We start from the raw sequence: 86,198 nt of genomic DNA, 5'->3' as shown, positions 1-86,198 counted from the left end.
AAGAGCCGGCTGGAATGACGACTATCGGGCTCAGTTATTCTTTGGTTAAAATATCAACAAAGTGTGCTCCCGCCCTGATCTTATGACGGTTTAACATATCTCGCTGATTATGTTATTTTAATTGCCACTTTTATCGGACATTCAAGAGCAGACCATGAGCAAGGCAAAAATCGGTATCGTCACCGTCAGCGATCGCGCCAGCGCGGGCATCTATGAAGACCTCTCCGGCAAGGCCATCATCGACACCCTGAACGCCTATCTGACCTCGGCGTGGGAACCCGTCTATCAGGTGATCCCCGATGAGCAGGATCAGATTGAAGCGACCCTGATCCGGTTGGCGGATGAAGAGCAGTGTTGTCTCATCGTCACCACAGGCGGCACCGGCCCGGCCAAGCGGGATGTGACACCGGAAGCGACCGAGGCGGTGTGTGATCGCATGATGCCGGGCTTTGGCGAGCTGATGCGGGCAGAATCCCTCAAGTTTGTGCCGACCGCCATTCTGTCGCGCCAAACTGCAGGGCTGCGCGACGATGCCCTGATCGTCAATCTGCCGGGTAAGCCCAAGTCGATCCGCGAGTGTCTGGATGCGGTCTTCCCCGCCATCCCCTACTGCATCGATTTGATGGAAGGGCCTTATCTCGAGTGCGATGAGACCGTCATCAAGCCATTTCGACCGAAAAAATAGCGGACCCGCCCATTAAAAATAATGGCGAGCCACGGCTCGCCATTATTTTTAATAACAGTGCTTCAGCGCTCGCTTATTTGCGACCAAATACTTTGACGCCCGCTTTGCTGCCTTCCGAATTGCCGTACACTTCCAGCCGTTTTACACAGACTCTGGAACCGAGAGATTTCCATTCGGTCTCTTTGTCAGCACGCATATCGCGATCAAATTTGATGGTCTTGGTACGATTGCTGCCATATGTCACCACGATCCGATCCAGCGTCAAATCACGCTCCGCCTTCACCTTGATATATTTGGTCTGACGGCATGCAACCATCGGAATGGTGGCGCCATGATCACCAATTCCCAGCAAGATGGTTCGGCCAAGGGTGAACTGATCATCACCGGCCTGACAAGCCGACGCCGCCACCAACAAGAGAGCGCCAAACAGAGCACGACCGGAACACGCTTTACGCCAGATAGAGTTCAGGGACATAACACCTCCAATAAAAAACGGAGCGTTATGATACGGACCGAACCATAACAGGAGCTGTATCCGGTCCGGGATGGCGCCAGTGCCGCCTCATCGGAGGATCACAACCTCGATAAACGCTATCCCCCCTGAATACAAAAAGGGCCGCCAACTGGCAGCCCCAAGCCTCAAAAGAAGATCAACACTCCATGATTTGGGTGACGTCATCCTTCTTGATCATCACCTCGCGCCCTTCGTCATCGTAATAGCGGTACATGCCGGTGCTCTCATCCAGCTTGGGGGAGCGAGCAATGAAAAAGGCCGGACATCTGTCCGGCCTCTTCTCTAGAGCGCAATTATGACTTGGCGGGCTGACGCTCACCGGTCACGGTCGGGTTCTTGGGATCCATGCTCCACTCGTACCAGCCGCCGTCGTAGACGCTGATCTGTTTCCAGTCCAGCAGCCAGGCGTAGAAGAAGGCCTCGGAGGCACGCCAGCCGGTACCGCAGTAAAACGCAGCCTGCTGGGTCGGCTCGATGTTCCACTGGTCCCACATGGCGAGGATCTCGCGGGCTGGCTTCATGGTGCCGTCCGGGTTATGGAAATCGCTCATGCTGTTGGCGTCCACCCCGCCGTGACCCCACTTGGCCCCCGGGATATCGCCCTTCGGCTTGATGTAGCTGTAACCGGAGGTGTTGCCGACAAACTCGTCCCAGGTGCGCACACTGACCAGTGCGCTATCGGGCTGCTTGAGCAGCTCTTTCGCCTGACTTAGCGTGGTGTAGTACTCGGGGTGAGCAGGAATGGCCACACCAAACTCCTTCACCGGCTCATATTTGTTGGGCAGACCGGTTTCGGTGCGCAGATGCTGCACGAACCAGGCATCCAGACCACCGTCCAGCAGGCGCACATCTTCCACCCCCGCATACATCATCAGATGCGCGGCACGGGCGGCGGCCATGGTGTTGCGACCATAGAGGATGACGGTGGTGTCGTGACGGATGCCGTTGTCCAGCAGCAGCTTCTTGAGCGCCTCGTCAGAGACCTTGTTCCATAGTGGCTCCTCTTCGAGGCTGTTGGTATCGATATAACCGGCCCCCGGGATATGGCTGATGAGGTAGGCCTTGGGTGAACCCCAATCAACTTCAAACAGCTTCCAGTCACCCTTGGGCGCCGCTACAACCGGCTTGCCCTCTTGCAGATCCGCCAGCCAGCGCGGATAGACCAGCTGCTGCCAGCGTGCCAGCGACTCGCGCGGTGCGGCTTGCCACCCCTGCAGCTCGAACAGCTGCTTGATCCCCTGCTTGCGCAGCAGACGGGCCACCTCGGCCACTTCGCGGGACGCACCGTAGAGCGCAACCGGACGATCGGCTTTCAGCCCCTTGATCTCGAGCGCTTTTGGCCACTCTTCATCGCTGTATTTCCACTCGGCAGAGAGATTCTCGGCGCCCGCCACATGACCGCCCTGCTTCTCCCCTTCCATCGGCCACCCCTGATAGAAGTAGCTGGCGCGGGTATCCAGGATGACCGCCTGTTTGGCCTTGGCATCGGCCAGCGAGAGCGGTGGCAATTCCCCTGCCACGGCGGGCAGGGCACACCAGAGCAGTAAGGTCGCCAGCGCGGCCTGCAGGAAGCGAAGATGTCGTTTCATGGTGATTTCTCGATTCATAGTGAACAAGGTTAAAAAATGGAGCGACCCAGCCGCTCGGCCAGCAGCTCCAGCGCCGCCGTACCCGCCAGCGAGTTGCCGGCTTTGTTGAGCTCGGGCGACCAGACACAGACGCAGAGCTCGCCCGGGATCAGGGCGATGATACCGCCACCGACGCCCGATTTGCCCGGCATGCCGACCCGATAGGCAAAATCCCCCGCCTCGTCATAGAGGCCGCAGGTGGCGAGCAGGGCGTTGACCTGTTTGGTGGTGCGGGCGGGCAGCAGCGGCACGCTGTCGCCCAATGGCACCCCACGGTTGGCCAGATAGATAAATGCCCGCGCCAGATCGACGCAGCTCATGCGGATGGCACAGGCATTGAAGTAGCTTTGCAGCACCTTGTCCACTTCGTTTTCGAAGTTGCCATAGGCCTTCATCAGATAGGCGATGGCGGCGTTGCGGGCAGAGTGCTGATATTCGGAGCGGGCTACCACCTGATCCGCCATGATGGCGGGATTACCACTGAGGCGTCGCACCAGCTCGAGGGTGCGTTGACGCGGCGCAGTGAGGCGGGTCTCCAGCAGATCGCTCACCACCAGCGCCCCGGCATTGATAAAGGGGTTGCGGGGGATCCCCTGTTCGAACTCGAGCTGCACCAGCGAGTTGAAGGGCTGGCCGGAGGGCTCCTTGCCCACCCGGGCCCAGATCTCCTCCTCCTGATAGAGGGTGAGCGCCAGGGTCAGGCTCAGGGCCTTGGAGATACTCTGGATGGAGAAGGGTTCAAAAGCGTCACCGGCGGTGAACAGCTCCCCCTCAACGGTACAGACTGCGATACCGAGCCGATCGGCCGGAACCTGAGCCAGTGCAGGAATGTAGTCGGCCACCTTGCCTTGTCCCAGCAACGGGCGCACCTCTTCAAGGATGCTGGCCAGTAATTCGGATGACAACACCATAAGCAATAAGCGATTCCATGACTAAAACAGCGGTGGAGATCCCATCCCCACTGACAAAAATCCCGCCAGCGGCGGGATTTTTCCAGTTACCCACAACAAGGCGCCAGATGCGGCAGCCTTGTATCAGGCCGGCTCACCGTACCAGAGGTCGAACAGCTCGGTGACCACCACGGCTTCCATCCCCTTGCCTTCCAGCCAGGATTTGATCGCAGCGCGGTCTTCTTCGGTACATTTGCCCAGTTGCTGGGTGCAGATCATCCCTTCCCAGGCAAGGTGGCCGGAACCGGCGAAAGCCAGTTTACGGGGTTCAATAACCTCATCGATCATCGCATCGACTACCGCATCGATGGTCTCTTCGGCAGTGCCGACCGGGAAGTTGAAACTGATGTCGAAACCCATTTCCTGGAATTCATCGACGCGCAGTTTCTTGCGCAGGCGGCGGCTACGATTGGCCATGATAGCTCCTCAAGTTAGTTGATACGCTAGGTGTGTTGACGTGCCAGCTTAGCTGACACGCTTGAAAATCAGATCCCAAACCCCGTGACCGAGACGGTGGCCACGTTGTTCGAATTTGGTCAGCGGACGCCAGTCCGGACGGGGCACCCAGTTGCCGGTGGCGGAGGTGTTCTCGTAACCCTCGGCGGCGCTCATCACTTCCAGCATGTGCTCGGCATAGTTTTCCCAGTCGGTCGCCATGTGGAACACGCCACCGATGGCCAGCTTCTGGCGAATGTCCTGGGCAAACGCAGGCTGTACGATGCGACGCTTGTGATGACGGCTCTTGTGCCAGGGGTCCGGGAAAAACAGCTGCAGGCAGGAGAGTGAACCGTTCGGGATCATGTGCTCCAGCACCTCAACCGCATCGAGGCAGATCACTTTCAGATTGGTGACACCCGCTTCCTGAGCGGTGCCCAGGCAGGCACCCACGCCCGGGGAGTGCACTTCGATGCCGATGAAGTTCTTCTCGGGGGCATTCTTGGCCATCTCGACCAGAGAGGCGCCCATGCCAAAGCCGATCTCCAGCACCACCGGAGCCTCGCGGCCAAACAGCGCGACCATATCGAGCGGCGCTGGCGCAAAATCGATACCCATGACCGGCCAGAGCTCTTCCAGGGCCTTCTCCTGCCCTTTGGTCAGGCGGCCTTCGCGACGGACAAAGCTGCGGATCTTGCGCATGAACTTGCCGTCTTCGTTAAATACATCTTGGGTCACAGGCATAATGGTCTCGTTATTTCATCAATCCGGGTAATACATCTTGTGTCCGATCCCGAACGGGACCGCTCGCGGCGCATCATGTCATCGCCCGCGAAAACAGGGGAGCGAATTATCCCAAGATAGGCCCAAGGCGCAAGTGTTTCGCGAAACAAATCCCTCATCTCTCACCAATTCATCCACAACGGTTGACAAATGCCGATCGGTTCACAGAATCGGTCACGCGTCGAGCGCATGCTGCCTGCGCAAATAAAACCATACACAACAAAGGATTGCAGTATGAAACACACAGCATTGGCGTTTGCCATCACCACTTTGCTTGCAGGGTGCGACACTTCAACAAATGACTCGCAGGCCCCTACCGCCGCCGAGCAGGCCTATGAGTATCTGGTGCAATTGAGTTCAACCGCAGAAGGAATTGGCGCTCGTCCCACGGGGACAGAGGCTGAGACCCGTGCCGCAGCATGGATCCAGGATCATCTGGCTGGCTGGGGCTACGATGTTCAACGTCAGCCCTTCACCTACACCAAAAGTGGCGCCAGTAAAAATTCCCAAAACCTGATCGCAGAGCTCAAGGGAAAAAGTGACAAGGTGATCCTGATCGGCGCCCACTACGACAGCACGGGCGACAAGAAGGGTTCTGAAGGGGCCACTGACAACGGTGCTGGCGTCGCTGCTCTGCTGGCAGTCGCTGAGGCGCTTAAGGGACAAACTCTGCCCTACACGGTTCGCTTTGCCTTCCTCGGCGCGGAGGAGAACGGTCTCAACGGATCCAAGGCTTACGCTGCCAGTCTGGACCGCACCGCAATTGACCGTCTGCTGGCAATGGTGAACTACGACACCATCGCCGGGGGCGACATCGTTTACGTCCACTCTGCCCACTCGGACGTTGCCGAATACAGCTGCGCCGATCCGAGCCGCTACAGTTTCGATCCCAAGGTACGAGATCGCCTGCTAGCCATCTCCAAGCAGACTGCCACCCCGTTTGCCATTCACCCTAGCTACAGCGGTTATCCGGAAGGGGAAACCGGTAGTTGGTCAGATCACGCCCCCTTTGCCTGCCTGGGGGTGCCGATCGCCTACGTTGAAGCGACCAACTTCACCATCAACGGAGCTGATGGCTATGACGGCTACTCCCAAAGCACCAATCCAGCGCTGTGGGACTGCTATGACGCCACAACCAAGAGCGCCTGCGATCGTGATGGCGAAACCCAGTGGGGAAAAATCTGGCATACCCAGTACGACCGCCTCGACAAGATGGCTGAACTATTCCCGGGCAGAGTAGAAAGCCAACTTAGCGCCAACACTGAATTGATGATCAGCTTCCTGAAGGAACCGGGTTTGTAAGGTCAGCAGCTCGTCAACAAAGCAAGATAGCCTCAACTCAATTCAACGCGTTTGCGCCACATGGGCAGACAAAATTCGGGCTGGTGCCAATCCAGCCCTTTTTTGGCGATTTTTGTGACAATCATTGCCTCAATTCTGAAATCTGATACAAACGGATAACCTGGTGGTCGAATGGAGCGACCGCCCACATGCCGAGAGAATTGTCTATGCAGCCGTTTTTTGCCCAGCGCTTCGAGAAGGTCGAGCCTTCCTTTATCCGTGAAATCCTCAAAGTTGCCGCCAATCCGGAGATCATCTCCTTCGCCGGTGGCCTGCCCAATCCCCACCTGTTTCCGGTCAAGGCGATCGATCAGGCCTGTCAGGATGTACTGCGCGAGCAAGGGGCTGCCGCCCTGCAATATGCGGCGACCGAGGGCTTCGCCCCGCTGCGCCAGTATATCGCAGACCGCTATCTGGCCCGCCACAGCATGCAGGTCAATCCGGACAACATCCTGATCACCAGCGGCTCCCAGCAGGCGCTGGATCTGCTGGGCAAGGTGCTGATCGACGAGGGTCAGGATCTGATCATTGAAGAACCGGGTTACCTTGGCGCCATTCAGGCTTTCTCTGTCTATCAACCGAATTTCAAGCCGATCACCCTTGAAGAAGAGGGGCTGGATCTGGCGGCGCTGGATGCGCTGCTGGCAAGCGGCTCCAATGCCAAACTGCTCTACGGTGTGCCCAACTTCCAGAACCCGAGCGGCGTCTCCTACAGCCGTGCCAACCGCGAGGCACTGGCCGAGCGACTGGTGTGCCATGAGCTGGTGATGGTGGAAGATGATCCCTACGGCGAGCTGCGCTTCGAAGGTGAACATCTGCCCCCCATCGCCAAGCTGGCGCCGAACAATACCGTGCTGCTCGGCTCCTTCTCGAAAACCGTGGTACCCGCCTTCCGTCTGGGCTGGATGCTGGTGCCGGACTGGTTGCGCAAGAAGGTGACCATCGCCAAGCAGGCCACCGACCTGCACAGCAACGCCTTCAGCCAGCAGGTGCTGCACCGCTTCCTGAGCGATAACTCGCTGGATGCCCATCTGGAGAAGATCAAGGAGGTCTATGGCCGCCAACGTGCCGCCATGGAGGCTGCGCTGGCCCGTCACTGCCCGCCAGGCGTCAGCTATACCCGACCGGAAGGGGGCATGTTCCTCTGGCTGACCCTGCCAGCCCACATCAGTGCCATGGCGCTGTTTGACGAGGCGATCAAGGAGAAGGTGGCCTTCGTGCCCGGCGCCCCCTTCTATGTGCGCCCCGAGATCAAGAACACCCTGCGCCTGAGCTTCTCCTGCGTCGATGAAGCGACCATCGAGGAGGGGGTCAAACGCTTGGCCCGCGCTCTCCAGCGCATGCTCTGATCGTCAGATCAAACGGCACCAACAAAAAAACCAGCGAGAGATCGCTGGTTTTTTTGTACCCTCAACGCAACCCATCAGCCAAACAGAGTCTGGCGGAACTGCTTCATCGGGATGGGGCGGCCGTAGAGATACCCTTGCAGATAATCGACGTGACGCGCCTGCAGATAGTCCGCCTGCACCTGAGTCTCCACCCCTTCGGCCACCAGTTGCAGCCCCAGTCTGGTCGCCAGATCGATCACGTTCTCGACAATATGGCTGGAGAGGGCATCGGAGCCGATCATCCCGACGAAGCTCTGATCGATCTTCAATGCGTCGACCTGAAACTGCTGCAGGTAAGTCAGGCTGGAGTGGCCGGTACCAAAGTCATCGATGGCGATCATGACCCCCAGCTGACGCAACTCGGCAAACAGCTGGTCGGTCGTCTCGTCCGCCACGATCAGCTCCCGCTCGGTCAGCTCCAGCACCAGTTTGACCGGGTTGTCCTTGAAAGCATTGATAAAGGCCCGGCAATCGATCAGCAGACTCAGATCCTTGCAGTGGCTGGCGCAGATATTGAAACCGAAATGAAATCCTGCCGGCAGCTTGCTGGCGTGAGGGGCGAAGTGATCCCGCACCTGGGCCATCAACAGGCTGGTCATGGGCACAATCAGGCCGCTATCTTCCGCCAGCGGAATAAAGCGATCCGGCGAGATCATCCCCTGTTTGGGATGCTGCCAGCGCATCAGCACCTCACAACCGCGACACTGCTCATCAGCGCCAGTGACCACCGGCTGCAGGTAGGGAATAAACTCCTCCTCGATCAGTGCCCGCTTGAGCTCCTCCGCTGGCGAGCTGCTACGCCCCATCAGCCTGAAGGTACCGAAGCCAATCAGCAATGCCAGCAGCGGAGAGAGGAGCAGCGTGTCTCTGGAGTAGCGCCATGCATGGGCCAGATAATCATCCTTCGTCACCAGTGTCGCTACCTGATATGGGAAGCTGGCTGACGAGAGTGCCATATACCCCTCCTCAGCGGGAGAGGGCGCAGCCGCGACCTGACCTGAGCCAAACAGCGCGTTGTCACCGACCACCAAGGCCATCGAGGAGTTCTTGCTGGCGATATCAAGGGTATTAAGCAGGTAGTAGCCATCCACAGCGATCAGCGCACTCCCTTTCTCAACCTCATGACGCAGCACAATAAGCGGTCTATCTGGTGTTGTGTCATTACCGCTGAACAGTTGTAGCTTACCGTCGACATAGTTGTCCGGCCCCATGGGGCCATCATACTCGCCATACAGAGACGTACAGTAGATTTGGCGACCGATGGTCAGGTTGGCCGAACGAACATCAGGAACCATGATCACCTGCTCGCGCAGCAGCAAGGCGGCCTCTGCACAGGGAGCACCAATCACCTTCTCCACATTCATGGCGGCTTGCTGAGCATAACCCAAGGTACGATCAAACATCAGCTGGGCACGCTGCAACCGTGACTCGGCATCCTGCTCGATCTCCGTCACTGTTTGCCAGATGACGGAAATACCCCCTAGCAACAGGATCCCGCACCCCATCATTAGCGCCATAAGAATCCTCATGGAGAGCTGGCGAAGTTTCAGACGGCGAAATGGCATGGTGGCCTCTTTGATACACGATGAGTGGTAGCAACCCCGGTGGACAGGCGCAAAGGGTCGCAATAATAGCGACCGCTCAACAAATGTCCACCTTACAAAAATCAATCAAATCAGCGTATTGTTCAACAATATGTTACCAAGGGGAGATATGGTTAACACATATCAAGGTGACAATATGTTCTCTCGGTATCTCCCTTGTTGAAGCGGGGCAGCGCCATTAGAGTAGAGCAAACGGCAGCAGGAGCGTGCAGCGATGAAGATTCTTATTACCGGAGGAACCGGCTTTATCGGCCGCAAGCTGGTTGCCCATCTCAAGGTCAATCACGAGGTCGTGGTATTGAGCAGGCAGGGGAGCCGGGCCTACACCCTGCTGGGTCACGATATCAAGGTATTGGATAACCTCGACCGGCTCGATGACCTCAATGACGTGGACGCCGTGATCAATCTGGCCGGTGAACCCATCGCCGCCGGACGCTGGAGCGAGTCGCGCAAACAGCTGCTCTGCGATAGCCGCTGGCTGCTGACCGAGCAGCTGGTGGATCTCATCAAGCTATCCAGTACACCGCCCAAAGTGCTGATCAACGCCTCCGCCATCGGCTGGTATGGCAGACAGGGCACCGAAACCCTCGACGAGCAGTGCCGCTCCCCCAACGACGAGTTCACCCACCAGCTCTGCCAGCAGTGGGAGACCCTGGCGCAGGAGGCGCAGAGTAGCCAGACCCGGGTTTGTATCGTGCGGATCGGGCTGGTACTCGGCATGGATGGCGGCGCGCTACCCAAAATGCTCCCCCCCTATCGGCTCGGACTCGGCGGCCCCATGGGGTCGGGCAGCCAAATGATGAGCTGGATCCATGTGCAGGATCTGGTGCGCGCCATGCTGTTCCTGCTGGAGCACGAAGAGTGCAGCGGCATCTTTAATGGCACTGCGCCTCATCCGGTCAGCAACCGGGAGTTCAGCCAGACCCTGGCCGCGACGCTGCACCGCCCGCACCTCTTCTTCGTCCCCGCGCCGTTGCTGCAACTGGTGATGGGGGAAGCGGCAGATCTGCTGCTGACCGGACAAAAGGTGATACCAGTTCGGCTGCAACAGGCCGGTTTTCACTTCAGCTATCCCGAGCTGCCGAGAGCCCTCACCAATCTGCTGCACGAGCCCCGCTAACTCGCTGCGTTCGCTCGCCAACACCTCACATAACAAGCAGCCCGGCCAATGGCCGGGCTGCTTGCTTATTGTGGATGCTCGATTGCACTTTGTGGCATCGGCTCGTTCTGGCGGGGTTACAACAACCCCTGACCCAACCCCCGCAGCCGATCGCTCAGGGTGCCAGCCAGCAGCTGACGCTGCATCCCCTGCCCCGCCAGCGTCACCAGCAAGGCTCCCAGCGTCGGCAGGCCGAGCCAGATGGCCCAGTGGAACTGCCACTGCCCCTCGAACCACCACCACTGCAGGCCAAGGGAGCAGAGCTCCACCACCATGGCGGCACAGAGCCCCGCCAGCGCACCACTGGCCACCAGCTCCCAGCGCAACATCTTTTTCAGCAGGTCGCTGCTGGCCCCAAGGGTGCGCATCAGCAGCAGCTCGCGCCGACGCTGAGCCATGCTGGCCTGGGTCTGGGTCAGCAGCACCAGCAGCGCGGCCACCGTCACCAGCCCCAGCATCAGCGCCAGCGCCCGGCTCACCTGCTCCGATACCTGAGTGAGCCGCGCAATCAGATCATCCACATCGATCAGGCTCACCGTGGGATGACGGCGAATAAGCTCCACCTCGGCAGTGCGCCCCACCTCGGGCAGCCGGTAGCTGCCCAGCCAGGTGCTTGAGAAGGGGGCCAGCAGATCCCCGGAGAAAATCATGTAGAAGTTGGGCCGCATATTGTCCCACTTGATGCTGCGCAAACTGGTGACCCTGGCGCCGAAGCTGCGCCCCTCGATGGTAAAGGCGAGCATGTCCCCCAGCTTGATATCGAGCCGCTTGGCCAGCTCGCTATCCACCGACACCTCGCCGGGGCCGGCGAGCCATTTCCCGGCCACCAGCTTGTTGTCGGTTGGCAGGGTGGCTGTGGTGGTGAAGTTGAGCTCCCGATCGACCCCTTCACGGCCACTGCTGGCCCCCTCGCCCACCGCCTCACCGGCGATATGGGTCAGCCTGCCGCGCACCATGGGATAGAAGTCAGAGGTGGTGGCCCCCGCCGCGACCAGTTCGCTCAGGATCCCCTCCCGCTCGTTTTCGGCCACATTGACCAGAAACCGGTTGGGCGCATCGACGGGCAGACGAGCCGAAAACTCATCCAGCAGATCGACCCGGGCCGCCCAGAGCAAACCAAACAACATCAATGCCAGCGCAAACCCCGCCAGCTGGAACAGGCCGCTGCTGCGCTCGCGCGACAGGTGTGCCAGCGCCAGCCGCAAGGCATGAGGCCCGTTCACTTTTGCTCCCAGCCGCAACATCAGCGCCGCCAGCAGGGCCAGCAGCCCCATCAGCAAGCCCATGCCACCGACCAGACCCAGTGCCAGCCGCACATCGGCGGTAAAGCCCCAGACCAGCACAAACAGCCCGAGCAAACCGACCGGCAGCGCCAGCCAGGGGGGAATACCCGCCTCCAGCTCGCGGCGCAGTACCCGCAGCGGCGGCACCTTCAGCAGCCGCAAGAAGGGGACAAAAGCGAGCAGCAGGGTGATAAAGAGCGCCACCGCTACACCCAGAGCAAAGGGGCGCCAGGAGGGAGGCGGCAGATCCGGCGGCAGCAGGTCCCCCAGCAGTTGCAAGGTGATCCACTGCATGGCAGTGCCCGCCACCAGCCCCAGCAACGCGCCGATTAGCGTCAACGACAGCAGCAGGGTTCCCATCAGTTGCCAGAGCGAGCGACGGGATGCCCCCAGCGTTTTGAGCAGCGCCACCATATTGGTCTGGCGCTCGGCAAAGTGGCGCACCGCGATGCCCATCGCCAGCGCCCCCAACAATACCCCGCTTAGCGAGGCAAGCCGGAAGAAACGTTCGGCATTGGCCAGCGAGCGGCCCACCCGGGATTCGCTGTCATCCGGTTTGATCCACTTCTGTCCGGCCTGCAACTGCGGCAGTAGCCACTGTTCGTAACGGGCCAGCGACTCTCGCGGCCCCTTGAACAGATAGCGCCACTGCTGGCGGCTGCCCGGCAACAGGGCGCCGGTCGCCTCGATATCTGCACTGTGGATCAGCGCCCGCGGCGCCAGCAGGAAGGGGCTGAAGCCCTGATCCGGCTCCTCGCCAAGCAGACCGGCCACCTTGAGCACTGTATTGCCTACCTCCAGCTCATCCCCCGTTTTGGCCTTAAGCAGCTGCATCACCCGGGCGGAGAGCCAGATCTCGCCGGGGGCCGGGGCGCGGGCCGGTTCCAGCGCCAGCTTGCCGTAGAAGGGGAAACCGTCGGGCACCGCCCGAATGGAGGCGAGCTGTAACGCATCGCCGTGAAACAGCATGCTGTTGAAGCTGACGGTGGTCTGCACCGCCAAGCCATCCTGTTTCGCCCGGGCCAACCAGCCATCCGGCAGAGCAGCGGCAGTGCGCAGCACCCGATCCGCCCCGATAAAATCACGGCCCGACGCCTTGAGTCCGGCATCGAGCCGATCCGCCACCAGCGCCACACTCAAGACGCACGCCACGCTCAGTGCCAGCGCCAGCACAAACCAGCGCAGCTCGCCGCTGAAACCTTCCCGGCGAAGCAGCCGCCATCCCAATCGCCACTGCATCATCCCTTGCATCTCCCGCCTGATCCGCAGCTCACCCCGTTACACCACATCATGGGCCACCTCGCGATCCAGTCTGCCCGCCGTCATGACCAGCTGCCGCTGGCAACGCTCGGCCAGCTGATGATCATGGGTCACTACCACCAGGGTGGTGCCATGCTTGCGATTGAGTTCAAACAGCAACTCGATCACCTTCTCGCCGGTCTTGCTGTCGAGGTTGCCGGTCGGCTCGTCCGCCAACAGCAGGCTGGGCCGGGTCATAAAGGCGCGGGCGATAGCCACCCGCTGCTGCTCACCGCCAGAGAGCCGTGGCGGCAGATGGTGCAACCGCTCGCCAAGCCCGACCGCGGCCAGCAGCTCGCGGGCTCTTGGCTCGCAATCCCGCCCACCGCGCAACTCGGCGGGCAGCATCACATTCTCGAGCGCCGTCATGGTTGGGAGCAGCAGGAACGACTGGAACACAAAGCCGATCTGCTCGGCGCGCAATCTGGCCCGCCCTTCTTCATCCAGCTCACCCAGGGATTTTCCGAGGATCTCGATATCCCCCTGACTCGGCAGGTCGAGTCCGGCTAGCAGCCCCAGCAGGGTGGACTTGCCGGAGCCGGAGGCGCCGACCAGAGCCACCGTCTCGCCGCTATTGACTTGCAGATCGATCCCTTCAAGGATGGTGAGGCTTTCCTGGCCGAGGCGAACCGATTTGCCGAGGCCCTTGACGACAATAATGGGGGTTGAACTCATGCTCTGTGTCCTTTGTTCCAATCCCTTGATGGCAATCCATAGCGGGAGTTGAATTGATGGTGCGTATTCTGTTTGCCTTGTTGGTTGGCCTTGGCAGCCTGATCTCGTCGGTTCAGGCCCAGACCCTGCTGGTGCTGGGAGACAGCCTGAGCGCCGGCTATCAGATGCAAGTTGAGCAGAGCTGGCCCGCCCTGCTCAACCAGAAATGGCAGGAGGAGGGGGGCAAACACACCCTGCTCAATGCCAGCATCAGCGGTGAAACGACGCAAGGGGCGCTGGCCCGTCTGCCCGCCCTGCTGAAAGAGCACAATCCCGACTGGCTGCTGATCGAACTGGGGGGCAACGACGGTCTGCGCGGCTTCGCGCCGACCATTACTCGCCAGAATCTGGCCAATATGATCGCGCTCGCCAAGGAGCAGCAGACCCGTGTGGTGTTGACCCAGATCCAGCTGCCCCGCAACTACGGTGCCCGCTACCTGCGCCAGTTCGAGCAGATCTTCCCTGAACTGGCAGAGATCAACGATCTGCCGCTGCTGCCCTTCTTCATGGATGATATTGCGCAGCGCCCTGAACTTATGATGAACGATGGCATTCATCCCACCCCGGCGGCCCAGCCCCAAATCCGCGATAAAGTGGCCCGCTTTATGGAGCCGCTGCTCAGCCAATAATTCGCCTCTCTGAGCCATATCCCATAAACAAACATCCCGCCGAAGCGGGATGATTTGTTATTGATTGAGAAAAACCGGTTGGCTGCCTCTCAGTTTTCCAGCACCTGGCGCAACCGCTCCTGCGTGACGCCCACCAGCAGATCGGGCTGGAACTTGGAGATAAAGCGGTCACAACCTACTTTCTTGACCATGGCCTCGTTGAAATTGCCACTGAGTGAAGTATTGAGGGTGATAAAGAGATCGGACATGCGCGGATCGCTGCGCACCTCGTGGGTCAGGCGGTAGCCGTCCATCTCCGGCATCTCGGCATCGGTGATCATCAGCAGGATCTCGTCGGTCACCTTCTTGCCAGCATCGCACCACCCCTTGAGCAGGGTCAGCGCCTGCAAACCATCCTGACACTCGATCACCTCAAGCCCAAGCTGGCCCAGGGTCTCGCGCACCAGATTGCGGGCGGTGCTGGAGTCATCGACGATCAGCACTTTGCGGCCATGCATCTCGGGCAAGATCTCCCGATCCAGCACCTCTTCGGAGATCCGGATGTCATAGGTAATGATCTCCGCCAGCACCTTCTCCACATCGATGATCTCGACAATCTGATCGACCCCCTCTTCCGGGATCCGGGTGATGGCGGTGAGGTAGTTGGCGCGCCCGGCCGAGCGCGGCGGCGGCAGGATATCCTTCCAGGTCATGTTGACGATGTTGGCCACCTGCCCCACCAGAAAGCCCTGAATGGTACGGTTGTACTCGGTGATGATGAGGTTGGATTCACTGTCGATGGGCATGGGGCGCATACCGATGGCGCTGCGCAGGTTGATCACCGGGATCGAGGTACCGCGGATATTGGCCACCCCGCTGATATTGTGGTGGGAACCCGGCATCTTGCTGAGGTGGGGCAGCTTGACCACTTCCCGCACCTTGAATACGTTGATGGCGAACATCTGACGGGTGCCGAGACGAAACATCAACAACTCGAGGCGGTTTTCACCCACCAGTTGAGTTCGTTGATCAACGGAATCCAATATACTCGCCATACGCTGATATCCATCTGATTATTAATCGACTCTATTATAGAGGCTGCCTGTCAGGAAAGGCAGACGCATTTTCAACCAGAGCGACCAATCAGACAAAAAAAGTGAGGCCGAAGCCTCACTTATCTCATTGATTTTAAAATCAATAGCTACATACGGATTTCCAGCTGCCATCGGTTGCCTTGGGCTCGCTGCTGGTCCACCAGTTCGCCTGCCACACCACCTTGTTATGGGTAATGCGATCGCCGCCATTGGCATGATCCCCTTGCGGCCAGCTCGGATAGGCCTTGTAGGCCGCCGGATTGACGTTCTGGCTGCTGCAGCTGGTGCCCGGATTCTCACCGCCACCCGAGCCCAGCACGGCCTCCGGCAGGGTCGGGAACTCAGCCTTGAGCCCGATGGTCTGGCTGCCGCTGATGATGCGCATCCCGCTCGGCACACCCGCCGCAGGCAGGTAGTAGGTCATCGCGACTTCAATCTCGGCCCCCGGCGCCAGGGTCTGCCAGCCCGGCAGGTTCATGGCGACCTTGTGGAAGTCCTTCTCGTTGGCTATGCCTTCCGAGTTGTCGTTGCCACCACTCTCCACCACTTTCAGCCCCATGCCACTCTGATCCGTGATGGTGTCAGAGGTGGAGGTGGGCACCAGAAACTCGATGCGCGCGCCGCCCGGAATGGTCTGGGTCGACTTGTTGACCAGCTTGAGTTTCGGGTTGATCGGGTAGTTGGAGTCCCCTTCCTTGAAGCCGGAGAGGCTGACCTGGATGTCGAGCTGGGCGCTCGGCGCGGCCAGATCATTCTGCTTGGTGTTGTACGGGGTTGCCTTGGCGAACTTGTCGTAGGCAAGAGTAGTCAGGGTGCTGCCCATCCCGTACTCGTTCTTGGCCGGATCGAAGGCGTAGTCACCCGCCATCTCCCAGAACATCACGCCCCCCAGACCGCGCTTGATGATGTAGTCCAGCTTGTGGCCCATGGACTCTTCATCTTCGGTAGAGAGGAACACCTTCTTCTCTTCGTTCCACAACCAGGGCGCGTGGGCCTTGTCATCGTAGTAACGCACATACTTGCCCTGCATCACGTGAGCCGGATTGTTGGGATCCAGACCCCAGGCGGTGCCGTAGCTCGGCAACGTGGTGATGCCGAGGCTGGCCGCATTCTCCAGGTTCTTGGCATGCCACATGGGAACGGCGCCACCGCCGATCTCTTTGCCATTCTTGTCGAGATCATGCCAGATGTTGTCGATGCCGACCGCACCGTTGCCGCACGGAATGGTGCTGCCACCGGTGCCCGGCTGACAATCACTCTGACTCGGCAAGGCCGCCTTGCCACCCAACCCGTGACTGCCACCACTCACCCCCTGCCAACCGCGGGTGTAATAGGGCACACCGACGTTGATCTTGCCGGCCGCCAGCGCACCGCGGAAGTAGTGGGCAGACCAGGCGGCGTTGAGGTAACCGATGCCGCCAAACTGGGTCTGGGTATAGACGCCCCAGTGGGAGAGCTCGGGGTCGGCATTGTTGTCGAACAGCGCCGCGTTGTGACCGACAAAGTGGTTCCAGGCACCGTGGAAGTCATAGGTCATCAGGTTGACGTAATCGAGGTACCGGGTGACCTGGAAGTTCTCCATCCCGCGCAGCAGATAGGCCGAGGCCGGTGAGGCGATGGTCAGCATGTACTTGCGGCCATCTTCGTTACCGGCGTTGTCGAGCCGCGCCCGCAAGGTCTTCATCAGCACCTCGTAGTTGGCAAACAGCTTGGCCCGGCACTGGTTGGAGAGCGGGAAATCGTTGGGGTTGCCCGCATCCTTCATCGAGGTGGGGTATTCGTAGTCGATATCGACCCCGTCAAAGCCGTACTGGCGGATAAAGCTCACCGCCGAGTCAGCCAGGGTGTTGATACCGGCAGTATTGACCGAGCAGTCACCCTTGGTGGTGGCGGTGTAGAAGCCCCGCGTATCGGCCCAGCCCCCGACGGAGATGAGGGTCTTCACATCCGGATACTGCTTCTTGTACTTCGACAGCAGGTTGAAGTGGCCCTTGTAGGCAAATTCAGGATCCATCTCGGCACCCGGCACACCATCCCAGGTCATCTTGGTGGCAGCGTCGTCCACCTTGACCTGATGGCTCTGTTCATCCACCGCCGCGAAGGCGTAGTTGATGTGGGTGATCTTGTTCCACGGAATATCGCTCACCAGATAGGCGGGCAGGCCATTCTTGCCGGTGCGCCAGGAGGTGAAGTAGCCGATGACCCGGCGGGCATGGTCATCCCCCATGCACTCGTAGCCATCCGGACGGTAGATCTGGCGGATATCACAGGAGAGGTTACCGCCATCGGGCGGCAGCGCGGCTTCCTCGACAGTGACGGTCACCGCCGCCGACTCGCCGCTCAGATTGGTCTTGTCTGTGGCCACCAGCTTGAGGGCGGCACTGCCCTTGGCATCCGGCGTCCAGTTCACCTGCCAGGGGGCTGTGGTATCTTCGCCCACCTTCTTGCCATCGACATAGAGCTCAACTTTGGCCACATCGTTGTTGGCATCGGTGACATTGCCACTCACCGCCACACTGCGACCCAGGGTCACCTTGGCGCCGCTGGCCGGGCTGCTGATGCTCGCCTTGGGCGCCTCTGGCGCGGCCACGGCGGCGACGCTGAAGCTGGAATCTGCCTCGCTCAGCAGCTTGCCATCTTTATCCAGCGCGCGCGCTTTGAGGACATGGGCCCCCACACCGGCGGCACTCCAGCTGGCATTCCAGGGCGAAGCGTTCGCCGTGGCGACCAGCTTGCCATCGACAAGGTATTCGACTTTGACCAGCGCCGTCACCGGGCCGCTCAGGGTCACCGCCAACGCCACGCTGGCGCCTTCATTGAAACTGGCACCGGTAGCCGGTGAACTGACGGCCACGCCGAGCGCCGGAGGGGGCACTTCGCCGCCATAGAGCTTCCAGGCATCGGCCCAGACCACGCCGACACCCGGCTCATAGTGATAGGGGGATGCCCCGCACCAGCCTGAATAGGGAAATTCTTTGCACTCGTAGAGGGCGCCGACGTTGCTGACGATATCGCCAGCCTTGTAGGCCGTGCCGGACTTGTAGGCGGGATAAGCGGCCTGAGCCCAGGCTGGCGCAGCCGCAAGGGCGACCAGCATGGCAAGCCTGCTGGGTCTGAAGAGCTGTTGCATATTGTTATCTTCCTTGTTTTGTCTTGGCATGGTTCACCAAGGCAAAGAACAATCGCAACCTGCGTGATGGGCGCAGACAACTGGCAATGGACCTGCCACAAAAACCACCCTCACCCAGGGAAACCCCGCTATCTGGATCCATGATCCAGACCGGAGGCATTGCGCCCCGACATCACTGCCGGTTTGCCCTTTACCTGGGTTCCGTGAGGAACGAGCCCAGTATAGAAAGGCAACACTCCCCCCTCAATCTTTATTCTCAAAGAGAATTATCCCCTGCCACGAAAGCGTCATGAACACAGGGTTAGAATTGATTGATTTATCAAAAAAATCATACTGTTACAGGGATCATAAAAAACGCTTTTCCGCACCTTCTCAGATTCGCTTAATGTGCGTTGGCTCACTGGTACGACATGCCAGAAATGTGACAATGCGCGCCCTTGGTCAACGAGCCAAGGCTATGGAATCACTGGCAAAAATAAAAAAGGAACACCTATGAAAGGTACTCGAACCCTGCTGTCGCTGGCCGTGGGGCTGGCACTTGCATCTCCTTCTGTCTACGCCGCATTTACCTGCCCAGCTGACGGGGCCCTCACTCCCATACCGGTTATTCAAGGTATTGGTGACAAGAGTCCGCTCATTCCAGCCGATAAATTTGAAAGCCCGCAAAGCGTAAATGTCAAAGCTGTTGTCTCGGCACTTGGAGAAAGTCTCAATCAGGGTTTTTATCTGATTGATCCCACTGGAGATGGCAATCCACAAACCTCGGATGGCATTTTTGTCTTCCCGGAAGACAAAAACTTCCTCAATAACAACCCTGATATCAAGCCTGGCGCCCAAGTCTGTCTGGAAGCCAAAGTCGCCGAATATTATGGCCACACCCAGTTGAAGCTAGTCAAAGATGGTACAACGCCAAGGATGGAGGTACTTGCTCAAGGGGTGGCCCCCGCGGCAACCCCCTTCCGGGTACTGGACAATGAAAACTTGGCCCGTGCACTTGAAAGACATGAAGGGATGCGCATCAGGCTCGATGCAGATAGTGCGCTGAAGATCAGCCGTAACTTCAGCTATGACTACGCCGCCAAGCGCAACAACCTTGTCCTATCCCACATGGAACCACTCTTCAAGCCAACACAGCTGTATGCAGCCAACAGCAAAGAAGCCAAGGCATTGGCCAAAAACAATGCCCGCAACAGAGTGTTTCTTGAATCAGATGTCAAAGCCGCTAATGGCAAACTTCCCTGGCTACCTAACTGGGAACCTGAGCTGGGCTACTTGCGAATCGGCGATGCGCCGGTCAATCTGGAAGCTATGGTGAGCTACAGCTACAACGAATACCGGCTGATTGTGCCAAAAGATCAGATGATTACCGTAGGTGACTTATTGCGGACCAGCGACAACGATCGCCAAAATGCCCCTGCCCGAACCGCTGGATCAGATCTGCGAGTCGGCAGCTTCAACGTACTCAACTACTTCACCAGTAATCCTGCTATTGGTGGAGCACTAAACCCCCTGTGTGGCAGCAGCTACAGCGATGCATGTAACCGGGGCGCCAAAAATCTGGAGGACTTCCAGCAACAGCGAACCAAAATCGTCAACGCGATCACCGAGATGGATGCTGACGTGCTTGGCCTGATGGAACTGGAAAATAACGGTTTTGATGATCATTCCGCCATCAACGATCTGGTGCAAAGTCTCAATGCCAAGCAAAAAGATTCAGGCAAGCAGTACAACTTCGTAACTGTGCCAAAATCACTGCTCGATCAGGAGCGCTTCTTCGGTAGCGATGCCATTATGGTGGCGATGATTTATCGGCCAGCCAAGCTGACCCCACAGGGTGATGCCAACATCATCACACTACCGGTACAAAAATATCAGGATGCGAAAGGTGCCGAGAAGCAGGCTTCACAGCGCGACGCTCTGGTGCAGACCTTTACCGTCAAGGGCAGCAAGGAACCACTGACGTTGGTGGTCAACCACCTCAAGTCCAAGGGGTCAGGCTGTCTGGAAAATCTGGATGGCAAAGAGCCTGCCGACCTGCAAGGCAAATGCACAGAGTTTCGGGTTTCCGCCGCCAAGGTGCTGGGTGAAGCGGTCAGCAAACTGCCGGGCCAGGTAATGCTGGTAGGTGATTTCAACTCCTACGCCAAAGAAGACGCGATTAGAGTGTTGACCGACTATGTGCCAACCGATAGCCAGCGCAAGATCGTTTCGGCGGCCAAAACCTTCCTCGGCGACAAAGTCTATGAACAAACCGGCAGCGAAGTCACCAAAAGCTACGGTCTGATCGACCTGAATGTCAAATTCAACAAAGAGAAGGCCATCTCCTACAGCTATGAGGCTGAGCTCGGCACCCTAGACTACGCCCTCGCCAACCCGGCGCTGGCCACTAAGGTAGTGGCGGTCGCAGACTGGCATATCAACTCATACGAAAGCAACCTGTTCGAATACGTACGGGACTTCACCGGCGACATGATCAAGTCTGACAACCCCTTTAGCGCCTCCGACCATGATCCCATCATCGTCGACCTGCGACTGGAGAGCGATGCCACCAAACCGGACACCTCATCCGGTGGCGGTGCGCTGGGACTCGGCCTGCTGGCCCTGCTGCCGCTGGCCTGGCGCCGTCGCCGTTAACCACGGCGCATCTGAATAGTGCAACCAAAGCCCGCGAGACCCGCGGGCTTTTTCGTTGGAGCAATGGATTTACATATAAAAAGCGCAGAAGTATGGGGAAAAGGAATGCGGGAGCAAACAAAAAGGCCACCGCGATGCGGTGGCCTTTTTGCTTCTTGTAACAAGAATTTGGTGGAGCTACGCGGGATCGAACCGCGGACCTCTTGCATGCCATGCAAGCGCTCTCCCAGCTGAGCTATAACCCCAACTCACCTCGGCGCTGACGAAGTTATCTCCGGCAACGGAGGCGCATGATAGGCATCACCCGCTTTGCTGTCAACCCTAAAATAACTGCGATTGATTCGTTTAGTCAAAATTGCAGCAGTTCGCTGTTTTTACCAGCAAGGAGCACGCTATCTCTCTGTTTTATGTCATAAATCGGCTCAAACCCCGATAACGCGCAAGTCATCAGGCATGCTTCCTTCTCTATATATGGCTCTCGCTCGCTGGCCTCTTTTGCTGGCTGGCAAGCAGGTTCTCCCCCGTCACCCCGGGAAAGCCTTTCCATAAAGAGCTTTGCATTTGAAAACCCTTTCCATGATTTTGGTAAATTTACAACGCAAAAAGTTGATCCAGCTCACAAATGGCCATAGGATCAAACCGTGACCTAGGTCACACACCATAACCATAAATGACAGAGCGATGAGGTAAACCATGTTTGAGAATCTGGCAGTCCTGCTCCGCCTCAAGGGCGCAACCACCAAGAGCGGCATTGTAGAGAAAGATGCCTATGCACCATCCACCCGTGAATACTACTTCCGCTACGGCAAATGAGCCGTGAAAGTATTTCACCAATAATAGTAATAAAACTACATCACACACATCCTGTCGCAGCGCCATCAGGTGCTGTCCTGTCTCGGCCAGAGCAATACCTCGGCCACACCTGAACTCCACCAAACAACAATGGGGCCCGCAGGCCCCATCTTTTATTGCATCGGCTCATTGCCGGATCACAGCTTGATCCAGGCATCGCTCCATGCGGTTCCCTTGCCGGGCTCATAGGCCCAGGCGGCACCGGAACACCAGCCGGTGTAGGGATGCGGTTTGCACTCGTAGCTGGCGTCGCCATTGCTGACGCGCTCGCCCGCTTTGTAGGGGGTGCCTGCCTTGTAGGCGGGGTAGTCGCCATCCGGCGGCGTCACGCCCCCCTCTTCCCCTTTGACCAGCAGGGCGTGGCTGGCGCTACGGCTCAGGCTCCCTTCATCGGCCACCGTCAGTTTGATATCCAGTTTGGTATCGCTGGCCGGCTTGGGCAGAGTCAGCTCCAGGGTCACCTGATCCAGCGCCGGGGCCGCGGCGCCGGCCGGAATGGTCCAGGCATAGCTCAGCGGCTTGCCTTCCGGATCGCTGGAGTGCTGGGCGGACAAGATCACCTTGCTGCCACCTTCAGCCTGCGCCGGGCCGGTGATAGCGGCCACCGGTGGCAGGTTGGTGCCGCCACCATTGTCTTCAATCACCAGCTCGGGATAGAAGTGCTGGACGCAGCGGCTGTAGTCACCCTCCTTGAAGGCGCTGAAGCGGGTCTGGTAGCCCACCAGCTTGCACGCATAGCTCTTGCCGCCGTTGGGGTTCTCGGCCACATAGCTCCAGTCCTGCTCCCAGTAGATGGGCAGGGCACCGGAGCCCTGGTTGTCAAAGTACTTCATGTTCTTGCAACCGAGCACTTCGTCAGCGGGAACCGCCACGGCCAGATAGTTGGCAAATTCACGATAGTAGTTGATGCGGTTCTGGGACTGCGCGTGTTCGGCACTGCCACCACACTCCACCCCGCCGTTGATGATCTGGGTGGTCACCCCGAAACCGGGTACCAGACCGTTCTGCTTGTCGTGCTCGTTCGGCTGCCAGGTGCCGTCGATGACATGGAGCATGGAGGGCTTGGGCGGCTGCGGATAGGTATAGAAGAACACCGCGCTGGCGAGGTTCAACCAGCTGTCGGCCACCAGCTCCGGCTGGTCGAGCAGGGTGCGCACCGTGCCGAACATCGCCTCGGAGAAGGGGCCATAGTTGTAGTTGTAAGAGAGCTGCTTGGCACCGCGACCGAAATAGCTCTTGAACTCGCCATTGTCGAAGGTGCCGCATGGCCACTGCTGACCCTGCCATACACTGGGACTGCACTCGGCGTTGTAACCACCGCGCATCGCTTCAGTCCACCCCATTTCACGGACATAGACCAGCGCCTGACGCCACTCGGCCTCCGGACGCCAGCTCTCGTGGCCGCCGGTCTCCTGGGCGAAGTGGGCGAACATGGTCGCCAGGGTCTTGCGACAGATGGCCTCGGCATCACGACCATCGCTGTAGTTGCTGCACAGGGCCGGGAACTTGGCGGCCGCCTGCAACAGGCCGCGATAGGTATACTCCGGAGCACGCAGCGGGAACAGGTAGTTGAACTGGCTTTCGCTCAGCAGGCTCTCTACCAGCTTGACGTTGTCCGGGTTATTGGCACGACCCGGTTGCACCGCTTCCACCACCAGATTGTCACGGGTAGCAATGGAGGCCTTGACCGCTTCCATCGCCGGGAAATCGGTCAGCGCCTGCTCTTTGGCATCCAGCTCGGCCTGGCTCATGTAAACAGGGGTAGTGCTGCCATCCGGCGGGGTGGGGGTCGGCGGCGTGGGCTTGTCATTGTCATCGCCATTATCCGGTGGGGTCACTTCCCCTTCGCCGATCAGTTTCCACGGGGTATCCCACTCGTTGGCCACCGCCATGCCGGGAGTCTGACCCGGATTGACCCACCACTTGGCCTCGAACACCTGGCCGTTGTAGTTGACCTGGCTACCGCCCGGATAGGATTTGTTGATGTCATATGCCTCGGCCGCCCACAGGTGGCCGCTCAGCATCAAGCTGGCAAGCTGGCAAGCTGGCAAGCTGGCAAGCTGGCAAGCTGGCAAGCTGGCAAGCAGAAGGGTGATGCGATTTTTTTTCATTATTGTTGCTCTCTGGCTAAATTTTTCAGCAGGAAAAGACGGGGTCTGAACAGACCCCGTTACCATCATAACGATCTCGACTTAACGGCAGCTTGCCGCCCCGACATCCAGCCAGACATCGTGCTTGCCCGGCTCGTTGCCCTGGGTCCACCATTTGGCCTTCCACTGACGGCCGTTGTGGTTGGTCAGATCACCGCCGTTGTAGGCAACGGCCGCGTTCCAGCCCAGATCAACCTGACTCAGCAGCGCCCACTGATCGGCGGAACGGCTCGGCTCATTGCCCTGAGTCCAGTACTTGGCACGCCATACCAGCTGGTTGTGGCTCACCTTGTCACCGCCGTTATAGACCTTGCTGACCTGCCATGCAGGGACGCTGGCTGCTTCCGGGTCGGTGGTATTGCAAGAGCCCCCCTCACCGCCTTCGTTGATCGGGGTAACGGTGAGGCGGGTTGCCGCGTTGGCGTCGAGCGCACCGTCAGAGACGGTCACGGAAAGGTCATAACCGGTTTCGACATCGACCGCCGGGCCGGTGACCACCAGGGTGGCGCTGCTCTGGCCGGTCGCCGTGATACCGGCAGGCACTTGCCATTGATAGATCAGCTCGTCGCCATTGGGGTCGGATGCCTTGGCAGTGATGCTCACCTGTTTGCCCGCTTCCACCTTGACGCTGGCGGGCAGGGTGACCACTGGTGGCAGGTTGGGTTGCGGCGCCTTGTTGGTCACCACCACCTCATCCCTGGCGGTCAGTTGATGGTCATCGGTCACGGTCAGCTCGAACACCAGCGCGGTATCGGCGCTCACGGCATTCACATCGACCCGCACCTTGGCCTGAGTGGCATCACCCAGCACGGCTTGTGGGCCGGAGAGCTGCTTCCAGCTGTACGTCAGGGTGCCTTTTTCCGGATCGTGAGAAGCGGAGCCATCCAGCGTCAGGGAGGCCGGACCGGTCACGGTCACATTGCTACCCGCGTTGGCAACCGGCGGCTTGTTGACCGGCGGGGTGATCCCCTCGCCATGGCCGAGCCCTTCGTGCATGGCGTTGAGGATGTCGCCGTTGTCGGCATCGATCTCCCAGGAGAAGAGACCGCCCAGCTTGTGAGTCAGCACATACTGGCCTTTCGCCTTGACCGAGCGCTCGTCGTCATAGGTGATCAGCTCGCCGGTGGAGGGCTTGAACAAGGTGGCCGCTTCGGCGGTCTCGTCGTAGTTGTACTCCCAACCCGCGCCCATGTGGCCGTTGACGATGTGGCGATAGTCCAGCACGCCATCTTCCCAGGTGCCCTTGATCTTGCCGGTGGCAGTGCCGGTGAAAGGATCGTTGCCCTGATAGCCGCTCACCCCTTTCCAGCCACGACCATAGGCCGCAGCCCCGATCACCAGCTTCCCGGAATCGACCCCCTGTGCCAGCAGTTGCTGCACTGCTGCATCGGTGTTGTAGCGCTTGTTGGCCGAGCCATTGGTGGCCTGGTACAGGTTGGCCTGATGGCCCAGAGAGGTGTTGCTCCAGCCACCGTTGTAGTCGTAACTCATCACGAAGAGGTGATCCATGTACTGCTGGGCAGCCTTGTAGTCCACATCCTCAATCTTGTCGTAACCGGCACCGATGGCAGAGGTGAGCTGATAGGTGCGACCGGTCTCGGCTTCCAGCTCGTCGAGCATGGCGCGCAGATCCTTCATGATCAGCACATAGGTTTCACCATCCTTGCTCTTGTCCCCCAGATTGGGGTTGGCACCGTCGCCGCCCGGAAATTCATAGTCGATATCGACACCGTCGAAGAACTTCCAGGTCTGCAGGAACTCTTTGACCGAGGCGACGAATACGTCACGCTTGGCCTTGTCATGCATAAAATAGAAGGGATCAGACAGGGTCCAGCCACCGACGGAGGGGAGGATTTTCAGGTCTGGATAGGCCTGCTTGAGGGCCATCAGGTTACCGAAGTTACCCTTGTAGGGCTCGTCCCAAGCTGTCAGTGCCCCCTGTCCCTGTTGTATTGCCGCCCAGGGATCGTGAATGGCAACCTGGAAATCCTTACGACCAGCACATGAATTCTGAAGTGCACGGAAACTGTTGCCGTTCTCGATCTCCTTGAGACTGTCATTGAGACCATCACCACCGCAAATCGGGGTGAAGCCATAGAGAATATGGGTCAGATTCTGCGCAGGGATCTTGTCTACCGTAAATTTGCGGCCATAACCCCCCCATTCGACAAAATAGGAACCAACCACCTTGTCGGATTTATTAACATAGGGCTTATTATTCTCCTGCAGAGCGCTCTTGAGCGGCGCGAGGTGGCTGCCATCGGTGTCGGCGACCACGATCTCCTTGGCATCGGACAGAGTGCAGCCATCGCCGTTGCACAGCGCGACCTGCATCTGATAGCGGCCCCCCTTGTGCACCTTAAAGGTGGCGGTGCCTGCCGCCGACGAGGGACCGGACCAGACTTCCTGGCCATCCAGCAGCACCTTGGCACTCTGACCAATATCGCCGCTCCAGATGTTCCAGGTGACGGTCACATCGGCGCCATCCTTGACCTTGACCAGCTCGTTATAAGCGGTCGCAGACTGATTGACTTCGACGATGGCAAACTTGGTGGGGCCCCAACCGATGGCGGGTTTGCCCGGTGCGGCAGCATGAGCGGCAGATGAGGCGAGCAGAGTACCGACCATCATGGCCAGCAATGCGGGTTTTGGACTTAGCATATTGCTTTCCTTTACGTTATGGAAAAACGAAAGGGCAACGCAACACGACAGGTAACACAAAAATGGCCACCCCTTGGCAAAGGCAGCCTGCATAACTCTGTGGTGGCCCCGCTATCCTAGGTCGATATGTCCCTTAGACCGGAAGCTTTGCGTCCCGACTTTTCAATCGGTTTGCCCTTGTCACAACTTTATTCTTGGCGATAAATAATCGCAGATTAACTTTAAGGTAATTCGGATAGCTAAGCAAATCCGACCATTGCCAGCCAAGCTGTTGCCAAGCTCACATTTCACTCACTTTTTTAGAATTAACGCTTAATAAACAGACTCATGCATGAAAGGAATGTCATCATCCCCAACCGAAGGCGGCGCGCCATTTATTGATCCAAATCACATCAACACGATAAAAATCAATCAGTAAGCGTATTTCACATCAAAATACCCATCTGCATCGCAATGTATGAATATATAATCGCCGTTTTGCATGACCATCAGGTGCCTTCATGCCCAGCGATCTCCCCTCACGCACCCGGCTATCCAGATACGACAAATTTGTTCGCCTGACGGTCTACACACTGCCACTGGCGGGGATAATCCTGCTGCTCAACAGCCTCAACGGCTGGCAGAAGGCACCGCTTGCCTGCACCTTGCTGCTCCAGAGCTACCTTATCTGCACCATCTGGCTCTATCGCCACTACCGCTACCATCTGCAGCGCCAGTGGCAGCATCTCAGTGAGGCGCTCCGGATCAACGAAATCACCGCCGAGCTGGCCCGCAACTCGGCGCAATACCAGACCGAAGAGGCCTTTCTGGAGGATCTGCTCAGACGGGCCGTGATGTTGATCCCGGGGGCCGAGATGGGCTGCCTGATCAAGCTGCTGCCGGGCACAGGGATGTTGAGATATGAAGCGGCCATCGGCATGGATCTGGTGAAACTGCGGCGGATCAATTTACCGCTTGAGCACACCTTTCAGTACAAGCTGACTCAGGGGCGCTGCAACAAAACGCTGCTGATCAACGACCTGTCGAAGATCAATGCCACCATGCCCCTGTCCGAACAGGACAAGGAGCTGCTGGTCAACTGCAGCGACCTGCCCATCCGGGCCACCCTGGCGACCCCAATCCATATCGATGGTCAGCTCTACGGCATGATCAATATGGACAGCAGCAAACGTCATGCTTTTACCCGCTACGACAGCCACCTGATGGCAATTCTGGCGCGGGATATTCGCCACGCCATCACCATCTATCAGCAGTCCCGCCGCATCTATCAGCTGGCCAATACCGACCAGCTGACCGGCCTCGCCAATCGCCAGCAATTCGAACTCGCTCTGCAGGCACAGCCGGAAGGCACCCTGCTGCTGATCGACATGGACAATCTCAAGCAGCTCAATGACAGCTGCGGCCATCTGGCGGGTGATCAGGCCCTGCGCCTGATCGCGGATGGCATACGCCAGCACTTCGGTCAGGGGGTGATTGCCGCCCGTTTTGGCGGGGATGAATTTGTGCTGCTCACCACTCTGGCACCGCCCACGCTGCAACAGACAATGACTATGCTGGCGACCATGCTGGCCAGCGCCTCCCCCACTATCTCGTGCAGCATGGGGATGGCCCCCTATCGCGGCGACTTTGCAGCCGCATTTGCCAGGGCCGATGCAGCCATGTATCAACACAAGCGGCGCCGCAAGGAGCAGCAGGCGGCACAGATGCCAGCTATCGGGGAGAGCATCAATCACTAGCCCGCAAGGGCCGCAGTCGTCGAGCAAGAGACAAGAAGGGAAGGGAAGGGAAGGGAAGGGAAGGGAAGGGAAGGGAAGCGAAGCGAAGCAAGTTGGCAGGCCTGCCAGCATTTAATTGTGCGGGGAGAAAAAACGGGGCATGACTGGCATGCCCCGCCACTATTCCACGCTTATTTACAGCTGGCGGCCCCCACATCCTGCCAGACATCGTGTTTACCGGGCTCATTGCCCTTGGTCCAGTACTGCGCCTTCCACTGACGACCGTTATGGGTGGTGATCTCGCCACCGTTGTAGGCCACATTGGCATCCCAACCCAGTTGCACCTTGCTCACCAGCAGCCACTGATCCGCGGTGCGGCTCGGCTCGTTGCCCTGAGTCCAGTACTTGGCCTGCCACACCAGCTGGTTGTGGCTCACCTTGTCGCCGCTGTTATAGGTGCTTGCCGCTTTCCAGACTGGCCAATTGATCGCATCCGGATCAGTCGCCGTGCAACCACCGCCACTGCTGGCCGGTTTGACCGTCAGACGGGTTGCCGCACTGGCATCCAGCCCGCCGTCGGAGACGGTGACGCTCAGGTCATAGCCGGTGTCGCTGGTCACGCTCGGGCCGGTGACCACCAGAGTGGCGCTGTTCTGACCCGTTGCGGTGATGCCTGCCGGCACGCTCCACTGATAGGTCAGGGGATCGCCATTCGGATCGGAGGCGGTCGCCTTGAGGGTCACCTGCTTGCCCGCCTCCACAGAGGCCGTGGCAGGTACACTCACCACCGGCGCCAGGTTGACTTGCGGCGCCTTGTTGGTCACCACCACCTGATCACGGGCAGTAAGGTTGTGGTCATCGGTCACCGTCAGCTCGAACACCAGATTGATGTCGGCAGCCACCGCGTCCAGCACCACACGGGCCTTGGCCTGAGTGGCATCGAGCAAACCAGCCTGCGGCCCGGAGATCTGCTTCCAGCTATAGCCGAGTGCGCTGTTCTCTGGATCGTGGGAGGCCGAACCATCCAGCGTCACCTCGGTCGGGCCGGTCACCTTAAGGTCACTGCCCGCATTGGCCAGCGGCGGCTTGTTGGCCGGTGGCGTGACGCCACTGCCGTGACCCAGCCCCTCGTGCATGGCGTTAAGGATGTCGCCGTTGTCGGCATCGATCTCCCAGGAGAAGAGGCCACCGAGCTGATTGGATAGCACATACTGCCCCTTGGCCTTGACCGAACGCTCGTTGTCATAGGTGATGAGATCGCCGGTCGCCGCCTTGAACAGATAGGGCCCCTCGGCCACCTCGTCATAGCCCTGCTCCCAGCCCGCCCCCATCCGGTTGTTGACGATGTCGCGGTAATCCACCACCCCGTCCTCCCAGGTTCCCTTCACCTTGTCAGTTGCCGTACCGGTGAAGGGGTTGTTGCCCTGATAACCGCTCACCCCGGTCCAGCCACGACCATACATGGCGGCCCCGACCACCAGCTTGCCGGGCTCAACACCCTGCGCCAGCAACTGCCTGACCGCCTTGTCGGTGGTGTACTTGGTATCGGGATCCCAGCTCGCCGCATAGAGGTTGGTCTGGTGACCCAGCTCGGTCTTGCTCCAGCCACCGTTGTAGTCGTAGGTCATCATGAAGATGTGATCCATGTAGGGCTGGGCCGCCTTGTAGTCCACATCCTGGATCTTGTCGCCCCCCGCCCCGATGGCCGAGGTGAGCTCATACTGGCGCCCGGTCTCGACCTCCAGCTCGTCGAGCATGGCGCGCAGCTCCTTCATCAGTACCACATAGGTGGCACCATCGCTCGGGCTGCCCAGTTTCGGGTTGGCACCCTGACCACCCGGATACTCCCAGTCGATATCCACGCCATCGAAGAACTTCCAGGTCTGCAGGAACTCTTTTACCGAGCCGACGAACACATCGCGCTTGGTTTTATCACCGAGGAAGTAGAAGGGGTCGGATAGGGTCCAGCCGCCGACCGAGGGGAGGATCTTGAGGTTCGGATAGGCCTGCTTGAGCGCCATCAGGGCGCCAAAGTTGCCCTTGTAGGGCTCGTCATGGGCGGTGAGGCTGCCTTGCGGCATCTGGATGGCGGCCCAGGGATCGTGCATCGCCACCTTGAAGTCCGCCCGGCCGGCGCACGCCCGTTGCAGCGCCTGGAAGCTCCCTTCGATCTCCTTGAGGCTGTCGTTGAGGCCATCCCCGCCGCAGATGGGGGTGAAACCATAGAGGATATGGGTCAGGTTCTGGGCCGGGATCTTGTCAACCGTAAACTTGCGGCCATAGACTCCCCACTCCACATAGTAAGTCCCCACCACCTTGCCGGACTTGTTGGCGTAAGGCTTGTTGTTCTCCTGCAGCGGTGCCTTGAGTGGCGCCAGATGGCTGCCGTCGGTATCGGCGACCACGATCTCCTTGGCATCGGAGAGGGTACAGCCATCGGCGTTGCACAGCGCCACCTGCATCTGGTAGCGCCCCCCTTTCTTCACCTTGAATTTGGCGCTGCCCGCTGCGGCCGAGGGACCGGACCACACCTCCTGACCATTGAGCAGTACCTTGGCACTCTGGCCCAGATCGCCGCTCCAGAGGTTCCAGTTCACCTCCACATCGGCGCCATCCTTTACCCTGACCAGATTGTTGTAGGCAGTGGCCGCCTGATCGACTTCAACGATGGAAAACTTGGTGGGGCCCCATCCGATAGTGGACTTGCCGGGCGCCGCAGCATAAGCGGACGAGGCACAGCATAGACCGACCGCGAGGGCCAGCATGGTAGGCTTTGGACTTAGCATTTTTATATTTCCCTATTTCGTTATGTTGGCAACGAAAAGGGCTACGCCCTGACAGGGCACAGCATAGACCGACCGCGAGGGCCAGCATGGTAGGCTTTGGACTTAGCATTTTTATATTTCCCTATTTCGTTATGTTGGCAACGAAAAGGGCTACGCCCTGACAGGTAACGCAGACGGCAGTGCGGCCTCTTGGCAAAGGTGCACAACAACCTGTGGTGGCCCCGCTATCTCAAGTACGGCTCATCCCTGGACCGGAAGCTTTGCGTCCCGATCTTGCGATCGGTTTGCCCTTCGGTTACTTCATTTGCGATGCAAAAAATCGCATCCCGACTATAGAGTGAGCCAATCCGGTCTGCCACTGTCGGCGTTCACCGACAGTGGCAAGCCAATAGAGTAACTGGCAGCCATTACGCAGGAAGATGAAGATATCTTCGCCAATAAATCTCTGTTATCGGCATTCATCCATGACCAGGGCCTGCGGGATCATTGCACGGTTTTGTGAGCCGGTTCACGGCTAGCCGCCCCGGATGCGGCTAGCGCAGCAGCAGACTGTTCATCAGGGCTCGCAGTTTGAGCGGTTTGACCGGTTTGCTGATGTAGCCATACCCCCGCTCGCGGATCTGCGCCTGCAACTCGCTCTTGCGATCGGCACTGATGATGATGCCTCCCAGCTCGTCGCCACACACCCGTTGCAGGGCAGCCAGCGCCTCCAACCCGGTCTTGCCGTCGTCGAGGTGATAGTCGGAGAGCACCAGTCTCGGCACAAACCCGTCTGCCACCAGCGCCTCGGCTTCGGCCAGATCGACGGCGCAGCGCACCTCGCAGCCCCAACGGCCGAGTAGGGTGCTCATGGCGGTCAGAATGTCCCGCTCGTTGTCGATACAGAGCACGGCTACACCTTCCAGCTGGCTGTCACGCACCACCGGCGCCGCCAGCTGATGGGCCGTGACCGGCCGGGTCGCCAGATTGAGGGTCACCGCAAAGACCGATCCCTTGCCCGGCCAGCTCTGCAATGTGAGCTGATGACCGAGCACCTGCGAGATGCCGCGGGCGATGGCAAGCCCCAGACCCAGCCCCTGCTCCTTTGCGGTGCGGGAGTGATCGAGGCGGGAGAACTCGTCGAAGATCGCCTCCTGCTTGTCCTGCGGGATGCCGGGGCCGTTGTCCCACACCTCGATGCGGATCTTCTCCCCGATCCGGCGACAACCGAGCAGCACCCGACCACCCGGGTTGTAGCGAAACGCATTGGTGAGGAAGTTCTGCAGCACCCGGCGCAGCAGCCGCACATCGCTGTGCACCGCATGCTTGCTCTCCACCACCGAGAAGTGGATCCCCCCCGCCTGCGCCAGCACGCCAAACTCCGCCTTGAGGTTGTCGAACAAATCGCGCAGGGCAAAATCGAGCTTCTTGGCCTTGAACTTGCCCGCTTCGAGTCGCGAGATATCGAGCAGATCGGTGATGAGATCCTCGGTCGCCCCCAACGCATCGTCGATATGGCGGGCGATACGAGCCTGCTCGCCAGCCGCGGGCAGCATCTCCAGCAAGGAGGAGGTAAACAGCTTGGCGGCATTGAGCGGCTGGGTCAGATCGTGGCTGACCGCCGCCAGAAAACGGCTCTTGGAGTGGTTGGCCCGCTCCACCTGCTGGTTCACCAGCAGCAGCTGACGGTTCAGTTCGGAGAGCTCATGGGTGCGCTCGGCCACCCGCGCCTCCAGATGTTCGTTCGCTTCGCGCAGCACCCGCTCAGCATCGCGAAACGGCGTAATGTCGGTAAAGGTCATGACGAAGCCGCCAGCGGGCATGGGGTTACCCTGCATCTCGATCACCCGCCCGTCGGGGCGCTCCCGCGCCGAGATATGGGCGCTGCCGCGCTTCATAAAGGCGACCCGCCGCGCCACGTGATCCTCGATATCACCGGGGCCACAGAGCCCCTGCTCGGCGTTGTAGCGGATGATCTCCTCGATGGAGCGCCCCGCCTGAATAAGACCCAGCGGATAGTGGAACAGCTCGATGTAACGGCGGTTCCAGGCTACCAGCCGAAGCTCCCTGTCCACCACCGAGATCCCCTGCCCGATATGCTCGATCGCCCCTTGCAGCAGACCGCGGTTGAAGCGGAATACGTCGGAGGCCTCATCGACTATGGTGGCGATCTCCTCGAGCTGCATGTTGCGCCCCTGCAGGGCCGAGGCGAGCACCAGCCGTGCCGACGAGGTACCAAACACCCCCGCCAGCAGCCTCTCGGTGTGGGCGATCAATTCGGCCGAGGCCTGCATCTGCGGAGCTAGCGTGCCGCCCCGCTCACCGGCGAAGCGACCAAAGGCGCGCTTGACCCGGCTTGAACCGACGAAACGGGCCGCCAGCATCTCCAGCTCCTTGACCGAGACCCGCGCCTGATAGAGGGCGGCGGTATCGCGGCTCGGCTTGCCGACAAAGTTGGCCGCCTGCAGCCGCTCGCTCACTGCAGGGCGAGACAACAAGGAACCGGCCACATAGCCGAGCAGGTTGAAGAGCAGGCTCAGGAAGATGCACCAGGCCCCGAGACTCAGTTCGCGAAACGCGGGCCAGTCCGGCGGCGCCAGCAGCTCGGCCAAGGGCGAGCCCGCCAGCAAGCCACTCTCTACCAGCAGAGTCACGAACCAGAGACTCACCCCGAGGCTCAACCCAAGATAGACCCCCTTGCGATTGCCGTGACGCCAGTAGAGGCCGAGCAGCAGGGCCGGCGCAAACTGCGCCACCGCGCCAAAGGAGAGATAGCCGATGCGGGAGAGACTGGTGAGATCGCCGAGCCAGAGGTAGAGCCCCCAGGCCGCCAGCAAGATCAGCAGGATGGCGCCACGGCGCACCTGCAACAGCAGCCGCACCAGCCGCTCGTCGCGCCCCTGCCGCCAGAAGCGGCGCAGCAGCACCGGCAACACCAGATCGTTGCTCACCATGATCGCCAGCGCGATGGTGCAGACGATCACCATGCCGGTGGCCGCCGAGGTGCCGCCGAGAAACGCCAGCATCGCCATGCCATCGAAACCGAGGGCCATCGGCAGACTGATCACATAGGTGTCGGAGGCCATATCGGCACCCACCCACTGCTTGCCCGCCAGCGCCAGCGGCCAGATAAAAAGCCCCATCACGAACAGGTAGAGCGGGAATATCCAGCGCGCCCAGTGCAGATCCTGCCCCTGATTGTTCTCCACCACAGTCACATGAAACTGGCGCGGCAGGCAGATGACGGCGCACATCGCCAGCACCGTATAGATGGCAAGCTCCAGCAGATTGCCGGGGCTCACCGCCATCACCTGTGCAAAGAAGTCGCGGGTCACCTGCTCGTGGGCAACGCCGGGTTTGCTCAAGATCAGCCAGAGGGCAAAGCCCCCCACCGCGATAAAGGCCAGCAATTTGACCACCGACTCGAAGGCGATGGCCACCACCATCCCCCTGTGGTGCTCGGTGGCATCAAGATGGCGGGTACCGAACAGGATGCTGAACAGCGCCAGCAGCAGAGTGACCCCGAGCGCCAGCTCGCTGGTATTGCTGGTCGGGCTGATGCCGCCACTGTTGACCATCAGCAGATCCAGCCCGGTGACGATGGCTTTCAGTTGCAGCACCAGATAGGGGAGGATCCCCATGATGGCGATAAGGGAGATCACCATGGCGAGCCGCTGGGATTTGCCGTAACGGGCGGCGATGAAGTCGGCAATGGAGGTGATATGTTCCCGCTTGGCCACCAGAATGAGGCGCGCCAGCAGCCGCCAGCCAAACAGGAATACCAGCATGGGACCAAGGTAGATGGGCACCGGCGACCAGGGGGATTCACTCGCCTGCCCCACGGTACCGAAGAAGGTCCAGGAGGTGCAGTAGACCGCCAGCGACAGACTGTAGAGCAGCGGTTGCCCCTTGAGACGGTGCCGTTTGTGCTTGTCTGCCACGAAAGCGATCAGAAACAGCAGCCCCAGATAGGTGAGCGACAATCCGATCAGCAGCCATCCCTGGTGCATCGATAACTCCTTGTCCATGTTGAGTTTTTGTATACAGCCTCGCCAGTCTAGAGAGGCAGCAGCCAAAAGTCATCCCCTTCGGGCAGATTGAAATTATCGTTTTTCAATAAGTTTTGCCTTGACTGAATATCGTAAAACGATAAACATTCGCCCATCTGCATATTGATAAACAATAAACTTCACGCCATTTCGCCAGCGGGATGGCACCCACCATGAGGTTCATGATGAGAACGACCAAACTCGAACGCCTGAGCGTTCTAATCGAGTGGCTGCTGCTGTTTACCCTGCTCGCCACCCCCACCATTACCCTGATGGAGACCTGGTCCCACCTGTTTGGCGGCAATGACCTGCTGCAAGAGGAGCTCAACCAGATCATCCACAGCAGCGGCTCGCACATTCTCAACGGCGTACCGCTGGCAAATGGTGATACGCCGTCCCTCGACCTCTTGCCAGAGTCCCCCCTTACCATTGCCGATTATCCGCTGCGCACCGCCAACCGGCTGCTCGGCACCCTGGTGCAGTTGCTGCCGGATCTGGTCTTTATGCTGATGCTGTGGCAACTGCGCCAGCTGTTTCGCGGCTACCGCCACGGCCTGCTGTTCACCTTCGAGCAGATCCGCCGCTACCGGCAGATCGGAGTGCTGCTCTGCGTCTCCTTCCTGGTCGAGCTGATCCAGACCCCCTTGCTGGATACCGTCCTCACCATGAGCGGCCCCGAGATACATGGCTCCGTCTCCATCAGCTCGTCCGATTTCCGGCTGCTGCTGGCGGGCCTTATCGTACTGGCGCTGGCACTGGTGATGCGCGAGGCCAAGCTGCTGGCCGACGAACAGCAACTGACGGTGTGAGGATCCTATGCCTATCATCATCCGGCTCGACGCCCTGCTGGCCGACCGTAAAATGACCGCCCGCGAACTGGCGCAGCGCATCGACATCACCGAAGCCAACCTCTCGATCCTCAAAAATGGCCACGCCAAGGCGGTGCGCTTCTCCACCCTGGAGGCCATCTGCCGTGAACTCAAATGCCAGCCCGGCGATCTGCTGGGCTACGAGCAGGAGCGCTAACCCCCTTATGAGTCGTCATATCACCCTGTTTGCCCTGTGGCTGCTGCCACTGTGGGCCTGCGCCGCCGATGGCGCGAACGGCCCCCGCTACCTTATCGAGCAGGGCGCCAGCGCCAATGTGCTGCAAGTACGCCTCACCATGCAGGGCGAGCCCCCCTTTACCCTGCTCCCCGCCCGCCAGTTGCCGGGCAGTACCGCGCCGGTTTCCTCCGCGCTGGTCTGCCTTGCAGACAACCAGCCGGTTGCCCTCAACCAGCCCTTCCCCTGCAAAGAGGTTGGCTGGCAGATCACCCTCACACCGGCTCCGGCACTGGGGGCGGATGCCTCGGCCCAACAGTCGCTGCTGTTTGCTCCTAACCAGTGGCTATTGACCGAGTGGGGCAATCTGGTGCGCCAGCTTGGGAGCCGCCAAGGGAAGGTCTGTCTGCCAGATGGCAGCTGCCAACCGCTGCCGGATGTCAACCAGCCGCCGCTGATCCTGCCATTTGGTCTGGACACTGTGCCCGTCACCAAGCCGGATCCGCGGCTGGTGCTGAGCCATGACGAGACCGCCAATCAGCTCGATCTGCCGGCCTTGCAGCAGCAACTGAATGAGATCATCGACTATCTGGCCTTCCAGCTCGATGTGGATCCGCCCACTCACCCATGGCAACTGGTGTGGCTGGGGCGGGATGTGGCGACCCGCTCCCTCGGCGGCGCCTCCGGGGATCAGATGTTTGTCGCCAACTACCCCACCATGGCTGGCAAACCGACGCCACAGGCGCCCCTGCGCCTGCTGCGCACCTCGGCCCACGAGGCGGTGCACATCCTCAGCGCTCGCCGTGCTGCTCCACAGCCCACCTGGGTCAACGAGCTGGCCGAGCGGGGCAACCAGCTGCCCCATAGCGAGAGCGGCCTTTATCAGGCGGCCCGCGAGGTGCTGGCGGGCGATCGCTCCTACTACCCGATCTTTTACGTCAAGGGGAGCGCCTTCTGGGAAGCGCTGGAGCGAGAGCTGCAACACAATGACGCCACCCTGGCGCAACTGTTACCCCAACTGGGCTGGCTACCGGATGGCCGCTTTGATGCCGCCGCCAATGAGCTGCTTGCTGGCACCATCGGCTCGGATACCTGGCGCCGTCTCAGTCGCCGCTATCTTGGCGAGCAACAGTAACGCCGCAAACCGCAGCAACGAAAAAGGGAGAGCCGTGGCTCTCCCTTTTTCCAGGTGATGATTCAGACAGAGCTGTATCAGGCCGGAGCACTCTCCTGTGCAGATGGCGCAAAGGGGCGCAGCCGCAGGAAAAACACCGGCAACACCACCAGCACCATCAGGAAGAAGATGCCACCGCCGATAGGCTCGAACAGTACGCCACAAATCGCCATCAGGGCCGCCACTGTCATGCCGAGACCAAGGGCCGCATAGAGCGCCTGAGTCGGGATCAACTGCTCGGCAGGCAGCTGGCGAGTCATGAAACGCACCGCCCCCAGATGGCTCATGCCAAACGTGACCGAGTGGAGCAACTGCCCCAGCACCAATACCCACAACTCGGTCGAGGCACCCAGCAATACCCAGCGCACCACACAACCGATGGCACCTGCGATAAAGAGGCTCTGGGCGCCAAAGCGCTGCAAGAAACGCTTGTCGGCGGCGAACATGCAGATCTCCGCCACCACCCCCAGCGCCCAGAGATAGCCAATGATGGTGCCGCTATACCCTTGCGCCTTCCAGTAGATGGCGCTGAAACCGTAATAGGCGGCGTGGCTCCCCTGCAGCAGAGCGGTCAGCAGCAGGAAGCGGCGCACCGGTGCGCTGCGCAGGGTTGCCAGCAAAGAGGCTTTGGCGCGCTCGCCCTGACTATCCTGTGGCGCCGGATAGAGCGGCAGCCAGCTGAGCAGCAGCATCAGCACCAGCCCCGCCACCATGGTGTGCAAAATCCACTCGCTACCGAAGTTGCCCACCAGTGCCCCCACCAAGGTCGAGGCGACGATAAAGGCAAATGAGCCGCACAGCCGTACCTTGCCGTAATCGAGGTGGGCCTGCACCACCATACGGGTCGCCAGCGCCTCTCCCACCGGCATCAGGGTCGGATAGATAAAGTTCGCCAGCAGGGTCAAGCCCACCAGCCACCAGAGGTTATGACTGAGGTAGAAGCCGAGAAACGCCAGCAGACTGAGCAGGGAGAGCAATCGGGTAACCGGCAGCAGATGGCCCGCCCCCTTGATCTGCCCCATCACCATCAGGTTGCCAGCAAAGCGGATCGCCATCCCTGCCCCCAGCAGGAGGCCGATCATCTCGGCGCTGACGCCCACCCCCTCCAGCCAGAGCGACCAGAACGGCAAGTAAGCGCCGTAGACAAAATAGAAGGCGCCGAAAAAGAGCGCTAACCAGGAGAACGCGGGCATAGATCCTCTGCAACCGGATGACGGGAGCAGAATGATAACCCATCCGCCCCCACAGATCCCGATGGAAACCCCACGAAGAAAACGAAAAAACTTCAATAAAATTGAACCATTACCGAAGAAGCGGGGTCTACTTGATAACACCTCCTCCTGGTTAGTGTTGCAATCCTTCCACCCGCCCATGGCGGGTTTCTTTTTTTAGGCAAACATCTGCCCTGCGCCATCGTCACAACATGGCGGCCGCAAAAAAGGGGCCGAAGCCCCTTTGATCATCTGCGTCTGTTGTTTGCTCTTTAGAATACGTATTTGACCCGTGCGCTCAGGTTACGGCCCGGTTCGGTCATCAGGCTGTTATCGGAGCCTTCGGCACGACCGGCTATGCGCTCGTAGCTGGTGTACTCCTTGTCAAACAGGTTGAAGACCCCGACGTTGAGCTGCAGGTCGGTCATCGGGTTGAACTGGGCGTACATATCCACCACACCCCAACCGGCGCTCTTCACGTAATCGTTGCCTTTGGCATCCTTGCGCACCTTGTCCATGTCGTCGGCAAAGCGCAGCGCGGTGTTGAAGTTCCACTGGGACTGTTCCAGACGCACACCGACCGAGCCGTTGAGCGGGCTCAGGCTGTTGATGTAGTTGCCATCCCCATCCTTGCCTTCAATGTAAGCCAGGTTGCCCCAGACATTGACGATGTCGTTGAGCCAGTAATCCGCCTTGGCCTCAACCCCTTTGGTAGTCGCCTTGCTCAGGTTCTGGTACTGGTAGACGGCGGTGCGCCCTTGTTGACCCACTTCCACCATCTCGATGAAATCATCGAACTTGTTGTAGAAGCTGGCCACTTCGTAGCTAAAGCCGTGGCTGTTGCCACGCACGCCGAGATCGATGCCGTCGCTGCTCTCAGGATTGAGGTTCGGGTTGGGCTCGATGCGATAGCCGTAAGCCTGATGGTTCAGGGTGGAGAAGGCGCTGTCATACATGGGGGCCTTGAAGCCGTGGCTGTACTGGGCGAACAGGTTGGCCGCCTCGTGCGCCTTGAACACCAGACCCAGCTTGGGTGACAACTCCCCTTCGGAGAACTTGTGCAGCTGATCGCCTGTGTAGGCGGGATCGTTGTCCGGGGTCATCCGGTAGTAGTCATAACGGGCACCCGGGGTCAACACCCAGCGCTCGCCAAACTTGATCTCGTCAAAGGCCCACAGGGCGCTGCGTTCGCTGGTGGTCGCCGGGAAGCTCAGCTCGTTGTAGCCGACAAAATCACCGGGAGTGGTCGGCCCCTTGTAACGGGTACGTTCGTTGTCGGTATGCTCGTATTCAGCGCCCCAGGCCAGACGGTGATTCGCGACCGCCTTGTGGAACTGCAACTGGGCGCCGATGTTCTTCTGATCGAACACATTGTGATCCAGCGAGTTTTTGGTCACATAGGGGTTGCCGGGGCTGACCGGATACTTGGACGAGGCGTACTGATCCAGCGTCTGCTTGGTGCGACCGAAGTAGACCTTGGTATCCATCCGATCGGCCCAGCCTTGATTCAGTGCGATACCGTGATCCAGCACCAGCGAGAGGTTGTCGGTCTGCTTGTCGGTGATGGGCTGATCAAAGACACGGGCAGTACCGGTCCCCACCTTGTTGAGCTTGACCGCATCCGGCTCCTCGCCATCGGTCAGGTAGTCAACGGTCAGCTTGAGGAACTGCTCATCGGAGAGATTCCACTTGCTCTTGAGCAGCAGGGCGTGGGTACCGATGTCGAAGTCGTTCTTGCTGGAGTCGTAATTCTGGGTCACCCCGCCATCACGCCAGGTGTAGCGCAGCAGGTTCTCCACCTCGCCGGTGCGCAGGGCGCCAGTAAAGCCCGCCATCTTCTGGTGACTGCTGGAGGCATAACCGCTGGTCACATCCAGATAGCTATCCTTGCCCTTAAGGAAGTCGCTGGCATCCTTGGTGGTGATGGCAATCACGCCACCCAACGCATCGGAGCCGTAGGCCGCAGACGCCGGCCCCTTGGCCACTTCCACCTGCTTGATCATGTCGGTATCAAAGTAACTCTGGCCGACACCGCCCTTGCTGTAGGCATCGTTCTGGCGCACCCCGTCGCGCACCACCTTGACCCGGTTTTCACCCATGCCGCGGATGACGAAGGTCTGGGCATCCCCCTGACCGCCGAGCACGGTCACACCGGGCTCGTAGCGGAACAGGTCGGCGACATTGGTGACGACCTGCTCTTCAATCTGCTTGGCGGTGATCACCGAGATGGGGCCGGAGACATCTTCCAGTTTTTGCTCCATCCGTGAGCCGCTGACGACCACGACTTCATCCGCCTTCTGGGTGGCAGCAAAGACCTGGGAAGAGAGACCGGCTGCCACGGCGAGGGCAACCAGAGAGAGTGCGTTATGATGGGTCACAGCGAATCCTTATTGAGAACTGTTATCAAACAGGCCGCATATTACCCAGCTCTCGACAAAGATCAACAATAAACGAAATCATTCTCATTTTGCTTTGAGCCAAATTGGTTTTACACTGTCGCCATGTGTTGCCCTAATTCTGTGTTAGCCCCCCGAGATGCACCGGCATCCGGGTATATCTGCCGTGAGATCCCATGATGAGACGACTTCCCCTGCTCGCCCTGCCGCTGCTGTTGGCAGCCTGTGCCACCCCCACCCAGCCGACCGTGTCATCACAGTTGCAGACGCTCTATGACTACCGGCTGAGCAGCGAGGGAGCCGCAGACCTGACGCTGGAGCAGGCGATCGCGCGCATTGCCGACGCCGACATCATTCTGGTGGGTGAGCTGCACAGCCATCCCGCCGTGCATCTGTTGCAATCGCGCCTGCTGAGCGGGCTCTACACCGCCGGCCAGCAACACGGGCGGCCATTGGCCCTCTCCATGGAGCAGTTCAGCCGCGCCGATCAGAAGACGCTGGATGCCTATCTGGCGGACAAGATTGGTGAAGCGGCATTGATCCGCGAAGGCAACGCCTGGCCCAACTATCCAAGCGACTACCGCCCGCTGGTAGAGTTTGCCAAGGTGCACCAGATGCCGGTGATCGCCGCCAACGCCCCCAAACCGCTGGTGAGCTGTGTCGGTCAGGAGGGGGCTGAGTGGCTCGACAAACTGCCAGCCGCACGCCGCAGCCAGCTGGCCCGCCAACTGACGCTGGGGGATGATCCCTATCGCCAGAAGTTTATGGCCTCCATGCACCACGGCGATGCCGACAGCAACGCCCGCCGCTTCGCCGCCCAGACCAGCTGGGACGACACCATGGCCGAGAGCATGGTGGATTATCTCGCCAAGCACCCGGGCCAGCAGATCATGCATATCGCCGGCAATTTCCACGTCGAGGGGGGGCTTGGGCTCGCCAGTCGCATCGCCAGCCGCAATCCGGCACTCAAGGTGGCACTGGTCGTGCCCCGTACAGATGAGACCTCTGTTGCAGATCGCGCAGCCGATGTGCAGGTAACCATCATGCCGCTGCCTAAGCGCTGGCAAAACAGTGACGAGATGAAGCAAGATATGGGCGCGCTGCATCAATCCCGCAGTCGTGACTGCAGCCAGTGGCTGCAACCCTAATCTTCAAGGAAACGGCGGGTAAGAAAATGGATGTGTTACTGATCATCGATGTGCAGCAAGGCTTGTTCAACGAGCCCCGTTACCACCAGGAACAAATGCTGGCCAATATCAACCGGGCGGCGGCCCATGTCAGGCAGCAGCAGGGACGGGTCATCTATATCCAGCATGACTCGCCCCCCGGCACCGAACTGGAACCGGGCACCCCGGGTTGGCAGTTGCACAGTGCGCTGCAACCGGGCAAGGGAGAGAACCGGGTACGCAAGACGGCCTGTGACAGCTTTCTCGACACCGAGCTCGCCTTCCTGCTGGCCGAGCAACCGGTCGATCGACTGATTATCTGTGGCTGTGCCACCGATTTTTGCGTCGACACCACGGTGCGCAGTGCCGCGTCTCATGGCTTCGAGGTGCTGGTGTTGAGCGATGGCCACACCACCGCCGACCGCCCGCACCTGAATGCGCCCCAGATCATCGAGCACCATCACTGGATGTGGCGCCACCTCAGCCTGCCGGAGGGGCGCAGTGTCACCCTGCTCACCACCGACGAACTGCTGGCAGTAACACCCGCCCTGCAGCCGTGCTAATCTGCGAGCCTCGCCTCGTTTCTCACTGGAGTCTGTCGTGCGCCTGTTGTCTGCCACCCTGTTGTTGATTGTTCCCCTGCTGTCGGCCTGCTCCAGCTTGCCCGGACAGAAGTATGACGGGCCGGAACCCCTGTTTCTGACCCATATCAACGAGGAGGGGAGCAAGCGCTTCACCTTTGAAGCCGCGCCCAACGACACCTTGCCGCGCGGCCTCTCGGCAGCCCAGAGCCAGCGGCTGCTGGAACAGCGGGAAGCCTTGCAGGAGAACCTGCTGACCGAGACCCTGGCGACCAAGCAGTATTGCCGCCAGGGCTACATCGTACTGAGCCAGACCTCCTGGAAGGTACGGGGAGAGTGCAACGAAACGGCCACCGACGCCGATCGTCGCGCTTTTCCCAACAAGGCCAGCTGGCAGGATTGAACAGGCCGAATGAGATAACGCAATAAAAACGGGCAGCCAATTGGCTGCCCGTTTTGTTATGACGGCTGTCGTGGTCAACAGGGATCGTCAGACCGGCGCATCGGCCGGGCTGGTGAGCTCGGCACCGTTGTCGATGCGCTTGTGCCCTTCCACCAGATGGACGAAATCCACCAGCTCGTCACCGGAGACCGCGAACGCCTGGCCGAAGCCCTTGACGAATAGCCCCTGCTCCGGCTTGAGGCGGAACAGTTTGAAATCCTTGAGGTTGGAGAGACCCTTGATGATCTCGCCAAAGCGCCCTTCCAGCGCCGCGACCGCCTTGCTCCAGCGGGCGTCGTCACGGGCGACCACTTCCGCCACCGCATCGAAGGTCAAGCGCTTGCGGGCAAACAGCTCGCGGGCACCGCTCTCATCCTCGATCAGCATCAGGGATACCCGGGGCACCTGTTGCAGGTTGCGGGCATGGCGGGCGATCTCGGAGATCAGCACATAGTAGCCATCTTCCTGCAGCACAAACGGGGCATAGCTGGCGTTGGGATTGCCTTCACCATCGACGGTGGCGAGCTGCAGGGTGCGGCAGCTGTCGCGAAACTCGCGGATCTCCGGTTGCAGGCGGTTCTGCAGACGCTCCTGACGTTCACTCATGCTTTGACTTCCTCTTGAGAGTTGTGGCGCAGCGCCATGAAACGGGTGACCTGATCGGCCAGCAGCTGGCGTTTCTCGTCGCGCCCCAGATAGACCTTGAAGATGCAGCGGCCGGAGTGACCGAAGAACTGGAAGGAGTGCCCCTCCTTGCCCATGAACAGCTTGCTGACCAGCGCAATCCCCGCCACGTTGTCGAGCTTGAGGTGACCATGCAGCTCACCGTCGCGGCCCATCAGGTTGTAGTAGCCGCGTGCGTCCTTGCCTTTCGGGAAGGTGGCTTTTACCTCGAAGATGGATCCTTCGGATTCGACGATGGTGGTCACCGGGCCCCAGTCGGCCAGATCTTCCAGCAGACCCTGCGCGCGATCGGCGGGCAACAGGGTCACCAGCTCGGCGGGCAGATGACGAACCACCTCCCATTCGCTGATGGCAAGCTGGGCCGCCAGAGTAGACGGATGAGCGCCGGGATCCTGCTCCAGCAGCGCGTGAATGCGTTGTGCAATGCTCATGTTTTCTCCCTCTGCGAGACCGTGTCGTCCCGCTGTTTATCATGGCGGCTACTCTAATAAAGCACCGAAACCAATGCAATTGATAATTGCTATCATTATCAGTGCATTTTTTTCAAAGCCTTGATATTCTCGGCGGCACACCCGTTTCATTCACCCCTTCGGAGGTTAGCATGGGCCGTCGTCTTGCCCTCGCCATCACCCTGCTCTGCAGTTCACTGCCCCCCTTATCTGCCGTTGCCGCCGACGGACAGCAAGAGCGTATCGTCAGTATCGGCCCCGCTACCACAGAGCTCATTCTGGCCCTTGGTGGTGAATCGAGCCTGATCGCCACCGATGTCAGCAGCCCCTTGCCAAAAGGGCTGCCCAGGGTGGGCTATCACCGGGCACTGGCCGCCGAAGGGATCCTGAGTCTCTCCCCCACCCGACTGGTGGGCAGCGACGAGATGGGCCCGGCCCCGACCCTGGATCAGCTACGCCGTGCCGGGGTCAAGGTGGAGGTGCTGGCTACCGCGCCGACCCTCGCCAACCTCAACCAGCGTATCGACACCCTCGCCAGCCTGCTGGGCGACAAAGCCGCTGGCGATCGCCTGAAGGCAGAGATCCAGGCCCAGACCGATCAGCTGGCGGCGCAAGCCAAACAGAACAAACCGCTCAAGGTCGCCTTCCTGCTGCTGCACAAGGGGCAACCCACCAGCATCGCCGGAGGTGACACCACCGCCAGCGCGCTGGTCTCGCTGGCGGGTGGCATAAATCCGGTCGCCGAATTGCGCAACTACAAGCCGGTATCCGCCGAATCCCTCATCGAGATGCAGCCCGATCTGGTGCTGGTCAGCGGTCGTGACTGGCAGCAATATGCTGATCCGGCCAAGGTGCTGGCAGAAGTGCCCGCCCTGGCCGCCACCCCGGCTGGCAAGCGCAACGCCATTCACGCCATCGACGGTCACGCCCTGCAAGGGGGCCTGAGCCTCAACTCCCTGCAACAGGCGAACCAGATCGCCCAGTGGATCAAGCAGGGGTCATGATGCGCTTGCCCCTCTCCTGGCTGCTGGCCTTCACCACGGCCGCACTGGCGCTGTTGCTGCTCGGTTCGCTGGCTATCGGCCCCATGACCCTCACTCTGGGCGAGAGTCTGCGGGCGCTGTTTGCCGGGCAGGAGAGCGGGATTGAGTCGCACAAGCTGCTGATCGTGCAGGAAATTCGCCTGCCGAGAACCCTGCTCTGCATCGCAGTGGGCGGGATCCTCGGGCTCTGTGGCGCCGTGATGCAGGGACTGTTTCGCAACCCACTGGCTGACCCTGGCATCATAGGTGTCTCCGGCGGCGCGGCGCTCGGTGCTGCGCTCGCCATCGTGCTGCTGGCCCCCCTCGGCCAGCAGTTGCAAGCCACCATCGGGGTTGGCCTGCTGCCGCTGCTCGCCTTTCTCGGCGGCGCGCTCACCACCACCCTGGTCTATCTGCTCGGCACCCGTGAGGGAGGCACCTCGGTCACCGTCATGCTGCTGGCCGGGGTCGCCATCACGGCGCTCTCCGGCGCGGTGATCGGCCTGCTCACCTATCTGGCCGACGATCAGATGCTGCGCAACCTGAGCCTGTGGCAGATGGGAACGCTGGCAGCAGGCAAACCGGCCGATGTGGCGCTGGCCCTGCTCACGTTGGCGGCCCTGCTGTGGCTCTTTATGCGCGATGCCAATCCCCTCAACGCCCTGCTGCTGGGTGAGGGGGAGGCCCGTCATCTGGGGGTCAATGTGCAGTCCCTCAAACGCCGCCTTATTCTGCTCACCGCAGCGGGCGTCGGAGTGGCGGTGGCGGTATCGGGGATGATCGGCTTCGTCGGGCTGGTGGTGCCCCATCTGGTGCGCCTGCTGGCGGGCCCCAACCATGTCAGGTTACTGCCACTCTCGGCCCTGCTTGGCGCCGCCCTGCTGCTGGCGGCCGACATGCTGGCGCGCACCCTGCTGGCCCCGGCCGAGCTGCCGGTGGGCATCATCACTGCCCTGCTCGGCGCCCCCTTCTTCATCTGGCTGCTGGTAAAAGGCCGCCGCGCCCTTTGATACGGACTGTTATGCAACCACTCTCATCCGCACTCTCATCCTCACTCTCCTCCCCCCTGTTGAGCTGCAGCCGGCTCAGCCTGCGACGTGGCCAGCGCCAGATCCTGGATGGGCTCGATCTCGACCTCGAGTGCGGCACCCTCACCGCCCTACTCGGCCCCAACGGGGCGGGCAAGAGCTCGCTGCTCAAGTGCCTGACCGGCGAGCTGGAATATGAGGGTTCCATCACCCTGTTTGGCGCGGATCGCCAGCAGTGGGACAGCGGCCAGCTGGCCCACCGACTCGGGGTATTGCCGCAAAGCTCCTCCCTCAACTTCCCCTTTCTCTGCGAGGAAGTGGTCGCCATGGGACGCTTGCCCCACAGTGAACCGGCGGCGCGGCGCGACGAGATAGTGGCGGCGGCCATGACCCATGCCGGGGTCGAACATCTGGCCAAGCGGCTCTATCCGGGGCTCTCCGGCGGTGAACGGCAACGGGTGCAGTTTGCCCGGGTGCTGGCGCAGATCTGGCAGGCCCCCTCCCCAACCGAGCAGGCCGAGCAACCCCGCCTGCTGCTGCTCGACGAGCCCACCTCGGCGCTGGATCTGAAATACCAGCATCAGCTGCTCACCATGGCGCGCGCCCTGGCCAGCCGCAATACTGCCGTGCTGGTGGTGCTGCACGACCTCAATCTGGCGGCGCGCTATGCTGATCGGCTGGTGATGCTGGAGCGGGGCAAGCTGATGGCCGATGGCACGCCTGCCGAGGTGCTCACCCCAACGCTCATCGCCCGTCTCTATGACTATCCGGCACAGGTGATCCACCACCCCGAGAGCGGCCTGCCGATGGTGGTGTGAAGGAGGGGCCGCCGGACGCGAAGACAAACGCTTTTATTTGCCTGCGTCTATTTGCCTGCGGCCAACCCCTCAAACTGCATTAAAATTCATCATCGCCAGATATGTGGTGTGAATATCCTCACACTTTGCTCAGGCAAAATCCCCGCAGCATCGCCGTCTACTTATAATGGCGCCGCCTCACAGAAGGCATAACTCATTGATGCTACGGAACAATTACAATGAAAAATATCAACAAAACCCTACTGGCTGCCGCCATCTCACTCGGGATGCTGGCTGGCTGCAACAGTGACAACGACTCAAAGGCAGCTGATCCCATGGTTCGTTTTGCCACCTTCAACCTCTCTTTTGACCGCACTGCCGCCGGTATGCTGACCGGTGAGCTGGCGCTGACCCGCACCGAGCAGGATGCCCTGCTGGCCCGCCTCGCCGAAGGGAGCCTGAGCGGCGCCACTGAAACCAAAGCCAAGAACGTGCAGCAGATCCGCAATGTGGCGGAGATCATCCAGCGTACCCGTCCGGATGTGTTCCTGCTCAACGAGTTCGACAACGACGGCAAAGGCGAGAGCACCGCCGATCTCAAAGCCTTCAACGACAACTATCTGGCCCACGCCCAGCATACGGAAGTGACGGCCATCAGCTATCCGGTGATGCAGAACTTCGCCACCAACACCGGCCTGATGAGCGGTTATGACCTCAATCTGGATGGCAAGGTCAACAGCGGCCCCGATGATGCCTGGGGCTTTGGCAACTACCACGGCCAGTACGCCTTTGCGGTGATGTCCAAATATCCTGTCGACACCAAGCAGATCCGTACCTTCCAGAACTTCAAGTGGAAGGATATGCCGGGTGAGAAGAACCCCATCATCGATGACTGCAACAATCCCAAGGTCAAGATCCCGGCCGGCCGCCAGTGTGGCGACGCCTGGTATTCAGATGCAGCCTGGCAGCAATACCCGCTCTCCTCCAAGAACCACGCCGATGTGCCGGTACGCATCAAGACCGAGAAGGGTGAAGAGGTGATCCACTTCCTGATCTCCCACCCGACGCCGCCGATTTTTGCCAACGCGGCGCGCCACACCGTCAAGCACAACCGCGCCGAGATCGCCTTCTGGAACGACTACGTCAAGGGTCTCAACTACATGACCGATGACAAGGGCACCAAGGGTGGGCTGGCCAAAAACGCCAAGTTCGTTATCGCCGGGGATCTCAACGCCGATCCGCAAACCGGCGACGGTGACCTGACAGCCATTCAGGCGCTGCTGGACAATGCCCTGATGAATCAAGCCATCACCAATGGCACCCTGATCCCGGTCAGCGAAGGGGGCCCGGAGTGTGTCAGCAAGGGGGCCGACTGCAAGCGCAACCTTGATCGACCCAACCCGGAGCGGATCACCAACAGCAGCGTACTGCAGCTGGATCACGTCATCCCCTCCGCCAACCTCAACGCGGTCAAGAGCGGCGTCTTCTGGCCTGCCAGCTTCGAGGCCGGTTATCACCTGGTCTATGATGCGAAACTCGGCATCGCCAAAGGGGTCAGCTCGGATCACCGTCTGGTCTGGGTCGATCTCAAACTCGATTGAGCCACCCACTGATAACCAATTCGGGGGCCTCTTGGCCCCCTTTTTGTTGCCGCAATATCGCCACGTCTGTCGCAGGCTCAAGCACCATGCTGAGTAACCAGACAGTTACCGCCCACCACGGCGTCAGACGATTCGGCAAATCGTGCGCTGCGCCACCATTCCGATAACCCTGCCTTGCAAGGGGGTATGGGCTTTGCTAATACTCCGCGTCCATTAAATGACCAACCATTACCGGGGCAACGAGCCGTGGCGTTTGAACAATTCACTCTGGTGATCTCGCTGTTCCAGCAGCTCTGCGTCTATCTGGTGATCGCCTGGCTGCTCTCCAAGACGCCGCTGTTCATGCCGCTGACCCAGGTGACCCTGAGCTGGCCCCACAAGATCCTCTGCTACCTCATCTTCTCCGGCTTCTGCGTCATGGGCACCTACTTTGGCCTGAGGGTCGAGGACTCCATCGCCAATACCCGCGCCATCGGCGCCGTGCTGGGGGGCATCGTCGGCGGCCCGGCCGTGGGACTGCTGGTGGGGCTGACCGGCGGCATCCATCGCTATTCGCTGGGGGGCTTTACCGCGCTCGCCTGCACCTTCTCCACCATCGCCGAAGGGCTGCTCGGCGGGCTGGTACACCGCCACTTCGTCGCCCGCCACCGGCTCGATCTGCTGTTCAGCCCCTGGGTGGTTGGGTCGGTGGCCCTGGTCGCCGAGCTGATGCAGATGGGGATCATATTGCTGGTGGCCCGCCCGTATGACGACGCCGTCCACCTTATCGAGAACATCATCGCCCCCATGCTGGTGGCCAATACCCTGGGGGCCGCCATGTTCATGCGGATGATCCTCGATCACCGCGCCATGCTGGAAAAATACTCGGTCGCCTTCTCCGCCCGCGCTCTCAAGATCGCCGAGCGGGCGATGCGGGTGCTGGACAAGGGCTTCACCCAGGAGGCGTGCCAGCAGATGGCGCGCATTCTCTACGAGGAGACCGGGGTCGGCGCGGTGGCCATCACCGATCGGGAGAAACTGCTCGCCTTCATCGGCATCGGCGAGGATCACCACCTGCCGGGCACCGCCATCAACTCCCGGCACACCTTCAAGGCGATCCAGCACAACGAGGTGGTCTATGCCGACGGCAACCTCATCCCCTACAGCTGCACCATCCACCCCGGCTGCAAGCTCGGCTCCTCGCTGGTCATTCCGCTGCGGGGGGAAGAGGGCTCGGTGGTGGGCACCATCAAGCTCTACGAGCCCAAGCGCAAGTTCTTCTCCTCCATCAACCGCACCCTGGGAGAGGGGATCGCCCGGTTGCTCTCCGGCCAGATCCTGGCGGGCAAATACAACGAGCAGAAGCGGCTGCTGGCCCAGTCGGAGATCAAGCTGTTGCAGGCGCAGATCAACCCGCACTTTCTGTTCAACGCCCTCAACACCCTGTCGGCGGTGATCCGGCGCGATCCCGAGAGCGCCCGCACCCTGGTACATAACCTCTCCACCTTCTTTCGCAAGAACCTCAAGCGCCAAGGGGACGAGGTGACCCTGGCCGACGAGCTGGAGCATGTGAACGCCTATCTGCACATCGAACAGGCCCGCTTCGCCGAGCACCTGAGCGTGCAGATCGACATTCCCGAGTCGCTGCTGGAGTACCGGCTGCCCACCTTCTCCCTGCAGCCCATCGTCGAGAACGCGGTCAAGCACGGCATCTCCCAGATGTTCGAACCCGGCCTGCTGACCCTGACCGCCCGGGTTGAGGCCCAGCGGGTGGTGCTGGAGGTGTGCGACAACGCCGGGCTCTATCAGACGAAACAGGAGGGGAGCGGCCTTGGCATGAACATAGTGGATCGGCGCATCAAGGCTCGTTACGGCGCCGAGTACGGGGTTGTCATCGACTGCGTCCCCCATCAATCAACCCGGGTGAGGATCACCCTTCCCTTGCAGGAGAGCCCATGCTGACCGCCCTGATCGTTGACGATGAACCCCTCGCCCGCGAGGAGCTGCGCCTGCTGCTGGAGCAGGCGGGCAATATTCGCCTGCTGGGAGAGTGTGCCCACGCCATGGAGGCGCTGCCCGCCATCCATCGCCTCAAACCCGACCTGCTGTTTCTCGACATCCAGATGCCGCGCATCAATGGGCTGGAGCTGGTGAGCATGCTGGACCCGGACTTGCGCCCCCACATCGTCTTCATCACCGCCTACGACGAGTTTGCCCTGCGCGCGTTTGAAGAGAACGCCCTCGACTATCTGCTCAAGCCTGTCACGGCAGAGCGGATGAGCCGGGCGCTGGAGCGCATCCACCGATTGCTTTCGCCAAAAGGTGAGCTGGCAGGCCAGCCGCTGCCGGACCCGACCCGCATCGCCCAACCCCTGCGCAGCATCCCCTGCACCGGCCATAACCGCATTCTGTTGCTGCCCCTTGGCGAGGTGGAGTTCATCCACAGCGATCTCACCGGCAACCGGGTGATCAGCGGCCAGCAGCAGGGCACCACCGAGCTGACCCTGCGCACTCTGGAAGAGAAGACCGGCTTCGTGCGCTGTCACCGCCAGTACCTGCTCAACCCGGGGCAGATCCGCGAAATCCTGCTGCTCGACGGCGGCCTGGCGGAGGTGGTGACCCAGGGCGGCCACAAGGTGCCGGTGAGCCGCCGCTACCTCAAGCCCCTCAAGGAGCTGCTCGATATTCCCTGATAAGGCGGGACGCCTCACCCCGCTCCCGCCCTGCCAACGACCACTCACCCTTTTACCGCGGCCGTCGGCACTCCCGCCAAACCACTCGGGGTCGCTTTTCTGCCACTCGCGGGCAGAACCCGGCCACTGACCTTTTCTTCGCTCCCCTTTCCCCACCGCATGAGTAGAGTGCAGCCTGAGCCCGGCCAGACTGGCCACAGGAAAAGGAAACTCCCCCATGCAACACGCAATCACTTTTGTCATTGCGGCCCTCTGCATCCTCGCCATTGCATATCGCCTCTACGGCGTGTTCTTTGTGCGCAAGGTGCTGCAGGCTGACGACAAGCAAGTCACCCCCTCCCACCAGCTGGAAGATGGCAAGAACTATGTGCCGACCAACAAGTGGGTCAACTTCGGTCAACACTTTGCCGCCATCGCCGCCGCCGGCCCGCTGGTGGGCCCGGTACTGGCGGCCCAGTACGGCTACCTGCCGAGCTTTCTCTGGCTGCTGATCGGCTGCGTCATCGGCGGCGCGGTGCACGACACAGTCGTGCTGTTCGCCTCCATGAAGCATCAGGGCAAGTCCCTCTCCGAGGTGGCGAAGGCCGAGCTTGGCCCCATCGCTGGCTGGTGCACGGGGCTCGCGATGCTGTTCATCATCACCATCACCATGGCGGGTCTCTCCATGGTGGTGGTACACGCGCTGGAGCGTAACGCCTGGGGTGTGTTCGCGGTCTTCATGACCATCCCCATCTCCATGGTGGTGGGAATTTGGCACAAGCTGACCGGCAACCTGCAAGCCGCCTCCTGGGTCGGGTTTGCCGCCGTGCTGGCCTGTGTCTTCTTCGGCCCCTATGTGCAGGAGAGCGCCTTCGGTGCCTGGCTGACACTGCGTGCCGAGACCATCAGTCTGGCGCTGCCGATCTACGCCTTCTTCGCCACCGCGCTGCCGGTCTGGCTGCTGCTCACCCCGCGCGGCTACATCTCCAGCTTTATGAAGATCGGTGTATTTGGTGCCCTGGTGATCGGCGTTATCTGCATCAACCCGGAGATCCAGTTCCCCGCCATGACCCAGTTTGTCCACGGCGGCGGCCCGGTACTGGGCGGCCCGGTCTGGCCCTTTATCTCCATCACCATCGCCTGTGGCGCCATCTCCGGCTTCCACGCCTTTATCGGCTCCGGCACCACCCCGAAACTGGTGGACAAGTGGAATGACATCCTGCCGGTCGCCTTCGGTGCCATGCTGGCCGAGTGCGTAGTGGGCGTGATGGCGCTGATCGCCGCCACCGCCCTGCACCCGGCCGACTACTTCGCCATCAACGCCACCCCGGAAGCCTTCGCCAAACTGGGGATGCAGGTGGTGGACTTGCCCTTCCTCTCCCAAGAGATCGGCATGGATCTGAACGGTCGTACCGGCGGCGCCGTGACCCTGGCGGTGGGCATGTCCTACATCTTCACCAAGGTGCCCTGGTTCAGTAACCTCGCCTCCTACTTCTTCCAGTTCGTGGTGATGTTTGAAGCGGTGTTTATCCTGACCGCCGTCGACTCCGGCACCCGGGTCTCCCGCTACCTCATTCAGGACTTCTTCGGCGAGTTTTACCCGCCCCTCAAGCGCATCGACTGGATGCCGGGCGCCATCGGGGCCAGCGTGCTCGCCTGCGTGATGTGGGGTTATCTGCTGATGTCCGGCGATATCGGCTCGGTGTGGGCGCTGTTCGGGGTCTCGAACCAGCTGATGGCCTCGGTCGGCCTGATTATCGGTGCCACCATCATCTTGCGACTGGCCAGCAAGCGCCGCTACATGCTGACCTGCCTGATCCCGCTGGCCTACCTGTTCGTCACCGTCAACTACGCCGGTTACTGGATGATGAGCAACGTCTACTTCAACGCCACGGCCAAGGGTTACAACCCGATGAACGGCATCATCTCCCTCATCATGCTGGTGCTGGGGATGCTGATCCTGCTCTCCGCCCTGCGCAAATGGAGCGAGCTGTGGAAGCTGCGCCAGCAGCCCTCCTACAAGGTGGTGGAAGCGACCGCCTCCTGATGGGCAAGTTGCTTTACCCCTGACATGACCCCGCTGCGGCGGGGTCTTTTTATTGGTGCTGGCTGGCGAGTTGACCGCGGCTCATTAATCCACCGCTTGGCATTGAGTTATCCATCCATAGCCGTTGAATGGACCCCCCGATCACAGAACCGCCGCGCCAATGGTGGTAGCATGCCTCCTCTTGCCATCCGGCCGCAGCGCGGATCCGGTGGCCCTCCCTCCTCCGCTTTCACTTTTTGAGGACGTATTGATGGAACTGCTTCTGCTAAGCAATGGTAAAGCCAACGAATTTCCGGGGCTGCTCGGCTGGGCCCGCGACCGGGTGCAGAGCCTGCTGGCCCGCAAACCGGTCAAGCGCATTCTGCTCATCCCCTACGCGGTGATCCGCAGCGACTGGGATGCCCGCGCCAACGATCTCACCGAGAGCCTCGGGATCGAGACCATCAGCATTCACCACTTCGACGATCCGGTCGATGCCATCAATCAGGCCGACGCCATCTTTATCAGCGGTGGCAACACCTGGCGCCTGAATCAGCTGCTGCATGAAAATGGCCTGATCGTGCCGATCCAGCGTGCCGTGCGCGAACGGGACGTCCCCTATGTGGGCTGGAGCGCCGGTTGCAACGTGGCCACCCCGAGCATCCGCACCACCAACGACATGCCGGTCTGCAACGCCGCCGTACTGCCTGCGCTGGGCCTGTTCCCGCTGCAGATCAACCCGCACTATCTGGATGCCAGCATCAGCGGCCACATGGGCGAGACTCGCGACGAGCGTCTGGCCGAGTTCTGCGCCATCAACCAGAGCGAATACGTGGTGGCCCTGCGCGAAGCGAGCCTGTTGCAGATCAGCGGCGATACCGTTGAGTACTGGAGCGCCCGCGATCAGGACTTCAAGATCTTCAAACATGGCCAGGAGCCGCAAGCCTTTATGGACGCGAGCCCGCTGGCCGAGCTGACGCCGTTCAAGGTGCGCTGAGCGCCACCGGCAAACGGGTCACTCACAACACCGTAGAAACGAAAGAGGGATGGCTCGGCGCCATCCCTCTTTTTTATCCTTTTCTTTCAGCTGGTTGCAGCATGATTACTCACCCTGCAGGGTCACCAGCACCTTGCGGGCGCCGCCATCGACGCGATGTTCGCCAAGCCAGATCCCCTGCCAGGTGCCGAGCGCCAGCTGACCATCGCGGATCGGCAGTTGCAGGCTCACCCCGAGCAGGGAGGATTTGATGTGAGCGGGCATGTCATCCGGCCCCTCATAGGTGTGGCGATAGTAGGGGGCATCCTCCGGCGCCAGCCGGTGCAGATGGGCCTCCATATCGCTGCACACGCTGGGATCGCAATTCTCGTTAAGGGTGAGCGAGGCGGAGGTATGTTGCAGCAGCAGGTGGGCCATGCCGACTCGGTAATCCGCCAGCATCGGCAGCTTGGCCACCAGCTCGTCCGTCACCAGATGAAAGCCCCGCGAACGGGGCTTCAACGTCAGCAGGCATTGCTGCCACATCAGACGTATTCCATAAAGACGCGGGAGGTGAGCTTGGTGATGAGCTCGTAGGGAATGGTGCCAATCTCGTCGGCCACCCGCTCCACCGGCAGCCCCTCGCCCCACAGCACCGCCTCGTCGCCGGGCTTGTCGGTCGCGCCCGGGCCGAGATCCACCGTGCTCATATCCATGGAGACACGCCCCACCAACGGCACGATACGGCCGTTGACCAGTACGGATGTACCGTTGGGCGCCATGCGCGGATAGCCGTCACCGTAGCCGATGGCGATCACGCCGAGCCGGGTATCGCGATCCGACACCCAGTTGGCGCCGTAGCCCACCGGCTCGCCCGCCTTGTGATCCCGCACCGCAATCAGCTGTGTTTTGAGGGTCATCACCGGCTGCAGGTCGTAATCGGCCGCCACCGTGTTGGGGAACGGGGAGACGCCGTAGAGGATGACGCCGGGGCGAACCCAGTCGCAGTGGGAGTCCGGCCAGGCCAGAATACCCGCCGAGTTGGCCATGGCCCGCTCGCCTGCCAGCGGCGTCGTGAGACGGCTGAAGAGATCGATCTGCTCGCGGGTGGTGGGCTGCTCCAGCTCATCGGAGCGGCTGAAGTGGGTCATGATGTTGAACGGCTGCACCACGTTCTTGCACTTGCCGAGTCGCTCGATAAAGGCGGGCATCTCGTCGGCGCGTACCCCGAGGCGGTGCATGCCGGTGTCGAGCTTGAGCCAGGCCACTACGGGGGCTGGCAGCTCGACCTGCTCCAGCGCTTCGAGCTGCTCCCAGGTGTGAACCGCCGTTTGCAGGTTGTTGGCCGCCAGCACCGGCAGATCGTCGGCGGAGAAGAATCCCTCCAGCAGCACGATGGGCTTGACCACGGCGCAGGAGCGTAGCATCAGCGCCTCTTCGATGCGGGCCACCGCATAGGCATCCGCATCCACCAGGGTGCGGGCGACCGGCAGCAGTCCGTGGCCATAGGCGTTGGCCTTGACCACAGCGATGATCTTGCAAGCGGGTGCGTGGCGCTTGACCACGGCGAGGTTGTGGCGCAAGGCCGCAGTGTTGATTTGGGCAGTAGCCGCTTTCATGGTTTTCCCTTACGAGGGCACAAATGGTCTCCCCCTCATCGGGCCGAAGACCGCCACTCACTTATCGTCGTCGAAGGCCGGACCGGCATAATTGTCGAACCGGGAAAACAGGCCCTGACGGTTGGCCGCTGTCTGCTTGGGCTATCGGTCAGGGCAGTTGTGGTGATGGCTAATCCCCCATCACCCTGGGTTTACATCAATAGTCGTCATCAAACGCCGGACCGGCGTAGTTGTCAAACCGGGAGAACTGACCCTGGAAGGTGAGGTGCACTCGGCCGACATTGGCACCGTTACGCTGCTTGCCGGAGATATCCGCCATCTTTCAGGGCACTCCTGGCAATCCCTATCCGGACGGCCTTATCCATTACTTATCAATAATCATCATCAAACGCCGGGCCGGCATAGTTGTCGAACCGGGAGAACTGCCCCTGGAAGGTGAGGCGCACACGGCCGATAGGACCGTTACGCTGCTTGCCGATGATGATCTCGGCAATCCCCTTGTCCGGACTGTCATCGTGATAAACCTCATCACGATAGATAAACATGATCAAATCCGCGTCCTGCTCGATGGAGCCCGATTCACGAAGATCCGAGTTGACCGGGCGCTTGTCGGCCCGCTGTTCCAGGCTTCGGTTCAACTGGGAGAGCGCCACCACCGGGCACTGCAGCTCTTTCGCCAGCGCCTTGAGGGAGCGGGAAATTTCACCGATCTCCAGGGTACGGTTGTCAGAGAGTGCTGGCACCCGCATCAACTGCAGGTAGTCGATCATGATCATCGAGAGGCCACCGTGCTCACGGGCGATGCGGCGGGCGCGAGAACGCACATCGGTCGGGGTGAGGCCGGAGGCGTCATCGATATACATCTTGCCCTTCTCGAGCAGCAATCCCATGGTGGAGGAGAGGCGGGCCCAATCCTCGTCGTCGAGCTGCCCGGTACGCACCTTGGTCTGATCGATGCGACCGACCGAGGCGAGCATACGCATGATGATCTGCTCGGAGGGCATCTCCAGCGAGAAGATGAGCACCGGCTTGTCGGCGGTCAGGGCTGCGTGCTCACAGAGGTTCATGGCAAAGGTGGTCTTGCCCATGGAGGGACGGGCCGCCACGATGATCAAGTCCGAACGCTGCAAACCGGCAGTCATCTTGTCGAGATCGCCATAACCGCTCGACACCCCGGTCACCCCGTTATGCGGGGTTTTGAACAGCTCTTCAATCTTGTCGACCGTCTGCTCGAGGATCAGCTTGAGGGGCTGGGGCCCCTCGTTGGCGCTGCTGCGCTGCTCGGCAATCTTGAATACCTTGCTCTCGGCCAGATCGAGCAGATCGCCGGAGGTACGGCCCTGTGGCTCGTAGCCCGCTTCGACTATCTCGTTGGCGACCGAGATCATCTCCCGCACCACCGCCCGCTCACGCACGATCTCGGCGTAGGCGTTGATGTTGGCAGCACTAGGGGTGTTCTTGGCGATCTCCACCAGATAGGCGAAGCCACCGGACTCCTCCAACTGCTCGGAGCGTTCCAGCTCCTCCTGCAGGGTGATGAGGTCGATGGGGTTGCCCGCGTTGGAGAGGCGGGTCATGGCCTGGAAGATCAGCCGGTGCGGGCGGCTGTAGAAATCCTGATCGATCACCCGCTCGGCAACCCGATCCCAGGCATCGTTATCCAGCATCAGGCCGCCCAGTACGGACTGTTCGGCCTCAAAAGAGTGGGGAGGAACTTTCAGCTGTTGTGTCTTGGCGTCTTTTTTCGCCGTCACTTGCTCTGCCATACACATAAAAACCGCAGCGGGAAGGGGACGGGAATTTTACAAAAGAAAGCCAACTACGGCGAGCCCTATCTGGCGGCTCATACCATCATAAAGGGCCAGACCAGGGTCGGCTCACTCTTGTTGTTTTTGATTTTGCTACGCATTTTGCGCTCCTTGCGACTCAATCGTCTGCTTTTCATGCTGTGTACTCCTGCTCTTGACGCCTGATGACCAGACAACTCGTTCATGAATAATTCATGCCAACAGTGATATTGATGAATACAAGCTGCGACACATTTAGGGACAGGCAGCCTGCCATGCGCCTTGCTGAGCTTGCCAAAGCGGAGCATGCCCCACCCACAGACGAGAGTGAAAAGAGTCAAAATGAAAAAGATGCTGACCCTGTTTGCCGTGATCCTGGCCATTGGCCTGGGGGCACCTCACGCCGAAGCCAAGAAGTTTGGCGGCGGCAAATCCTTTGGTAAAAGTTACAAAACTGCGCCGGCCCAGCCTGCGGCCAAACCGGTCGACACCAAGAACCCGGCACTGGGTGCCCAGACTGCGCCGAAAAAGAGCGGCATGATGGGTGGCCTGCTGGGCGGCCTGCTGGCCGGTGGCCTGTTTGCCTACCTGCTGGGCAGCGGTGCCTTTGAAGGTCTGCAAGGAATGGACTTCCTGCTGATCGCCCTGCTGGCACTGGGTGCCGTCTTCTTGTTCCGTGCCATGCGCCGGGGCAAAGTCGCGACGCCACAGCCACAACAGGCCGCCTATGCGGGCTATCAGCCACCGCAATCCGCTGCCCCGCAGCAGTTCGAGCAGAGCAACAGCGCACCGCAAGCCACCGGCTTTGCCGACAGCGACGTGCCGTTCCGCCTGCCGCCGGGCTTTGACATGAACAGCTTCCTGGCCGGTGCCCGCGATCACTATCGCACCCTGCAAGAGGCGTGGAACAAGAACGATCTGGAAAAAGTGCGCGAGTACGTCAGCCCGGAGCTGTTCGAACAGCTCAAAGCCGAGCGCGCCGAACTGACTGGCGACCAGCACACCGAAGTGATGTACGTCGATACCCAGCTGGTACGTGCCGACTACGGCAGCGACTGGGCTCAGGTGAGCGTGCGTTTCAGCGGCCGCTACATGGACCGTCAGGAGCAGGTCGAAGAAGATATCAAAGAGGTGTGGCACCTCGAGCGCGATCTGGCCAAGAACAATGCCCCCTGGCATATCGTCGGTATCGAGCAGCTGTAAGGCTTCGCGCCAATCAGTTAGTCACTAGGCAATAGCCAGTCAGTTAAGTCTGACTGGCTATTTTTTTATAGGGCACAACGAGACCAAATAGAGGCTGGCGCTGGCTCGTTATAGCTGCTGGGGCATGAAGAAACATGGTCATATTGTGCTGATGATGACACCGATTTGGTGACTCGTTTGCAGATGACGTTTGCGCACCGAGTCAAAAACACATCGCGGAACCGAGAGGGAATAATGTTGAGCATTAAGCAAAAATAAGCAGCCCTGTTAGCTTGGGAAAAGCCGCGAGCCTATTTGACAGACATAAAAAATCCGAAGCCAGAACAACCGGCTTCGGATTTCATCATCCAAGGAGGAGCAATTAATGAGCATTAATTGCCCGGTATGACTCCTATGGCAGATTTTTTATCATCGGCATGGCCGTGATTAGTGTTGATGGCCTTTGCCACCACAACCGCCGCCACCGCAGCAGCCGCCTTTACCCTGACCATCAGCATGGTCGTCACCGTGGTCGTGGCCATGATCGTGACCGTGGCCAGCACCACCACAGCAACCGCCCTGGTCGTGATCGTCATCATGGTCGTGACCATGACCGCCACAGCAGCCGCCGTGATCGTGGTCATGTCCGTGATCGTGACCGCAACCACCGGCACCGTGAACGTGGCCGTGGGCCAGCTCTTCGGCAGTGGCAGCGCGCACGTCTTTGATCTCGACCTTGAAGCCCAGGGTCACGCCAGCCAGCGGATGGTTGCCATCCACTTTGACGAACTCTTCGGACACTTCAACCACGGTCACCGGACGGTGGCCATCGTCGGTCTCAGCCACAAAAGTATCCCCTTCGGAGACTTCCATGCCGTCGAACAGCTCGCCCGGTACTTCTTGTACCAGCGTCTCGTCATATTCGCCGTAGGCCTGGCTCGGTGCCAGTGTCACTTCGAAGGCTTCACCTACCGCGCGACCTTCCAGCTCGGCTTCCAGGCCTGAGACCAGGTAACGGGTGCCGTGCAGATAGACCAGCGGCTCTTTGCCGACAGTGCTGTCGATGACTTCACCGTGCTCGTCGGTGACTGTGTATTCCAGCGTAACCACGCTCAGAGGAGCTACTTTCATGTCAGGATCCTGCGGATAGAAAAAAACGGGCTCAGAATACCCTAAAAAGCGGGCCGCGCATATGCCGTGCCGCGCCACCGGGTGACGAAAAAAACGGCAACAGCGTCAGCGAGGAGACCCGCATCGCACCAGCCATTGACTCATCAGGGACGAAACACCCCGATCACCTCTTCCGCCTCGCGCGTCTGCTTGTCGACCTCGGCCGGCGTTTGTACCTGGGTGTCGCCACAGGCGACGCAGGTCACCTTCTCGACTCCATGCTCCAGATACAGCATCATGTTGTCCAACTTGCCGCACGCCGGGCAGACAGCACCGGCAATGAAGCGTTTTTTACGTCTGGTTTCCATATTTGTTACCTCCAGGCAGCATCATATCAGGGTTTTTACATGCATCACGCCATCGAGTATCACCATTTTTCCTGCCAGGGCCTGCACGCCGGCAACCGCAAACGGACCCCGGTCGGGCAGCTGTTGCGGATCACCCGGGGCGCCGCGCTGCTGAGACTGGGCCAGCATGAGCTGTTATTGCCTGCAGGCAGCAGCTTCTGGCTCTGCGCCGATGCCCTCGCAGCCTTCAGCCCCCTCAGCGGTTGCGATTACGATCAGCTGAATGTCTCCCTGCGCCTTGATCAGCCGCAGCAGGCCGGCTGGCTACAGGCCACGCCCCTGCTCAATGCCCTGCTCGATTCGCAGGCCCGGTGGCAGCGACCACAGGAGTGGCAAGGGGCCTATGGTCAGCGACTGCAGGTGATCCTGGATGAGTTGCAACAGTGCGCCATCAGCCAGCAGGGATACCATGATCTGCAAACTCGCTGGCAAGCCCTGGCCAGTGGCCAGCCAGAGTCTCTGCAACTATGGGCACAACAGGCCGACGCGCCTGTAGAAGGCCTTGCTCTGCAACAGCAGTGGCAACTGCTGCAGGCGCTCAGATTGCTGAAGGGCGGCAGCAAACCAGCCCAGGTGGCCAGCAAGCTGGGCTATGCCAATGAGGCCGCGTTGCAAGCTGCCTGTCAGCAGTGGGGCGTTAGCGGGGATGAAGGCCAGTAGCCGATTGTCAGCGTGATAACGCCAAGAAAGTCGGTGAAACGAGTCCAGTTTTTTGCCAGATGGTCGCTAACAAGGGAGGGCCATTCCCCCCGTAATCCTTTATGCTAGAGGCCTGAAGTGACTGCCAACGTTTCGACCAACAGGACATCTGCCATGACGAGCAAAGCCAATCAATCCCAGGGCATGTTGCTGTTTCACCTTTCAGCCAAACAATCCTTTGCCATCGGCACCCTCAAGGTAAAGGAGATAGTGCCCTACACCCAGCTGACGGCAATGCCCCACTCGCATCCGACCGTGCTGGGGGCCGCCAATATGCGTGGCTCCACCATTCCGGTGATCGACATGGCGATGGCGGTGGGTTATCGCCCGATCAGCAAGGAGGAGATGCCCCACTGCTTCATCATCATCACCGACTGCCGCCGCACCTTGGTGGGCTTTCTGGTGCGGGGCATCGACAAGATCACCGAGTGCAACTGGCGCGATATCGAGTCACCGCCCGCCGCCCTCGGCCAGAATGTGTTCGTCACCGGAGTGACCCGGGTCAATGACCAGTTGATCCAGTTGCTGGATGTGGAGCTGATCCTCTCCCGGGTCTATCCGGACGACCCGAGCCACCTCTATCCGGTACTGACCGATGTCCAGCGTGAACGGATCAAGCCGATGCGGATCCTGCTGGTCGATGACTCCTCGGTCGCCCGCCGTCAGCTGATGGCGGCGCTGGACTACATCAATATCCCCTATGAAGTCCGCTCCAACGGCAAGGATGCATTGACCCTGATGCAGGAGCGGGCGAGCCAGAAGACCCCTATCGACATTCTGGTGAGCGATATCGAGATGCCGGGGCTCGATGGCTACGAGCTGGCCTTCGAGGTGCAGAGCGACAGCAAGCTGGCGGGGGCCTATATCATCCTGCACACCTCGCTCTCCAGCGAGATCAGCGTGGAGCGGGCCCATCAGGTGGGTGCCCACGAGGCGCTGACCAAGTTCGAGGCCAACGAGCTGATCCAGGCCATGCTGCGCGGTGCCGAGCATCACGATCATTTGCAACAATAAGCCAATGACTGGCGGGAGGTGCACACCTCCCGCCCTCCTTATCTTCGACCCAGACTGACTGACCCCATGCTGACCGAAAGCCACTTCCACGCCCCCTGGTGGGCTCGCAATCCTCATCTGCAGACCATATTGCCCAAATGGCTGCGCCGCACCCCTGCCCGCTTTGTGGCGGAGCGGTTTGAACTGCAGGATGGGGACTTTGTCGACCTCGCCTGGAGCGGGGAAGTGAGCCTTGACGAGCGGCCACTGATAGTGGTGTTTCACGGGCTGGAGGGGAGCATTCACTCCCACTATGCCAAGGGATTGTTCGCCCATCTACAACGAGCGGGCCGGGAGGCGGTGCTGATGCACTTTCGCGGTTGCAGCGGCGAGCCCAATCGCCATCTGCAGGCCTATCACTCCGGCGCCATCGGTGATGCGCAGGAGGTGATTGCCGAGCTGAGCCAGCGCTTCCCGGGCAAGCCACTGATCGCCATCGGCTTTTCGCTCGGCGGCAATATGCTGGTCAATCTGCTGGCCCGCGCCTGTCCTGCGGCACTGAAAGCTGCGGTGGTGGTCTCTGCTCCGCTGCAACTGGCGAGCTGCGCCGAGCGGGTCAATCAGGGTTTTTCGAAGGTCTATCAGAACTATCTGCTGCGCACCATGCGCCGCAACCTGCTCAGCAAGATCAGCCACCAGCAGCAAGCGAGTGAACGCTGGCAACCCAGACAAGTGGAGCAGATTGCCACCCTGCGTGATTTTGACGAGCAGGTCACCGCGCCCTTGCACGGCTTTCACAGCGCCAGCCACTACTACCAGAGCTGCTCCGGTCTGCCGCTGCTGCGCCAGATCCCGATCCCGACCCTGGTCATTCACGCCGCAGACGATCCCTTTATGTCACACGCCGTCATTCCCCGGCCGGAGCAGCTCTCGCCCACGGTGCGCTATGAGCTGAGCCAGCGCGGCGGCCATGTCGGCTTTTTGCACGGCACGCCCTGGCGGCCAAGGTTCTGGCTGGACGAGCGGATCAGTCGCTGGCTGGATGAGTGTCTGCAGGGGCAATACGGTAGCAGTTGCGCCCCTCGGCCTTAGCCCGATAGAGCGCCTCATCGGCACGGGCGATGACCCGGTCGAGAGATTCACCGCTTTTCCACAAGGCGATCCCCTGACTCACGGTGACATGGGCAGCCACGCTGGACTCGGCGTGGGGCAACGCCTGACGCGCCAATGCCGCCGCCACACGCTGGGCCACCGTCTCGGCGATGGCCAGCGTGGCCTTGGGCAATAACAGCACAAACTCCTCACCGCCGTAACGGGCTACCAGATCCCCCTGATTACGCACCACCTCACGCAAGCATCCGGCAACGCTCACCAGCACCTCGTCGCCCCGTTGATGGCCATAGCAATCGTTCAGCTTCTTGAAAAAATCCACATCGAGCAGGATCACCGCGAAGGAGTGATCCTGCAGCATCGCCTGTTTGATCGCCAGCTCCCCCACCTGATTGAAGTAGCGGCGATTGGCCAACCCGGTCAGCGGATCCTGCTTGGCCTGACCATCCAGCCGGCATGCCAGCGCCAGATTTTCGTACTCTCTGGCCACCGCCAGCACAAACCACCCATAGAGCATGCGCCGCCCCGTCTCCAGCAACAGCGCCAAGCCGATCACCAGCAATAAATGCATGAGCATAAAGGGGACCTCTACCGTCAGAGGGGCACTCAGCAGATAGAGCCAGGGGGGCGCCATAAAGCAGTAACAGAGGCTCTTTTCGCAATAGAGGGCGATCAGGGAGGTCATCAGCAGCAGGCTGAGGGACATGAAGGCGAGACTGAATCCGCCCTTCATCTCGGTGACGGCGGTGGCATAACCCACCAGTGCCCAACAGGAGCCCCAAAACAGCGCATAGCCCTGCAGTGCGCGCAACCACTCTCGACCAGGCTGGTACAGTAACCACCAGCGCAACAGCGGGTAGAAAATATTGCCAGCCATCATGGCCCACAGTTGCCACTCGTAACGCCAGGGTAACCGGTTATCCATGATCAGTTCGGCATGCTGGTAAACGTAAAAACGGACCAGCAGCAGCAGGCAGCCAAGCAGATTGGCCACCCAGAACCAGCGGATCCCCTGACTCAATGCCTGCCGGCGAATGCTCCAGAGATGGTCGTCAAAATCGGCAGCGTGCGGACGAGAACCGACAGAAAACATCTCAGGCCGTCCCCGGAATCATACAAATACCTTGCGCTTGATGGTCACAGATAGACAATAGCGACATTGCAGCTAAGACAACTTCAATCATGATCATTCCCTGGCAAGAACTGGACGGCGACACCCTGACCAACCTGATCGAACACTTTGTGTTACAGGAAGGAACCGAGTACGGGGAGCAGGATGTGCCGCTCGGCGTCAAAGTAGACGCAGTGAAAACACAATTACAGCAAGGCAAGGCAGTCATCGTCTATAGCGAGCTGCACGAATCGGTGAATATCGTCATGAAAGATCGCTTCGTCGAACCGTCTTGACCAAACCGAAATTCTGACCTTATAACGGAACTCCCAAGGAAGAGAGAATCCCATGTCGGCCAAGCACCCCATTATTGCCGTTACCGGTTCGTCCGGTGCCGGCACCTCCACCTCGACCAACGCCTTTCGCTCCATGTTCCATCAACTGGGATATACCGCGGCGGTGGTGGAAGGCGACAGTTTTCACCGCTACACCCGACCGGAAATGGATGTAGCGATCCGCAAGGCGCGCGAACAGGGGCGCCACATCAGCTATTTTGGCCCGGAGGCCAATGACTTCGGCCTGCTGGAGAGCTTTTTCCAGGGCTATGGCCAGGATGGCAATGGCCAGTATCGCCGCTACCTGCACAGCTTTGACGAGGCGGTGCCCTTCAACCAGATGCCCGGCACCTTCACCCCCTGGCAGCATCTGCCCAGCAATACCGATCTGCTGTTTTATGAAGGGCTGCACGGCGGTGTGGTCACCGAGGATCACAATGTGGCGCGTCACGTGGATTTTCTGATAGGCGTAGTGCCCATCGTCAACCTGGAGTGGATCCAGAAGCTGATCCGCGATACCTCGGAGCGAGGGCATTCACGCGAAGCGGTGACCGACTCCATCGTTCGCTCCATGGATGACTACATCAACTTCATCACCCCGCAGTTCTCGCGCACCCATATCAACTTCCAGCGGGTGCCGACGGTGGATACCTCCAACCCTTTCAGTGCCAAGGTGATCCCGAGTCTGGACGAGAGTATGCTGGTGATCCGGTTTCGCGGTATCAAGCAGGTGGACTTCCCCTACCTGCTGTCGATGATCGATGGCTCATTCATGTCGCGGATGAACACCATAGTAGTGCCGGGCGGCAAGATGGGTTTTGCGATGGAGCTGATCCTGCGCCCGCTCATCCAGCAGTTGCTCGAAACCGGCAAAATAACCTGATTCAAAGGAGTTCACGATGCGGCTTGCTTATCTCTCTGTGGCTCTGCTCGCCCTGCTGGGCGGTTGCAGCAGCGGGCCGGCGGCCCCCACGCTGGAGTCCGGCACCATGCTGGTACGCCCGCTTGGCACTTGGACCTATGGCGCGACCCCGCGCTACGCCCTGGCCGAGCAGTATCAATTCGCCGGTGAGCTGGCTGAAGGGTGGCTGGAGCCGATGCAGCAGGCGGTGAGCCGGGAGCTCAATGGCAAGGGGTGGCAAAGCGCACCGCTCGACGAGGCGGATCTGTGGGTCGCCATCGGCGTCGCAGGCGGCAAGGATATCAGCGACGGCGAGATTTTCGCGCGCCTCGGCATGACGCCGGGGGTCTATGCCTCGGCCAACGAGCGCAAAGGTTCGCTGGCCATCGTACTGCTCGATCGCAAAACCCAGAAAGCGGTCTGGAGCAGCATCATCCAGCTGACCAGCGATGTGAGCATTGCCGACAGCCAGCGCCAGGCGCTCAGCCAACAGCTCGCGGCCGAACTGCTTCATAGCGTCCCGACCAACTAACGCTTGTTTAGCGATAATGGATAGATAGAAAAACGGCTTACCTCCCGGCAAGCCGTTTTTTTGTGATCTCAACCTCTTGACCCAAGCTGGCGCTGGCCAGATTGGGGGGACACAGCCGCACACCTTCAGACCTGTGCAGCCACTTATTTGAGGGTGCAGGTCAGCAGGGTAACCCCTTTCTGGGTGAGCAGTCCTTGCTTGTCCTGATTCCAGAAGGTGGTCACACCGTCTGAATATTTGGCACCGGACTCAGCCTCGACGCGGCCCAGCTTGTGGTAAACCCCGGCATAGGGGAACTGCACCATGTCAGCCTGGGCATCATAGGTGATGGCCAGCATCTCTTCGCCACACTGGTACTGGCTGTATTGATACTGGGTGGGCTGTGGACTGCTGCAAGCAGCCAGACCCAGCAGGGGAAGCAGAGCGATCAATTTTTTCATTGCACTTTCCTTATGTGGTGGCCTTATGTAATGACCTTGTGCCGTGACCTGAGGTGATGGCCTTATGGCAGGGATTCAACGAAACAATCGTCAGTTATCAAGCTTCAACAATTTGATAACTATGGGTAATTTGTACCGCTTTTTCCAACATCAGGGAAACAGAACAATATTTTTCCATCGACAGATCCACCGCTCTGGCTACCTGCTTCTCTGCCAATCCCTTGCCTGTCACCACGAAGTGCAGATTAATCTTCTCGAAGACCCGCGGCACGCTATCGACCCGCTCGCCACTGACATCGACATGACATGCAGTCACCGACTGGCGCGCTTTCTCGAGGATAGAGACCACATCGATAGAGCTGCAGCCGCCGACTGCCAGCAGGATCATCTCCATCGGGCTGGCGCCCTCACCGGGGTTGGCGCCATCCAGAATCACCTTGTGACCGGATTCACTCTCACCCACAAACTTCATTCCTTCCACCCAGCTGACCCTGGCTTTCATCTCACGCGTCCTCAGTTGTTGTCGCCATAGTATGATCTGCCTAGCATACCCCAGCCATCGGACTAGCGGCATATCTCGATGCGCAGACCCGGCGGGGAGGCGACTGTCGGGATGGAAATAGATCAAAATCAACATCTCCGAGCGCTATCTTCCCTAGAATGGCCGCAGCGGCGCAGCAGGCATTACTCAAAGGGCTCTTTCAAAAGCCCGCAAAGCCTTGTCAGCACAGGCAAAGGCTCTTATCCTACTGCGACCAATACAAGGAATGGCAAGATTGGCAACTTGCCCGGACGCACAAGTCCATAAAAAGACACTACAGAGGAATTCTCATGGTCATTGGCAAACCGCAAAGCGATCCCACCCTGGAATGGTTCTTGTCGCACTGCCACATTCATAAGTATCCCGCCAAGAGCACCCTGATCCATGCGGGTGAAAAAGCGGAGACCCTCTACTACATCGTCAAGGGCACGGTGGCCGTCTTGATCAAGGACGATGAGGGCAAAGAGATGATCCTCTCCTATCTCAACCAGGGCGACTTCCTGGGCGAGATGGGAATGTTCGAAGAGAACGAGAATCCCGAGCGCTCCGCCTGGGTTCGCGCCAAAGGATCCTGCGAGGTCGCAGAGATCTCCTACAAGAAGTTCCGCCAGCTGATCCAGGTCAACCCGGACATTCTGCTGCGCCTCTCTGGCCAGATGGCCAAGCGCCTGCAGCACACCAGCCAGAAAGTGGGTAACCTCGCCTTCCTGGATGTGACCGGCCGGATCGCCCAGACCCTGCTCAACCTGGCCAAACAGCCGGATGCCATGACCCACCCGGATGGCATGCAGATCAAGATCACCCGCCAGGAGATCGGCCAGATCGTCGGCTGCTCCCGTGAAACCGTGGGCCGCATCCTCAAGATGCTGGAAGAGCAGGAGCTCATCTCTGCTCACGGCAAGACCATTGTGGTATTTGGCACTCGCTGATGACCCGTCCACGGGCCTGACAGAGGCCTTGGGATAAAAAAGGCTGCTACGGCAGCCTTTTTTGATCCTCTCCCCTATAATCCCGAACGCCCTTCCTGTTTCGGCGTTCGCCAAGAGAGTTTCTATGCACCTTCAATGTCCCCGTTGCCGCAGTCCGCTCCACCTCCATGAGGCATCTCAGGGCCGCTATTGCGACAACAAGCATCACTTCGATCCGGCACCGGAAGGTTATCTGGATCTCATCCCCGGCAAGAAGAATCCCAAAGACAGCGACAGCCGCGCCCTGATGCGCGCCAAGCACCACTTTCTGGAAGCTGGCCACCAACTACCGCTGGTCGAGGCCATGGCCGCCCTGCTCTCTCCGCTTGCCCCGCAAGAGCTGATCCATCTCGGGTGCGGTGAAGGCTACTACTGCCGTGCGCTGGCGGAGCGTCTGCCCGGCTGGCAGTTTGCTGGTGTTGATATCGCCAAGAACACCATCTTTGCCGCCAAAAAAGCGCAACCGGACGGCCAGTTTGTCATTGCCGATCCCGCCCGTGCGCCGCTGCAGCAGGGCTCGGCTCAGGTGCTGCTGGTCAACGATCTCAAGGTAAGAAGCGAATTGCTGGCGGAGTGGCTGGCCCCCGGTGGCTATCTGCTCTATCTGCAGCCGGGCCCCCGCCATCAGTGGCAACTGCGGGTCAGCCTCAACCCGGTGAGTATGGAACACCCCCTCAGCTGGCCGACCCTCGGTGGCCTCAATCAGGTGGCTCAACAACGCTGTCAGTTCAGCCTCAGCATGGATCACGCCATGCGCAGCTTTATTCTGGAGACCAGCCGCCTCGGCTGGCGCGCCACCGGTGAGCAGCGTCACGCTTTTGCTCAACAGGGCCCGGATGAGCTGGAACAGGATCTGCTGCTGACCCTGTGGCAAAAACCGCTCTGATAGTGTTCAAAACGGCAGTGTTTTATACAAACACTGCCTTTTTTCTGTCTTCAGTTAAAAACTAATCACTTGATTCTGAACAATAAAAGTACCAATCACCCGCCCGCCCCCAATAATGACAATACAGTCATCAACAAGTAACCCGCCGCTGATTCAGCTCCAGTCAAGGTTAACCGCTCTACCTTGTCCCCATCGGTTCAATCCCGATCAAACTAACAAAGACCGGAACAGGTCCAAGTGTTTACATCAGAGGAATAAAGCATATGAAGAAGTCTGCACTGACTATTGCCATCTCCAGCCTGCTGCTGGCGAGCGGCGCTCATGCCGCTACCGTTTACAACCAGAACGATACCAAGCTGGATATCGGTGGCCGTGCTCAGGGTATGTACTACGGCACTGATGACAACGGTTCCGAAGGTGACCAGAGCTACTTCCGTGTAAACATGCGCGGCGAGACCAAGATTGCTCCCGAGATGAAGGCATTCGGTTTTGCCGAGTACAACCTGCCGACCTCCGGTTCTGACAACGACGAACTGCGTTACGCTTACGCAGGCATCAAGCACGACCGTTTCGGCGCATTCAGCTACGGTCGTCAGGATGGTCTGTTCCGCATCGTGAACGACTACACCGACGTACTGCCCGAGTGGGGCGGTGACGGCCTGGGCAAAGGCACCGAAGTATTCGGTACCGGCCGTACCAACGGTCTGGCCCAGTACCTGTACACCTACAACGGTCTGACCCTGGGTGCCCAGTTCACCGGCAACAACGATCCGCAGAATGCTGATCGCTCCAACTTCACCACCAATGGCACCACTTGGAACAAGAAAGGTTCCAAAGAAGGTTTTGCTGTAGCTGCTTCCTATGACTTCGATATGGGTCTGGGTCTGTCTGCTGCCTACAACCAAGCTGGCAAGACCGACGAGCAAGCCAAATTCTCCGCCTTCGGTGGCGACCAGGATGCCAAGCTGATGGGCTTCGGCGCCAAATATGCAACTGGCGACCTCTATCTGGCTGCAACCTACTCCCACGGTGAGAACCACCTGTTCGTGAACAACGGCTACGCCGAGAAGCACGACGGTTACGAAGCCGTAGCCCAGTACACCATCGGCAAGTTCAAGCCTTCTCTGGCTTACCTGCGCACTGATGTAAAAGACACTGCTCACGGTATCGATGATACCTACACCGAGTACGTATCTATCGGTGCCTGGTACAACTTCACCGAGAACTTCAACGCCTATGTTGATTACAAGCTGAACCTGCTGGACTCCGTAAATGGCAAGTCCACCAACTCTCTGGGCCAGAACACCGACGACGTAGTCGCTGTTGCCCTGCAGTACAACTTCTAAGGATTTAGAAGTCAGTTATACCCTGTGATACCAATGTCTACTGTTTGAATTACTTCCGGCCGCTCTGCGGCCGGTTTTTTTATTGCGCCTTTTCAGCGCCTTGCATATAACTATCGAGCGGATTGAGGGCGATATCAGCTCTGTTGCAGGGAATGCCAAAGGAGATATACAAGGATGGGACAAGCAGACCGGAACACAGGCTGGCAACGCGGGTGGCTGCTGTTGCCACTGCTATTGATATCGCTCATCTGGAGCAGCACGGCAGATGCCAGCTGGGATCAGAGCCTCTATCGTCAACTGGGTCTGGCAGGCAAGCTGGACAAACAGACCTTTCGCCAAGCACTCAACAGTTATCAAACCGTGCGCCACAAGCGCAAAGCCATTCTCACCATCATCGATTACAGCAAGCCCTCTACCCAGCGCAGACTGTTTGTCATCGACATGAAACGCCACAAGCTGCTCTATCACACCTGGGTCAGCCATGGCCGCAACTCGGGTGAGCTGGCCGCAGAACGCTTTTCCAACCAGCTCAACTCCCGGCAAAGCTCCCTCGGTGTCTATCGCACCGCGGAAACCTATCTGGGCAAGCATGGCTACTCCCTGCGGCTGGACGGGCTCAGCCCCGGCAAGAACAGCAATGCTCGCAAACGCGCCATTGTGGTGCATGGCGCCACCTATGCCAGCCCGACCCATCTGCGCAAATATGACAAGCTGGGCCGCAGCTGGGGTTGCCCGGCCCTGCCCAAGGAGCAGGCCCGGGCCATCATAGATACCATCAAGGGGGGCAGCGTCATCTACGCCCACGGCTAGCGGGCACGGCAGCAGAAAACGCAAGGCCAGCAATCGCTGGCCTTGTTTGTTACGCTTTTCACGCTAAACGGGGCGCGTTATTGGCGCACCACCAGTACCGGGCAGGGGGCATGACGCACCACGGATTCAGCGACACTGCCTACCAGCAGATGGCTGATGCCGGAGCGGCCGTGACTGCCCATCACGATTAGCTCCACCTCATCATCCTTGGCTTGAATCACGATCTCGTCAGCAGCGCGGCCAAAGCGAATATCAAAGGTGGCAGGGATCGGCAGCGTCGCCACCAGCTCTTTGAGCTGGGCTTTGGCCTGACGCTCCATCTCGTGGGTGATCTCGACTGCCGTCATATGCAGGATTTTGTAGCTGTCAAAACCGTGCAGTTGATCGACCACGTGGATCAGCTTGAGCTGGGCCTGATGGCTCTGCGCCATGAATACGGCATAGTCGAGTACCGCACGGGACATTTGGGAAAAATCGACCGGACAGAGCAGCGTTTTGATCGATGGCATAATGCAGTCTCCTCTCCTGATTGGGGCACTATTGAATCTTTTCATGATCATAACAACCCGACCGAAAATAACCCTCGACCCTGTCGCAAAATGGAGATGCGAGAATTTTTCTACGTCCTGTCACGATCAATGCCATGGTATAAAGTAGGGTATCCGCTTTCCCTTTGCCCCAACGAGACCTGCGCTGACCATGTTACGCATCTGTCTGTTACTCTGTTGTTTGTGCACGGTGGTTAATTGCCGGGCAGATTCTATTGAGGTTTATTGCGATGACTGGCCAGGCTTTTGCCAACAAGATGGCAAAGGCATTTATCTCGATCTGGTTCGCGCCATCTACCAACCCCACGGTTATCAGGTAACCCCCCATATCGTGCCCTATAAACGTGCTCTCGCTGTGATTGCCAAAAAAGGAGGCGATATGGCGATGGGGGTATACCGCGATGAAGTCACCGGTGTCCGACAACCGCGCTATCCCGCATCAGCGGATGACCTGACCGTGTTCATGCTCAAAAAATGGCAGCCCAAGTGGCAGGGAGAAAAAAGCCTGCAGGGACAATCTGTGGTATGGCGACGGGGCTGGGCATTCGACAAATACATTGCAGTCACCATGCAGTGGCATGAAATCGATAGCGATGAGATGGCTCTGCAACTGCTCGGCAAAGAGCGCTATCGCTATTACCTGACTGCCGGCGTGCTCTATGCGAATGAGGACATTCCCCCCAACCTGCATCGCGCCTTCCTGCGCTGGATCCCGACCTACCCCATCTTTGCCGACACCCCCCAGGGCAACCGGATGATGGATCTCTGGGATAAGGGGATGGTTGAGTTGATCCGCAGCGGAAATCTGGCTGACATCTACAAGCACTATCAGCTCTATGACTACTACCAAGGGTTTATCAGGGAACTGGAACAGAAAGCCGCCGCCAGCCCGACACCTGAATGATAGCCCTGAGCTAATTACGCCCCCCTCATCCTCTTCGACAAGCGATCATAGAGGATCACATTGACCGAAGCGGCCAGATTCATGCAGCCCTGAGTCGGCACATAGACCACATCTTTCACCGCCCCGTAGAGCGCGGGATCGAGCGTGCCATCCTCCGGCCCGAAGATATAAAAGGCGCGCTCAGGGTGGACATAGTCGGGGAGTGGCGTGGCGCCGTCGATCAGATCGACCACTACGGGCACGCATCCCTGCGGGATAAACGCCATCAGGTCATCCACCCCGAGCAGCGGGATCTTCTCCACCATCTGCTTGGTATCGGTGGCAAAGCGGCGCGCCAGCTCGAAGCGGTTGCCGGTGTAGTAGACCTCGTCCACCCCGTAGCAGCCCGCTGCCCGCATCACGGAGCCGACATTTTCCGGGGATTTGGGATTGACCAGCCCCACACAGCAGAATGCACTCTTTTTCATCATCTCTCCTCCTCTTGCGGCGGCCATTATAAGCCGCGGCGGGGTCACCGACCCGTTAAAAGTACCTCGCCAGGCTCAACGACTCGTCACCCCATCACGGATGTCGATTTTTTGTGCGCCACCCGACAGATTTTGTACAAACCGATAGCAAGCAAACGTTTATCGGAAATAATAGACAAACGTTTGTAAGTGGATGTTTGTCTATGACTGAGCGTGAACAAGAGATCCTCGCCCTGCTGCGTCAGGATCCCATGATTGCCCAGCAGGAGCTGGCCGATCGCCTTGGCATCAGCCGCTCCGCGCTGGCCAGCCACATCTCCAGCCTGATCCGGCAGGGGTATGTGCAAGGCAGAGGTTATGTACTGCGTGAGGGCCCCTACGTGGTAGTGATCGGCGGTGCCAATATGGATATTTGCGGCACCAGCCACGACAACCTGCTGCTCGGCGACTCCAACCCGGGCAAGGTGCGCACCTCGGCGGGCGGTGTCGGCCGCAATATCGCCGAGAATCTGGCGCGGCTCGGCAGCGATACCCGGCTGCTGACCGCGGTCGGCAACGACCAGTATGGCCACCATCTATTGGAGGTGAGCCAGCGGGCCGGTGTCGATGTGCGCCAGACCCTGGTGCTCGATGGCCACGCGACCTCCTGCTATCTCAGCCTGCATGATGGCAGCGGCGAAATGAGCTGCGCCATCAACGACATGGCCATCATCGAGCAGCTCACCCCAGCCCGCCTGACCCCGCTCGGCGGCTTTCTCGGCGGTGCCAGACTCTGGGTACTCGACACCAATCTGGCCATCCACACCCTCGACTGGCTGTTCGAGCGACAGGGGGATCACGCCATCTTTGTCGATACCGTCTCGGTAGCCAAGGTGGAGAAGATCCGCCCCTGGCTCGGCAAGATACACACCCTCAAACCCAATCGCAGCGAAGCAGAGCAGCTGTGCGGCATGACCATCGCCGGGCCCGAAACCTGGCCCATGGTAGCCGCCTGGTTCCACCGTGCCGGGGTCAAGCGCCTGTTCCTCAGTCTGGGTGAACAGGGGATCTTCTACAGCGATGGCGAGCAGCAAGGCCACCTGCCGGTGCTGGGCAGTCCGGTGCTCAATGTGACCGGCGGCGGGGATGCCTTTATGGCCGGCCTCGCCCACGCCTGGCTGCAACAGCTCGACATTGCCCAGACCACCCGCTTTGCCCTGGGCTGCGCCGCCCTCACCGTCAATTGTTCCGATACCGTTTTTTCCGGTCTCAGCAAGACCGCCGTTGACCGCATACTGGAGGAGTACTCATGCTGAACGCTTACCTCGATATCCAACCGGAAGTTGCTGCCGCGCTGGCCGCTAGCAAACCGATCGTCGCCCTCGAATCCACCATCATCTCCCATGGCATGCCCTATCCGCAGAACGTGGAGACGGCCCGTCAGGTGGAGCAGGTAGTGCGCGATAACGGCGCCATTCCTGCCACCATCGCCATCCTCGACGGCCGCCTCAAGGTGGGTCTCGATGCGGGTGCGCTGGAAGCGCTGGGCCAGGCTGGTCACGACGTAACCAAGTGCAGCCGCCGCGACATTCCGTTCGTACTGGCGCGCAAGGGGATGGGTGCCACCACGGTCGCCTCCACCATGATCATCGCCGCGATGGCGGGGATCCGGGTCTTTGCCACTGGTGGTATTGGCGGGGTACATCGCGGTGCGCAGGAGACCTTCGATATCTCCGCCGATCTGCAGGAGTTGGCCCAGACGCCGGTGGCCGTAGTCTGCGCCGGCGCCAAGTCGATCCTCGATATCGGCCTGACGCTGGAGTATCTGGAGACCCAGGGCGTGCCGGTGATCGGCTATCAAACGGGCGAGCTGCCGGCCTTCTATACCCGCGAGAGCGGCTTCAAGGTCGATTACCGGCTCGATACCCCGGCCGCCATCGCCGAGGCGCTGCGCCTAAAGTGGGAGCTGGGACTAGCGGGCGGCGCCGTGGTCGCCAACCCCATCCCGACCGCACACGCCATGCCTAAAGCCGATATCGACGCAGCCATCGCCCAAGCGCTGCGTGAAGCCGATGAGCAGGGGATCAAGGGCAAGGCGTCTACCCCCTTCCTACTGGCCCGCGTCTGCGAGCTGACCGGCGGCAACTCGCTCGCCGCCAATATCCAGCTGGTGCTGAACAACGCGGCGCTCGGCGCCCGGATCGCCGCCAGCCTGTGATCGCACGCCGATACCTCGCCATGTAAAAGAGGGCCTCGCGGCCCTCTTTTGGTTTCTGCTATCTGCAACGCTTGGTTATTGCAGCCCTTATTATTGCAGCCCTTGTTATTGCAGTACCACGCGCCCATTGAGGGGCTGCACCGGCCGGTTGTTGGGGTGGTGCATCACCGCCTTGAACGCGTCGATCTGGGCCTGACTGACCTCGACCGGCTGCTTCATCACCAGCCAGCGCACCCCTTCCGAGCAGGGCGGCGTGGTGAGAGAGCCGCTGAAACGGTAGTAGTCACGGCTCTCGGGCAGCAGTTGCTCCGCAGCGAGCGGCGCCTTGAGGGACTGGATCTCGCCCACCTTGGCAGGTAATGCGCTCCAGGCTGCCGCCAGTGCCGGATTGGCCTTGCCAGCCTCGAACATCACCGCCACCACGGCGATCTCGCCCTTGTCACTGACGTGCACCAGATGCCCTTCCAGCGGATAGGATTTGCCCTCGATGAGGTTTTCACTCGGGGCGTGGAAGTGAAACTGCTTGAGTTCAAACGTGGTGTCATCGAGTTGCAAGGTGCTGCCCGGGGCATAACCGACCTGCACGGTGTGGCCGTTGTTGACCACGGTGTTGCCACCCGCCTGATAGTGGAGCGCCAATGGGGCCAGCTTGGCCTCAACCAACCCGTTCAGATCGACCGGCGACTGATTGCTGCCCGCACACTGACCAAACTCCGGGGTCAGCTTGGCCCAGTGAGCAGGCCCCGCCTCGCCGCTATATTCCCAATGGGGGGTCGCAGCAAACACGGCAGGGCACAGCAGCAGGGAGCAGGCCAACAGAGACTTTCTCATCATACATCCTTATCTTGATTGAAAAGCACGACCATCCCCTCCCCGCGATCACGGTACATGCAGGGATGGCATATCTGATATGCGGGATACAGAGCATCAGAGCGACTTTCTAATGGTAACGAGCACGGGCTGGTCAATCGGTTTGACCACCACTCAATACAGAGTCGTTTGGCAAGTATATGGTGAGGGATCGGCAGAGACTGTGGAAGGGGGTGAATTAATCAGCCTGTCAGCCACTCATCGTCAGGCTGACGCGGGCCAAGGTGCTGGGTGTCACGCTTTCATAACAACCATCCATAACAACCATCGCGGGAGTCCAAGCTCCCGCGCTGGTTGCCGGTAACGGCAATTAACGGTCGCGATTCAACGCGATCAGGCGATCAAGAATCGCTTCACCATCGGCACGCAAACCGTTGTGCTCATATTCATTGGTGATCCAGGCGCGACTGCAGCCAAGGCCACGCAGGGTTTCGCGGCTGTAGTCAAACTCCACATACATATCCTCGGCATAGACGGCGCAGGCTACCGGCACCTGGTTGCGGGCCAGCTGGGCCGGATCATAGAGCGCCCCCCAGTCTGCCTTGTTGGCCAGCAGGTGGGCCGCCTCTTTCAGGGGCAGCAACTCGCGGAACTGCTCGAACATCCAGGGGTAAACCATCTCGCCGGTGAAGGCGAAATCCTTGCCGAGCGCCCAGTTCACTGCAGGGAACTCCCCTCTGACCCGATCCGCCGCCCAGCGAGTCGCCTCCCCTTCGGCGTAGATAGCCTCGTGCAGGATGGCGAACAGCGGGTTGGTATTGAAGGGCTGCATGCTCTGCACCTGATAGAGAAAGGCCGGGCTCAGCTTGTCGCCGATAAAAGCCTCTTCCAGCAGGTAATAGAGCTCGTCGAAGGCGCCCGTGGCGCCGAGATCCAGTCCTTGCTGCTGGAACTGCTCCACCGTCAGGCGCTGGCCGTTGGGCAGCCGCACATCGTGCTGGTGCAGATGGTTGGCCAGCCGGTTGGCAATCCCCTGAGCGTGGGGGAAGCGGACGAAGAAGGCGCGGTTCTTGTCCGCCACCCGCTGATAGGTGGCGCGATAGACCTCTTCGGCACTGCGGCCAATCGGTGCTATGCCGCCAGTGATATAGACCTCCCGCAGGCTATCGGGAAAAAGCGAGAGATAGGTCAGACAACAAAAGCCGCCAAAACTTTGCCCCAGCAGGCTCCAGCGATGCTTGGGGCTCAGCTCCTGCCGGATGAACTCGGCATCTTGTACTATGCTGTCGGCGCGAAAATGGCTGAGATACTCCGCCTGCTCGGCCGGCGTCATGCTGGTCAGACTATGCCCGTGGATGGGGCTCGACATCCCGGTGCCACGCTGATCCAGCAGCAGCACTCTGAACTCCTGCAACGCCCGCTTGAGCCAACCACTGTTGGCCGTCGGGCGCGGCGCCGCGAATCCAGGCCCCCCTTGCAGAAACAGCAGCCAGGGCAGCTTCTCATCGAGTTTGTCTTTACGGCAGAGGGTACGGGCAAACAGGGTAATGCTGTCGCCATCCGGCTCATTATGATCGAGGGGAACGGTAAAAAAGTGCGGCTCGCAATGAATGCCGTCCAGTACATAGCTCAAGGGGCTGTTCATCTGGGATCTCTCCGTCAGGATGGGAACATCATTGACCCCATCATAGCCCCGCCCTGCCTTGGGGTCACTCCGGTTTTCCAAAATGTTAACAATGGCTTAAAGGTCGAAACATCACCAAATAACGCACGGTTCAACAGCGCTGAATTAATTGTTTTACGGGGGAGATTGACGCCATGACGCCATTCAACAAAGATGGCTCGCCTGCACAGGCGTGCAGCCATTCAGGCCGACAAAATGGATAAGGGAACGTGATGAAACCGAAGTGGATCAGGGCCAGAAAAAGAGATAAGAAGCCATGCCCTGGCAGCATGCTGCAGACCGGAATGCTGCTGTTCAGCGCCACCTGTGGCGCAACGCTCTTTTTGGCAGCATGCAACAGCAACTAGAAATGAAAAAGCCCGCTCGATTGAGCGGGCTTTTCGAATTTGGCTCCTCCTACTGGACTTGAACCAGTGACATACGGATTAACAGTCCGCCGTTCTACCGACTGAACTAAGGAGGAATTATGGTGCCCAGAGACGGAATCGAACCGCCGACACGGGGATTTTCAATCCCCTGCTCTACCGACTGAGCTATCTGGGCAACGGCGCGCATTAAACCCTTTCCAGCGCAGAGTGTCAACCATGATGGCACGATAAAAAGCGCGTTCGCTCAACAACTGAACGCAGCGACCATTTATTCGCCGTTCCGGTCCCGTTTCCCGCACCTGCTGACTACCGCACACCCTACAGGCAGCGCCAATATCATGGAAATTCGAGACTCTGTGGGTCCGCCGCATTGAGCCAAATCCACTCTGCGAGTATGCTTTGCCGCAATGATACCGCCTGGAGGCAACATGAGTCTGAATATGCAAGAGTGGCGTGATGAGACCACCGAGATCGTCAACGAACTGCTGGCCGATGGCAGCAATCCCGATGTGGATTACGACATCGAGCACCACTTCGCCTGCCAGGATTTCGACCGTCTGGAAAAAGCAGCGGTTGACCTGTTCAAGGCCGGTTTTGAAGTGACCGATGCCGAAGAGATGGAGCTGGATGACGGCGCCACCATCTTCTGCTTCGATGCCACCATCGAGTGCAAGCTGAATGTCGAAGCGATCGTCGCCGATATCGCCAAGATGCTACCCATCCTGGAAAAATACGGGGTGGATTACGATGGCTGGGGCACCTACTTCCAGGATTGATCCTGCCTCCATCGTAAAACAGCAAGGCCACCTTTCGGTGGCCTTGCTGTTTCTGACGATATCTCACGCCAGATAGCTGGCAGCGAACTCCGCTGGCGGCAGGGGGCGACTGAACAGATAGCCCTGGAGCCGATCACACCCCGCCTCGGTCAGCCACAACTGCTGCTCGGGCGTTTCCACCCCTTCGGCGGTGATCCGGATCCCGAGCTCATGGCCCAACCCGATGACCGAACGCACGATGGCGGTGGTTGCGGTATTGCTGGCGAGCCCCTGGGTGAAGCTGCGATCCAGCTTGAGAGTCGCGACCTGCAAACGCGGCAGATAGGCCAGCGAGCAGTAACCGGTACCGAAGTCATCGATGGCCAGCTGAAAACCGGCGGCGATCAGGTTGTCGAGGTTGGTCTCAATCTCGTCGGCATTCTCCATCAGCACCCCTTCGGTGATCTCCAGCTCCAGCTGACTGGCTTTGAGACCATGGCGAGCGATGCAGGCAGAGACCCGCTCACAGAGCGCCGGATCACGGAACTGCAGCGGCGAGAGGTTGATCGAGAGCACCATATCCGGCTGCGCGGTTTGCCACTGCGCCAGCTGGGCACATCCCTGCTCCAGCATCAGCTGGCCAAGCTGACCGATGATCCCCATCTCTTCCGCCAACGGAATGAACTCGTCGGGGGAGATCATCCCCAGCTCGGGATGGGGCCAGCGACAGAGCAGCTCAGCACCGTGCAGGCGGTGAGTCCGAGTACAGATAATGGGCTGATAGACGGCAATCAACTGGGCGGACTTGATGGCGAGCGGCAACTGGGCGGCGATCAGCTGACGCCGCTTGAGCCGGGCATGCAACTCGGGATCAAACAGGGTGCAATACTGCTGCTGCCGTTTGCCCTGCGCCAGCGCAGCCTCGGCATGACTGAGCAACCGCTCGGCATCGCTTGCCCGCCCCTGGGCCAGCCCCAGAAACACCGGGATCTGGATGCGGTGATCTTCCACCTGATAGTGTTCCATCAACTGCTGCTGCAGATGCTGGCTCCATCCCTGCAGCGGCTCGTTGAAGTCGGGCAACAACAGGCTGAAGTCATCGGCCGCGACCCGACAGAGCAGGGAACGCGGCGGCACCAGTTGCTGCAACCGCTTTGCCACCTGGCTCAGCAGGCGGTCGGCAATCCGGATCCCGAAGCGATCGTTGATTTCGCGAAAATGGTGCAGATCGACCAGCACCAGCGTGGCGCTGCGGCCCCCCAGATGACGGCTGGTCTGCAAGAAACGGGAAAGTTTGAGCAGCCCGGTCAGACTGTCGTAATGCTGCTCCTGCTGCAACTGCGCCTGAGTGGTGCGCAGACCGGTGATGTCGCGCCCCAGCGTTAGGATCCCGAGGGAGTGGCCGTCACCATCGGGCACATCGACCCGGGTGATCTCCATGTGCCGCCCCTGCCCACTGGCATCCAGCAGACAACACTCGCCGTGCCCCATCCCCTGTGGCGCCGCCAACCGGAACGGCAGCTGCTGGCCCAGCACCTCCTCCGACTCCTGACCGATAAAGTCGAGGAATGCCTGATTGCACTCCAGCAATACGCCGTTGTGATCATCGAAACGGATCAGGTCAGGAATGGCATCGAGCAAGAAACGCTGCAGTAACTGCTGCTTTTTGACGGTCTGTTCCAGGCTCTTGCGCTGGGCAATCTCGTTGACCACTCCGAACACCGCACACGCTTCACCTTGCGCCGTGTAAAGCGGGATCTTGTGCACCTCCATCCAGCAGGTATCACCACCTCGGTTGCAATGCAGTTGCTGATGAAGCAACGGCACACCTCCTGCCAGCAGCTGATCATCCTCACCGCGAAAGACATCGCCCCAGGGCATTTGCGCATCACTCTTACCCACCACCTCGGCAGGCGAGCCCAGATGGGCCTCGTTGGCAAACTCGCGATTGACGAACAGATAGCGCCCATGCTTATCCCGACAGAAGATACTCATTGGCAATTGGTCGATGATCTGCTGCAGCAGATCCGGGGTGAGCATGTTGGTCACAGGGGCGCTTATGGAGGAATTTCGAGCAAATCTATGATAGCAAACCCATTTTGTAAAGCACCCCGATATTCCCCCCATTACACCCGATTCAGGATGCTTGCTGACAGAGGTTGTCGCTCCGGCGATAATAGGCGCCGGTTGGCCAATGGCCTGGTGATATGGACGAGAGAGACAAGATGAAAAAGATAATGGGGAGCGCATTGGCGCTGCTGCTGGTTGGTTGTGCGGGTGACAATAACGGTGGTGAGGAGTATCGCTACAACCCGCCGATTGCCAAGGCAACCAACAACACTCAGGAGATGGCGATCCCGGTGGATCTGGTGTGGGCTCGCGCCGAGAAGTGGTTCACCGATCACGGTCTCACCATCGAAAACAGCCAGCGTGGTTCCGGCTTGATGACCGCCAACGTCAACCAGTCAGCCGACGGGCTGGAGTGGCTGGACTGCGGCACCATGGGTTCCAAAGTTGCACTGGGCAACCCGAACCTGCAGATCAACCTGATCATCACCCAGAGCGGCAACAGCAGCGTGGCGACCGTCAACGTCAAGGGCAACACCGAGCTGTTCTTCGTTGAATCCTCGGGCGAGCGCGTACCGGCCCCCTCCATCAAGCCGGTCTGCGTCTCCCGCGGCTCCCTGGAGCAGAGCCTGTTCGCCACCCTCGGCAACTGATTTCGTTTCCCTGCAAAGATAAAAAAAGCGGCAGATTGCTCTGCCGCTTTTTTATTGCCCCGAAGAGGGCTTACTTGTCGATGTCGAGCAAGTGGTTTTGCAACATATAGTTGATGACCTGCTGGGATGTTGATTCCGGAGAACCAAAAACATGATTGCTAATATCTCCGGTTATGGACTCGAAGGTACTGTCAAGCAAGACAATCTCTTGTCTCACGTTGCGGCCATCAGCAGTCTTCACCTGCAAATGAACGTCACCCTCCTTCTCAAATACTGAAAGCAAAGTAGCCAAGTCGGACTCATTGTTGTTACCACTGTGATCCAACAGATCGGATAAGTCCAACTTGTCTGAACGTGCAATATCCACATCCTTGAACAAATTATCCATATTACTGCTCCACTGCCAGCCATCACCATGCTTGACCTGGAAGTCAGTGATGTAATCAACTGGATGGGTTGGAAGCATATTTGAATTGTCTGAACCCTGAACTAATGCATCATCACCCTGCTGCCAGAGGAAGGTATCAGCCCCCTCATCACCGCGCAGGTAGTCACTCCCGGCCCCACCCACGATCACATCATCACCAGTGCCACCACGGATGAAGTCTTGGTCCTTTCCACCATCCAGATGGTCGTTACCTGATCCCCCAAAGAGCAAGTCCACCCCATCCTCGCCAAACAGGAAATCATTGCCCTGAGCGCCTTGCGCTACATCCCCCCAAGCCACAGAGGCTTTGGCAGAGTTCAGGTCACCATCCTCACGGGCAACACCAGCGGCAGGCTGCTGGGTAATGTTGGCAACATCAGCTGTGACAAAATTAATTGCGCTGTTGATATCGACAAGATTGCTGCCGCTATCTCCCAGATACACCACATCATTGCCACGCCCACCTTCGACATGATCATTACCACCATAGGTATACACGGTATCGGCACTATCTTTTTTGATGACTACACCGGCAGTACCATCCTGATAAGTACCAGGTTGAGAGTAGTGGATGCCATTTATTTCGAGGGCCGTATGGGCAGCTACGGAAGGCCTATCGCTACTCAAATATACCGAGTCATTCAACTCGCCCATCTTGATCGTATTCCCCTCCGGCAATACCTCAACCGGCAAGATAACCTCGCTAACGGCACGATCCAGAACAGTACCGCTAGATGTCACCTCCGTCGCCGTTGCCTTGACAACAAGGTTGTAATGACCAGGATCATTCACTTTCAGTTGCAGGGTGGACAGACTCCAGCCTGTCACATCCACCTTGCGGGAGTCACCCACGATCACACTGTGGTTGGCCGCATCTTTGAGCACAGCCCCCACCGGCAATTCGTCGATCTCGACAGACAAGCGTTCAGAATCATCTCTATCTACCAACTCTGCCTCGATCTTGCCCAGCTTGATGAAGCTGTCTTCATACCCCTTGTTATCGACTGCCTGGAACTTGACATTGTCGAGAACAGCCCCGTAAGAGTCCCCACCACCTGAGGCATCCAAGGACTCAAATACCAGTCGGTATGTGCCGGTCTCCGGCACATTCAACGAAACAGGCACCCCCTTCAACCAACCGACAGACTGAGGTTCAAATTTATACAAATCGATGCGAGAATCGGGCATTGGACGACCATTAGCATCAAGCTGCACCAAAAACACCTTCAAACCACAGCTGGAAATGTCAATATACTGTGGTGTCGTGCGAGCACTGATATCGAAGTTCAGCTGATAGAAGCGACCTGACTCACACTGAATGTCAGTGTAGAGCTGACTCACATTCCTACTACTTTCGATTTCCATCACCTGGTTCGTGGTACTGGCTGCCAAATTGCCCAAATAGACAGATTCTTTGCCCACCTCAATCAGTCCACTGCCATTGGCTTTCCATTGACCAATAGCACCGGCACCATTAATAGAGTTGGGGTTAATGTTATCTTTCCATGTGTCATTACCAAGCTGCACAGTCTCAAAATCCATGGCAGCCAGGGAACTAAATGTCCCAACCTTCAGCGTCGGGGCATCCGCTTGCGGCATCAGATCCACTACAACGCGCTTGTCGCTGGCAATAACCTGATTTTCCTTCAGCACATCAAACTTGATACTGGTGAGATCGTGGCCTTTATTACCGACGCCTTTGTGATTCCCGTAGACATCAGCACCGGATACGTTATCTTTCGGGTCAAATTTCACCTTGCCGCTGTCGATATCCACCTTGGTAAAGGTTTCGGTCTCGTTTTTCCCCAACTCTTTGTACTGGTGGGTTTTTGCATCCCAATACTGGATTGTGCCGGTGCCATTCTGGTTACCGGAAATCCGGACGGTAGACGCGTTATCCGAGATCCCGAACGACGCCCACGTCAGGGTAACATCCAAATCCTCCACTCCCATCAGCATGGTTGGAGCTATAGTCGTTGGCACATTGCCATTCAGGGTCAGCACCGCAGGATTGGACACGTCACCATCGTTATCCTTGACGGTATAAGTAAACTCTTCTGTTACGGCACCAATAGCAGGCGTGTACTTGATCGAGTCAATGACATAACCGTTCTGGCTACCGCTATAACCCAACACCAGATACTGGAAAGGGGTACTGGTCGAGATATTGAACGATTGCAAACTTCCATTACTGGAAGACGATACCAGGGTACCGAAACCGACCAACACACCATTCGCATCATAGGCTTTCCAACTTGCGCTGCCCTGTCCGCTATTAAGCTCGTTGATACCTATCTGAGCAAAATTGGATAGCGCCTTAAGCCCAATCACCAGCGATTCACCACTACCAATATCGTTCGTACCGCCACCACTTTGGGAGACGCCAATACCGGGCTTGGCATTGTTGCCGCTGGTACGAACATCCACGAGTGCCGTGGCGCTATCGGTCAGGCCGGTCAAATTCAGTGAGGTGCCATTCAGCGGCAGCGAGTTATTCTGGAAGCCATATACAGCAAAGGCAGATTTCACCGCCGCGCCACCTTCGACCGCCTGCACATCGGTATCCAGCTTGCTGGTATAGGTGTAGCTACCATCAGCACTCACGGTCAGATCACCATATTTACCCGCCACCGTTACGCTACCTGATGCATCAAGCACCATAGCTTGACCATTCAGGCCAGTCACCGAATACACCTTGGCTGGGTTGGCACTCGAGCTATCCACTACAGTGTCGTTTGCCAGCAGACTGGCCGAACCACTAGTCTGGACATTCAGCCCCACGGCCACACTGCCGCTATCCTTGGCCGCAATCGGGTTGGTATCCAGGATATTGATGGTATACGTCACCGTCGAACCGTCGGCCTTGGTATAGGTAAACGAGTCGATGTCGGCAATCGAATCGGCATGATCCCGTACCGGCGCCTGGTAAACGTACTTGCCATCCACCAGCGAGACAGTCCCTCCCAATGTGGTAGTACCCGTAAAGGTCACCCCATCCGCCACATTCAAGAGATTCTCTGTCGTGCCCTCCACAACCGCTTGCAGCGACACCACAGAATCATTATCGACAATGGTGGTAGTGACTTTGGCGGCCGAGGTATCCAAGCCTTCGAAGACATCCTGGCCCGCCGCATTGAGTACTTTGCTCACGCTGACCGCAAAGTTTTCACTCCCTTCGATACGTACATCGTTCACGGTGGCAATCGTGAATTTGGCTGTTTTGCCATCCACACCGATCACCGCTTCTTTGGTTTCGACGATGTCATCACCGTTGGCTGTGGTATAGCTATATGACAGCAGAACCTTGTCACCCGGTTTGGCAGCATGGCTCAATGTGACGGTGTACTCAGCTGTCACACTGCCCTCAACCACCGAAGCCGGACCGGACAACAAGACGGTCGCCTTGTCACCCTCACCGTTTGGTTCGTCGGTCACCTTGGTGGTCACCGTCTCTTTGCCCAGCGTCAGCTTCTCGAAGCTGTCGTCACCGCTCACCCCGGTCAACTTGGCACTCAGGTCAGCCTGGCCTCCGGTGTAAACATCATCCCCTGCGGTCACAGTCACACTGCCGCTAGTCTGGCCCGCCGCAATGGTGATGGTCTTGCCATTGTCCAGGGTGAAGGTCAGACCGTTCTGCCCGCTCACCGACAGACCGTCCTTGCTGGTCAGGGTCACGGTGTAGGTCACCTCGCCCCCTTCTGACACGGTGGTCTTGTCCGCGGTCAGGGTGGCGATTACTTCGCTGATGGTGTCGGTGATTTGGGTCACCGCCGCGGTCTTGTCGACCACCAGGCTTTCGAAGTTGCCGCCCGTTGCCGTGGTGATACTCGCCGACACGCTGCTTGCATCCAG

The 86,198-nt window shown here is 59.5% G+C and carries 70 protein-coding genes, 3 tRNA genes, 1 pseudogene and 3 riboswitches; of the genes and pseudogenes, 37 read left to right on the top strand and 37 right to left on the bottom strand.

The genetic code is table 11. The features are described from left to right. Positions 1 to 154 precede the first annotated feature (154 nt). Positions 155 to 685: a molybdopterin adenylyltransferase gene (gene mog, locus PG888_RS08730; protein ID WP_270693275.1), complete on the top strand. Its 531-nt coding sequence runs from the start codon at positions 155 to 157 to the stop codon at positions 683 to 685. A gap of 73 nt (positions 686 to 758) precedes the next feature. On the opposite strand, the gene PG888_RS08725 is transcribed toward mog, so the two are convergent. From PG888_RS08725 to trmB, 6 genes and pseudogenes are all read right to left on the bottom strand, one after another. Further along, positions 759 to 1,160, bottom strand: coding sequence for a DUF2541 family protein (locus PG888_RS08725; protein ID WP_042012781.1), 402 nt, complete (start codon positions 1,158 to 1,160; stop codon positions 759 to 761). A gap of 175 nt (positions 1,161 to 1,335) precedes the next feature. Next, positions 1,336 to 1,437: pseudogene (locus PG888_RS23160) on the bottom strand (DUF903 domain-containing protein); the annotation flags it as partial. Positions 1,438 to 1,492: 55 nt separating this feature from the next. Beyond that, positions 1,493 to 2,788: a sulfurtransferase gene (locus PG888_RS08715; RefSeq protein ID WP_270693273.1), complete on the bottom strand. Its 1,296-nt coding sequence runs from the start codon at positions 2,786 to 2,788 to the stop codon at positions 1,493 to 1,495. Between the two features lie 29 nt (positions 2,789 to 2,817). Continuing rightward, positions 2,818 to 3,738, bottom strand: coding sequence for a glutaminase B (gene glsB, locus PG888_RS08710; RefSeq protein WP_042658397.1), 921 nt, complete (start codon positions 3,736 to 3,738; stop codon positions 2,818 to 2,820). 123 nt (positions 3,739 to 3,861) lie between these two features. Further along, positions 3,862 to 4,194, bottom strand: coding sequence for a YggL family protein (locus tag PG888_RS08705; RefSeq protein ID WP_033135330.1), 333 nt, complete (start codon positions 4,192 to 4,194; stop codon positions 3,862 to 3,864). 48 nt (positions 4,195 to 4,242) lie between these two features. Beyond that, positions 4,243 to 4,956: a tRNA (guanosine(46)-N7)-methyltransferase TrmB gene (gene trmB / locus PG888_RS08700; protein ID WP_270693272.1), complete on the bottom strand. Its 714-nt coding sequence runs from the start codon at positions 4,954 to 4,956 to the stop codon at positions 4,243 to 4,245. Positions 4,957 to 5,229: 273 nt separating this feature from the next. On the opposite strand from trmB, the gene PG888_RS08695 reads away from it, so the two are divergent. Both PG888_RS08695 and PG888_RS08690 read left to right on the top strand, forming a co-directional pair. Further along, positions 5,230 to 6,297, top strand: a complete 1,068-nt coding sequence (locus tag PG888_RS08695) for a M28 family metallopeptidase (RefSeq protein ID WP_182938103.1) — start codon at positions 5,230 to 5,232, stop codon at positions 6,295 to 6,297. A 206-nt stretch (positions 6,298 to 6,503) separates the two neighbouring features. Further along, positions 6,504 to 7,685, top strand: coding sequence for an aminotransferase-like domain-containing protein (locus tag PG888_RS08690; protein ID WP_270693271.1), 1,182 nt, complete (start codon positions 6,504 to 6,506; stop codon positions 7,683 to 7,685). Between the two features lie 74 nt (positions 7,686 to 7,759). On the opposite strand, the gene PG888_RS08685 is transcribed toward PG888_RS08690, so the two are convergent. Then, positions 7,760 to 9,289 carry an EAL domain-containing protein gene (locus tag PG888_RS08685; protein WP_270693270.1) on the bottom strand — a complete coding sequence of 510 codons (1,530 nt, stop codon included), beginning with the start codon at positions 9,287 to 9,289 and terminating at the stop codon, positions 7,760 to 7,762. Between the two features lie 253 nt (positions 9,290 to 9,542). Here PG888_RS08685 and PG888_RS08680 point away from each other — a divergent pair, with 253 nt between their 5' ends. Continuing rightward, complete coding sequence (locus PG888_RS08680) at positions 9,543 to 10,448, top strand: TIGR01777 family oxidoreductase (protein WP_270693269.1); 906 nt, start codon at positions 9,543 to 9,545, stop codon at positions 10,446 to 10,448. Positions 10,449 to 10,564: 116 nt separating this feature from the next. Here the strand turns inward: PG888_RS08680 and PG888_RS08675 are convergent, their stop codons facing one another. Beyond that, on the bottom strand, positions 10,565 to 13,012 hold the full coding sequence (locus tag PG888_RS08675) for an ABC transporter permease (RefSeq protein ID WP_270693268.1): 2,448 nt from the start codon (positions 13,010 to 13,012) through the stop codon (positions 10,565 to 10,567). 36 nt (positions 13,013 to 13,048) lie between these two features. Continuing rightward, a complete protein-coding gene (locus tag PG888_RS08670; RefSeq protein ID WP_270693267.1) occupies positions 13,049 to 13,744 on the bottom strand; it encodes an ABC transporter ATP-binding protein in 696 nt (231 codons plus the stop codon). A gap of 56 nt (positions 13,745 to 13,800) precedes the next feature. Between PG888_RS08670 and PG888_RS08665 the strand changes: the two genes are divergently transcribed. Beyond that, positions 13,801 to 14,412 (top strand): arylesterase, encoded by a 612-nt coding sequence (locus PG888_RS08665; protein ID WP_270693266.1) that lies wholly within the window; start codon positions 13,801 to 13,803, stop codon positions 14,410 to 14,412. A gap of 89 nt (positions 14,413 to 14,501) precedes the next feature. Here PG888_RS08665 and PG888_RS08660 read toward each other — a convergent pair whose 3' ends face one another. Together PG888_RS08660 and PG888_RS08655 are read right to left on the bottom strand one after the other, a co-directional pair. Then, entirely contained in the window at positions 14,502 to 15,446 is a 945-nt protein-coding gene (locus tag PG888_RS08660; protein ID WP_042060964.1) for a chemotaxis protein CheV, read from the bottom strand. Positions 15,447 to 15,585: 139 nt separating this feature from the next. Next, complete coding sequence (locus PG888_RS08655; RefSeq protein WP_409450781.1) at positions 15,586 to 18,615, bottom strand: glycosyl hydrolase family 18 protein; 3,030 nt, start codon at positions 18,613 to 18,615, stop codon at positions 15,586 to 15,588. Positions 18,616 to 18,730: 115 nt separating this feature from the next. Then, positions 18,731 to 18,813, bottom strand: a riboswitch (cyclic di-GMP riboswitch). Positions 18,814 to 19,107: 294 nt separating this feature from the next. On the opposite strand from PG888_RS08655, the gene PG888_RS08650 reads away from it, so the two are divergent. After that, entirely contained in the window at positions 19,108 to 21,249 is a 2,142-nt protein-coding gene (locus PG888_RS08650) for an ExeM/NucH family extracellular endonuclease (protein ID WP_270693265.1), read from the top strand. Positions 21,250 to 21,418: 169 nt separating this feature from the next. Here the strand turns inward: PG888_RS08650 and PG888_RS08645 are convergent. From PG888_RS08645 to PG888_RS08635, 3 genes are all read right to left on the bottom strand, one after another. Next, positions 21,419 to 21,494, bottom strand: a tRNA-Ala gene (locus PG888_RS08645). A gap of 744 nt (positions 21,495 to 22,238) precedes the next feature. Then, positions 22,239 to 24,212, bottom strand: a complete 1,974-nt coding sequence (locus tag PG888_RS08640) for a glycoside hydrolase family 19 protein (RefSeq protein WP_442866241.1) — start codon at positions 24,210 to 24,212, stop codon at positions 22,239 to 22,241. A gap of 81 nt (positions 24,213 to 24,293) precedes the next feature. Further along, complete coding sequence (locus PG888_RS08635) at positions 24,294 to 26,912, bottom strand: glycosyl hydrolase family 18 protein (protein WP_270693264.1); 2,619 nt, start codon at positions 26,910 to 26,912, stop codon at positions 24,294 to 24,296. 98 nt (positions 26,913 to 27,010) lie between these two features. Beyond that, positions 27,011 to 27,098, bottom strand: a riboswitch (cyclic di-GMP riboswitch). A gap of 314 nt (positions 27,099 to 27,412) precedes the next feature. Here PG888_RS08635 and PG888_RS08630 point away from each other — a divergent pair. Beyond that, complete coding sequence (locus tag PG888_RS08630; protein ID WP_270693263.1) at positions 27,413 to 28,648, top strand: sensor domain-containing diguanylate cyclase; 1,236 nt, start codon at positions 27,413 to 27,415, stop codon at positions 28,646 to 28,648. Between the two features lie 170 nt (positions 28,649 to 28,818). On the opposite strand, the gene PG888_RS08625 is transcribed toward PG888_RS08630, so the two are convergent. Continuing rightward, a complete protein-coding gene (locus PG888_RS08625) occupies positions 28,819 to 31,413 on the bottom strand; it encodes a glycosyl hydrolase family 18 protein (protein ID WP_270693262.1) in 2,595 nt (864 codons plus the stop codon). 211 nt (positions 31,414 to 31,624) lie between these two features. After that, positions 31,625 to 31,712, bottom strand: a riboswitch (cyclic di-GMP riboswitch). Between the two features lie 234 nt (positions 31,713 to 31,946). After that, positions 31,947 to 35,402 carry a hybrid sensor histidine kinase/response regulator gene (locus tag PG888_RS08620; RefSeq protein WP_270693261.1) on the bottom strand — a complete coding sequence of 1,152 codons (3,456 nt, stop codon included), beginning with the start codon at positions 35,400 to 35,402 and terminating at the stop codon, positions 31,947 to 31,949. A gap of 224 nt (positions 35,403 to 35,626) precedes the next feature. On the opposite strand from PG888_RS08620, the gene PG888_RS08615 reads away from it, so the two are divergent. The 3 genes from PG888_RS08615 to PG888_RS08605 are packed head-to-tail and all read left to right on the top strand — an operon-like array spanning position 35,627 to position 37,620. Next, a complete protein-coding gene (locus PG888_RS08615; RefSeq protein WP_270693260.1) occupies positions 35,627 to 36,250 on the top strand; it encodes a DUF2975 domain-containing protein in 624 nt (207 codons plus the stop codon). Between the two features lie 7 nt (positions 36,251 to 36,257). After that, positions 36,258 to 36,467 (top strand): helix-turn-helix domain-containing protein, encoded by a 210-nt coding sequence (locus PG888_RS08610; RefSeq protein WP_042656491.1) that lies wholly within the window; start codon positions 36,258 to 36,260, stop codon positions 36,465 to 36,467. A 7-nt stretch (positions 36,468 to 36,474) separates the two neighbouring features. Next, a complete protein-coding gene (locus PG888_RS08605) occupies positions 36,475 to 37,620 on the top strand; it encodes a hypothetical protein (RefSeq protein ID WP_270693259.1) in 1,146 nt (381 codons plus the stop codon). A 77-nt stretch (positions 37,621 to 37,697) separates the two neighbouring features. Here PG888_RS08605 and PG888_RS08600 read toward each other — a convergent pair whose 3' ends face one another. Both PG888_RS08600 and PG888_RS08595 read right to left on the bottom strand, forming a co-directional pair. Continuing rightward, on the bottom strand, positions 37,698 to 38,852 hold the full coding sequence (locus PG888_RS08600; protein ID WP_111805191.1) for a 3-phenylpropionate MFS transporter: 1,155 nt from the start codon (positions 38,850 to 38,852) through the stop codon (positions 37,698 to 37,700). Between the two features lie 290 nt (positions 38,853 to 39,142). Next, positions 39,143 to 41,248 (bottom strand): TonB-dependent hemoglobin/transferrin/lactoferrin family receptor, encoded by a 2,106-nt coding sequence (locus tag PG888_RS08595; protein ID WP_075114041.1) that lies wholly within the window; start codon positions 41,246 to 41,248, stop codon positions 39,143 to 39,145. 194 nt (positions 41,249 to 41,442) lie between these two features. Between PG888_RS08595 and PG888_RS08590 the strand changes: the two genes are divergently transcribed. Genes PG888_RS08590 through PG888_RS08580 form a run of 3 tightly spaced genes read left to right on the top strand, consistent with a single transcriptional unit; the run spans position 41,443 to position 43,416 of the window. Next, positions 41,443 to 42,414 (top strand): ChaN family lipoprotein, encoded by a 972-nt coding sequence (locus PG888_RS08590; protein WP_270693258.1) that lies wholly within the window; start codon positions 41,443 to 41,445, stop codon positions 42,412 to 42,414. A 26-nt stretch (positions 42,415 to 42,440) separates the two neighbouring features. Further along, entirely contained in the window at positions 42,441 to 42,995 is a 555-nt protein-coding gene (locus PG888_RS08585) for a cysteine hydrolase family protein (protein WP_270693257.1), read from the top strand. Between the two features lie 37 nt (positions 42,996 to 43,032). Next, a complete protein-coding gene (locus PG888_RS08580; protein WP_005335256.1) occupies positions 43,033 to 43,416 on the top strand; it encodes a hypothetical protein in 384 nt (127 codons plus the stop codon). An 87-nt stretch (positions 43,417 to 43,503) separates the two neighbouring features. Here the strand turns inward: PG888_RS08580 and hutZ are convergent, their stop codons facing one another. Together hutZ and hutX are read right to left on the bottom strand one after the other, a co-directional pair. Continuing rightward, positions 43,504 to 44,061 (bottom strand): heme utilization protein HutZ, encoded by a 558-nt coding sequence (gene hutZ / locus PG888_RS08575; protein WP_005335257.1) that lies wholly within the window; start codon positions 44,059 to 44,061, stop codon positions 43,504 to 43,506. Further along, entirely contained in the window at positions 44,058 to 44,570 is a 513-nt protein-coding gene (hutX, locus tag PG888_RS08570) for a heme utilization cystosolic carrier protein HutX (RefSeq protein WP_270693256.1), read from the bottom strand. The genes hutZ and hutX overlap by 4 nt, the downstream gene beginning before the upstream one ends. Before the next feature lie 170 nt (positions 44,571 to 44,740). Here hutX and PG888_RS08565 point away from each other — a divergent pair, with 170 nt between their 5' ends. From PG888_RS08565 to pepE, 8 genes are all read left to right on the top strand, one after another. Continuing rightward, complete coding sequence (locus tag PG888_RS08565) at positions 44,741 to 45,592, top strand: heme/hemin ABC transporter substrate-binding protein (RefSeq protein WP_270693255.1); 852 nt, start codon at positions 44,741 to 44,743, stop codon at positions 45,590 to 45,592. Beyond that, the gene (locus PG888_RS08560; protein WP_270693254.1) at positions 45,589 to 46,620 is read left to right on the top strand and encodes a FecCD family ABC transporter permease; all 1,032 of its coding nucleotides are present in this window, start codon (positions 45,589 to 45,591) and stop codon (positions 46,618 to 46,620) included. The genes PG888_RS08565 and PG888_RS08560 overlap by 4 nt, the downstream gene beginning before the upstream one ends. Positions 46,621 to 46,631: 11 nt before the next feature. Beyond that, positions 46,632 to 47,456 carry a heme ABC transporter ATP-binding protein gene (locus tag PG888_RS08555; protein ID WP_270693253.1) on the top strand — a complete coding sequence of 275 codons (825 nt, stop codon included), beginning with the start codon at positions 46,632 to 46,634 and terminating at the stop codon, positions 47,454 to 47,456. 218 nt (positions 47,457 to 47,674) lie between these two features. Further along, a complete protein-coding gene (locus PG888_RS08550; protein ID WP_182970512.1) occupies positions 47,675 to 49,036 on the top strand; it encodes an endonuclease/exonuclease/phosphatase family protein in 1,362 nt (453 codons plus the stop codon). Between the two features lie 246 nt (positions 49,037 to 49,282). Next, complete coding sequence (locus PG888_RS08545; protein WP_270693252.1) at positions 49,283 to 50,977, top strand: sensor histidine kinase; 1,695 nt, start codon at positions 49,283 to 49,285, stop codon at positions 50,975 to 50,977. Then, the gene (btsR, locus tag PG888_RS08540) at positions 50,971 to 51,708 is read left to right on the top strand and encodes a two-component system response regulator BtsR (protein WP_234601647.1); all 738 of its coding nucleotides are present in this window, start codon (positions 50,971 to 50,973) and stop codon (positions 51,706 to 51,708) included. The genes PG888_RS08545 and btsR overlap by 7 nt, the downstream gene beginning before the upstream one ends. A gap of 217 nt (positions 51,709 to 51,925) precedes the next feature. Continuing rightward, the gene (locus PG888_RS08535) at positions 51,926 to 53,734 is read left to right on the top strand and encodes a carbon starvation CstA family protein (RefSeq protein WP_270693251.1); all 1,809 of its coding nucleotides are present in this window, start codon (positions 51,926 to 51,928) and stop codon (positions 53,732 to 53,734) included. A 250-nt stretch (positions 53,735 to 53,984) separates the two neighbouring features. Next, on the top strand, positions 53,985 to 54,710 hold the full coding sequence (pepE, locus tag PG888_RS08530) for a dipeptidase PepE (protein WP_270693250.1): 726 nt from the start codon (positions 53,985 to 53,987) through the stop codon (positions 54,708 to 54,710). A 105-nt stretch (positions 54,711 to 54,815) separates the two neighbouring features. Here pepE and PG888_RS08525 read toward each other — a convergent pair whose 3' ends face one another. The 4 genes from PG888_RS08525 to dnaB all read right to left on the bottom strand — a co-directional run bounded on the left by PG888_RS08525 (position 54,816) and on the right by dnaB (position 58,074). Beyond that, positions 54,816 to 55,235 (bottom strand): secondary thiamine-phosphate synthase enzyme YjbQ, encoded by a 420-nt coding sequence (locus PG888_RS08525; RefSeq protein ID WP_270693249.1) that lies wholly within the window; start codon positions 55,233 to 55,235, stop codon positions 54,816 to 54,818. Next, entirely contained in the window at positions 55,235 to 56,308 is a 1,074-nt protein-coding gene (alr, locus tag PG888_RS08520; protein ID WP_270693248.1) for an alanine racemase, read from the bottom strand. Before alr ends, PG888_RS08525 begins: the two co-directional genes overlap by 1 nt. Before the next feature lie 196 nt (positions 56,309 to 56,504). Next, the gene (locus PG888_RS08515; protein ID WP_270693247.1) at positions 56,505 to 56,627 is read right to left on the bottom strand and encodes a hypothetical protein; all 123 of its coding nucleotides are present in this window, start codon (positions 56,625 to 56,627) and stop codon (positions 56,505 to 56,507) included. Positions 56,628 to 56,679: 52 nt separating this feature from the next. After that, the gene (dnaB, locus tag PG888_RS08510) at positions 56,680 to 58,074 is read right to left on the bottom strand and encodes a replicative DNA helicase (RefSeq protein ID WP_033136212.1); all 1,395 of its coding nucleotides are present in this window, start codon (positions 58,072 to 58,074) and stop codon (positions 56,680 to 56,682) included. Positions 58,075 to 58,437: 363 nt separating this feature from the next. Here dnaB and PG888_RS08505 point away from each other — a divergent pair, with 363 nt between their 5' ends. Then, entirely contained in the window at positions 58,438 to 59,298 is an 861-nt protein-coding gene (locus PG888_RS08505) for a Tim44 domain-containing protein (protein WP_058053005.1), read from the top strand. Between the two features lie 426 nt (positions 59,299 to 59,724). Here PG888_RS08505 and slyD read toward each other — a convergent pair whose 3' ends face one another. Next, on the bottom strand, positions 59,725 to 60,408 hold the full coding sequence (slyD, locus tag PG888_RS08500; RefSeq protein WP_270693246.1) for a peptidylprolyl isomerase: 684 nt from the start codon (positions 60,406 to 60,408) through the stop codon (positions 59,725 to 59,727). 143 nt (positions 60,409 to 60,551) lie between these two features. Further along, positions 60,552 to 60,755 (bottom strand): YheV family putative zinc ribbon protein, encoded by a 204-nt coding sequence (locus tag PG888_RS08495; protein WP_005335287.1) that lies wholly within the window; start codon positions 60,753 to 60,755, stop codon positions 60,552 to 60,554. A gap of 39 nt (positions 60,756 to 60,794) precedes the next feature. On the opposite strand from PG888_RS08495, the gene PG888_RS08490 reads away from it, so the two are divergent. The 3 genes from PG888_RS08490 (at position 60,795) to PG888_RS08480 (ending at position 63,578) form a co-directional block, all read left to right on the top strand. Further along, complete coding sequence (locus PG888_RS08490; RefSeq protein WP_270693245.1) at positions 60,795 to 61,454, top strand: hypothetical protein; 660 nt, start codon at positions 60,795 to 60,797, stop codon at positions 61,452 to 61,454. A 153-nt stretch (positions 61,455 to 61,607) separates the two neighbouring features. Beyond that, positions 61,608 to 62,507 (top strand): chemotaxis protein, encoded by a 900-nt coding sequence (locus tag PG888_RS08485; protein ID WP_042658491.1) that lies wholly within the window; start codon positions 61,608 to 61,610, stop codon positions 62,505 to 62,507. Positions 62,508 to 62,573: 66 nt separating this feature from the next. After that, complete coding sequence (locus PG888_RS08480) at positions 62,574 to 63,578, top strand: hydrolase (RefSeq protein ID WP_270693244.1); 1,005 nt, start codon at positions 62,574 to 62,576, stop codon at positions 63,576 to 63,578. On the opposite strand, the gene PG888_RS08475 is transcribed toward PG888_RS08480, so the two are convergent. Then, a complete protein-coding gene (locus tag PG888_RS08475; protein WP_270693243.1) occupies positions 63,514 to 64,689 on the bottom strand; it encodes a sensor domain-containing diguanylate cyclase in 1,176 nt (391 codons plus the stop codon). The genes PG888_RS08480 and PG888_RS08475 overlap by 65 nt on opposite strands. An 89-nt stretch (positions 64,690 to 64,778) precedes the next feature. Between PG888_RS08475 and PG888_RS08470 the strand changes: the two genes are divergently transcribed. Genes PG888_RS08470 through PG888_RS08460 form a run of 3 tightly spaced genes read left to right on the top strand, consistent with a single transcriptional unit; the run spans position 64,779 to position 66,475 of the window. Next, positions 64,779 to 65,003, top strand: coding sequence for a YheU family protein (locus PG888_RS08470; RefSeq protein ID WP_058052994.1), 225 nt, complete (start codon positions 64,779 to 64,781; stop codon positions 65,001 to 65,003). 52 nt (positions 65,004 to 65,055) lie between these two features. Then, positions 65,056 to 65,925, top strand: coding sequence for a phosphoribulokinase (locus tag PG888_RS08465; RefSeq protein WP_042658487.1), 870 nt, complete (start codon positions 65,056 to 65,058; stop codon positions 65,923 to 65,925). Positions 65,926 to 65,941: 16 nt separating this feature from the next. Next, complete coding sequence (locus PG888_RS08460) at positions 65,942 to 66,475, top strand: DUF4136 domain-containing protein (RefSeq protein WP_042060890.1); 534 nt, start codon at positions 65,942 to 65,944, stop codon at positions 66,473 to 66,475. A 143-nt stretch (positions 66,476 to 66,618) separates the two neighbouring features. Here PG888_RS08460 and PG888_RS08455 read toward each other — a convergent pair whose 3' ends face one another. Then, positions 66,619 to 66,915 carry an MliC family protein gene (locus PG888_RS08455; protein WP_042060888.1) on the bottom strand — a complete coding sequence of 99 codons (297 nt, stop codon included), beginning with the start codon at positions 66,913 to 66,915 and terminating at the stop codon, positions 66,619 to 66,621. A 97-nt stretch (positions 66,916 to 67,012) separates the two neighbouring features. After that, complete coding sequence (locus tag PG888_RS08450) at positions 67,013 to 67,417, bottom strand: OsmC family protein (protein ID WP_058053021.1); 405 nt, start codon at positions 67,415 to 67,417, stop codon at positions 67,013 to 67,015. A 329-nt stretch (positions 67,418 to 67,746) separates the two neighbouring features. Between PG888_RS08450 and crp the strand changes: the two genes are divergently transcribed. The 4 genes from crp to PG888_RS08430 all read left to right on the top strand — a co-directional run bounded on the left by crp (position 67,747) and on the right by PG888_RS08430 (position 71,466). Next, positions 67,747 to 68,385 carry a cAMP-activated global transcriptional regulator CRP gene (crp, locus tag PG888_RS08445; RefSeq protein WP_033135974.1) on the top strand — a complete coding sequence of 213 codons (639 nt, stop codon included), beginning with the start codon at positions 67,747 to 67,749 and terminating at the stop codon, positions 68,383 to 68,385. 124 nt (positions 68,386 to 68,509) lie between these two features. Beyond that, the gene (locus PG888_RS08440) at positions 68,510 to 69,310 is read left to right on the top strand and encodes a putative RNA methyltransferase (RefSeq protein WP_270693242.1); all 801 of its coding nucleotides are present in this window, start codon (positions 68,510 to 68,512) and stop codon (positions 69,308 to 69,310) included. 263 nt (positions 69,311 to 69,573) lie between these two features. After that, the gene (locus PG888_RS08435; protein ID WP_213392993.1) at positions 69,574 to 70,656 is read left to right on the top strand and encodes a porin; all 1,083 of its coding nucleotides are present in this window, start codon (positions 69,574 to 69,576) and stop codon (positions 70,654 to 70,656) included. A 174-nt stretch (positions 70,657 to 70,830) separates the two neighbouring features. Next, positions 70,831 to 71,466, top strand: coding sequence for a murein L,D-transpeptidase catalytic domain family protein (locus PG888_RS08430; protein WP_201947583.1), 636 nt, complete (start codon positions 70,831 to 70,833; stop codon positions 71,464 to 71,466). A 77-nt stretch (positions 71,467 to 71,543) separates the two neighbouring features. Here the strand turns inward: PG888_RS08430 and PG888_RS08425 are convergent, their stop codons facing one another. After that, positions 71,544 to 71,975 (bottom strand): universal stress protein, encoded by a 432-nt coding sequence (locus tag PG888_RS08425; protein WP_042060878.1) that lies wholly within the window; start codon positions 71,973 to 71,975, stop codon positions 71,544 to 71,546. 190 nt (positions 71,976 to 72,165) lie between these two features. Between PG888_RS08425 and PG888_RS08420 the strand changes: the two genes are divergently transcribed. Next, on the top strand, positions 72,166 to 72,918 hold the full coding sequence (locus PG888_RS08420) for a substrate-binding periplasmic protein (RefSeq protein ID WP_270693241.1): 753 nt from the start codon (positions 72,166 to 72,168) through the stop codon (positions 72,916 to 72,918). A gap of 14 nt (positions 72,919 to 72,932) precedes the next feature. Here the strand turns inward: PG888_RS08420 and PG888_RS08415 are convergent, their stop codons facing one another. After that, complete coding sequence (locus PG888_RS08415; protein WP_270693277.1) at positions 72,933 to 73,385, bottom strand: RNA methyltransferase; 453 nt, start codon at positions 73,383 to 73,385, stop codon at positions 72,933 to 72,935. 203 nt (positions 73,386 to 73,588) lie between these two features. On the opposite strand from PG888_RS08415, the gene PG888_RS08410 reads away from it, so the two are divergent. After that, positions 73,589 to 74,680, top strand: a complete 1,092-nt coding sequence (locus PG888_RS08410) for a PfkB family carbohydrate kinase (RefSeq protein ID WP_201992008.1) — start codon at positions 73,589 to 73,591, stop codon at positions 74,678 to 74,680. Then, complete coding sequence (locus PG888_RS08405; RefSeq protein WP_270693240.1) at positions 74,674 to 75,582, top strand: pseudouridine-5'-phosphate glycosidase; 909 nt, start codon at positions 74,674 to 74,676, stop codon at positions 75,580 to 75,582. Before PG888_RS08410 ends, PG888_RS08405 begins: the two co-directional genes overlap by 7 nt. 105 nt (positions 75,583 to 75,687) lie before the next feature. Here PG888_RS08405 and PG888_RS08400 read toward each other — a convergent pair whose 3' ends face one another. The 4 genes from PG888_RS08400 to PG888_RS08385 form a co-directional block, all read right to left on the bottom strand. Next, positions 75,688 to 76,413 carry a carbonic anhydrase gene (locus tag PG888_RS08400; RefSeq protein ID WP_270693239.1) on the bottom strand — a complete coding sequence of 242 codons (726 nt, stop codon included), beginning with the start codon at positions 76,411 to 76,413 and terminating at the stop codon, positions 75,688 to 75,690. A 349-nt stretch (positions 76,414 to 76,762) separates the two neighbouring features. Continuing rightward, positions 76,763 to 78,037: an alpha/beta fold hydrolase gene (locus PG888_RS08395; protein ID WP_270693238.1), complete on the bottom strand. Its 1,275-nt coding sequence runs from the start codon at positions 78,035 to 78,037 to the stop codon at positions 76,763 to 76,765. A gap of 426 nt (positions 78,038 to 78,463) precedes the next feature. After that, positions 78,464 to 78,539, bottom strand: a tRNA-Asn gene (locus tag PG888_RS08390). A gap of 4 nt (positions 78,540 to 78,543) precedes the next feature. Next, a tRNA-Phe gene (locus PG888_RS08385) sits at positions 78,544 to 78,619 on the bottom strand. A gap of 265 nt (positions 78,620 to 78,884) precedes the next feature. On the opposite strand from PG888_RS08385, the gene rraB reads away from it, so the two are divergent. Next, positions 78,885 to 79,220, top strand: coding sequence for a ribonuclease E inhibitor RraB (gene rraB / locus PG888_RS08380; protein ID WP_033136151.1), 336 nt, complete (start codon positions 78,885 to 78,887; stop codon positions 79,218 to 79,220). A 63-nt stretch (positions 79,221 to 79,283) separates the two neighbouring features. On the opposite strand, the gene PG888_RS08375 is transcribed toward rraB, so the two are convergent. Continuing rightward, a complete protein-coding gene (locus PG888_RS08375) occupies positions 79,284 to 81,239 on the bottom strand; it encodes a sensor domain-containing protein (protein ID WP_270693276.1) in 1,956 nt (651 codons plus the stop codon). Positions 81,240 to 81,424: 185 nt separating this feature from the next. Between PG888_RS08375 and PG888_RS08370 the strand changes: the two genes are divergently transcribed. Further along, complete coding sequence (locus tag PG888_RS08370; RefSeq protein WP_042060865.1) at positions 81,425 to 81,919, top strand: hypothetical protein; 495 nt, start codon at positions 81,425 to 81,427, stop codon at positions 81,917 to 81,919. A 70-nt stretch (positions 81,920 to 81,989) separates the two neighbouring features. Here the strand turns inward: PG888_RS08370 and PG888_RS08365 are convergent, their stop codons facing one another. Next, positions 81,990 to 86,183 carry an immunoglobulin-like domain-containing protein gene (locus PG888_RS08365; RefSeq protein WP_270693237.1) on the bottom strand — a complete coding sequence of 1,398 codons (4,194 nt, stop codon included), beginning with the start codon at positions 86,181 to 86,183 and terminating at the stop codon, positions 81,990 to 81,992. Positions 86,184 to 86,198: the final 15 nt, after the last annotated feature.

This window comes from Aeromonas sp. QDB23, from assembly GCF_027707745.1.
Lineage (GTDB): Bacteria > Pseudomonadota > Gammaproteobacteria > Enterobacterales > Aeromonadaceae > Aeromonas > Aeromonas allosaccharophila.
The sequence above is the reverse complement of the archived record's forward strand: the minus strand, read 5'-3'. Positions and strand labels throughout refer to the sequence as shown.

What these genes read in the sequence shown, in the direction of transcription:
- mog (WP_270693275.1), top strand. Translation starts at nt 155, where the DNA reads ATGAGCAAGGCAAAAATCGGTATCGTCACCGTCAGCGATCGCGCCAGC.
- PG888_RS08725 (WP_042012781.1), bottom strand. Translation starts at nt 1,160, where the DNA reads ATGTCCCTGAACTCTATCTGGCGTAAAGCGTGTTCCGGTCGTGCTCTG.
- PG888_RS08715 (WP_270693273.1), bottom strand. Translation starts at nt 2,788, where the DNA reads ATGAAACGACATCTTCGCTTCCTGCAGGCCGCGCTGGCGACCTTACTG.
- glsB (WP_042658397.1), bottom strand. Translation starts at nt 3,738, where the DNA reads ATGGTGTTGTCATCCGAATTACTGGCCAGCATCCTTGAAGAGGTGCGC.
- PG888_RS08705 (WP_033135330.1), bottom strand. Translation starts at nt 4,194, where the DNA reads ATGGCCAATCGTAGCCGCCGCCTGCGCAAGAAACTGCGCGTCGATGAA.
- trmB (WP_270693272.1), bottom strand. Translation starts at nt 4,956, where the DNA reads ATGCCTGTGACCCAAGATGTATTTAACGAAGACGGCAAGTTCATGCGC.
- PG888_RS08695 (WP_182938103.1), top strand. Translation starts at nt 5,230, where the DNA reads ATGAAACACACAGCATTGGCGTTTGCCATCACCACTTTGCTTGCAGGG.
- PG888_RS08690 (WP_270693271.1), top strand. Translation starts at nt 6,504, where the DNA reads ATGCAGCCGTTTTTTGCCCAGCGCTTCGAGAAGGTCGAGCCTTCCTTT.
- PG888_RS08685 (WP_270693270.1), bottom strand. Translation starts at nt 9,289, where the DNA reads ATGCCATTTCGCCGTCTGAAACTTCGCCAGCTCTCCATGAGGATTCTT.
- PG888_RS08680 (WP_270693269.1), top strand. Translation starts at nt 9,543, where the DNA reads ATGAAGATTCTTATTACCGGAGGAACCGGCTTTATCGGCCGCAAGCTG.
- PG888_RS08675 (WP_270693268.1), bottom strand. Translation starts at nt 13,012, where the DNA reads ATGATGCAGTGGCGATTGGGATGGCGGCTGCTTCGCCGGGAAGGTTTC.
- PG888_RS08670 (WP_270693267.1), bottom strand. Translation starts at nt 13,744, where the DNA reads ATGAGTTCAACCCCCATTATTGTCGTCAAGGGCCTCGGCAAATCGGTT.
- PG888_RS08665 (WP_270693266.1), top strand. Translation starts at nt 13,801, where the DNA reads ATGGTGCGTATTCTGTTTGCCTTGTTGGTTGGCCTTGGCAGCCTGATC.
- PG888_RS08660 (WP_042060964.1), bottom strand. Translation starts at nt 15,446, where the DNA reads ATGGCGAGTATATTGGATTCCGTTGATCAACGAACTCAACTGGTGGGT.
- PG888_RS08655 (WP_409450781.1), bottom strand. Translation starts at nt 18,615, where the DNA reads ATGCAACAGCTCTTCAGACCCAGCAGGCTTGCCATGCTGGTCGCCCTT.
- PG888_RS08650 (WP_270693265.1), top strand. Translation starts at nt 19,108, where the DNA reads ATGAAAGGTACTCGAACCCTGCTGTCGCTGGCCGTGGGGCTGGCACTT.
- PG888_RS08640 (WP_442866241.1), bottom strand. Translation starts at nt 24,212, where the DNA reads ATGAAAAAAAATCGCATCACCCTTCTGCTTGCCAGCTTGCCAGCTTGC.
- PG888_RS08635 (WP_270693264.1), bottom strand. Translation starts at nt 26,912, where the DNA reads ATGCTAAGTCCAAAACCCGCATTGCTGGCCATGATGGTCGGTACTCTG.
- PG888_RS08630 (WP_270693263.1), top strand. Translation starts at nt 27,413, where the DNA reads ATGCCCAGCGATCTCCCCTCACGCACCCGGCTATCCAGATACGACAAA.
- PG888_RS08625 (WP_270693262.1), bottom strand. Translation starts at nt 31,413, where the DNA reads ATGCTAAGTCCAAAGCCTACCATGCTGGCCCTCGCGGTCGGTCTATGC.
- PG888_RS08620 (WP_270693261.1), bottom strand. Translation starts at nt 35,402, where the DNA reads ATGCACCAGGGATGGCTGCTGATCGGATTGTCGCTCACCTATCTGGGG.
- PG888_RS08615 (WP_270693260.1), top strand. Translation starts at nt 35,627, where the DNA reads ATGAGAACGACCAAACTCGAACGCCTGAGCGTTCTAATCGAGTGGCTG.
- PG888_RS08610 (WP_042656491.1), top strand. Translation starts at nt 36,258, where the DNA reads ATGCCTATCATCATCCGGCTCGACGCCCTGCTGGCCGACCGTAAAATG.
- PG888_RS08605 (WP_270693259.1), top strand. Translation starts at nt 36,475, where the DNA reads ATGAGTCGTCATATCACCCTGTTTGCCCTGTGGCTGCTGCCACTGTGG.
- PG888_RS08600 (WP_111805191.1), bottom strand. Translation starts at nt 38,852, where the DNA reads ATGCCCGCGTTCTCCTGGTTAGCGCTCTTTTTCGGCGCCTTCTATTTT.
- PG888_RS08590 (WP_270693258.1), top strand. Translation starts at nt 41,443, where the DNA reads ATGATGAGACGACTTCCCCTGCTCGCCCTGCCGCTGCTGTTGGCAGCC.
- PG888_RS08585 (WP_270693257.1), top strand. Translation starts at nt 42,441, where the DNA reads ATGGATGTGTTACTGATCATCGATGTGCAGCAAGGCTTGTTCAACGAG.
- hutZ (WP_005335257.1), bottom strand. Translation starts at nt 44,061, where the DNA reads ATGAGTGAACGTCAGGAGCGTCTGCAGAACCGCCTGCAACCGGAGATC.
- hutX (WP_270693256.1), bottom strand. Translation starts at nt 44,570, where the DNA reads ATGAGCATTGCACAACGCATTCACGCGCTGCTGGAGCAGGATCCCGGC.
- PG888_RS08565 (WP_270693255.1), top strand. Translation starts at nt 44,741, where the DNA reads ATGGGCCGTCGTCTTGCCCTCGCCATCACCCTGCTCTGCAGTTCACTG.
- PG888_RS08560 (WP_270693254.1), top strand. Translation starts at nt 45,589, where the DNA reads ATGATGCGCTTGCCCCTCTCCTGGCTGCTGGCCTTCACCACGGCCGCA.
- PG888_RS08555 (WP_270693253.1), top strand. Translation starts at nt 46,632, where the DNA reads ATGCAACCACTCTCATCCGCACTCTCATCCTCACTCTCCTCCCCCCTG.
- PG888_RS08550 (WP_182970512.1), top strand. Translation starts at nt 47,675, where the DNA reads ATGAAAAATATCAACAAAACCCTACTGGCTGCCGCCATCTCACTCGGG.
- btsR (WP_234601647.1), top strand. Translation starts at nt 50,971, where the DNA reads ATGCTGACCGCCCTGATCGTTGACGATGAACCCCTCGCCCGCGAGGAG.
- PG888_RS08535 (WP_270693251.1), top strand. Translation starts at nt 51,926, where the DNA reads ATGCAACACGCAATCACTTTTGTCATTGCGGCCCTCTGCATCCTCGCC.
- pepE (WP_270693250.1), top strand. Translation starts at nt 53,985, where the DNA reads ATGGAACTGCTTCTGCTAAGCAATGGTAAAGCCAACGAATTTCCGGGG.
- PG888_RS08525 (WP_270693249.1), bottom strand. Translation starts at nt 55,235, where the DNA reads ATGTGGCAGCAATGCCTGCTGACGTTGAAGCCCCGTTCGCGGGGCTTT.
- alr (WP_270693248.1), bottom strand. Translation starts at nt 56,308, where the DNA reads ATGAAAGCGGCTACTGCCCAAATCAACACTGCGGCCTTGCGCCACAAC.
- PG888_RS08515 (WP_270693247.1), bottom strand. Translation starts at nt 56,627, where the DNA reads ATGGCGGATATCTCCGGCAAGCAGCGTAACGGTGCCAATGTCGGCCGA.
- dnaB (WP_033136212.1), bottom strand. Translation starts at nt 58,074, where the DNA reads ATGGCAGAGCAAGTGACGGCGAAAAAAGACGCCAAGACACAACAGCTG.
- PG888_RS08505 (WP_058053005.1), top strand. Translation starts at nt 58,438, where the DNA reads ATGAAAAAGATGCTGACCCTGTTTGCCGTGATCCTGGCCATTGGCCTG.
- slyD (WP_270693246.1), bottom strand. Translation starts at nt 60,408, where the DNA reads ATGAAAGTAGCTCCTCTGAGCGTGGTTACGCTGGAATACACAGTCACC.
- PG888_RS08495 (WP_005335287.1), bottom strand. Translation starts at nt 60,755, where the DNA reads ATGGAAACCAGACGTAAAAAACGCTTCATTGCCGGTGCTGTCTGCCCG.
- PG888_RS08490 (WP_270693245.1), top strand. Translation starts at nt 60,795, where the DNA reads ATGCATCACGCCATCGAGTATCACCATTTTTCCTGCCAGGGCCTGCAC.
- PG888_RS08485 (WP_042658491.1), top strand. Translation starts at nt 61,608, where the DNA reads ATGACGAGCAAAGCCAATCAATCCCAGGGCATGTTGCTGTTTCACCTT.
- PG888_RS08480 (WP_270693244.1), top strand. Translation starts at nt 62,574, where the DNA reads ATGCTGACCGAAAGCCACTTCCACGCCCCCTGGTGGGCTCGCAATCCT.
- PG888_RS08475 (WP_270693243.1), bottom strand. Translation starts at nt 64,689, where the DNA reads ATGTTTTCTGTCGGTTCTCGTCCGCACGCTGCCGATTTTGACGACCAT.
- PG888_RS08470 (WP_058052994.1), top strand. Translation starts at nt 64,779, where the DNA reads ATGATCATTCCCTGGCAAGAACTGGACGGCGACACCCTGACCAACCTG.
- PG888_RS08465 (WP_042658487.1), top strand. Translation starts at nt 65,056, where the DNA reads ATGTCGGCCAAGCACCCCATTATTGCCGTTACCGGTTCGTCCGGTGCC.
- PG888_RS08460 (WP_042060890.1), top strand. Translation starts at nt 65,942, where the DNA reads ATGCGGCTTGCTTATCTCTCTGTGGCTCTGCTCGCCCTGCTGGGCGGT.
- PG888_RS08455 (WP_042060888.1), bottom strand. Translation starts at nt 66,915, where the DNA reads ATGAAAAAATTGATCGCTCTGCTTCCCCTGCTGGGTCTGGCTGCTTGC.
- PG888_RS08450 (WP_058053021.1), bottom strand. Translation starts at nt 67,417, where the DNA reads ATGAAAGCCAGGGTCAGCTGGGTGGAAGGAATGAAGTTTGTGGGTGAG.
- crp (WP_033135974.1), top strand. Translation starts at nt 67,747, where the DNA reads ATGGTCATTGGCAAACCGCAAAGCGATCCCACCCTGGAATGGTTCTTG.
- PG888_RS08440 (WP_270693242.1), top strand. Translation starts at nt 68,510, where the DNA reads ATGCACCTTCAATGTCCCCGTTGCCGCAGTCCGCTCCACCTCCATGAG.
- PG888_RS08435 (WP_213392993.1), top strand. Translation starts at nt 69,574, where the DNA reads ATGAAGAAGTCTGCACTGACTATTGCCATCTCCAGCCTGCTGCTGGCG.
- PG888_RS08430 (WP_201947583.1), top strand. Translation starts at nt 70,831, where the DNA reads ATGGGACAAGCAGACCGGAACACAGGCTGGCAACGCGGGTGGCTGCTG.
- PG888_RS08425 (WP_042060878.1), bottom strand. Translation starts at nt 71,975, where the DNA reads ATGCCATCGATCAAAACGCTGCTCTGTCCGGTCGATTTTTCCCAAATG.
- PG888_RS08420 (WP_270693241.1), top strand. Translation starts at nt 72,166, where the DNA reads ATGTTACGCATCTGTCTGTTACTCTGTTGTTTGTGCACGGTGGTTAAT.
- PG888_RS08415 (WP_270693277.1), bottom strand. Translation starts at nt 73,385, where the DNA reads ATGAAAAAGAGTGCATTCTGCTGTGTGGGGCTGGTCAATCCCAAATCC.
- PG888_RS08410 (WP_201992008.1), top strand. Translation starts at nt 73,589, where the DNA reads ATGACTGAGCGTGAACAAGAGATCCTCGCCCTGCTGCGTCAGGATCCC.
- PG888_RS08405 (WP_270693240.1), top strand. Translation starts at nt 74,674, where the DNA reads ATGCTGAACGCTTACCTCGATATCCAACCGGAAGTTGCTGCCGCGCTG.
- PG888_RS08400 (WP_270693239.1), bottom strand. Translation starts at nt 76,413, where the DNA reads ATGAGAAAGTCTCTGTTGGCCTGCTCCCTGCTGCTGTGCCCTGCCGTG.
- PG888_RS08395 (WP_270693238.1), bottom strand. Translation starts at nt 78,037, where the DNA reads ATGAACAGCCCCTTGAGCTATGTACTGGACGGCATTCATTGCGAGCCG.
- rraB (WP_033136151.1), top strand. Translation starts at nt 78,885, where the DNA reads ATGCAAGAGTGGCGTGATGAGACCACCGAGATCGTCAACGAACTGCTG.
- PG888_RS08375 (WP_270693276.1), bottom strand. Translation starts at nt 81,239, where the DNA reads ATGCTCACCCCGGATCTGCTGCAGCAGATCATCGACCAATTGCCAATG.
- PG888_RS08370 (WP_042060865.1), top strand. Translation starts at nt 81,425, where the DNA reads ATGAAAAAGATAATGGGGAGCGCATTGGCGCTGCTGCTGGTTGGTTGT.